This window comes from Mangrovimonas sp. TPBH4 (assembly GCF_001280505.1).
Taxonomy (GTDB): domain Bacteria; phylum Bacteroidota; class Bacteroidia; order Flavobacteriales; family Flavobacteriaceae; genus Mangrovimonas_A.
Genome location: NZ_LBIO01000028.1, coordinates 1 through 103,825 on the forward strand (window position 1 = coordinate 1; position 103,825 = coordinate 103,825).

The window sequence follows — 103,825 nt, forward strand, 5'->3', positions numbered from 1 at the left end:
CTTCTAAAGTATTTACATTTATCATTTAATATGGCAACCAACCTTATGCTAGGCCTTGGTTTAAGTTGAAGTATAATGTTATGAGTTGTAAATAAAAAATCTTAAACATGAAAATTAACATTTTAATTCTACTTCTAATATTTTCTGTGAATTAGGTCTTGAAGTCTCAAACTACTTATATCCCTGATAACAATTTTGAACAGGCTTTAATTGAATTGGGCTTTGATGATATAATGGATAACCAAGTCCTAACGGAGAATATTTCTTCTATTACTTTTTTGAGTGTACAAAATAAATCAATATCGGATTTAACGGGGATAGAAGATTTCACAAGCTTTGTAGAATTTATGTGTAGTAATAATAATTTGGAAAGTTTAGACTTGAGCCAAAACACAGCAATAAAATATTTATATTTTACCGGGAATTCTCTTATAACTGAATTTGACGCTAGTCAATTACCTTTATTGAGACATTTATTTTGCTCTTATACAGGACTTACCTCTTTGGATCTATCCCAAAATCCAGATTTTCAACAACTCATTTGTTCAAACACAGGTATTACTAGTCTAGACTTGTCTAATAATCTCGATTTAGTTTCTATTTATGCCAAGAACAATAATCTTCAATTTGTAGATTTAAGAAATAATAATAATAGTAGTATTTGGGAATTTAATTTTATTAATAACCCCATTCTGCCATATATTTATTTAGATAATTGTGTTTTTAGTAGTGCTAATTGGGCGAATGTTGGAACTAATACGGTATTTGTAGAAAACGAAGGAGAAACCGAGTGCATTTCTCTATCTGTTAGTGAGTATGCAGTTGACAAAGAAATAATTATTTATCCTAATCCTACAGAAAGCATTATTAATATTGATTATGTTAACAGTGTAAATATTGAAAACGTTTTTTTCTTTAGTATTGATGGAAAGCTAATTGATAAATTTGAGAATGATATTAAACAGATTGATTTATCCAATCTTGATTCAGGGGTTTATCTTTTAAAATTCAATACAGGAAGTGGCATTTTATTTAAAAGAATTATTAAAAGCTAAACTAAGGTTTAATTGTTAACAAGAATTTTGTTCAACTTCTGAAGAACTGTTTTGATTTTTAATTAAATCAAATTGAATAGGTGGTGTTAATTTGGAAATTATTTTATTAGATGCCCAAGTTTATTAATAAAGAAGAGCTTTCAGCAATAACTATACTGGTTTTTTTTACAACCTTTACTTTACCCATGTATATGGGGATTAATAACCTGTTGTTGGGTTTGTTTGTAGGAGTCTCAATAATCAAAAATTTAAGAAACAACTACAGAGATTTTCAATCGTCGTTGAGAGTTTATATCCCTTTATTTTTGTTTTTTATTTTGGCCTTAATTGCTTCAGTAAATAACACAGACCATTTTTTTATCAAACACTTAGAAAAGTATTGGTCGTTTTTATTATTGCCGATTGCTTTTGCATTAAATGGAAGTGATATCAAAAAATTATTCAAATATGCCTTTAATGGACTAGTCTATGGTTGTGCCATAACGCTATTAATTTGTTATAGTAATATTTTTTATGAAATGGTCACTAATAGTGAGCCTTTAAGCTATTTTTTGAGATGGCGGCATTTAAGTCATGACTTTACGAGTATTGCAGATACACATCCCGCTTATCTAGGATTGTTTATATGCTTTTCAACCTATTACTTACTTTTTCAGGAAACTGGAATTAATAAGGGTGTTAAAATAAGTTTAATCGTTTTATTTACTCTGGGGATGTTACAGTTGGTAAGTAGGATGGCATTGTTTATTTATACCATAACCCTTGGATTTTATTTTGTAAGAAATTTATTAAAATATATAAAGCAATTTGCGGTTGTTGGTGCTTTGATTAGCGTAGCGATTGCCTTATTTTATTTTTATGGAAGCGATTATTTACAGAATCGTATATTTTCATCAGAATCAGTTGAAAAAGATGGCAGATTTGAAAGGTTGCAAATATCGTATGATATTTTTAAGGAGTACCCCATTTTTGGAGTTGGTTTGGATAAAATTGAGGAAGAAAGAGTGGATCGTTATACCGATTATGGTTATATAGTGGCAGCCCACCATAAGTATAATGCTCATAATCAATTTATGGAATACTTAAGTTCTAATGGAATTATCGGGGGTGTTATTTATATTGGTGTTTTATTGTATGTGATTGGAGTTGCTATTAAACGCAAGAACTACTTTTTTTTGTTTTTTATTATGTCCTTTATTTTGGCAAACCTTACCGAATCAATGATGGTTAGAATAAAAGGAATTGAATATTTTACAATTTTTTCTGTATTATTTTTATCGAAATATAAAACTGGATTAATTAAACTTACATAGACTTGTTATAAAATTGTTGACTATTTTTGTGCAGTAAATATGTTATAAAGAAATAATTTGAACACATTTAAACAAGGTAGATATTCTGGTTATTTGAGGCCGATATCCTATATGATAGATTTGAGTATTGTTAATGGATTGGCCATATTTTTCTTTTTTAGGCACTTAGATCCATATTTTTTTGTAATTATTATTTCTCTTTCTTGGCTAATTTTATCTGTAGCTTCAAAGTTTTATGAAGTATATCGTTATACAAGGGAAGTAACCATCTTATCCATGATTATCAAACAATTGGTATTATTTGCTTTGGTGATGTTTGCTTTTTCTGGTTATAATTTTGAGTTCAATCTCCATCCAAAAACAATTATATATTACGTTTTTACAGTATTTTTACTGATTTCTGTTTTTAAGTTCACGGTTTATTACCTGCTTCAAAAGTACCGGGCTTCATTTGGGGGGAATTTTAGAAACACTGTTATTTTTGGAGCCAATAAAAAAACGCATGCGTTGAAGAATTTTTTCAACCAGAATCCCGAATATGGTTATAAACATAAAAAAACCTTTTCTTTTAAAGAGAAAAATGCAGGTGTATTGGAAGAAAGTTTCCAATATATTCTGGATGAAGGTATTGATGAAATCTATTGTTCCATATCTGAACTAAGTAACAGTCAAATCAATGAAGTGGTTGATTTTGCTGATAACAATCTTAAAATCCTTAAGTTTTTACCAGACAATAAAGAGATTTATTCCAAAAAATTGAAATACGAATATTATGATTACATCCCTATTTTGTCCTTACGGAATATCCCTTTAGAAGAGTCTATAAATATGTTTGTTAAACGTGGGTTTGATATTCTATTTTCAAGTTTGGTGATTGTCTTTATCCTTTCTTGGCTAACCCCATTAATAGCTATTTTGATAAAGTTAGAGTCTAAAGGTCCAGTGTTTTTTAAGCAGTCTAGAAATGGATTCAACTATAGAGAATTTGACTGTTATAAGTTTAGGTCTATGATGCCAAATCCAGATGCAAATTTGCATCAAGCTACTAAGGGAGATCAAAGGGTGACTAAGGTAGGAAGGTTTATCCGTAAAACAAGTATTGATGAATTGCCTCAATTTTTTAATGTATTGTTTGGAGATATGTCTGTCGTTGGACCAAGGCCTCATATGGTTAGCCATACGAATATGTACGCGAAAAGAATTGACAAATTCATGGTTCGCCATTTTGTAAAGCCTGGGATCACAGGACTTGCCCAAATCAGTGGATATAGGGGTGAAGTGGAAACAGACAAGGATATCATAGGTCGTGTTAAATACGATATCTTTTATATTGAAAACTGGTCTATTTTCTTGGATTTAAAAATCATCTTCAGAACGTTCTTAAATGCTATACAGGGAGAAGAAAAGGCTTATTAAAGTATCTTGCTTAATTCCTCTAATTGCCTGTTAAAATCAAAAGCAATTACAGCTTTTTGTTGAATCTCGACCTTATTATCTCGTGTAAGATTGTTTTTATTTAGTTCTGAAAGAATTTTGTTTAAGGATTTATAGTCTGCCGCTGCAGCAATCCAGCCCAAGTTGTTTTGACTTATTACTTTTTCGCCTTCACCTCCACCAAAATATAGCATTGGGAGCCCTAATCGTGCATATTCGAAGATTTTTGAAGGAACAGAGCCATAAATTCTGTTGAGAAGCGGAATAATGGTGATATCGTATTTCAATAGTTCTTGATGCAAAAGACTGCGCTCAATTTCTCCGTGGAATGTAATGGGTAATTGGGGTTTGTTTTTAATGAAATCTTCAATGGCTTTTTGTTCGGCTCCAGCCCCATAGATATGAAACTCAATATTGGTATAATCCAGGTTGTTGCAAAGTTTATGGATGCCTTGAGCAATTCCCAATAAACCAGCATAGACCATTTTTATTTTTGAATTTTTTTGATTGTTGTGTGGTATTTCAGGAGGGATAAAATCAGGGTAGTTTCTATAGAGAAAAGTTTTTTTATTTGGATGTATAGAAGTAACATGTGTTAAAATTTCATTGCTCTGTCCCAATACTAAATTGGCATTTCTATAATTAAATCGCTCTATCCATTCCAGTAATCTGTAGCTCCAATTATTTTTAAAAGCCCCAAGTTCCAAGCCTGCAATAGGCCACAAATCACTAACGTTTAAAATCAATTGCCTTTTTTTGTTCCGAAGAAAAAACATGCAAGTGAAGGCTACTAATAATGGAGGCGATTGTACAATGACCTTCTTGGGAATCTTGTTCCAAATGAAAAACCATATCAAACTAAAGCTGTAGGATAGCATGGCAAACAAGCGCAAGAGTTTATTCTTGGAATTGCTGGCGTAAATCCACAGTCTGTGCACTGTTATTCCGTTTTCTTTTGAAGTGTGCTTAAAATGGCCTTTATACCCTTCAAATATCTTCCCTTTGGGGTAGTTGGGTAGCGGGGTTAAAACTGATATATGAAATCCTCTTTTTTGAAGTCCTTCTGCCAAATGAAAAATTCTGTTTGAAGCGGCTCCAGTTTCAGGAGGAAAGTAGTTGGTAATAATTAAAATCTCTTTGCTCAAAGCTGGTAAATATTGATGAGGTGCTCGATGATGCGTTCAGCGGTTTTGCCATCCCACAGTTCAGGAATGGTTGTGTTTTTCCATTTGCCGGAAAGAAGAGTTTGGAAAGCAGTTTCAATTTTTTCAGGATCTTTTCCCGCTAAAACGTTGGTGCCAAGTTCACAGGTTTCTGGACGTTCGGTATTTTCTCGTAAGGTGATGCAAGGTACATTCATTACGGTGGTTTCTTCAGTAATCCCTCCTGAATCGGTTAAAACGGCCAAAGCATGTTTCACCAAAAAATTAAATTCCAAATATCCCAAGGGTTCCACAAAGTGAAGGTTGGGAGCCTTAATGTGCATGGCTTCCAAAACTTGTTTTGTCCTTGGGTGTACTGGAAATATAATATGGTAATCTTTTCCCAAATTCGTAATAAGAGATAGCATGCTGCTGAGTTGTTTCTGTTCATCAACATTGCTCGGTCTGTGAAGGGTTAAAACCAAATACTTTTTAGCTTCTAGATGTAATTGGTCCCATAACTCTGGCTTTTGAAATCGAGATTCATTTTTTAGAAGCGTGTCGATCATGACATTCCCTACAAAATAGATTTTGCTATCGGGAACTCCTAATTGTGTTAGGTTATTGTTTGCGTATTCAGAAGTAGTAAAAAAGTAATCCGTTAAACTGTCGGTGACAATACGATTGATTTCCTCTGGCATGGTCATGTCTCCAGAGCGGATGCCTGCCTCTACATGGGCCACTTTAATATGTGCTTTTTTGGCCACAATGGTACAGGCCATGGTTGAGGTGACGTCTCCAACTACTAAGACCAAATCACAAGGGTGTTGTTGGAGTTCCTTTTCAAAACCAATCATGATGGCTGCGGTTTGCTCTGCTTGGGTACCACTTTTCACTTCCAAATTACTGTCTGGAAAAGGTATGTTGAGCGATTCAAAAAAAGTGTCGCTCAAGTTTTTGTCGTAGTGTTGCCCAGTATGTACCAAACGGTAATGGATGTCTTTTCCTGATTGGTTGCTCTTTTGAATAGCCTCAATAATAGGGGCTATTTTCATAAAATTAGGGCGGGCTCCCGCCACTATAGTAATGGTCATGAATGTTGCTTTACTTGTGATGTAAATTGTTTGAGTTTGCCGCTTTTGGAACGCTCTAAGCCTTCTTTTCTTTCAAATTGGATTTGGAGTCCTTGTTCCAAATAACGTTCCATTTGCGTTGTGATAATTTTCGTTTTTTCAGTAGACAATGGGTCTTGACTTACATAAAATATTTTGAAAGTATCGGGACATGTTTGTTCGATAACAAATTCCTTGACATTGCCATCATCCTCGATAATACTTTTAGTGATATAATAAAAAGTCAAGCCTGCTGCGACTTTACCACTAGGCAAAATGGCAAAATCATTTGTTCTTCCTGTCAACTGTTTTAAAATGGGTTTTTGAATGTTGGATTCGGGAGAAAGCGTTCCAATATCGCCAATATCGTATCTGATAAAGGGATGTGCTTTGTTGTAAAGAGAGGTGATGACGATGCGCCCTTCTTCACCCAAAGGAACATTCTGGTTGTTTTCATCTAGGATTTCAACAAAAAGGGTTTCGCCATTCACTTGCCATTCTCCTTTTGGATTTTGAAAGGCAATTAAATCCAATTCCGAAGCCCCATATTCGTTGACCACTGGAACACCAAATTGTGTTTCCAACAAGGTCTTGTCTGAATCAAATAGCATTTCTGAAGTAACCACACAAGCTTTTAATGTTGGACAAACAGATTTCAAATTGATGTTTTTTCTCTCAAGAAACTTCGCGAATTGTACAATAGGGCTGGTGTAGCCGTTGATGTATTCAAATTTGCTTTGCTCAAATTTTCTCAGACATTCTTCGAGAGCCTGATCACTCATGTCGAAAACCGAAAATCGGTAGCGATTTCCAAGATAATCCTTAAAGCGTTCTTTGTAATAATTTTTTTTGTCCAAAGGAATACCATAAAACCTAGCTTGTTTCGAAGAGTTGAAATCCAGTCCATGCCATCCAAATCTATTTTGAATTACCGCCCAAGTCAGGGCATGACAGAATTTGTCCTTGGCAAAAATGAAGGGATCTCCCGAAGATCCTGAGGTCTTATTCACATAAACATCTTTTATGGCAAATCCTTTAGATAAGCGTTCTTCCAAAGGTTGTTGCAGATCCCTTTTGGTCATGATTGGCACGGTGTTCCAATAATTACCAGAAGTACTTTTGGCAAATGAACTGTAAAATGGATTGTGCTTTAAATGATATTCAAAAATGGCCTGCTTTCTATGGTCTAAATAGGCTTCGAATTCAGGTTCGCTATACTGCTGAATTTTCTTTAGGGTCATACGCGCCCTATGAATGGGAAATCCGTTAAGTTGCAGGGAAAGATCAAATAAATTCAAACGAAAGGCGCCTTAGATGTTTTTGTAAAATAATTATTTTTTAAGCGCAAAAGCAATTATTTTTGCGGCAAACAACAAAGATCATGACTATTTTAATTCTCGGTTCAGGCGGGAGAGAACATACCTTTGCCTGGAAAACAGCCCAAAGCCCTTTATGTACAAAACTTTATGTAGCGCCAGGTAACTCTGGAACGGTCGATATTGCAGAAAACGTAAACATTGGTGTAACCGATTTTCCAGCGATAAAGGAATTAGTGGTTTCCAAAGGAATCGAAATGGTAGTTGTAGGTCCAGAAGACCCATTGGTACAAGGTGTCCATGATTTCTTTTTAAATGATGAGGAACTTAAAAATGTGCCAGTAATTGGTCCTGAAAAGGCGGCAGCAGAATTGGAAGGCAGTAAGGAATTCGCCAAGGAGTTTATGATGCGCCACAACATCCCAACGGCAGCTTACCAAAGTTTTGATGCCAATACTGTAGAGGAAGGTTTCAAGTTTTTGGAATCCTTGCAAGCTCCTTATGTATTGAAAGCTGATGGATTGGCAGCCGGAAAAGGCGTATTGATTTTAAACGATCTAGAAGAAGCCAAAGCCGAATTGAAAAGCATGTTGGTAGATGCCAAATTTGGAAATGCCAGTGCTAAGGTCGTGATTGAGGAATTTTTGGATGGCATAGAATTGAGCTGTTTTGTTTTGACCGATGGAAAGAACTACAAAATTCTTCCAACGGCAAAAGATTACAAGCGTATTGGGGAAGGGGATACCGGACTTAATACTGGTGGAATGGGAGCTGTGTCCCCAGTACCTTTTGCTACCGAGGAATTTTTAGCCAAGATAGAAAAACGAATTGTTAAGCCAACAGTAGAAGGTCTTCAAAAGGATAACTTGCCATATAAAGGTTTTATCTTTATCGGTTTGATAAAGGTTGGTGACGATCCTAAAGTGATTGAGTATAATGTACGAATGGGAGATCCTGAAACCGAAGTGGTGTTGCCTAGACTTAAAAATGATATGGTTGAAATTTTCAATGCCATAGCCAACCAAACCTTAAATGAAATTACCATCGAGATTGATGATCGTGCAGCTACTACCGTAATGTTGGTGTCTGGTGGTTATCCGGAAGGCTATGAAAAAGGAAAGGAAATTACTGGGTTAGATCAAATAAATGGATCTATTCCGTTTCATGCAGGAGCAGACTATAAAGATGGAAAAGTAGTGACTACAGGAGGGCGTGTGATGGCTATTACCAGCTATGGAAATACGTACAGTGAGGCACTAAAAAAATCTTATCAAAATATAGATAAACTACATTTTGATAAGATGAACTATCGTAAAGATATTGGTTTTGATCTATAGGAAGGAGTGAGAGCTTATGCTCTTATCTTCTTCGTTGTTGTCGTTAAAGGATTTCAATTGTTTCATCCAGTAACCAAAAGCAACAAAACCAATAAGGATAAAAATCCAGGAAAACGCGTTTGCTGCGAACCAGTTATCCAATTCTAAAGCTCTTAAGGCATCTAATGGCTTGAAAAGCACATTAACGAATAAATCCTGAATTGCGTAAAAAAAGTCTTTCATGTGGTATAGTTTAAAACTCGTGAGAGCTTAAAAGATTATCAATATATTTACGGGACAAAATTACATTTTTTTCATTTTAATTTTAAAAAATACGAAAAGAATGTTGAAATGGTAGCCCTAAGCAACATTAGGACAAAAGAAAACATTAAGCTTTTTGATGGTATCCAGTTTTTTTAGCAAAGCAAAACCTATACATTTTGTGGTGGTAAGTACAGCACTGTGTATTGCTTTTGTAATGACAAAACTGTTCATGGTTCATGAGCCTTTTGGTATTTTGGACGTCTTTAAGCAAGTACTCCTTTTTGGTGTGTGCTTGTTCTCTATTTTTATATTCGATTTTTTATCAGGTAAGAACGATTTGACCAAAAAGAACAGTTTTAAAATCTTGTTTTTTACACTGTTCTTTATGATGTTGCCCCAAACGTTTTTGAATTCAAAAATTCTTCTAGCAAACCTCTTTATTCTGTTGGCTATGAGGCGCATTATTAGTTTGCGTTCTAAGAAGGACGTCAAAAAGAAGTTGTTTGATGGAGCCTTTTGGATTAGTTTGGCTACGCTTTTGTACTTCTGGTCTTCTCTATTTTATATTTTAATATTGGCAGCTTTGCTTTTGTATTCCATAGCTGATATCAAGGATTGGATTGTGCCTTTGGTGGCTGTAATTGCTGTGGCAATTATCGCTGGTGGGGTGTTGGTGTTGTTCAATACAGATTTGGCTAGCTATGTGGCTAATATGGACATGTCGGTAAGTTTTGATTTTTCAAGCCTGAATGCAACAAATATTATTGTTGCGGCTACTATGATGTTTTCCTGTTTTATTTGGGGATCGGTATACTATCTTAAGAATATTGCTTCAAAGGCTAAAAGCTATAAGTCGGCTTATATATTGGTTTTTATTGCTACCATCATTGCTTTAACAATTCTAATTATCGCTCCAAAGAAGACGGGGGCTGAGTTTATTTTCCTGTTTGCACCCTTGTCCATTATCCTTTCTAACTATATGGATGTAGTAACCGAAAAATGGTTTAAGGAAGTGTTTATCTGGGTTTTAATATTGACGCCTGTTGTAGGTTTAATTCTGTAATTTCTGTCCAAAAGCCAAATCTCCCGCATCGCCTAATCCAGGTACTATATATCCATGACTGTTTAGCTGAGAATCAATGGCAGCAATCCATAAATGTGTGTTTTTGGGGAAGTGTTTTGAGACGTAATCAACACCTTCTTTAGCGCCAATAACACTTACCAGATGTACTTCCTTAGGTGTTCCAAAAGGTTTTAAGGCCTCAAAAGTAGCGACCATGGATTGGCCTGTAGCTAACATGGGGTCAGCAAGTATCAATGTTTTGTTATTCAGGTCTGGGCATGCCAAATATTCCACTATAATCTCGAAGCTTTCGGGGTGGGCTTTGTGATGTCTATAAGCAGAAATAAAGGCATTTTCAGATTGGTCAAAATAGTTTAAAAGGCCATTGTGTAGTGGAACTCCAGCACGAAGCACGGAACACAAAACAATGTCATTACTAAGCAGATTGCTTGGGCAAGTTCCCAAAGGGGTGGTAATGGCTTTGGTTTCGTAGTCCAGAACTTTGCTCAATTCATATCCCAAAATCTCTCCAGTACGTTCAATATTACGTCTAAATCGCATTGGATCTTTTTGAACGTTTACATTCCTCATTTCGGCAATGAAACTGTTCAAAATGGAATTCTCTTTTGAAAAATCGTGAATTTGCATAAGGAAGGTATTTAGGTTTGTCTAGTAAATGTAGCTATTTCCAAGCAAATAGTTGTTGAAAACAATGCAATGCTCTTATGTAGGAATTTCTGCAGCGTGTTTGGAATCGGGTTCTCTTAAAATTGCGTAACTTTGTGCCCTAAATTTAAGATCATGTTTACAAGCAAAGCCAATAAAATTTTTCAAGAAGTAATTGAAAAATATCACGTTATAAATACAGTTGATCAACCTTTTAGCAATCCGTACGCTCAGGAAACGAACTTGATTGAACATTTGCTATACAGAAAATGCTGGATTGATACGGTTCAGTGGCACTATGAAGATATTATCCGTGATCCACAAATTGATCCGGTGGCAGCTTTGACCTTGAAACGTCAAATTGATGCTTCCAATCAGGACAGAACGGATATGGTAGAATACATCGATAGCTATTTTTTAGAGCAATACAAGGATGTGACGGCTAAAGCAGATGCGACTATTAATACCGAAAGCCCAGCTTGGGGAGTTGACCGTCTGTCTATTTTGGCTCTTAAGATTTACCATATGAACGAGGAGGCTACAAGAACAGATGCCACAGAAGCGCATAGAGAGGCTTGCCAAAAGAAATTGGACATTTTGTTGGAGCAACGTGTTGACCTTTCTACCGCTATCGATACTTTATTGGAAGATATTTCCAAAGGCGATAAGTACATGAAAGTGTACAAGCAAATGAAGATGTACAACGACGATGAGTTGAACCCTGTGTTGCGTTCGCAAAAGTAGAAGCTCATACATTCCGTTTGTTCACATAGATGAAGTCTAAAAAAGCACCCAAACATATTTTGGTCATCCGTCTTTCGGCCATGGGAGATGTAGCGATGACCGTTCCTGTGTTAAGAGCCTTTGTGAAGCAATATCCCGATGTAAAACTTACTGTGCTTACACGCGGTTTTTTTGCACCCTTTTTTAGAGGTGTTGACAATGTTGAGGTGTTTCCTGTAGATGTTAAAGGCAGACATAAAGGAATTTTTGGGCTGTTTAGATTGTCTAGGGAATTAAAGCAATTGGGCATCGATGCTATTGTTGATTTACACAATGTCCTGCGTTCCAAAATTCTGAGATTTTTCCTTTTGGGAACACCAACCAAGCAATTGGATAAAGGACGTTCTGAAAAGAAAGCCTTGGTAAGTGGTGAAGTGTTTCAACAATTGAAAACCACCCATGAACGCTATGCTGATGTGTTTAGAAACATGGGGTTTTCCATGGAGCTTTCCAATCCTAACTTTCCGGAAAGAACACCTTTAAATCCTAAGGTTTTGGAACTCTTGGGTGCAGACACCCAAAAATGGATTGGGATTGCACCTTTTGCTGCACATAAAGGAAAAATGTATCCTTTGGATTTGATGGAAGAGGTGATTCAAGCCTTGTCTAAAGATTATATGGTTATACTATTTGGTGGCGGTGCTTCGGAGATTGAACAATTACAGCGTATCCAGGATGCTCATAAAAATGTGGTAAGTATTGCGGGAAAACTCACTTTGGAAGAGGAGTTGGATGTGGTTTCCAATTTAGATGTAATGGTTTCTATGGACTCTGGGAATGGGCATATGGCAGCCATGTTGGGAGTGAAAACAATTAGCATTTGGGGAGTGACCCATCCTTTTGCTGGTTTTGCGCCTTTCAATCAACCAGAAGACTATCTGTTGTTGGCAGACCGATCACAATTTCCTTTAATCCCAACATCTGTTTATGGGAACAAATATCCAGAAGCTTATGAAGAGGCGGCCAGTAGTATTTCGCCTCAAGAAGTGATACATAAAATAAAAGCGGTTACTCAGTAACCGCTTTTATTTTTTAAATATCGTCGTAATCGACTTTTATGGTAGGTGTGGTTGGCTGTGCCTGACAGGTCAATATCAAGCCTTCGGCAACCTCGTTATCGGTTAAAATATTATTTTGGCGCATGGTAGCTTCGCCTTCAGTGATACGGGCCAAACAGCTACTGCAAATACCTCCTTGACAGGAATAAGGGGCGTCGACATCTTCATCTAGAGCAGCTTCCAAAATGGTCTGTTTTTGGGACATTTCAAAGGTGGTTTCCTCTTCGTCAACCACGATTGTAATTTGTGTTTTACCACTCGCAACGGCTGTATCCACAATTTCTGTAGGCTTTGCTGCTTTGAATAATTCATAGTGAATACGGTCTTCTGCAATGTCATGACCTGTAAGTACATCTTTTACAGTGTGGATCATGCCTTCTGGCCCACATAGATAGTATGCGTCTACTTCTACGTGCTTGTATTTGTTTTTCATCACGTAGTTTACGGTGCTCTTTTCGATACGTCCAAAAATAGCATCGTCCTCATCGGCTTGACTGAACACAAACTGAAGTGACAAGCGTTTGCTGTATTGGTGTTGCAGTTCCAATAATTCATCAAGGAACATAGTATCCTTTGTGGTCTTGTTACCATAAACCAAAATGATTTCACTATGGATTTCCTCTTCCAAAGCGCATTTTACAATACTCAAGATTGGGGTAATCCCACTTCCTGCAGCAAATAAGGCTATGTTTTTGGTCTTTTTGTCATTCGGTTCGAATACAAAACGTCCTTTTGGAGGTGCCACGTCTAAAACATCTCCAGCTTTTAGTTCTTTGTTAGCATAAGAAGAAAACGTACCGTCTTCCACCTCTTTAACGGCTACTTTAAGCTCGCCACTTTTTGGAGACGAACAGATGGAATAGTCTCGTCGTATTTCATTTCCGTCAATGGTGGTTTTTAGGGTGATGTATTGTCCTGCTTTAAAGGTGTATTCTGCTTTTAGGTCTTCGGGAACAATAAAACTTATGGCTACCGAGGCGTCTGTGACGCGCTGCACCTCTTTGATGGTGAGTTTATGAAATTGAGACATGAATTTTGTTTTTTACAAAAATAGTGAAGCCGCTACACTTTAAAATGTAATTCAACAAAAAATATATACCTATAAAACTTATGCATAAGAAATTTATGTATATATTTGAAATGTTATGAGCAATTCAAAATTATATAAAGGGAGTTTGACCACCATCATTTTAAAATTGTTGAGTGAAAATGATAAGATGTATGGTTACGAAATAACCCAAAAGGTGAAGGAGTTGACCAATGGCGAACTTAAAATTACCGAAGGAGCTTTGTATCCATCGCTTCATAAATTGGAAGCGGATGGTTTGTTGGATGTTGAGGTGGCAAAAGTGGACAACCGTATGCGAAAGTACTATAAGCTTACGGAGTCTGGCACTAAGGAAACAGCCAATAAATTATCGGAATTGGAAAACTACATTAAAACCATGCAGGCTTTGGTAAATCCTAAATTTAGTTTGGAGTAATGGAAGTGTTATCTAAAGAAGAGATTCAGTTTATTGATACCTATCTGAAAACCTCCGATGTGCGCTTTGCAGATATCCGTATGGAAATGGTAGACCATGTGGCTTCAGAGGTGGAGGTAAGAATGTCTGAAGATGGGATTGATTTTTACAACGCTTTTAAATGGTATATGGCCGAAAACAAATTGAGTCTGTTAAAACAGAACAGAAATTATTTGATGGAATCGGAGAAAAAACTGTTCAAGCAAATGTTGAGGAATCTGTATTCCTTGCAAGGCTCGTTGCTTGTAATTGTGGTGTTGGGGCTGGTAGGAATTCTTTTTGAATTTATGAGTTCTAAATATGTTCTAATGTTTCCCGTGTCGATATGCATATTGGCGATGACAGTTTATTTCGGTTTAACTAGAAAGACGCGTCTTCGATTCTCATCGTTGGAACGCGTTGGTTTTTACTTAATATTTTTACCTCAGTATATTGGTATTGCACTTAATTATTTTGTTGACGGGCCTTTGGGAGGTTATTCTTATATATTCGTTGTGCTAAGTGTTTTGATTCCAGTTTTATTACTTCAATTAGGGTTTCAGAACTTCCAGTTTTACAAAAACAAATACCAGGCAATTTCATGAAACCAACCTTATCAATAGAAGAAATACAATTTATAGACACCTATTTAAAGAATTCTGATGTGCGTTTTGCCGACATCCGGTTGGAAATGGTGGACCATGTGGCTTCAGAAATAGAGGTAAGAATGTCTGAAGATGGGATTGATTTTTACAACGCTTTTAAATGGTATATGGCCGAAAACAAAAAGAGCTTGATAAAGGAGGGTAGGAGATATTACCGAAGTGCTGATAAAAAATTATTGAAGCAACTTGCGAAAAATATTTGTTCTTGGCGAGGGGTGTTGGTTGTTTTGGGGAGTTACTTTTTAGTTAAAATAATGTGGGCGTTCAGTGGTTCAAATTATCTAAGGCATTTTCCCATTTTCTTGACAGTGTCTTTGCCATTATTGTATTTGATAGATTATAAGGTTTATAAACGTCGCTATTCTTATTTGGAAAGAATTGGTTTATATATTGTAATTTACTATCAAATTGCAAATCCATTTTTTCTTTCTTTTACTAGGTGTTTAGCTTGTGAAGGTGATATGGCAATATTTAAGATTTCCCTAGGGGTTGCAGTTCCTTTCTTGTTGCTTCAATTGGGCTTCCAGAATTATCAGTTTTATAAAAAGAAATACGAAACAATTTCATGAAACCAATCATTACAGAAGATAGAATCCAAGAGCTTTACGCTTTCACACGGAAGCACTTTGTTGAACACTACGACATACAAACTGAGTTGGTAGATCATTTGGCTAATGGCATTGAGGCGCAGTGGGAAGAACATCCCCAAAGAACATTTGAAGATGCTTTGCACATAGAGTTTAAAAAGTTTGGAGTCTTTGGCTTTCAGGATGTGGTGGAACAACGAACCAATGCCTTGACAAAATATTATTGGAAAGAAGTATGGAAGCTGTTCAAACAGTATTTTAGGTTGCCTAAAATCATCATGACGATTGCTTTGGTGCTGATGCTTCAAATGCTGTTAAGGTTTTCTGCGTTTAGCAATATTATAGTTTTTGGCTTGGTTTGTTTAATGTTTTTATTACCTGCGGTTCAGATGTGTCGATTTAGGTTACAGGTTAAAAAGCGCTCCAAAATAAGTGGTAAACAATATTTGTTGGAGGATATTATTACTGGTCTGGGAACGGGAGGTATTATGTTTCAAATACCCTTACAGTTTTTGATTAATTTTAATAATCACAGTGAATTAAATGTTGATAATCCATGGGTGCTTTGGATTGTCTCTTCGTTTTTGGTGTTTTATGGTTTGGTGGCGTATTTGGTAGCGTTTTATATTCCTAAGCATATGGAAGAAAACATGAAAAAAATGTACCCGGAATATGCTCTGGTGTAACATTTTAGGTATATTGGTTACTAATGAAGCGCTAACCCAATCAAATAGATGCTAAAACATTTTGTTTCCCTAGAAATTAAATCTTTTTTCAGATCGGCGAGTTTTGGAAAAGGAATGGTGCTTAAAATATTCATGGTGCTTTTGGCATTGTGGATGGTTTTCGGGCTTTTAGTTACAGGCTTGGCATTATATCCAGGCTTAAAACAAATGTTTCCAGATCAGGATCCATTTGTAATCGTGAACAATTTTGTGTTTTATTGGTTTTTGATGGATCTGTTCCTTCGATTCTTTTTTCAAAAGTTGCCGGTTATGGCAGTGAAACCCTTATTGTTGTTGCCTGTCAAGCGGCGTCAAGTAGTCAACTATGTGTTGGGGAAATCGGCGTTGTCGTTTTTCAATTTTCTGCATTTGTTTATTGTAGTGCCTTTTGGGTTTATGTTGGTAAGAAGTGGGCATGACTTGGGTTCGGTAATTGTTTGGGGCTTTGCTTTATTGCTTTTGACCCTCATCGTGAATTTTTTAAATTTTATCGTTGAAAGCCTTTCTTCTGAAACCGAATTGTCATATCTACCAATATTGGTGCTGGTAGGAGGCTTGTTTGCCCTAAATTATTTCAATATTGTATCGATAAGCAGCCTTATGGCTTCATTTTTAACGGCGGTGGGATCTAATCCACTTTGGTTGGTAGTGCCGCTGTTGATTTTGGCTTTGGTGTATGCTTATAATTTTAAGCTGCTCAAAGCACAGTTGTATTTAGATCATTCTTTAAAAACCAAAGTGCAGCAGGTGGAGGCTTCAACGATGGCTTGGACCAGACATTTTGGAGATACCGCCCCCTTCATTCAAATGGATTTAAAGTTGATTTGGAGGAATAAACGTCCGCGTTCCTCGGTATTCATTTTGGTAATAGGTTTGTTGTATGGCTTGTTTTTCTACCCCAATCCAACTTATGCCAATATGCCTTGGTTCTATGCCTTTATCGGGATTTTTGTGACGGGAATCTTCCTTATTAATTTTGGACAGTTTATCCCTGCTTGGGATAGTGGTTATTACAAAATGTTGATGGCTCAAAATATTAAATACGAACAATATTTACGGTCTAAATATGTGTTGATGACGGCTAGTGTGATTATGCTGTTTGTATTGAGTATTCCTTACGTATATTTTGGATGGAAGATTTTGTTGGCACATTTTGCGGCTGCAGTTTACAATATAGGGGTTAACACACATGTCATTTTGTTTGGTGGTTCCTTCAACCGAAAGAAAATAGATTTAAACCAAAGGGCGGCATTTAATTACCAAGGAACGGGCGCTGTGCAGTGGATCATTGGAATTCCTCTTATGTTAATTCCTTTGGCTCTTTTTGGGCTGGTCTACGCTGTAGCCAATTTTGAAATAGCTTGTGCGGTGTTAATTGTGTTGGGCTTGATAGGAATTGTGTTCCACCAGAAATTAATGAGCCTGATTACTGAAAAATATTTAGAGTCGAAGTATAAAATGATTGACGCCTTTAGTCAAGACAGTTAACATAAAGGATTATGATTCAAACATCACAACTTACAAAATGTTACGGCGACAAAACCGTATTGAATATTGATAGCCTGAATATTTCCAAAGGCCAAAGTTTTGGTTTGGTAGGAAATAATGGGGCGGGTAAAACCACCTATTTTAGTCTGTTGTTGGATTTAATTCAGCCAACGACGGGTTATATCAAGAATAATAATATTCGCGTAAGCCAAAGTGAGGATTGGAAACCTTTTACGTCTGCCTTTATTGACGAAAGTTTCTTGATTGGGTATTTAACACCGGAAGAGTATTTCTATTTCATTGGTGAATTGAGAGGTCAAAACAAAGCAGATGTGGATACTTTTGTGAAGCAGTTTGAGGATTTTTTCCATGACGAAATTTTAAATCAGAAAAAGTATCTCAGGGATTTAAGTAAAGGAAACCAAAAGAAAGTGGGGATTGTAGCCGCTTTAATTGGCGATCCTAAAGTGGTTATTTTGGATGAGCCCTTTGCCAATTTGGATCCAACCACGCAGATTAGATTAAAGGCCATTGTAAAAGATCTCGCCGAAACCAAAGATGTCACAGTGCTTATTTCCAGTCATGACCTTATGCATGTTACCGATGTGTGCGAACGTATTGTGGTACTGGAAAAAGGAGAAGTGATCAAGGACATGGCTACTAACACAGCAACCCTTAAGGAATTGGAAGGATATTTTGCAGGTTCGGCCACCTTGTAGGGAAAGTTTGGACTTTCCGTAGTTGAGGTCAGATTTCGCCTAAAGAGACTTCGATAATTCAAAAAGATGCTTATTTTTACAGCCAACACATAATATGCAGGCTAGATTCCTGTTATGTTATGAAGCAAATGTCGGCAAGGTTGAAAACAACTTCTAAAATCATAATAGCGTTACTAGGTGTTTCGGTAATTGCAACCTCATGTTCCCGTAAGAAGGATAAGTTCATGAACCGAAACTTTCATGCCATGGGCACCAAATACAATATTCTCTACAATGGGGAGATTGCTTTGGAACAGGGCCGGGATGCTATCAATGATGCCTATACCGATGATTATTGGAATTTGCTTCCCGTAGAACGCATGGAGGTGTTTGGTGAGGTGATCATGCCTGGGGATTCCAAAAATCCAAGTTTTGAAAGAGCTGAAGAAAAAGCAATTAAGGCCATTCAAAAACACGGGATGAACATTCGGGGGAAAGAATACAATCCTCAAATTGATGAAGCGTATTTGTTGCTTGGTCAGGCACGTTATTACGACCAGCGTTTTATTCCTGCATTGGAAGCCTTCAACTATATTCTCTACAAACATGCTGCTAGTGACAAAATCAATACGGCCAAAGTTTGGAGGGAAAAGACCAACATTAGGTTAGAGAATAATGAGTTGGCTATTAAAAATCTGAAGCGCCTTTTGGAGCAAACCGAATTGGAAGATCAGGATCTGGCGGATGCTACGTCGAGTTTAGCACAAGCATACATCAATACAAAATCGCCAGACAGCGCCATAACCCAACTGCAAATTGCAGCAGCGGTTACCAAAAAGAATACAGAACAGGCGCGTTTTAACTATATTATTGGGCAACTGTACAATTCGCTAGGTGAAGTGGATAGTGCCAATATGGCTTTCGATAAGATTATCGATATGCACCGCAAAATTCCAAGACCTTATTATATCAATGCACATCTTGAGAAAATCAAGAATTCAAATGTAACGGATTCTTTGAAAGTGGTTGAGTTTGAAGAGTATTTGGCCGACTTGGAAAAGAATCGTGAAAACCGTCCGTTTTTGGATAAAATCTATTACCGAATTGGAGAATATCACAGAGGAAAAGGTGAAGATAGTATGGCGATTGCCAATTACAACAAATCCTTACGAACCAATACGCCGGATAAACAATTAAGGGCTTTTGATTATTCCATTTTGGGAGACATGAACTTTGATATGGCGTTGTATAAAAATGCTGGGGCCTATTATGATAGTACCTTGATCAATTTGGAGCCAAGAACCAAACCGTATCGCACTATCAAACGCAAGCGTGATAACTTGGATGATGTGATTCTTTATGAAGATATTGCCCAAACAAATGATAGTATTCTTAGCTTGGTAAATATGAGCGAAGCCGAACGCTTGGCGGTGTTCAGTGCTTATATAGAAGATTTGAAAAAGGCGGAAGAGGAGCGTGCCAAGCAAGAGGAAATTGCCAATCGGGTTAATAATGCTGGTTTGGCAACAACCAATAATCCTAATAATCCAGCGTCAAGGAATTCCTTGATGCCTCCGGGAGGCAATGCCAATGGACAAAAACAAACCTTCTATTTTTATAACCCTACAACGGTGTCCTATGGAAAAAATGAGTTTTCAAAAATATGGGGAGACCGCATGTTGCAGGATAATTGGCGGTTGTCTTCCAATAAGGTGACTAAAGTTGGTGGTGCTGCCGATGTGGCTCTGGAAGAAGGCGCAGGTGAATCTGAACTTTACGATCCAGAATTCTATATGGCTAAGGTGCCCACGGAACAAAAGGTGATTGATAGCTTGATCAAGGAGCGGAACTTTGCATATTACCAATTGGGGGTTATTTATAAGGAGAAGTTTGATGAGAATGAATTGGCTAAAAATAAATTGGAAAGCTTGTTACAGAGCAATCCAGAAGAGCGTTTGATTCTGCCGTCCAAATACAACTTGTACAAAATTTATTTGGACTTGGGTATGAACTCGGAAGCTGAGGCTATGAAAAACGACATTGTAGCCAATCATCCAGATTCACGTTATGCCGAGATATTGCTGAATCCAAGATCGGAATTGGCGGGCGATGAAAATAGTCCAGAGAATCTTTATAAAAAGACCTACAAGGAGTTTGAGGCTGAAAACTATTTGGAGACTATCGCGCTCTGCGAAGAATATATTCGGGAGTTGGAAGGCGATGTTATGGTGCCTAAGTTTGAAATTTTAAAGGCTTCGGCCAAAGGGAGGCTATACGGTTTTGAGGCTTATAAAGAAGGAGTGAATTATACAGCGCTCAACTATCCAAATTCCGATGAAGGAAAACGTGCCCAGGAATTGATGGAAAAGGTGATTCCTGTTTTGTCCAATAAGCAGTTTGTGCCAAATGAGTCTGCAAATAACTTCAATTTAATTTATTCTTTTGAAACGAGTGAGCAAGAGGATATGGAGGAATTTGCCAAAAAATTGGAAGAGGCCATTGCAATAGTAAACTATCTAAATTTATCCGTTTCAACAGACATGTATACTTTGGACACCAAATTTGTGGTAATCCACGGTTTAAAGAGTATAGATGGTGCGCTTGGTTTGGCGGAGATTTTGGAAGGCAAGAAATACAAAATAAAACGTGAGCATTTCGCGATTTCATCACCGAATTATGGAATTGTGCAGATGCATAAAAATGTGAACGAATATTTACAATCCCAATAAAAACTTAACCCTATGTTTTCGGAACAAAAAAAAGGAAGAATGGCAATAGAAGGTATATCACAGCAAAACACCATTGCTAAAGGCACTACCATCACAGGTGATGTTGTTGGTGAAGGAGACTTCAGAATTGAAGGTACAGTAGAAGGTAATATCAAAACCCCAGGAAAAATTGTTATCGGTAGAACCGGTGTTGTTAATGGTACTTTAAAGAGTGCCAACGCCGATATTGAAGGTAGCTTTTCTGGTAAATTGGTGTTGACTGATACCTTGTCGCTAAAATCGTCTGCAGTTGTAGAAGGTGAAGCGGAAGTTGGTAAGTTGGCTGTGGAACCTGGTGCTACGTTTAATGCGACTTGCGCAATGAAAGGTTCTAATAATGGAGAACGAAAAAACACCCAAGAAACCCAAAAATCAGCTTAAGAACCTTGCAGCTTTAAGCGGGGTTGCTTTTCAGATGGGAATTACTATCTATCTGTTTGTCATGTTGGGCAAATGGCTGGATACAAAATACACCGACGGAGGAAAACTGTTTTTAATAGTTGGAACACTGTTGGGGGTAGGGATTTCTTTGTATGTCGTGCTAAAGCAAATCAATAAATTAAATGAATAAGGACATTCTGGTAAAATCTACAATACAAATAACAATTGCTTCGGCAATTGTTTTTTTTATACATACCATGTTATTGCGGCAACTGGATTATGTGGTCTTTGCCAATCATATTGTTTTGGCCTATGTGGTGAATGTCCTTTTGGCTCTGGCCATTTTATATGGGCTCTATTTTTTTAGGAAAAAACTTAAAGACCAAATGGGGTTTTTGTTCATGGCAGGTAGCTTATTGAAGTTTGCCGTGTTTTTTATTGTCTTTTATCCAAAATATTCCGTGGACGGACAAATTACCAGAGTGGAATTTGTCACTTTTTTCGTGCCTTATGTAACTTGTTTGGTTACAGAAGCTTTTGGTGTGTTAAAGCTTCTTAAAAATTTGGATTAACCCCTTTTTTTACTTCTTCAAATTAATTCAAAAATATTGTGAAATTTTGTTTTTTGCTTTTGAATGAAAAGCATACCTTTGCACCAATTTTTAGGCCACTATTAATTAAGTGATATGCAAAACGTAATTTCGTTAAAAACAATTTGTTTACTGTTCTTTTTTGTAACCGCATTTTCTTTTGCTAAAGAAGAAGGACATCATGAGGAAGGAAAAGATTTAAAAACGGAGATCAAGGAGTATATTGATCACCACTTGTTGGACTCTCATGATTTTAGTTTGTTCTCCTATACCAATGACGCTGGAGAGCACAAATATGTTGGGTTTCCACTTCCTGTAATTTTATTTGACAACGGTTTGAAGGTGTTTTCGTCTTCAAAGTTGCACCATGGTGAATCTGTTGCCGAAGTAGGAGGTGAGTATTACAAATTATACCACGGTAAAATTTACAAGACAGATGCTGAAGGTACGATTTCTTATGACGAGCATCACCACGCAACCAATGTAAAACCGTTGGATTTCTCTATCACTAAAAACGTATTTACTGTATTTCTTGTTGGGTTGTTGATGTTTTTCGTCTTCGGAAGAATGGCAAAGACTTACAAAAATGGTCAAATGACAAAAGGAATAGGTCGTTTCTTAGAGCCTATCATTATATATGTAAGAGATGAAATTGCAATTCCTAACATTGGGAAAAAGCATTACAAGCGTTACATGAGTTACTTGTTGACCATCTTCTTCTTTATCTGGATCATCAACTTATTGGGATTAACGCCACTTGGGGTGAACGTAACCAACAACATTGCGGTAACTTTTGCTTTGGCTTTGATTACCTATTTAATTACAACTTTTTCAGGAAACAAAAATTACTGGAAACACATTTTCTGGATGCCAGGGGTGCCTGTGCCAATGAAAATCATTTTAGCGCCAATTGAATTGTTGGGAACTTTCATCAAGCCGTTTTCATTGTTGATTCGTTTGTATGCCAACATTACTGCTGGTCACATTGTATTGATGAGTATCATCGGGTTGATGTTCATCTTCAAAAATTGGGTAGGTAGCACCTTGTCATTTGGTTTGGCATTTGTGTTGTCGTTGTTGGAGTTGTTGGTAGCAGCATTACAAGCGTACATCTTTACAATGTTATCAGCATTGTATTTCGGTTCGGCTGTAGAAGAGCACCACGACCACTAAAATTTGAATGTTTAATTATTTAATATATATACTATGACTATTCCAAACATTGTAGGAGCTGGATTGATCGTTATCGGTGCTGCTTTAGGTATCGGTAGAATCGGTGGACAAGCTATGGACGCTATCGCTCGTCAACCAGAAGCTTCTGGAAAAATCCAAACAGCTATGCTTATTGCTGCTGCCCTTATTGAAGGTATTGGATTTGCTGCTCTTTTCGCGGCATAACAACAAAACTAACAGCTGTAACGGTTGGTTGCAGCTGTTGTTTAATTATTAAAAGAATTAGATTATAACATAAATATAAATGGAGAAGTTAATTAGTGAATTTTCAGTAGGTCTGTTTTTCTGGCAATTGTTATTGTTTGTTGGATTAGTGTTTTTATTAAAGAAGTTTGCTTGGAAACCAATTTTGGATGCTGTTGAAAAGCGTGAAACTGGAATTAAAGACGCCTTATTTGCAGCAGACAATGCCCGTAAGGAAATGGAAAACCTTAAGGCTGACAATGAGCGTATCCTTAACGAAGCTCGTGCAGAGCGCGAAGCTATGTTGAAAGATGCTCGCGACATGAAAACGAAGATGATTAATGATGCCAAAGACGAGGCTCAAGCGCAAGCAACAAAAATTATCGAGCAAGCTCAAACTGCTATTGAAAGCGAAAAGAAAGCCGCTATGGAAGAGTTGAAAAACCAAGTAGCTGGTTTGTCTATTGAAATCGCAGAAAAAGTGGTGCGTAAGGAATTATCTAGCAATGACAACCAATTGCAATTGGTTGAGTCTATGTTGGGTGAAGCAACATTAAACTAAGATTACAATGGCAGGAGAGAGAGCAGCAGTACGTTACGCCAAGGCAGCTTTAAGTTTAGCATCAGATAACAACAATGCCGATGCGGTAAACAACGACATGAAATTGATTGCTACTACTATTGCGGGAAGCAAGGACTTAAGCGAAATGCTTCTTAGCCCTGTGGTAAGATCATCTGTTAAAAAAGCTGTATTGTCTGAAGTGTTCAAAAGCACTAATGCGATTACAACAAACTTAATAGAGACGTTGATTGCCAATAAAAGGATTGCACTTTTAGAGGCTGTTTCAGTAAAATATACGCATTTGTTTGATGCGTTAAAAGGGACTCAAGTTGCAAAAGTAACTACAGCAGTGCCTTTAACCGATGCCTTAAAGGCCCAAGTGTTGGCTAAAGTAAAAGAGCTTACCGGAGGGACAGAAGTTGAGGTTCAAAACATCATCGATGAAGATATCATTGGTGGTTTCATATTACGAGTTGGAGACATGCAGTACAATGCTAGCATTGCCAACAACTTGAACAAACTAAAAAGAGAATTTACATTAAATTAAGATATACTATATCTATTTACAAATAAATAAAGATGGCAGAAGTAAATCCAGCTGAAGTATCAGCAATCTTAAAACAGCAACTATCAGGTTTCGAAGCGGGAGCTTCGTTAGACGAAGTAGGAACAGTATTAACTGTGGGTGATGGTATTGTACGTGCTTACGGTCTTTCAAACGCTCAATACGGAGAGTTGGTAGAATTTGAAGGCGGATTGGAAGGTATCGTACTGAACCTTGAAGAAGATAACGTAGGTATTGTATTGTTAGGCCCTTCTAAAGAAATTAAAGAAGGTTCTACTGTAAAGCGTACAGGACGTATCGCATCTATCAATGTAGGTGAAGGTATTGTTGGTCGTGTTGTAGATACATTGGGTAACCCAATCGATGGTAAAGGTGCTATCTCTGGTGAGACCTACCAAATGCCATTAGAGCGTAAAGCTCCTGGAGTTATTTACCGTGAGCCTGTAACCGAGCCGTTGCAAACTGGTATCAAGTCTATCGATGCCATGATTCCTGTAGGAAGAGGACAACGTGAGTTGGTAATTGGTGACCGTCAAACTGGTAAAACTACCGTTTGTATTGATGCCATCTTGAATCAAAAAGAATTTTACGATGCAGGAAACCCAGTTTACTGTATCTACGTAGCGGTAGGACAAAAAGCCTCTACTGTTGCGAATATTGCTAAAACATTGGAAGAAAAGGGAGCTTTGGCCTACACTACTATCGTAGCAGCCAACGCATCAGATCCTGCTCCAATGCAAGTTTACGCTCCTATGGCAGGTGCTGCTATTGGTGAGTACTTTAGAGACACTGGTCGTCCTGCTTTAATTGTATTTGATGACTTGTCTAAGCAAGCGGTAGCTTACCGTGAGGTGTCATTGTTGTTACGTCGTCCACCAGGACGTGAGGCGTATCCGGGGGACGTATTCTACTTACACTCCCGTTTATTGGAGCGTTCTGCAAAAATCATCAACAACGATGCAATTGCTAAAGAAATGAACGACCTTCCAGAGAGCTTGAAATCTGTAGTAAAAGGAGGAGGATCTTTAACAGCCCTTCCAATTATTGAAACTCAAGCGGGAGACGTTTCTGCATATATCCCTACTAACGTAATCTCTATTACAGACGGACAGATCTTCTTGGATGGTGATTTATTCAACTCTGGGGTACGTCCAGCAATTAACGTAGGTATCTCTGTATCTCGTGTTGGTGGTAACGCTCAGATTAAGTCTATGAAGAAGGTATCTGGTACTCTTAAATTGGATCAAGCTCAGTTCCGTGAATTGGAAGCTTTTGCTAAGTTTGGATCAGACCTTGATGCCGTTACTTTAAACGTAATTGAAAAAGGTAAGCGTAACGTAGAAATCTTGAAGCAAGCACAAAACGATCCTTACACTGTAGAAGATCAAATCGCGATCATCTATGCTGGATCTAAGAACTTGTTGAAAGACGTGCCTGTAGACCAAGTTAAGGTATTCGAAAGAGATTACCTTGAGTTCTTAAGAGCTAAGCACAGCGATGTATTGGCTACTTTGAAAGCAGGTAAATTGACAGACGAAGTTACAGATGTTTTGACGGCTGTAGCTAAAGATCTTTCAGCAAAATTTAGAGCATAATTAGATTTTAGTATTGAGTAGTGAGGTTGACTTCACTACTCAATACTCATACTTTATTCTAGCATAGAATGGCAAACTTAAAAGAAATACGTAACAGAATATCATCGGTGTCTTCAACGATGCAGATTACCAGTGCCATGAAAATGGTATCTGCTGCAAAGTTGAAAAAGGCACAGGATGCAATTACGGCTATGCGCCCTTATGCAGACAAATTGACGGAGCTTTTACAAAGCTTAAGTGCCACTTTGGATGCAGATTCAGGAAGTAAATTTTCAGAACAACGTGAGGTAAACAAAGTACTTATCGTTGTGGTTACATCCAACAGAGGTTTGTGTGGTGCATTCAATTCAAACATCATTAAGGCGGTGAATGGTTTGGCGGCAGAGAAATATGCTGGCAAAGAGGTGTCTTATTTGGCCATTGGTAAAAAGGCGAATGATGCATTTAAAAAGACCAATAAGATAATTGCCAATGAAAGTGATGTTTTTGATGATTTAACATTCGAAAATATTGCCCAGATTGCGCAAACATTAATGGATAAGTTTGTGGCTGGAGAGTACGATAAAATTGAAGTTGTTTATAATAGTTTTAAAAATGCCGCAACGCAAATTGTAACTACAGAACAATTTTTACCAATTGTACCTATCGAAACTACAGAGGCAAACGCCAATTTGGATTACATTTTCGAGCCTTCAAAAGTTGAAATCGTGGAGCAATTGATTCCTAAATCTTTGAAAACACAGCTTTACAAAGCTGTTAGAGATTCATTTGCCAGCGAGCACGGTGCACGTATGACCGCAATGCACAAGGCTACCGATAACGCTACTGAGTTAAGAGACCAATTGAAATTGACTTATAACAAAGCACGTCAAGCAGCTATTACCAACGAAATTTTGGAAATTGTTGGTGGAGCAGAAGCTTTGAACAACTAAGCAAAGTAGTTTTTAATATATATTTTAGTAAAAGCCTCACGTTTGTGGGGCTTTTGTTTTTTGCGCTATATTTACTTTATGAAACTACCAACCTATCTTCTCATTTTGTCTTTTTTTGCTATCGCCTGTTCTGGCTCAAGGCCATCTTCTAAACTTGATAAACCTGTTCAAAGGGAATCCTTAAAACTTTTTTCTGCAAGGTATAATATTGTTGGAAATGATTATCATATGAAGCTTCGATTTCGTAAACAATACGATCATCTGGATAGCATCTATTTTAAGGGGCAAATGCTTAGGTTAGATAGTATAAATTCGGTAAAACAACATTATTATTTCAGTACAGCAAAACCATATGCGGGTATGTCTATGAAGGATTCTGAAATTGCCGATACCAATTATTATCTATATTTCTCTGTGGAATACCAAGATTCCATTTTTGATAATACACTAAAGTTCTATAGTACATATGAAGGAAGGTTTCATGAGGGTACTGTAGAAGTGAAACATGATTCCATTTTTGAGTTGATTATAAACTAGGTTAATTGTATAGAATATGTTAATCCGTAACGTTTTTGCCTTATTGGTAATAGTTTTCTTAGGATGCTCAGGTAGTAAAACTACCTCCTATGAGGTTAGCAAAAAATCGCCTATTGAAATCATTAGGGCAACATTTATTCAGAATGATGATTCTTATAATGTGGAGATTGTACTTAATGATGAAGACAATTTGGAAGTCGATTCTTTGTACCTAAGTACAGGTGTCTTTAAACCAAAAGTTATTCATTTCAATGTGTTTAGTGAAGAAGTTAAGAGATCCTTGGATTCTGTGGCGCAAGCTAGGGGACCTGTGAGTGCTCAACTAGGTTCTCATCAGACAAGTTATCCAGATGAACTTTTAAGGACCGTTATTTCTTTGGATATTGAAGAAAATAGGTTGCAGGCCGATACCAATTATTCCAATCCATTTCAACTAAAGGATTACGAGGTGGTTATTGCTATAAGAAAGCGAAAGTCACTGTATCATGTTAAAACGGACCTTGTGGAATTCACGGAGTACTTAAAGAGCTATTAAATATAGAATGTGAGTCTTTTTAGCGGGATTTATGCACATTGTATATCCACCATGAAAACTGTATATTTAGCCGAACAAAATCTAACCCTTGAGCGGACTTAAATCACTTTTTAAACAAACATTTGTCTATGGCATTGCGACGGTTTTGCCTCGAATGTTAAGCTTCATCTTAGTTCCTTTATATACAAGTGAGGGGGTATTATCCTCGGTGGCAGAGTACGGTAAAGTAAACATCATCTTTTCCTATTTTGTACTCTTCAATGTTATTTTGGCCTATGGTATGGAAACCGCTTTTTTCAGGTTTTTCAACAAAGAAGAAGACCGGGAAACGGTAACAGGAACCTCGAGCATTGCTTTAGTGATATCTTCTTTTATGTTTTTTGCTCTGGCCATGTTGTTTCAAAATCAAATCGCCAGTTTGATAGACATTGATGTCACCTACATTAATTTGGTGATTTGGATTTTGCTTTTGGATGCCTTGGTCATTATTCCATTTGCATGGTTAAGGGCCAACCAAAAACCTATGCGCTACGCGATAATTAAAATTTTGAATGTAGCCATTAATTTGGGGTTGAATGTGTTTTTCCTTTTAGGTTTGAAAGAGTTGGCTGTACAAGGTTCGATGTTTGAGGGCATTTACAAACCCAATTTTGAAATCAACTATATATTTACGGCCAATTTAATCGCCAGTGGGGTGACCTTGTTGTTTATGCTGCCGTTTTACTTTCGTGTAAAATTCAACTTCAACAAAGGCTTGTTAAAGCAAATGCTGAAATATGCTTTTCCTGTCCTTGTTGCCGGAATTGCATTTTCCATTAACGAAACCTTCGACCGTATTTTATTGGACAAACTGTTGCCAAGTAACGTTGCCGAAACGGATATTGGAATGTATTCGGCGTGTTATAAATTGGCCTTGTTCATGACCCTTTTTGCAACGGCTTACCGATTGGGAATTGAACCCTTCTTTTTCAGCCATGCCAAAACCGAAAACCCACAAAAGAACTACGCTTTGATATTGGAGTTTTTCGTTGCTTTTGGATCTGTAATTCTGTTGGGTGTTGTGGTTTTTGCCGATGTACTGAAAGTCATTGTCATCAGAAGTGAAGATTATTGGGAGGCCATGTGGATTGTACCAATCATTTTGTTGGCCAATTTCTGTTTGGGGATTTACCATAACCTATCGGTTTGGTACAAAATAACCGATAGGACCAAATTCGGCGCTTATGTGTCCATTATAGGGGCTGTCATTACCTTAGTATTGAACTTTGCTCTAATTCCGAGTATGAGTTATAAAGGTTCTGCAATTGCAACCTTATCTGCTTATGCCGTAATGATGCTCTTGTCCTATGCCTTCGGAAGAAAGTACTATCCAATTCCGTACAATCTCAAAAAAATTGGGCTGTATATGTCGGTGTCTATTCTGTTTGCATTTGTGTCCTTCTACCGATTTAGAGGGAATTATTTTGTTGGAATTGCTCTGTTAATTGTATTTTTGGGCATTGTGGTTATATCCGAAAAAAATCAAATCAAACAATTTCTTAAAAAATAAATGAGATGCTGAGCTAGTGGCGGCATCCCAACGTATATATTGTAATTATGACTATTAAAATCATCAATAAATCCAGCCATGACTTGCCAAGCTACGAAACCATAGCCTCGGCAGGAATGGATTTGAGAGCCAATTTATCAGAGCCAAGGACTTTAAAACCTTTGGAGCGTACCATTGTTGGAACCGGTTTGTTTATAGAGTTGCCGATTGGTTATGAAGCTCAAGTAAGACCAAGAAGTGGTTTGGCGGCCAAAAAAGGAATTACTGTATTGAATGCACCTGGAACCGTAGATGCCGATTATAGAGGTGAAGTGGGAGTGATTTTGGTGAATCTTTCCAATGAAGAGTTTACCATAGAAAATGGTGAGCGCATCGCCCAGATGGTGATTGCAAAACACGAACGCGCCGAATGGATTCAAGTAGAGACGCTTTCTGAAACAGCTCGTGGAGAAGGTGGTTTTGGAAGTACCGGAACCAAATAAAAATTAATAAAAAAATCCCCGCTTAGACGGGCAATGCATATGAAAATTATTGTACCAATGGCGGGACGCGGCTCCCGATTAAGACCTCATACATTAACCGTTCCAAAACCTTTGATACCTGTAGCGGGACAGCCTATTGTACATCGCTTGGTTAAGGACATTGCCAAAGTATTGGGAGAACCAATTGAAGAGATTGCCTTTGTATTGGGAGACCCAGCCTTTTTTGGGGATGATGTTGTTGAAAGCTTGACTAAATTGGCTGAGGGCCTTGGGGCTAAAGCGTCTATTTACAGACAGGATCAGCCTTTAGGAACTGGCCATGCCATCATGAGTGCCGAACCTTCACTTTCGGGGCCGGCCGTGATTGCCTATGCCGATACTTTGATTCGCGCCAATTTCAATTTAGACCCAGAAGCGGATGCTGTAATCTGGACCAAAAAGGTGGAGAATCCAGAAGCGTATGGCGTAGTAAACCTTAATGACAAGGAAGAAATTGTAGAGTTGGTTGAAAAGCCGAAAACTTTTGTAAGCGATCAAGCCGTAATTGGTATTTATTACTTTAAGGATGTGGCTGTGTTAAAACAGAAGCTGCAGGAAGTATTGGATGAAAATATCATGAATGGAGGCGAGTACCAAATCAATGATGGTATCAAGCGTATGATGGTCGATGGCAAGATATTCAAAACTGGAACGGTAGACGAGTGGATGGATTGTGGAAACAAGGCCGTAACTGTAGAGACCAATGGTAAAATGTTGGGGTTCTTGGCCAAGGATGTGGAGGAGCAATTGGTATCCGATTCTGTGATCAATAAAAATTCAACCATAATCGAACCTTGTTTTATAGGAGAAAATGTGGTGCTTAACAATACAACCGTTGGGCCATACGTTTCTATTGGAAATGATTGTGTGCTTGAGAATGTAAGCGTTAAAAATAGTTTAATTCAGAATGCATCAATCATTAAAAATGCTACCTTAGACCAAGCCATGATAGGAAATCATGTTGTATACGATGGCAATTTCAAGGCAATTAGCATTGGCGACTATTCAGTATTGGAATAGTCATGAAAGTATACCCAAATTGTAAACAGTATTTGTTATGAAAATTAAAATCTACGGTTGCTTACTTGTTTTTGGAATGGCGCTATGCATTCCTCAAGAGACGTATGCCCAAGTAGATTTTAACAAACGTCCAGACGATGATTTGGGCAATGTAGAGGATGCCTACCAAGAGTACTTTTTTGAAGCTTTAAAACAAAAAGGAATTGAAAATTACCAACGCTCGGTTGAGGCATTGCAGCAATGCCTAAAAATAGACGATTCCGATGCTGTGCTCTACTTTGAATTGGGTAAGAACTACAACAAGCTCAAAAACTTTGGAGCCGCCGAGGATGCGCTTAAAAAAGCGGTGTCCAAGGAACCTGACAATGAATGGTATTTAGATGAGTTGTACGATGTGTACATTCAGCAGAATGAAGTGGACAAGGCAATTAAAACCGTCAAGCAATTGGTGAAATATCACCCCACTTATAGCGATGACCTTGTGGGGCTTTACATAAAGGCCAAGAAGTATAAAAATGCTTTACAGCTACTCGATGAGTTGGATGAAAAGTATGGCGTGAGTGCCGATAGGGATTATATGCGTAATGAAATCTATAACATCACTGGTGATGACGACGAGCGCATTGAGAACCTTGAGGAACGTTTGGAATTGAATCCTGAAGACGAGAACAATTACCTAAAATTGGTGTATCGTTATAGCGAGAACGGTGAGAAAGAAAAGGCTTTTAAAACGGCCAAAAAACTCTTGGAAGTGAATCCAAATTCCCAATTGGTACACTTGGCACTTTATAAGTTCTATTTGGATGACAATGATGTGGACAATGCTGTGAATTCAATGAAAATAGTTTTAACGAGTTCCTCTATAAACGCCGATGCCAAGGCTAAGGTTTTAAATGATTTTGTGGGCTTTGTTGGAACGCATCCAGAATATGAAGGAGAGCTGTTGGAGGTGGTAACTTTAATCGATAATGATAAAAGCACCAAGACCCTTAAAGAATTGGGACAGTATTATCTTAAAACAGAAGATAAGGCCAAAGCTTTGACCTATTATGAAGAGGCACTGAAGGAGGAGCCTAACGACTATAAGCTTCTTAAGGATGTGCTCTTGTTGCAGTTGGATTTGAACCAAAATGAAAAGGCGATCATTAAAAGTAACGAGGCTTTGGAGTTATATCCGGCCCAACCTATTTTTTATCTCATCAATGGGGTTGCCAATAACAATTTGAAGTATTCTAAACAGGCTATAGAAATCTTGGAAGCGGGCTTGGATTATGTGATTGAAGACCCAAAGATGGAGTCTGATTTCTATGCTCAGTTGAGTGTTGCTTATAGACAACAAGGGAATACCCAAAAGGCTCAAACTTTTGCTCAAAAAGCGGAAGCCCTAAAAAAAGGGCAAAATTAAATGCCCACTAAATGCGAACTATGATAAAAGTTATAAAACCTCTTGTGTTAACTCTTCTGTTAAGTCTTGCGCTAGGCTGTAAATCGGCTTTAAAGGTTAGTAGCACTGGAGAATTGAATAAAGAGGTTACGGCCAAACAGCTGATAAAGGAAAACTCAAAGCAGGAATTAAAATTCAAGACCTTTCAATCCAAGGTGAAAATAGACTATATAGAGGGAACAACAACACAATCTTATGGTGTGAATCTCCGGATGGAGAAGGATAAGGTTATCTGGATCAATGCCACTTTGGGACTTGCAAGGGCTATGATTACGCCTAATGAGGTAAAGTATTACGATAAAATCAATAATCAATTCTTCGAAGGTGATTATCGTTTGTTAAGTGACTTGCTGGGCATTGAACTCGATTTTCAAAAAGTGCAGAACCTTCTGTTGGCAGAGCCTATCTTTGGTTATAAAACCAATAAATATGTAGCCTCAACACATGAAAATTCCTATGTACTGCAACCAGAAGAGCAGAGTGCTATTTTTGAACTGTTTTATTTGTTGAATCCTGGTCATTTCAAAATGGATTCCCAGCAGTTGTATCAGCCTATGACTAGGAGAATGCTACAAATAGATTATCAAGCCTATCAGGAAGTATCTAAACAAATTGTACCCGAAAAGATACACATCAATGCCGTAGAAGAAAATGATGAAGTTACCATAGATTTGGAATATAAATCGGTTTCCTTTAACGAAGAGCTTCGATTTCCATTTAAGATACCTACCGGATTTAAAGAGATTGTGATTAATGAGGCAAACTAAACCAACCTACCTAATTTTTATTCTTTGTGTATTTATGGGCACGGTGTTTGCCCAAGCCCAAAGCGATAAACAAAAACAATTGGAGGCGAGGCGCCTGCAGCTCAAAAAGGAAATGGAACAGCTGAACAGCCTGTTGTTTGCCAATAAAAAGAAAGAAAAGAATGTTATTACCTTGGTCGAGGATTTAAACTACAAGGTTAGTGTTCGCAAAAATCTCATCAAGGTCACTAATGATCAAGCCAATTTATTGACACGGGATATCAATAACAACCAAAAACAAATTTCTGATTTAAGGGAGCAGCTGAAAGAGCTCAAAGAGCAATATGCAGCCATGATTGTAAAGTCTTACAAAAATAAATCCCAATTGAGCCGTATAATGTTTTTGATGTCCTCGACGAATTTCAAACAGGCGTACAAACGTTTGCAATACATAAAGCAATACACCGATTATCAAAGGCAGCAAGGAGAAGAAATCAAGGCGAAAACCTTTAAGCTTCAAGAGCTGAATACAGCGTTGCTGAAACAGAAAGATGAGAAGCAGAAATTGGTAGAGGAAAATAGGATTGCCAAAAGGGAACTCGAAACAGAGCTTAAGGAGCATGAAACCTTAATGGCTTCCATCCGCAACAATATGAGCAAGTATAATGCCCAATTAAAGCAAAAACAGAAGGAATCCGACAGAATTGATAAAGAGATTGATCGATTGATTAAGGAAGCTATTGCAGCATCCAACAAAAAGGCAGGAAAATCCAAAAGCTCCTCTTCATTTGCCTTGACTCCAGAAGCAAAAGCATTAGCGGCTAGTTTTGAAGCTAATAAAGGGAAATTACCTTGGCCAGTGGAGCGCGGTGTTGTAAAAATGCGTTTTGGTAAACAACCTTCTGCGATAGACAAGACCGTTACTGTGAACAGTAAAGGAGTTAGGATTGCTACGGAAAAAGGTGCTAAAGCTAGGGCGGTGTTTGAAGGGGAAGTATCGCAAATCATCGAAATTCCTAATGCAAATCCCGTAATAATACTAAGACATGGAAATTACATGACGGTATATAAAAACCTTTCCAAAATCAAGGTGAAGAAGGGAGATAAGGTTACAACCAAACAGGAACTAGGGGAGGTTTTTACAAACAAGTCTTCAGGGGAAACATTACTGTATTTTAGGGTGTATAAGGATTCTAAATTGCAAAATCCTGCTTATTGGATCAATAAGTTGTAGAAGAAAAATGAGATCTAATTTCTAATAAACAAAAAGCCCTGTTTTTAATCTAAAACAGGGCTTTTTTTATGATGAAAAAGGATTAATAATCCTCCAATATTTTAATGGTATTGATAAGGTCTAGAGTAACAATTCTCAATAATTCTTTACGGTGTTTAAGTAACTCTTGACCATTTTGAAAGTTTGGTGTCAATTCTGGTTGGCTAATTTTGTATACATATTCCCAATCGCTGGCACCAATACTAGGAGGGTTGTTGATTAGGGTTTTGTATTCGTTCAATTTAGCAGCATACGAAGCCTCTGCTGTAGCAATATTGCGTTTTAAGTTGTTGGTGTAGTTTTCTAGCTCACGTTTGTTGCCAAGTTTGGTTTTCTTCATTGCCAAATTGTAGTAAGTATCCAAATCTGCTTCCAGGTTGGTAAGGTCGTAGTTAAGACTGTATAATTTGGTGTTGTAACTATTGAATACACCTTCAATGTCCTGTTCGTTTTTCACAGACTTTTTAATGTCGAAGGATAGCTGTAGCCCATCGGCAGCAGAGGATTCAATTTCATAAGTTCCTAACCATACAATACTTCCTGTGTTAATGTCAATTAGTTTGGCATTAAAGAGTACTTTCATCCATTTAAGGGAAACCGTTTCTGGTAATTGCTTAGGAATGCTTCCATAAGTAAGCCCTGAATGTTGGTTTACAAATTCCTGTACACTTTCATAATCCTTTAGGGAAAGCGATTTGTTTTTAGGCTCAAAAGTCAAATTGATCTGGAAGAGATAATCGGCTTGGTCAGCGCCATTTTGAGCTGCTCTGATAACCTCGGCAATATCCGTCATTTCCTGGTTGTCCTTTTCACGGTTTTTACCAGGCAATCCACGTTGACTAATCTTGTCTATTTCGTTAATGACTTCTGTGTATTGTTGTGGCGAAATTTTACCTTCATTAAGTTGCTTTTTGTATTGTTGCTTTACGGCGTCATATTCGCCGTTCTCAAGAAGTTGTTCCGACCAATTGGCATACCACCAAGGGCGTTCGTTGGCGCGGTCTCTTAAGTCTCTTAATTTGGCCTCAAATTTGGAACGGTCCAAAACGTTAAAGCCTACACGGAGCAATGCCTGCTCGATGGCACGCTCAGCTTGATTGTAGTAACCGTCAGTTTTAAAATCGTTGGTGTTGTTGTCGGCCATTGAGGTATCTTGCTGATCATTGGTTTGAGGGACAGCAATGATTACTGAAGGAGCCTTACCATTTTTATTCTTTTTGGCTCCAGGGTTATTATAGTAATCTTCCGATTTTACTGGATATTCTTTTTTAAGATCAACATTTAGAACAAGCTCTTTAGTGTCTGGAACTTGGTTGACCTCTGCATTATTGTAACTCGGGATGTGTTCTAATTGCGGTTTGGTACTGTAAAAAGGTTCGAAGGTTTTTTTTCCGCAACTGGAGAGAACCAGCAATAAAGAACAATAGAGTAAAGTGTTTTGTTTCATGTTGGTATAGTTTTTTAGAAGTTGATCAAACATATAAAAAATACCTTACAGGATGTAGAAATATCTGTATTCCAACAAGTTTTATCGATAAACTGTAAAGGGCTCATATTGTTGCCTTAATTTGCTTCTGCAAAATCCTTTAGCTAGGCGAAACAAGGGTGCACAATGAGGTGATTCCGGTTTTAAAAATGGAAATGGAGAGCGAGGTAAGCAATAGAAGTATTGTGACCGAAATGAAAAAGTGTATATTCTAGAAGGAATTTATTCCTCAAAAAGCGCTTTAAGTTCTGTAGCGTCCTTTGGTTTCATCTTTTTGGCAAGAACCAAGCTTAGTTGCTTTCTACGAAGAGCAGCGGCATAACGTTCTTTTTCAAGATCGGTTTCTGGGGTTACCTGAGGTACTTTTACGGGTCTTCCCGTTTCGTCGACAGCTACAAAGGTGTAAATGGCTTCATTGGCCTTAGTGCGCTCACCAGATTCGCGGTCCTCAATCCAAACGTCTATAAACACTTCCATAGAGCTTTTAAATGCTCTGGAAACATTGGCCTCTACGGTTACAACACTTCCAAGGGGAATAGCTCTGTTGAATGCGACATGGTTTACCGAAGCTGTTACCACAATTCTTCTGGAATGACGCCTGGCAGAAATACTGGCGGCACGGTCCATTCGGGCCAATAGTTCACCTCCAAAAAGATTGTTTAAAGGGTTGGTTTCACTGGGTAAAACCAGGTCGGTCATGATGGTTCTTGTAGAGCTCGGTGTTTTTGCTTCCATGGGTTTTGTTTACAGTGGTGCAAAGGTAAAGCGATTTTGGGCAATCACCCAAAATTTGGATGAATTATCCACAAAGCAATACGCACATCCATGTGCTCTGAAACTCAGAAGTATTTATTTAAAATCGAAATGGAATTAATGAAACTAGGAAATTAGTCTAATTGTTTTACCAGCAACCAAGCATCTTGACTGTGTTCGCTCTTAATTTTTTGTAACATTTGTAAGGCTTCCAAACGGTTGTTGTAGCTAGAATACACTACTTCATGCAATCCATATTTGTTAACGCCAATTTTGCGAGCATTGTAGCCCAAGTTTTGCAGTTGCTCTACTTTCTTGTCGGAGTTAGCTTCAACTCTAAAAGCTCCTGCTACAATATGGTAATTCCCAGATTGCTTGGCAACATTTAAGGTTACAGAAGGAAGTGGGTTATCAATTACAAACGTAGCTTCCTGAACTTTATGATCCAATTGCTCATTGGCTTGTTCTTGGGCCAATTGGTTGTGGGCTTCCACATCTTTCATATAATAATTGGATATGGCAAAACTCCCCGCTGTAAGGGCGATAAGTGCCACTGCGGCATAACGCAAATAAGGTCTTGCCTTACGCGTTTCAGGAGTGACAGCAATAGGAATGACTTTTTCAATGGCTTCAACCTCTTCTTTGTATACTTCTCTAGTAATACTAGTAGAATTGAATTGAGACAAGCCAAAGGCATCTGTTAAATAGTTTACATGGAAGGAAGGATCGAAAACAATTTTACCTTCAGAATTCAACACCAAATCCCCAATGTTATGGAAGGTTAAAGTTTCACCTTGTACCAAGTAGGATTTGATGGATTTTACATGTTTACTCAATTTTTGAGCCGCAACTTCATAAGGGATTTTTTCAACCTCCGAGATGTAATTGGCAAGCAAACCATCGTTGCTTTGCAATTGCTCGTTGAAAGACAATACTTTTTTAGGAGGGAAAAACGCATTGGTATCTGCATCGATCTTGGCAGAAACGCGGTTTGTTAAAAAGGCTCCAAATTCAGGGATGATCACGCAGTCATACCTGTAAAGTAAATCGCTTATGTAGGTTTCTATATGCATAAAAACAAAGTTATAAATTTTTTAAGACGAATAAAAAATGGCTTTAAGTATTTATTAACAGCCTAAAAATGCCGTTCTTTAAGTTTACAATCAGGAAATTATAGCATGACAGACGACCAATTGCTCTATACTTTGGCCTTGCAGCATATTCCGAAAATAGGGGATATCACGGCGAAAAAATTTATTCAGCACTGCGGAACTGCCGAAATGGTGCTCAAGGAGAAACCCGAAAAACTGCTCCTGATTGATGGCGTTGGAAAATTGACCATAGACGAATTTAAGAATCCAAAATATATAAAGGAAGCCGAGACGGAAATGCAATTTATCAAAGATAATGGAATTGCTTGTTTGTATTTTATGAACGACGGCTATCCCGAAAAATTGAAGCATTGTATAGACGGGCCGGTGCTTTTGTTTCAGGTTGGGAATATCGATTTGAAGGATCGGCATATCGTTAGTATTGTAGGGGCAAGAAAGATTACAAGCCATGGTATTGCTTTCTGCGAACGCTTGGTGGAAGAACTGTCAATCTTCAATCCCGTAATTGTTTCTGGCTTTGCCTACGGAACCGATATTACCGCCCAAAAGGCTGCTATTGAAAACAATTTACAAACTATTGGTTGTTTGGCTCATGGACTCAATCAAATATATCCTAAAACCCATAAACGCTATATGGCAAGTGTGGAGAGCAATGGTGGGTTCTTCACCGATTTTTGGAGCACCGATGCTTTTGATAGAAATAATTTTTTAAAACGCAACAGAGTTATTGCAGGGTTAAGCGAGGCAACCATTGTCATCGAGTCGGCTGAAAAGGGAGGTAGTTTGGTAACCGCCGATATTGCCAATTCCTATAACCGGGAGGTCTTTGCGGTGCCTGGGCGCTCAACGGATCTACAGAGTGTGGGCTGCAACAATCTTATCAAGCAGCAAAAGGCGCATTTACTGTCTACCCCTATGGACGTGCCATATATTCTAAACTGGTCCATGAATCAGCAACCTGCAGCTGTTCAAAAGCAGTTGTTTGTGGAATTGGATTCCGATGAAAAAAAAGTGTATAACTATTTGAGGGAGCACGACAAGCAGTTATTGGATAGCATTGCTTTGGCTTGCCAGCTTCCGATCTTCAAAATCGCAGGCATCCTTTTAAATATGGAATTGAAAGGTGTGGTGAGGCCGCTTCCTGGGAAATTGTTTGAGGTGGTTTGAATTTAGTCATTAAAATAAATTGGGTGTATAAAAAAAGCCTCCATTTTAAATGGAGGCTTTTTATTTATAAGGGTTTTTGGAATTAATATCCAGCTTTTTCTCTTACGCGTTTTAAGACATCATTGGCTACCAATCTTGCTTTTTCGGCACCTAGCGCCAATGCTTTATCAAGTTCTTCCAAGTTGTTCATGTAGTACTGATACTTTTCTCTTGGTTCTGCAAATCTTTCAACAATCAGTTCAAATAGGGCTTGTTTGGCATGTCCGTAGCCATAATTGCCGTTTTCATAGTTGGCTTTCATGATTGCTATTTGAGCGTCATCTGCCAACAGACTATAAATGGCGAAACAGTTACAAGTGGACCAATCCTTAGGCTCTTCCAATGGGGTGCTATCGGTTTTGATTCCCATAATTTGCTTACGAAGCTTTTTATCCGTTTCAAAAATATTGATAAAGTTGTTGCGGGACTTGCTCATTTTCTCTCCATCAGTCCCTGGAATAAGCATCGTGTTCTCCTGAATTTTTCCTTCCGGTAACACAAAAACATCTCCCATTTTTGCATGAAAACGGGAAGCGACATCTCTTGTCATTTCAATATGTTGCAATTGGTCTTTTCCTACGGGAATAATTTCTGCATCATACAACAAAATGTCAGCAGCCATTAACATAGGATATGTAAATAAACCTGCATTGACATCCTCCAAACGGTCTGCTTTGTCCTTAAAACTATGCGCCAAGGTAAGACGTTGGTATGGGAAAAAGCAGCTTAGGTACCATGACAATTCAGTAGTTTGTGGGATATCGCTTTGTCGGTAAAACACCGTTTTTTCAATGTCCAAGCCAAAGGCCAGCCAAGTGGCAGCTACAGAATAGGTATTGTATCGCAACTCTTCAGCATCTTTAATCTGTGTTAAGGTGTGAAGGTTGGCGATAAACAAAAACGAATCGTTTGCTTCATTTTTAGACATCTCAATGGCCGGTAAAATGGCGCCCAAAATATTCCCTAAATGTGGTGTTCCTGTACTCTGTATTCCTGTAAGTATTCTTGCCATGTGTAGTTTCCCTTAAATAAAAATTATTTAAAATTCGACTTTTCTATTTTGAAGGACAAAGGTACTTTTTTTGCGCGATAATCGAGATTTAAATGCTCCGAGGCTTCCTTCCAAATTAAAAAATTGTTCATTTTAAGACCTCGCGGGTTTGCTCCGTGGTAATTTACTACAATAGCTCAATAAATTTGACTAGTTTTGGTCGCAATGAAGATATTCAAATATATATTTTGGCTGTTATACCGCATTTGGTTTTATATTTTGGTTGCGGTTCCTATTATAGTTTTATTTCCATTTTTAATCATTTCCATTCTTAAGGAAAGCTGGTATCCTTTTTTCTTTAGGCTGGCGCGAATATGGGCTAGGTTCATTTTAATTGGGATGGGCTTTAGGGTGAAAATTGAACGCGAAGCAGTACCCGAAAGGAGCGAGAGCTATATGTTTGTGGCTAACCATACGTCGATGACGGATATTATGTTGATGCTATTAAGTGTTAAGAATCCGTTTGTATTTGTAGGGAAACAGGAATTGGCCAAAATCCCGTTGTTTGGGTTTTTCTATAAGCGGACTTGTATTTTGGTAGATCGCAGTTCGGAAAAGAGCAGAAAAGCGGTGTTTTTAAGGGCTCAAAAACGTTTGAAGCAGGGCTTGAGCATCTGTATCTTTCCTGAAGGTGGCGTGCCAGATGAGTCCATTGTGTTGGATGAATTTAAGGACGGAGCCTTCCGATTGGCTATCAACCATCAAATTCCTGTGGTACCTTTGACCTTTGCCGATAACAAAAAGCGATTTTCCTATACTTTTTTTAGTGGCAGTCCAGGGAGAATGAGAGCGAAAGTGCATAAGTTTATCCCAACCGATGGTTTGACCATTGCCGATACTAAAACCTTAAATGCAGAAACTAAGGCGGTTATTCTAAAACAATTAACCGAATTCCATAACACATAAAAGCTACCCTTGGCAGAGGGCAGCTTTCAGTAATTACTGCGGATTTAAGCAATAATTCATCTAACCAACTAAAAACTAAAATTTATAACTCAACCCGGTATACACGCCAATAAAGTATGGCTGAAAATCGCCAGAGGTATTATTGAAGGTATTGAGCTGGTACTTGAACATAGGTTCAAGGTTTACTTTTATTTTTCGCGATACATTGTAATTCATTCCTAATCCAAAATTGGCACTATAACTCATGTCGTTGATGTTTGTGGCTTCTCCAATATGGATTCTATAGCCATCGCCAGTAGCATATACATCATTGTGATTGGTAAAAAGGGTACTAAAGCCTCCAATAAGGTTAAGGCCCAGTTTTTTGCTCACCAGAGCGTATTCCAATTCTACAGGAACTTCTATAAAACCAAATTGTTGTTCCAATGCTCCGTAAGTTTTTAGGTTCATAACCTCAGGGGAGCTACTGTTAATGTTTTGAGTGCTCATAACGGAATTGTTGGCAGCGCTGTTGCTCATTCGTAAATTTTGGATTTGCGAATTATTGTTATTAGCACTGTTGTAGGCAATCACATTTTTGGTACTGTATCCAAGGTCTACTTTGTTTACGCCAACGCGTACTTTTATTTTATCGTTAAAGGCATAGCTTCCACTTACCCCATAACTTGTATTGATTTCACCACTTTTGGAATTGTTAACAAACTGTTCGTCTATTGGAGATCCTTTGCCTAATGTGTTGAAATAAACAGGTGCCACATTTGGAGAAATGTTCCACCTGCTTAGTTTCTCTTCTTTTTCCTTTTCATTGGTCTGTTCATTGGCTTCTGCAATAGCCTCTTCTATTGTGGTGTCTTCTTTTTCGGTTGTTTGTGCTACTTCTTCCGAATCCTCGTTGGCTTCATCTAAGACATCTTGAGAAGTTTTGGTGTTATCATTAGAAGTAGGGAGCTTGGTTGTTGTTTCGGCAACCCTTATTTGTTCGTCTTTCAGTAAGGTATTGATTTGAGTACTCTTATCTGAGATTTTTGAGCTCTTGGAGTTGGATTCAGGTAGATTTGGAGCGCTGTGGGTTACGGCTCGATTGCTATTAGGTAAAAGAGCATCTTTTTGTTTTTGAGCCTCTTTTTTAGGCGTATTGTTTTGTGTGTATGAGGTGTTTTCTTCGGAAGAAATTGCAACCGTAGAGGAATTATTTGAATTTGAAGAGGTTTTGTTTGGTTGAAGTAATTCGTTTTTCGAACCATTTAAAGCGTCTTCACTTTGGTTGTTTTCAGTGACAGTATTTTGGGTACTTGTATTGAAATCCATAGTGGAATCTATTGTGGATTTCTGAGAAGTACTATCGTTATTTTCACTATTGGTGTGCTCTTCAACCAAAGGTGTCGAATTCTCTTGAATAATATCCGAAGGGCTAAAAATGAATTTCCCTGTCGTAAACAGTAATGCCAATAGTGCGGCAACACCGGCAAATTGCCACCAAATACCAATGACTCTACGTTTGCGTTTATTGCCGTGCAAGCGCTGTTCTATGTTGTTCCAGACTTCTTCATTTGGAGTGGCTTCAAAATTTTTGAACTGCTCCTGAAATAGCCTGTCAATATGTTTTTTATCACTCATTATAACGATTGGGAATTGGATCCCGTTTTATGCATTTCAATTTTTTCTTTTAATATCAATCGTGCCCTTGCCAGATTGGATTTTGAGGTGCCCGTGGATATCTCCAACATTTTGGCAATTTCCTTATGCGAATACCCATCCAATACATAAAGGTTGAACACCAACCTGTAGCGGTCCGGCAACTGTTGGATGATGCCCAATAGGAAATCGAGGGAGATTTGTTCTTCGTCAATTTCCAGGGAAACATCTTCTATTTGGCCTTCGTTTACAATGTCAAACACACCTGCGCTGCGATAGCGCTGTAAGGCCGTGTTAATGGCAATGCGTTTCATCCAGCCTTCCAAAGAACCTTTGCCTTGATATTGTGAGATTTTACCAAAAATGGTAAGAAATGCGTCTTGCAGGTTGTCTTCTGCTTCGGCATAGTTTCTAGAATACTTCAGACAAAGCGAGAATAGTTTGCTCGCGTAGAGCTTGTATATCTGGCTTTGTGCTTTCGCATCATTTTTTTTACAACTTTCTATAAGTTGCTCTAGGCTCACATTATCGCGGTATTTGGTTAGGTAACACTGTTTATTCTGCTACGGGAACTTCAACAATATAGTACAAATCATTTCCGTTCTCATCTTCACCTTGCCAAAATTTGAATATATAAGTTCCGTTGCTAACTACTTTAAAGTTAAAGGATACTTCCTCAATTACTTCGGGTTCATAATCTTCGCAATCATTTTCATATACCTTGTCAACAACGGCTATAGTTCTTTGGTTGAGTTCACTTTCAAAATAATGATCATAAAAGACATAGCAGCTTGAAGGCTTTAGGTAACTAGTATAAATAGTGTAAGTTTCGCCAAGAACAAACTCTTCGGGCATATCCACACTCTCTATTGGAAGTATTTCTAAGTGGTAAGAATTTGATCTACCGTCGTCATCAAGGCTACAGGACATGACCGTAAGTAGGAACGTACATAAAAATAAGATCTTTTTCATTTTCAACATTATTTGGGATTAAAGAGTAATACCTTTTCAAGGTAAAGATGCTAAAACCGTTGAAAGGTTGCGTTAAAAACAAAAAAAATCCCGTTTTAACGGGATTTTAATTTTGAGATTATGATAGAGCAGCTTCTTTTGCCACTTGCCTAACCTTTCCTTCTAGCTCATCCATGAGCTCTGGATTGTCTTTTATCAAGGCTTTTACGGCGTCTCGACCTTGTCCTAGTTTGGTGTCTTCGTAGCTAAACCAAGAACCACTTTTCTTAACAATATCGTGTTCTACAGCTATGTCTAAGACCTCTCCAACTTTAGAGATACCTTCTCCATACATGATGTCAAACTCTGCAGTTTTAAATGGAGGGGCTACTTTGTTTTTAACTACTTTAACTCTGGTTTTGCTTCCGGCAACATTTCCGTCACTTTCCTTAATTTGAGTAGAGCGTCTAATGTCCAAACGTACCGAAGCGTAGAATTTAAGGGCGTTACCACCAGTAGTTGTTTCTGGGTTTCCAAACATGACCCCAATTTTTTCACGTAATTGGTTAATGAAAATCATGGTACAGTTAGTCTTGCTGATGGATCCTGTTAATTTTCTAAGGGCTTGGGACATCAATCGTGCGTGAAGACCCATTTTGGAATCTCCCATTTCGCCTTCAATTTCACTTTTTGGTGTCAAGGCAGCTACGGAGTCCACTACAATAATATCGATAGCTCCAGAACGTACTAGGTTGTCGGCAATTTCCAAGGCTTGCTCCCCGTTATCCGGTTGTGATATGATAAGGTTCTCCAAGTCCACTCCTAATTTTTCGGCATAAAATCTATCGAAGGCGTGTTCGGCATCGATAAAAGCGGCGATCCCGCCAGATTTTTGTGCTTCAGCAATAGCGTGCAGAGTAAGGGTGGTTTTACCTGAAGATTCAGGACCGTATATTTCAATGATTCGTCCTCTTGGATACCCGCCTACGCCAAGGGCAATGTCTAAACCAAGGGACCCTGAGGAAATGGCTTCAACATCAGAGATTGCCTGGTCGCTCATCTTCATCACTGTTCCTTTTCCATAAGCCTTGTCCAATTTGTCCAAGGTGAGCTTTAAGGCCTTTAATTTCGCATCTTTTTCAGTACTCATTATTCAGTCGTTTTCTAAAATTAAATTCAGGCTAAAATACGATAACTTTTGATTTTTTTCAATCTTATCACGCAACCTTTTTGAGCTTTTCACATCTACCTAATAATTAAGGGAAATCTTGCTATGAAATTCTTTAAGAAAACAATTGTCCACAAGGCATTAGGTGTTTCGGTTGCAATTACTTTTAATAGCAGCTGTAAAGCCGATGGAGGCTAACGTCGGTATGTATTTTGAGTTTAAATAATAAATAAAAAGTATAATATCGAGTTAGTCCACAAAAAGCACTTTAGTCTTTCTAAAGTGCTTTTTTGTTTGTCATGGTGTAATGGTTTAAAAATAGTACCTTTGCGGCATTAAAAAATAATCTTTAACCTTAAATCATTAGTATAGCATGCAACTGTACAATAAATTAAGTGCTAAAGAGCGAGCGGAATTAATCGATCAAGCTGGAAAAAATCGATTAACGCTTTCTTTTTACCAATACGCGAAAATTCAAAATCCTCAAGAATTTAGAAATCAATTGTTTATCGTCTGGGACCGATTAGAGGTCTTGGGCCGAATTTATGTGGCTCATGAAGGCATCAACGGACAGTTATCTTTGCCGGCCGATCGTTTCAACGAGTTCAAATCACATTTGGATACCATTGATTTCTTAAAAGATATCCGTTTAAATGTCGCTGTAGAACAAGACAACAAATCGTTCCTGAAACTGAAAGTAAAAGTACGTGATAAAATTGTTGCCGACGGATTGAACGATGATACCTTCGATGTAACAAACAAAGGAATTCACTTAAAAGCGGAAGATTTCAATCGCTTTATTGAAGACGAAAATACCGTGTTGGTGGATATGCGTAACCATTACGAAAGCGAAATTGGTCATTTTAAAAATGCTGTGACGCCGGATGTAGATACTTTTAGAGAATCGTTGGATATTATTGAAGACGATTTAAAAGATCATAAAGAAGATAAAAACCTAGTGATGTATTGTACGGGTGGTATTCGTTGCGAAAAGGCGAGTGCTTACTTCAAGCATAAAGGGTTTAAAAATGTATACCAGCTTGAGGGTGGAATTATAGAATATACCCGTCAGGTGAAAGAACAAAACTTAGAAAATAAGTTTTTAGGTCAGAATTTCGTGTTCGACGAGCGTCGTGCCGAACGTATTAGTGATGATGTAATTGCACAATGTCACCAGTGTGGCGAGCCGTTTGATGTGCATACCAATTGTGCAAACGATGCGTGTCACTTGTTGTTTATTCAATGTCCGAAATGTCAGGAAGAAATGGAAAACTGTTGTTCTACTGCGTGTATGGAGATTAACAGGTTGCCATACGAAGAGCAAAAAGCTTTGCGTAAGGGGCAGGGAAATAGCAACGATATCTTCAAAAAAGGTCGTGCCGACCACTTACCTTATAAAAAGGACTTAAGAAACATTTTCGAGCATTTTAAACAAGAAAAAGCCTAAGGATATTATGCAAAAGATTGAATTAATGGCGCCTGCAGGGAATTTTGAATCGTTGCAAGCAGCCCTGGATAATGGTGCAGATTCTGTTTATTTTGGTGTGGAGCAGCTTAACATGCGTGCCAGAGCATCCATCAACTTCACTTTGGATGACCTTCCGGAAATTTCCAGAAGATGTCAAGAAAAAGGAGTAAGAAGCTATTTGACTTTAAATACCATTATTTACGATCACGATTTATCTATTGTAAAAACCTTAGTAAAATGTGCCAAAGAAGCGAACATTACGGCTGTGATTGCTATGGATCAAGCCGTGATAATGGTTGCTCGTGAGTTGGGGATGGAAGTGCATATTTCCACGCAAATCAACATTACCAATATTGAAACGGTGAAGTTCTATGCCATGTTTGCTGATACCATGGTAATGAGTAGGGAGTTGAGTTTGCGTCAGGTGAAAAAGATTTCAGAGCAAATTGAAAGGGACCAAATCAAAGGCCCTTCAGGAAAATTGGTGGAGATAGAAATTTTTGGTCACGGTGCACTGTGTATGGCAGTTTCTGGAAAATGCTACTTGAGTTTGCATTCGCATAATTCTTCTGCCAATCGTGGAGCTTGTAAGCAAAATTGCAGAAAGAAATATACAGTAATCGACCAAGATTCTGGTTTTGAAATGGAATTGGACAATGAGTACATCATGTCTCCCAAGGATTTGTGTACCATCGATTTTCTGGAGGAAGTGATTGATGCCGGAATTACGGTTTTAAAAATAGAAGGTCGCGGAAGAGCACCGGAATATGTGGCCAATGTAATTAAATGTTACCGTCAGGCCATTGACAGTATTGAAAATGGAACCTATTCCAAAGAAAAGGTAATCGGTTGGATGCAGGAATTGGAGAAGGTGTATAACCGCGGTTTTTGGAGTGGTTACTATTTAGGTCAGAAATTAGGGGAGTGGAGTAAAGGCTCCGGATCTCATGCGACTCAGAAAAAGGTGTACATAGGTAAGGGAGTTCACTATTATCCAAAAAGTGGTATTGGTGAATTTAAAATTGAGGCCTATGACTTGTCGTTGGGCGATACTATTTTAATTACTGGGCCAACTACAGGCTCCAAAGAAATGACGGTGGACACTATGTTGGTGAATGATGAGCAGTTGGAAAAAGGTGCAAAAGGAGATTCGGTAACTATCCCAATTCCTTTTAGAGTGCGTCCTTCGGATAAACTTTATAAGATTGTTGAAAATAAAGTTGAGGTTTAATGGTTGTTGTAACCCTGCAGAGGAATAAATGTATCGGTTGTAATTATTGCGTAGAATTGGCTCCTGAGCAGTTTCAAATGTCCAAAAAGGATGGGAAATCTGTACTGTTGAGAAGTCAGGAGAAAAAAGGTTTTTTTACTTTGAAATCTCCAGACGAAGCCATTTTGGAGCCTTGCGACCAAGCTGCAAAAGCTTGTCCTGTTAAAATAATTTCGGTAAAAAGCGTTTAAGAGTTTAGAGCATTACTATATTGCACTGCATGAATATTTATAGATTATTACAGCTAAATAGAAAGATAAAAAGTCATAGGGTAAAGTTTTTTGGACTTTACCTGTTGCATAAATTCAATAAGCGGTATTTGGCTGTAAATCTGGACCCTGTTATGGCCTGTAACTTGCGTTGTAAGATGTGCTATTTTACCGATGCCGATTATGTGAAAACGCTTAAAGGGCAATTTAAGCCGGAGGAATTGAAGGATGTTGCCGAGGCTATTTTTGGAAGGGCCTTGAAGTTGCAGATTGGTTGTGGAACCGAGCCTACCTTGTATAAAAACCTAGTGGATCTTGTAGTTCTAGGCAAGGAATATAAAGTGCCCTATATTTCCTTGACCACCAATGCCAATTTATTGACGAAGGAAAAAATTGAGGACCTGTTAAAGGCAGGCTTGAATGAGTTTACAATTTCCTTGCATGGCGTTACCAAGGAAACCTATGAAGGCTTTATGAAAAAGGCCAGTTATGAAAAGTTTCACAATGCCTTTAAGGCTTTTGCAAAGCTGAAATCGAAGTATGACTTTAAGGTGCGTATCAATTATACCTTCAACAAGGATAATTTTTACGAGTTACAAGAGTTTTTTGAACACTTCGATCCCAAGAGTTTTGATATTCTTCAAATACGGCCGATTCAAAAAATAGGGAATACAGAGTATAACGATTTTGATATCTCGACTTTGGTTGGGGATTATCCAAGCATCATCCAAAAGATTAAAGAGACCTGCAAAGCCAATCAGATAACCCTTTTGGCACCTGATGCATTATCTGTATTGGCAGGCGAGAACCAATCCAGTTTTATTTTCGACTACACATTTTGCTATATTTCCCCTAAGAAATTTTGGAAAGATGGCTTTAATTGGCGGGAAGTGAGTTTTAATGATTTTTCCCGTGAAATAGGTTGGAGTTCAACTTTGTTGTCCAATGTGTTTAAGTCGAAAAAAACTCTGAAATCCCTCTCCAATAGGCTTAATTACGAGATAGAGTTTTAATTAATTCCCAATAAAAACAGTGATGTTTTTATGTCATTAGAATAATCTTATCTTTACATTTTAGAAAACAAATTATTAATCTCCATTTGCTAGTCTAGATTAGCAAATTATATATAAAATTTATGGGTTGTAACAGTTGCTCAACTGGTAAGGATGGTCAACCAAAAGGATGCAAGAACAATGGTACTTGCGGAACCGATAGCTGTAACAAGCTAACGGTTTTTGATTGGTTGTCCAATATGTCGTTGCCCCAGGGGCAGGAGCCTTTTAATGGGGTTGAGGTGCGTTTTAAAAACGGACGAAAACAATACTATCGAAATACAGAAAATCTATCATTAAATATTGGTGACATTGTCGCTACTCAGGCGCAATCCGGTCATGATATTGGCATGGTAACGCTTACAGGTGAATTGGTGAGAATCCAAATGAAGCGTAAAAAAATTGATATCAATAAGCATGATGAGGTTCTTAAAATATACAGAAAGGCCAATCAAAGAGATATCGATGTGTGGTCTAAAGCTAGGGATAAGGAAGAACCAATGAAGGTTAAGGCAAGACAGTTTGCTATTGACTTAAAATTAAAAATGAAAATCTCAGATATTGAGTATCAGGGGGATGCTAGTAAAGCGACCTTTTACTATACTGCCGAAGAGCGCGTAGATTTCAGGGAACTTATCAAAGTATTTGCTAAGGAGTTCAGAACTCGAATCGAAATGAAGCAAGTTGGATTCCGTCAGGAGGCCGCTAGGCTTGGTGGTATTGGGTCCTGCGGGCGTGAATTGTGCTGTTCCACTTGGCTGACAGATTTTAGGTCCGTGAGTACTTCTGCAGCTAGGTATCAGCAATTGTCGCTTAATCCACTTAAACTTGCAGGACAATGTGGAAAACTGAAGTGTTGTCTTAATTATGAATTGGATGCCTATTTGGATGCCTTAAAGGAGTTTCCGAAAACGGAAATCAAACTATATACCGAGAAGGGCGTTGCTGTCTGTCAAAAGACCGATATTTTCAAAGGGGTTATGTGGTATGCTTATGAAGGAGAATGGATGAATTGGCATAAACTTACCGTAGCTCAAGCCAATGAAATCATCGAAAAAAATAAGAAAAAACAAAAGGTTGCCAGTCTTGAGGAATACGCAGCAGAACTGACGGAAGACACTAAAGCAGAGTTTGAAAACGTTGTAGGACAAGATAGTTTAACAAGGTTTGATAGTCCAAAACGCAAAAGAAAACGTAAAAATAATAAGAGGAAACCTAGAAGAAACAATAAGTCTCAAAACAATGCCAAAAAATAGTTATTGGTTAATTCTTTTAATGGGAGTGCTGTACTTGTCATGCGATTCCAACCAAGTTTTCGATGAATACCAAACGGTTCCCAATAAGTGGCATAAGGATTCGGTTCTTTCTTTTAAGGTAACGCCACCAGATTCGTTGAACAATTACAACTTATTTGTAAACCTTAGAAATACCAGTGCTTACAAATACAGTAATTTGTTTTTGATTGTAGAAATGGAATATCCCAACGGGAAAACTTCCAAGGATACTTTGGAGTATGTAATGGCCAAACCCAATGGAGAGTTTTTGGGAACAGGATTTTCCGATGTTAAGGAAAACAAGCTGTGGTACAAAGGGTATGAGAGTCCTTTTGTATTTGACGAATCTGGAGAATATACCATCAACATTCAACAGGCCATGAGAGAAAATGGAAAGGTAGAAGGGGTCGAGGAGTTAGAAGGTATTACTGATATTGGTTTTAGAATTGAACAAGCAAACACAAAATAATTATGGCAAAAAAGGGAACAAAGAATAAACAGGCAACACCTGATTTTTCCAAATACATTCGTTGGTTTTGGATCACCTTTACGGGAGGGTTGCTCTTTGTGATTCTATTGTTTTTATTGGCCTCTTTTGGGGTATTTGGAGAAATGCCAGATCATACCGAATTGGAAAATCCAAAGAACAATTTGGCTACCGAAATCATTTCTTCTGATGGGAAAACCCTAGGTAAATTCTACTATAATGACAACAGGACTCCTGTAGATTATAGTGAGTTGCCTCCTTATTTGGTAGAAGCACTTTTGGCAACGGAGGATGCTAGGTTTAGAGAGCATTCTGGGATCGATGGAAGGGGAACGCTAAGAGCTATCGCCAAGCTTGGAAGTGGTGGTGGAGCAAGTACCATTTCCCAACAGTTGGCGAAACAATTATTCCATGGTGAAGGTTCAAAGAATATTGTGGAGAGAATTCTGCAAAAGATAAAGGAATGGGTAATTGCCATTCGTTTGGAGCGTCAGTATACCAAGGAAGAAATCATCGCAATGTACTTCAACATCTATGATTTTGGTAATAATGCCGATGGTATCCGTAGTGCTTCGCGCATTTACTTTGGAAAGGAACCTTTGGAATTGGATGTTAAGGAGTCTGCCATGTTGGTGGGAATGTTTAAAAACTCGTCACTATACAATCCAAGAAGAAACCCAGAGGGAGTTACCAACCGCCGCAATGTAGTGTTAAATCAAATGGTAAAGTATGGCTATTTGGATGAAACTATCAGCGATTCATTGAAGAAGACGGATCTAAGCCTTAACTATTCTCCTGAATCCCATAGAGAGGGAATTGCAACTTATTTTAGAGAGTACTTGAAGCAATTCATGAAAGATTGGATTGCTGAAAACCCTAAGGCAGATGGTGAAAAGTACAGTCTTTACAATGACGGGCTTAAAATATTTACGACTATAGATTCCAGAATGCAGAAATATGCCGAGGATGCGGTGCAAAAACACATGCCACGATTGCAGGCGGAGTTTGATCACCAAAACACACCGGATCGTAATCCTACGGCGCCTTTCTTGGATTTAAGTCATAGCGAAATTGATGCCTTGATGAAACGTTCCATCAGACAGAGTGAGCGTTGGAGGCACATGAAGTACGATCTTAAAAAATCTAATGATGAAATCATAGCGTCTTTCGACGTGCCAACAGAAATGAAAATTTTCTCTTGGAGTGGAGAAATCGACACTATTATGAAGCCAATCGATTCCATGAGATACTACAAGTCATTTTTGCATACGGGAATGATGTCCATGGATCCTGAAACAGGTCACGTAAAGGCTTGGGTTGGGGGTATTAATTACAGGCATTTTCAATACGATCACGTAAAGCAAGGAAAGCGTCAGGTAGGGTCTACATTTAAGCCCTTTGTATATGCAACGGCCATAGACCAACTGCATTTATCGCCTTGCGATACCTTGCCGAATACACAAATTACTATTGAAGCCAATAAATTTGGAAATCCAGAACCTTGGACAGCTAAAAACTCTGATGGTAAATATGGGGATTTCATGACCTTAAAACATGCTTTGGCAACCTCTACCAATACCGTTACGGCAAGACTGATGGATAAAATTGGACCACAACCTGTCATTGATATGGCTAAAAATTTAGGGGTTGAGGAAGATATTTTACCAGTTCCTGCCATTGCTTTGGGAACACCAGATTTAAGTGTATATGAAATGGTGGCAGCATATTCAACCTTTGCGAATAAAGGTGTGTATAACAAACCTGTTATGGTGACGCGCATCGAAGATAAAAATGGAACTGTGTTGTATCAGTTTACTCCAGAATCTAAAGATGTGTTGAGTGAAGAGGTAGCCTATGTAACCGTGAACTTATTGGAAGGGGTAACCCATGGAGGGTCTGGTACTCGCTTGAGAACGAAAGGAGCCGACAAATATAATGCTGCTTATCGTGAGATTATCACGGGATATCCATACGAGTTTACAAATCCAATTGCAGGTAAAACGGGAACTACCCAAAATCAAAGTGATGGTTGGTTTATGGGGATGGTGCCTAACTTGGTAACAGGTGTTTGGGTTGGTGCCGAAGATAGAGCGGCGCACTTTAAAACCATTACCTATGGACAGGGAGCTGCTATGGCTTTGCCTATTTGGGGACTGTACATGAAGAGCTGTTATGCCGATGAAGAGTTAGGCGTTTCCAAGGAAGATTTTGAAAGACCTGAAGAGTTGTCCATTCGTGTGGATTGTAACGCGAGTGAGGAAGATGAAGGGGCCGAGTTGCTTGTGGAAGAAGAGGAGGACCTTGATATCGGATTTTAATATTTTTGGTATATTGACAGTAAAACATCTGGATTATTGCTGATTAGTAAATATTAAATAGAAAATATTATTCTTATCAAAAAAACCGAAGTGATTCTTTTTAGAATCGCTTCGGTTTTTTGTATTTTACCCCTATAAAATTCTTAGCAAATGATTAATAAAAAAGTAGCAAATGTTTCGGAAGCACTGGAGGGTGTTTCGGATGATATGACCTTTATGCTCGGTGGTTTCGGACTTTGCGGTATTCCTGAGAATACAATTGCAAAGTTGGTGGATATGGGTGTAAAAGGGCTTACGTGTATTTCCAATAACGCCGGGGTTGATGATTTTGGCCTTGGGCTTCTTCTTCAAAAAAAACAAATCAGAAAAATGGTGTCCTCTTATGTAGGTGAAAATGACGAGTTCGAGCGTCAGATGTTGAGTGGCGAATTGGAGGTGGAGTTAATTCCTCAAGGAACGCTTGCCGAGCGTTGCAGAGCTGCCCAAGCTGGGATTCCTGCTTTTTTTACACCTGCAGGATATGGTACTGAAGTCGCCGAAGGAAAGGAAACCCGTGAATTCAATGGTAAGATGCATGTGTTGGAAAATGCTTTTAAAGCCGATTTCTCGTTTGTTAAGGCTTGGAAGGGAGATGAGGCCGGAAACTTAATTTTTAAAGGAACAGCACGCAATTTTAATCCTGCTATGTGTGGGGCTGCAAATATTACAGTAGCCGAGGTGGAGGAGTTGGTGCCAGTGGGTACTTTAGATCCTAATGAAATACATATCCCTGGTATTTTTGTACAGCGTATTTTCCAAGGGGAAGTATACGAAAAGAGAATTGAACAACGAACCGTTAGACAAAGAGATTAATTATGTTAGATAAAACAGGAATAGCAAAACGAATTGCCAAAGAAGTTAAGGATGGCTATTACGTGAATCTTGGAATTGGAATTCCAACGTTGGTGGCTAATTATGTACGACATGATATCCAAGTAGAATTTCAAAGTGAAAACGGTGTGTTGGGCATGGGGCCTTTTCCTTATGAAGGGGAAGAAGATGCCGATATTATCAATGCGGGTAAGCAAACAATCACAACATTGCCGGGAGCTAGTTTTTTTGACTCCTCAATGAGTTTTTCCATGATTCGTGGGCAGCATGTAGACCTGACTATTTTGGGAGCTATGGAGGTAGCTGAAAATGGCGACATTGCCAATTGGAAAATCCCGGGCAAAATGGTAAAAGGTATGGGAGGTGCTATGGACTTGGTAGCCAGTGCCGAAAATATTATTGTCGCAATGATGCATACCAATAAAGCAGGTGTATCCAAATTGCTTAAAGCATGCACATTACCGCTTACGGGTGTAGGTTGTGTTAAGAAGATTGTGACTAATCTGGCAGTTATAGAAGTTACCGATAAAGGTTTTAAACTTCTGGAACGTGCACCAGGTGTTTCGGTTGAAGAAATTCAAAATGCAACCGAAGGGCATTTAATTGTGGAGGGAGAGATTCCAGAAATGCAATTGTAGCATTTATAGATGTTTAGAGAAGCTACTTTATAAAGTAGCTTTTTTTTGATACATACATTAAATTTGTAGGAAAAGTATTTTTTTTTAGGTATAAATGTTAAAAAATAATGCGTTTTGTCGATTTTTAATGTATTTAAACTGATTTTTCAAAAAAATGTTTCATATTAGCTAAACCAAATCGAGACAAGGTAATTTACCAAGTCTATCATAAACTTAATTTATGATTTGCCCCAAATCTATCATGAATTTATGCTTATGGAAAATGTTGCCCCAAATCTACCAAGACCTACTTATTTTGAAAACAGGATCCTTCCTGTAATTCAAAATACTTTAAACCTACTTAAAAATATTTTTGCCCTAATTAAAAAATTATTCATGCTATAACCCTTTCGGGATGGCATGAATTAATTTTTTGGTGTATTCCCTTTTTGGGTTGTTGTAAATTACATCGGCATCATCCAATTCTTCAATTTGTCCTTTGTTCATCACCAATAACTGATCGGACATATATTTTACGACAGCAAGATCATGAGAAATGAATATATAGGTAAAGTTATAATTGGACTTCAATTCGTTAAGTAAATTCAGCACTTGTGCTTGCACCGAAATATCCAAGGCAGAAACCGATTCGTCACAAACAATCAATTTGGGCTGTAAAGCAATGGCTCTGGCAATCCCCACACGTTGACGTTGGCCTCCAGAAAATTCATGCGGGTATTTATAAAAGGATTCTTCTGTCAAGCCTACTTTTTCCAAAATTTCTAAAACCAATTGCTTTCTTTCCTTGTCTGAATTACCGATGTTATGTACTGTCATGGGTTCCATGATGGCCTTTCCAATAGGCATTCTGGGATTGAGTGAAGCAAATGGGTCCTGGAAAATAATCTGTATGTCTTTTCTAAGGGCTCTAACCTGTGTCTTAGATAGTTTGTTGATGTCCGTTCCTCTGTAGAAGATTTCTCCCGAAGAAGCTTTGTCCAATAATAAAATGGCGTTGCTTAAAGTTGATTTTCCGCAGCCGGATTCGCCAACTAGGCCAAGGGTTTCACCTTCGTAAAGTTGAAAGCTAACATTATTAACAGCTTCAAAGGCTTCAGGTTTTGAAAACCACCCCGATTTTGAAACATAGGTTTTGTTGAGGTTTTTAACTTCCAATAAGGGCGTCTTGGAGTAAAGCTCTTTATGGAATGCTTTTCGGTCTTCCGAAGAAATGATAGTGTTGTCTATTGAATCATTGATGACATCCTTAATAGTTGGCAGCCGTTTAAGCCGAACATCCAAAGATGGCTTGGATTGTAACAGGGCTTTAGTGTAGGTGTCTTTAGGTGCTGTGAATATTTGGGTAGTGTTGCCTTGTTCCACAATATTTCCCTGATACATTACTAACAATCTATCTGCAATTTCGGAAACTAAGGACAAGTCGTGGGAAATGAAAATAATGCTCATTTTTTCTTCCTGCTGGAGTTGCTCCAACAAGAGAATAATCTCCTTCTGAACTGTCACGTCCAAGGCGGTTGTAGGTTCGTCCGCAATTAATATTTTGGGTTTGCAGGCAATGGCCATGGCAATCATTACCCGTTGCTTTTGTCCTCCTGAAATTTCATGAGGATAGGCATCGTAAATGCGTTCTGGGAGCGGTAATTTCACTTTCTCAAACAATGATAAGGTTTCAGTTTTGGCTTCGGTTTTGGAAAGCGAGGTGTGCTGCAATAAAATTTCCTGAACCTGTTTGCCACATTTCATGGATGGATTCAAAGAACTCATAGGTTCCTGGAAAATCATGGCAATCTCATTTCCCCTGATGTCTTGAAACTGTTTTGCAGGGAGGGTTGTAAGATCCAGATCTTGAAATAAGATGTGTCCATTGGTAATTTTTGAAATCTTCGCGGGTAATAATCCCATAAGGGCCAATGAAGAAACGGACTTCCCAGATCCCGATTCTCCTACGATTCCTAAAATTTCATTCTCAAACAAATCATAACTGATATGATGGATGATTTCCTTTTCGGATTTATTGGATATAAAGGAAATGCTAAGCTCTTTTACAGATAAAAGGGGAGGTGTGGCCATGTGCTAAACACTAATAATTTCATTGTCATGTAACAGTTCGTCGCCTCGCAGTCTTAAAAATATTTGGGCAACGGCCACCGTGTCTTTTTCGCAATAGGTGACAATCCTGTCAATATCATTTTCTTCGTAATACACTCTTCTCACTTCGCTACCATCAATATCATCTTTTGGCGATGGAATACCGAGAACATTGGTGAGTAGCTTAAGAGAGGTAAAATGTTTGTAATCTCCAAATTTCCACAATTCCAAAGTGTCCAAATGAGGCACTTCCCAAGGCTTTTTGCCAAAAAGGTTGAGTTTGTATGGCAATTCTATGTTATGGATGATCATACGTCGCGCAATGTATGGAAAATCAAATTCCTTACCATTGTGGGCACACAATACATGTTTAGCCTGTCCAAAATGAGTGGTCAATAAGTTCTTGAAGTCCTGAAGAATTTTAATTTCATCACCAAAAAATGAGGTGACCCGAAACTGTCTCATATCGCCCTGAAAACTAAAATAACCCACGGAAATACAGACAATTTTCCCGAATTCGGCCCAAATACCTGCACGTTCATAGAATTCTTCGGCGGTATATTCGTCCCGTCTTTGGTATTGCGATTTGGCATCCCATAAATATTGTTTGGTGGTATCCAAATCTGAAAAATGTTCTGTTTCCGGAACGGTTTCAATGTCTAAAAATAAGATGTTTTCCAGTGGCAGTTTAGAGATCATATCCTAACATGTTATAGGCTTCTTCTATGTAAATTGAAATATCATCAGTAAAAGTGGCTACAGCCGATCCATTACCTTTTGAGTGTCCCAAGCGCACAATGATGATATTGTCATTTGGTTCTACAATAACGTACTGCCCAAGATGGCCTCGCATCATAAAAAAGTGCTTGTCCCCAACATCTTTGAGCCACCAACCATAACCATATTCAGGGCTTGCAGCAAATCTTGGGGTGATAGACTTCGCAATAAAAGCGGAATCCAATACTTGTTGGCCATTCCATTTGCCATGGTCTTTATAAAGTTTTCCCATTCGGGCAAAATCCTTGGCGTTGGAGGCGATACAACAATAGGCCTTAACTAAATTATGGTCTTCGCTGTCTACTTGCCAAAGGGCTTGGTTTTCACAACCTAAAGGTTGCCAAAAACTTTCGGTGAGATAGTCGTACAGTTTCTTATTGGTGGCTCTTTCAATTACCATTGCCAACAATTGGGTATCGCCACTAGCATATTTATAAGCTTTTCCAGGTTCCTCGACCACTTTAAGACCTGTAATCACTTTTTCCAAATCATCATCAAAATAGGCGCGTGTGGTGATCGAGAAAGGCGAGTAGTAAGCTTCGTCCCAATTGGTTCCGGATGACATACTCGAGAGGTCTCCCACGGTAGTTTTTGCTGCCAATCCGTCGCAGAATTCTGGAACAAAATCGCAAACCGGTTGGTCTAAACTTTTAATGTGCCCTTCCATAATGGCCTTTCCCAACATTGCCGATACATAACTTTTGGCCATAGAAAACGAATTACTTTGCGAGTTACTGTCAAAACCATCAAAGTAATCTTCAAACCAAATGCTATCATTTTTAATGATCACATAAGCTACACTTCCATTTTCCTTATGGATGGTGCTTAGGAGTTCTGTGGCCTTTGCTGTGTTGTAATCTTTGTGGTTGGGCCAAGGTTGTGGCAAGCCGTGATCAATGACTTTATTGTCAAATTCTTTGTAATCGTTCAAATAAGCCGTAGTATGCCCATTTAAATAAATGGTGCGAAACGCTTTAATCAAATAATCAGTGTCTGTGGCATATAATGCTATGACAAGGATACCAACTAATATAGCAGTCCATTTAAGGATATTTTTAAGGAATTTCATGAGAATAGATTTAATAACTAAATATATGCGTTTTTTTTAAAAAAGACGCTGTTGTTTGTATGGGCTTTCATGTTCCAAAAGCCATTGTTTTCGGTGTAGGCCTCCCGCATATCCGGTTAGGCTGCCATCGCTTCCTATAATTCTATGACAGGGAATAATGATCCAAATAGGGTTTTTGCCATTGGCGTTGGCAACGGCTCTTATAGCTTTGATATCTCCCAACTGTTTGGAAAGCTCTAAATACGAAGTGGTTGTGCCGTGAGGAATTTTGGCTAATTGATTCCAAACTTTCTTTTGGAATTCCGTGCCTTCTGGATTTAGCTGAAGGGCGAATTGCTGGCGTTTGCCGTCAAAGTATTCCTGTAATTGATATACACAGTCTTCCAATACTTCAGGAATGATATCCGTTGGTGATTCTTCACTGTCTAAAACCGTAACGGAAGAAATACCATCTTGGTTTCCGGAAATTTTAGCATACCCTAGAGGAGTATTGATAATGCAGGTGTCCATAGCGGTTAATCTTCAATAAGACCGAGGCGTTTGGCACGGTCTTCCCAACTTTTTCTGGCCAACATTTGTAAATCGGCAATGTTGTCGCTTTCATCCATGATTTCAAGTCCCAAAAGGGTTTCAATCACATCTTCCATAGTGACCAAACCACTAATGGATCCATATTCGTCTACCACCAGAGCCATATGGTTTTTGCTTTCCACCAAGAGTTCAAAAAGTTTGGGAATAGGCATGTTGCGGTTAACGATAATAATGTCCCGTTTGATTTCCGAAAGAATTTTAGCCCCATGTCCAAAGGCCATTTCCCTAAACGCTTCGTCCTTCAATACCAAGCCTGTAATATTATCTGATTCGCCTGAATAGACTGGGATTCTGGAAAACCGAATATTGGAGTTTCTTTCAAAGAATTCGGCAATGGTTTCACTTTCATTTTCAATTTTCATCACAGTCCGCGGGGTCATGATATCCTTGGCTTGAACGTCTTTAAAGGTCAATAGGTTTTTGATAACCTTACTCTCCGATTCTAAAAAGACCCCTTCTTCTTCTGCTAAATTGGTCATGGCGTGGAAATCTTCACGACTCAACACGCTACCGTGATGTCCTTTACCACCAATAAGTTTCGTGGTAAGTTGCAGTAGCCATAAAAGGCCTGTCCATTTTAAAGGAAAGATTAGGATTGTAAGGGCTTTGGCCGTAAAATTGGCCAATTGTTTCCAATAGGTAGCACCAATGGTTTTGGGGATAATCTCAGAAACCACTAAAATTAAAAAGGTCATGATAGCTGAAACCACGCCTACCGTATTTATTCCAAAAACTTCAATTTTAAAGGGTAATTTTTCAGCTTGAATCCCTACCATCATAGCTCCTAAAGTATGGGCGATAGTGTTGAGTGTCAAGATGGAAATAAGAGGTTTGTCGACGTCCTTTTTTAAATGCTCCAAAGTTTCTGCGTAGTGCTTCCCTTCCTGTTTTTTGATGTTAATAAAGGTTGGCGTAACACTCAACAAGACGGCTTCCAGAATGGAACATAAAAAAGAGAAGAAAATGGATATGGTAGCCCAAAAAATTAATGCGCTCATAAAATGGCTTTCGTTTTACTCGAATTTCGAGATGAAAATACTCCGAGACGGGTCTCGAATACAAACTTTGTTTATCAAACCCTCGAATACTTTTTCAAGGTAGTTCACTAATTTACGAAATCCATTGAGTTATGCATATAAATTCTGAATTTGAATCTTGACTTTAGTTTTGTGATCTGGAAAGGGAATGGCCAAAAAAAGAGCCTTATTCGTATTAAATGATTGAATAAGACTCTTTTGGTTTTTTTTGGGAGAAAAGATTAGCTATTTAAAATCTTCACCACATCCTTGGCAAAATAGGAAGCGATAATGTCGGCGCCAGCGCGTTTGATGGCGGTAACCTGTTCCATCATCACGGCGTCGTGGTCCAACCAGCCTTTTTCGGCGGCGGCTTTTACCATGGCGTATTCACCCGAAACTTGATACACCGCGACAGGCACATCGACTTCATTTTTAATTTCGCGAACAATGTCCAAATAGCACAAGCCTGGTTTAACCATTACGATATCTGCACCTTCATCGATGTCCATTTCGGTTTCGCGTATGGCTTCAAAGCGGTTGGCGTAATCCATTTGGTAAGATTTTTTGTCCTTTGGAATATCTATCATGTCCACTGGAGCGGAGTCTAAGGCATCCCTAAAAGGGCCATAAAAGGCCGAGGCATATTTCGCTGAATAGCTCATGATGCCTGTATTGGAATAGCCTTCGTCCTCCAAAGCTTCCCTAATGGAAAGGATCCGACCATCCATCATGTCGCTTGGAGCGACAAAGTTTGCGCCAGCCTCGGCATGCGAAAGGCTCATTTCGGTAAGGATCTCTACCGTGTCATCATTCAGAATCAAACCATTTTCAACAATTCCATCATGCCCAAAAGAAGAATAGGGGTCCAAAGCCACATCGGTCATCACCAACATGTCCGGACAGGCATTTTTTACGGTTTTCACGGCGCGTTGCATCAGTCCGTTTGGGTTGATGGCTTCCGTACCTTTGTTGTCTTTTAGATTGTCAGGCACTTTTACAAACAATAACACCGATTTCAATCCAAGTTTCCACAACTCTTTCACTTCGTTTTCCAAAAGGTCCAAGCTGTATCTAAAATAGTTGGGCATGGAAGGGATTTCTTCTTTCACGTTTTTGCCTTCCACGACAAACAATGGCACTAGAAAATCGTTGGGGGTAATTATGGTTTCACGAACCAAAGAGCGAATGGCTTCATTGGTGCGCAGTCTTCTATTTCGTCTTAATGGGTACATTATTATTTACTTAAATTACGTCACAAATTTAATGATTAAAAAAGTATTGTAGATTCTTACATGTTAATATATCTTCGCTCACTTTACAACCAATTAACTATTTTATTTATGATTAAAAAAACAATTGCCCCGTTGTTATTATTAGGAGGGCTGTTATGCCAAGCACAGGTAAGTACTGTTGAATTTGCTTTAAACAAAAATCAAAAGGTGGCCAATAATTACATTACAGATGATGGGTATTCTTCTTTTGTAATTTTTGATAGAAATGCAAAAGCTGACAATCTTGAGATTTGCACTTACGACAAAAATCTAGAGTTGATATATAAAAGAAAGTTTGATACAGAGTTTATGGATAATTCTCAGTTTTTTGGAGCAGGTAAAATACGACCTATAAAGTTTTATAGTAGTTTGATGGCTGAAAGTGGAGAATGTTTTTATTCAAATGAGGATAAAATTTTGTTGGATAAAAATGGAAATAGCATTGACTATGGATTTAAGATTGATACAAGAAGGCCTTTCGATTTAGAGGGAAGTAACAGTCAATTTATAACATTAAATCAATTTGTAACTAAAGAAAATACTTGTTGGTTCGGTGTTAAAGTAGTTGACAAGGATAAAAAAACTAAGGAGAGAGGTTATTATTTTATTAGAAAGAGTAATAGCAATGAGTCTGATAGAGATTTTCAATTTCCAATTAATGTTTATACTGGCGAGGAAAATAGAACTAATCTTAGATTAGCGGGGTTTAATGATGAAGTGTTTTATACGGTAAGTAAGGATTTGAATAAGGGCCGAACTGAAAATACATATCATCTAGTAGGAATTAATTATGATGGGATTAAAGTGCTTGAAACTACAGTTCCAGTATCTTTAGACGGTAAATTTTTTATGGCTTCTAATAATGGAGGTGGAGATATGAGGGTTAACTCATCTTATTCTTTTCATCATGATATGAGTACGACTACCCATATGTTAAATCATGAATCTACTGGGAATATCTATTTAGATTTTGACAACCAGGCTTTCTATATATATGGATTATATACTGACTATAAGGATGATGATTTTTACAATGCAAGATTTGGTGGGTTTTATGTCTACAAATATGATTTTGATGGGGAGTCAATTTGGAAATTACAAGAAGCCATTGATGATAAAAATGATTTTAATAAAGCTGCGGTAGCGGCTTTTATGGAAATGGAGTTTTATGAGGAGATTAATGGGAGTATTGGGATTTCCGTCAGTAAATGGAATACTATGAAGTTTTCTCATATGTTTGTGATAGACACTAAAGATGGGCATATTGTAAAATCAGATAAGATTGACTTCAAGGTTGATAAGGCGTTTCATCAGGGATATAAAAAGGGGGTTAAAAAGGATAATGCTCTAGTTGCTGGGATTTCTATGAAAGATAATTATGGGGATAATTTATTGGATTTTGAAACAATTTTTGCGGCTTATGTAAATACAGGGTTGAAAGACTATTTGCAGACAAAAAAAGATGAAGAATTGAGGTTTAATTCCAGAATTACATCGGAGGGAATTTATCTTATTGAAGAAAATCTTGAGGATAAAATTTATAAGCTTATGAAGTTTGAGTGGGAACAAGCTTTCTAGTTCCATTAAAAAGAAATCTTGAGATAATATTAAATAGCCCTTTTGATTAAGGGCTATTTTTTTGCTTTTAGTTTTTCATTCATCTTGTTCTGCATGTTGTCAGCAAATCCTACTAGAGATTTAGGTGCTCTAAAGCGATAGCCTACAAATATTTGGAAATATGGGATGTTATCTGCCGCACGTGATGAGCTATCGGCAGAATGGTTCAGAATTAAATAACTATAATGAGCGCCTAAATAAAGGTTGTCAATATCGTAGGTGGCGGCGGCCCTGAAGTTCAATTCGGTCAATAAAGAGTTTAAGGCATCTTCTCCTTCAGATTTTGAGTGGTTTAATCCAATCCCGGCAGACACACCACCTGACAGAAGAAGGTTATTTGTGGGAACATAATTGTAATAATAGGAGGGCGCAAAAGCAATATCAAAGGAATAGTAACTGAAATCAATATAGTCGCCAGTTTCATTGCTATTGCCTTCCAAATTGAATTTTGAATAATAATAGATAATTCTAGGAATGAAACTCCCGGTGCTTTTCAGTTGTTTTTCGTCCTGTGAGGTAATGGCTCTAAACGAAAAATTCTCATTCCAAATGTAAGATGTCGCGCCTCCAATTTTAAAGTTTTTTGAATGTGGTAAGTAAACAGAAATGTCGTCACTATTATTAAACTTCAAGTAAAATCCTTTTTCCTTGAAGAGTTCAAAGGTTTGCATGAAATGATCTCCAAAAAAGGTTCTAAAACTTAAGGTGAACAGTTTGGAGTCTTCATTGTCCTTATTGGTTCCCATAAAATCGGGCGCAAAAGAGTAGGAGCCGGAAATACCTCGAAAAGAAACAGAAGCTCCAATCCTGTTTTGTTTGTTGGGTTCGAGATTGAAGAAATCATCCGAGTTACGATCTTTGATTTTTAAATCGTTGGAGGTGTTTACATAAAAAGCACGTGCCGTAATCCTATTGGGGTAGGAGGCCTTGTATTCCGAAGCCTCTTTGTAAATAATGTTTGTGGCCGTGGTGTCCTGAACAATTTCTTCATGAGTAATTTGGGCCCAAACAGAGGCTCCTGTAAGACCTATTAAAAGGTTAAGTATACCTAATTTTAAACCCATGTTTTTGGTTGTTTTAAAACGGAGAGCAATGCTGCTTCCGGGCTGCCCTCTTCTGGATGGTGATCATATACCCATTGTACATGGGGAGGTAAGCTCATCAAAATACTTTCTATACGGCCGTTGGTTCGCAATCCAAACAAAGTGCCTTTGTCATGTACCAAATTAAATTCTACATAACGACCACGACGTATTTCTTGCCATGTTCTATTGGCATCGGTGTAAGGAAGGTCCTTTCGTTTTTCAACAATTGGCACATAGGCTTCCAAAAAGCTGTTGCCTACTTCTGTGACAAAATTGTACCAATCTTCCATGCTCATCTCATCAGTGGCTTTGCAGTAGTCAAAGAACAAACCGCCAACGCCTCTGGCTTCATTGCGGTGGCTGTTCCAGAAGTACTTATCGCATTTTGTTTTATATTCTTGGTAGAAGTCTGGATGGTGTTTGTCACAGGCTGTTTTACAAGTATTATGAAAGTGAATGGCATCTTCTTCAAATAAGTAATACGGCGTTAAATCCTGTCCGCCTCCAAACCATTGGTCTACTATTTCGTCTTGTTCATTGTACATTTCAAAGTAGCGCCAATTGGCATGCACGGTTGGCACCATTGGACTTTTTGGATGTAATACCAAACTAAGGCCACAGGCAAAAAAGTTGGCATCCTTTACACCAAAATAGTTTTGCATGCTTTCTGGAAGTTTACCGTGAACCGCTGAAATATTCACACCGCCTTTTTCAAAAACATTACCGTTTTCAATGACTCTGGTTCTTCCGCCACCGCCTTCGGGGCGTTCCCAAAGATCTTGACGAAACTTGGCTTTGCCATCAATGGTTTCCAAAGTTGAGGTGATGCTGTCCTGAAGGTTTTGTATGTATGCGTAAAATTTATCTTTCATTATGTATTTGGTAAAGTTCCATATCCAGCGGTCCCTTTGCGGTGGATATATAATCGTTTTCTAATGTTTTTGCCCATGAAAACCCACATCTTTTGGCGACATTAACACTAGGCGTGTTGCTTTGGTGAACCAAGATGTTTAAGGTTTGAAGCCCAATTGTATCAAAGGCAAATTCTATACAGACTTTTAGGGCTTTGGCCATCCATCCATTGCCGGTGTAATTTTTTCCAAGGCAATAGGCAAATTCCCCTTCCTTTTGGTTCCAGTTGAGGTTTTTAAGAATGATTAAACCTGCAACTTTAGAGGTTTCCAAGTCTTTAATGGCAAAGGTGTATTCTGTTTGATTTTCTATGGCTTGCCTTTGTTGGGAAATATAGTCTTTAGAAGCGTCTTCCGAAATATTCTGCGCTAAGGTTTTGGGTAGATACAACTGAAAGCGCCTCCCGTTGGTAATCATCAACTGGCTTAAGCTAGAAGCGTCTTCGGGTTTCAAAGTAGCCAATTCAAATGTGTCTTTTACCAAAACCATTTATTGTACGTTTTCTTTTGAATTATTCAGCTCCAAAAGTCTGACGGTTTCTTTGGAAGCTGCTGTGACTGAAAGTGGTAACACGATCATTAAGCCTAAAATAGGAATTAAAAGGCAAAGTAAAAACACAATTCCGTTTCCAATTGCGGTGCCTTTGTTCTTCTTTACAAATTGTATGCTTTCTCTGTAGTTGAAATGACGCTCCAAAGTGTAGTCCATATTTCCAAAACCGGCATAATAGGCCTGGATTAAGAAGAGCAACACAGAGGATGCAATGCCAATAACAGGAATAAAACCTATTAAGAGCACTGGGATGGTAAGTTTGAGTTCTTTAAAAAGGTTACGCAAGTTGATTTTAATACCTCGCGATAATTGCGAACCGAAAGAACTTTTGTTATTCCTTGGTAAAGGGCTGTTGGTTAAATGAGCTTCAATCCGTTCGGAAACAGGGCTCATAAAGGGGGCCGAAAGGGCCATGACAATATGTTTGTAGAGCAATAGGCCGATGGCAACAATCGCCAAGCCAATGAAGATTTCAGATAGATTTCTTAGCCAGGAAGTGGAATTCCAACTAGGGAAAATGCTCAGGATGTAGTCGAAAATATTATCTGAAAAGCCATAAGCGGTCAAACCAATGCTAATAGCAGTCAAAAGACTGATGACAATTGGGATTGCAAAATATTTCCAAAGCCCAAGTTTTGAGATTAGAGCAAAGGCTCCAAAATAGGCTTGTATGGCTTTGAAAATATTTTTTAGCATCTATAAGTTGGTTCCTGTGCCAATTGAATTGGCAAGGTTTTTAAAGATCTATGCTTTGTATTCCTTTACAGCATCAATAAATGCCTTGGCATTATCTAATGGAATATTTGGCAAAATACCATGTCCTAGGTTGACAATATATTTATCCTTTCCAAATTCATCAATCATTTGGTGTACCATCTTTTTGATGACGTCTGGAGGCGATAATAGTCTTGCTGGATCAAAATTTCCTTGAAGGGTAATTTGTCCACCTGTTAAATAACGGGCGTTTTTAGGAGAGCAGGTCCAATCAACGCCAAGGGCAGAGGCATTGGATTGTGCCATTTCATGGAGGGCAAACCAACAACCTTTTCCGAAGGCAATTACTGGAGCATCATCTTTCAAGGCTTCAATAATTTGATTGATATACTGCCATGAAAATTCATGGTAATCGGTTGGAGATAACATACCTCCCCAAGAATCAAACACCTGAACTGCGTTAACACCAGCTTTTACTTTTTCCTTTAAGTAAGCAATAGTGGTATCGGTGATTTTTTGTAATAATTGGTGGGCTGCAATAGGATTGGTAAAACAAAATTCCTTGGCTTTGTCAAAGGTTTTGCTGCCTTGGCCTTGCACACAGTAGCACAAAATGGTCCAAGGAGAACCTGCAAATCCAATAAGAGGAATTTCGTCATTCAACAATTCTTTGGTAGCTTTTATAGCTTGGTAAACATAATCCAATTCTACCGTTACATCTGGCACAACTACATTGTCTACATCTTTTTGGCTGCGAACAGGGTTAGGTAAGTACGGACCAAAATTTGGTTTCATTTGTACCTCGATGTTCATAGCTTGTGGAATCACCAAAATGTCCGAAAACAAAATGGCGGCATCCATACCGTAGCGGCGAATAGGTTGAACGGTAATTTCGCTTGCCAATTCAGGAGTGCGGCAACGTGTAAAGAAATCGTATTTTTCGCGAATTGCCATAAATTCTGGTAAATAGCGACCTGCTTGACGCATCATCCACACTGGTGGGCGTTCAACAGTTTCTCCTTTTAGGGCTCTTAAAAATAAATCGTTTTTTATCATGTTTATTCCGCTGAAAAGCGACTCTATTTAATTCAACTTTTTAATTCAAACCTAAAGATTAGGCGTAATGTTCATTTACCAATTCTATCACACTTTCTACAGTAGGAACTTTGGCAATACGAACATCCTTGAAATATTTTTGGGCTTCCTTGGCAGTGGTTTCCCCTATACAGAAAGCAATGCCGTTGGGTTTATTTTGTTGGATAAAACTTTTGACGGTTGAAGGGCTGTAAAACATAATACCTTCAATATTGTCCTCCACTTTTTCCGAATCGTAACGGGTTTGGTAGGCTTCAATTTCCTCTACCTTGATGTGGTTGTCCTTTAAAATGGTAGGCAAATCGTCCAATCTCAAATTGCAGCAGAAATAGGTGACTTCCGTACCTTCAATATAATCGACTATATATTCGGCCAAGGTTTTTGCATTTTTGGCAGCATGTGCTACAGGGCCTATTTTTTGTTCGATAAGGCGTTTGGTACGTCGACCAACACAATAAATATTTTTAAAATTTAAGTCTTCCGAAGGGCAATTGGTAAGAATGGCATCTACGGCATTTTGACTCGTAATTACCACATTTTTAATAGGTGTTTTGAGTTTGCTTAGCGGAATTCTGTTAGGATTGGTTTTAATGGCATCGTTGCTCTTTACAACCAAACTGTCGTTTAACAGAAACTGCTGATCTTCGGTTAGGGATTTTGTGGAATAGATGTTGGTTGGTTTTCCTGAATGTTTAATACCATCCATTAAGCGTTTGCCGCCACGTTCAATAACATTTTCGGCACATTGCTGCGCTAAATCTTGGTGTCTCCCTAATTTTACGGAACGAGAAACTTCAATCTTTTTGGTTCCGTCAGGGCTTAATAAAACTCCAGTAAAGTTGATTTCTTCATTTTTGATAGTTGCCAAAGCGCCAATAGGGGCAGAGCAACCACCTTCCAAAACTCTCAAGAAATTACGTTCTATAGAGGTGCAGATTTCTGTTTCTTCGTGGTTGATCTCACGACAGATTTCCAGAATATCCTCATCTTTTTCCAAAGCGGTAACCATCACGGCTCCTTGGGCTGGAGCGGGAATCATCCAATCTAAATTGAGGGCGTTTTCAGGTCGTATTTTAAGACGGCCTAAACCTGCTGCAGCAAAAATAGCGCCGTTCCAATCTTCGTTGTCTTCCAGTTTTTGAAGGCGTAAATTTACATTGCCCCGTAACCCAACTACAGTGTGTGTTGGGTAGCGGTTGAGCCATTGTGCCCTACGGCGTAAACTTCCAGTGGCAATAATACCTTCTCTATGCGATAGAAATTCTTCATTATGTTTAAAAACCAACAAGTCCTTGTTGTTGCCACGTTTTAAAACTGCGGCTTGAACAATACCGTTCGGTAAAGCTGTAGGGACATCCTTTAAGGAATGTACCGCAATATCGATATCACCATTGAGCATGGCGATGTCCAATGTTTTGGTAAAAACCCCGGTAATTCCCAATTCATATAGGGGTTTGTCCAACACTAAATCTCCAGTAGATTTTACAGGAACCAAAACGGTTTTGTGACCCAAATGTTCCAGTTGATGTTGTACAGTTTTGGCTTGCCATAGCGCCAATTGGCTATCGCGGGTACCAATGCGAATAATTTTAGACATGTTTTGTGGATTCTTCTAATTGAAACACCTTCTTAATTAATTCCAGGCTTTCATCAGTAGAAATGCCATCCTCTCTTAAATGATGCGCAAAGTGATTGGTAATCTTTTGAATGATATTGTTACTGATCAATTCGGCCTGCTCTTCATTGAAATTGGATATCTTTTTGCGTTGTGTGTCCAATTCTGCATTTTTAAAATCGGTCAGTTTAAGTTTTAGGGCCTTGATGGTAGGAGCAAATTTTCGGGTTTCCAACCAAGTGTTGAATTCCGCTTTTACTTCTTCAAGAATGGCCTCTGCTATAGGGATGTGAGCCTTTCTCTTTTCTAAAGTTTCATCTGTGATTTGAGAAAGATCGTCCAGGTGAATCAAAGTGACGTTGTCCAATTCGGTAACGTTGTGGTTCACGTTTCTAGGAATGGACAAATCCAAAATCAACAATGGCTTTTTGGTTTGAATCAAAAACTTGTCCACTGTAGGATTTTGGGCGCCGGTGGCCACAATCATAACGTCAGACGCATTGATTTCTTCCTGTAGATTGGCATAATCCTTTACCAACAAGTTAAACTTTCCTGCAATTTCCTGTGCCTTGGTTTTGGTTCTGTTGATAAGGGTGATGTGCTCATTTTTAGTGTGCTTCACTAAATTTTCACAAGTGTTGCGCCCTATTTTTCCAGTTCCGAAGAGTAAAATATTTCGGTTGGAAATATCTTCAATATTGTTCAAGATGTAATGTACCGAAGCAAAAGATACCGAAGCCGCTCCCGAGGAAATGTCGGTTTCTGTTTTAATACGTTTACTAGCTTGGATCACAGCATTGATCAAGCGTTCCAAGTAGGAATTCAGTAAACCTGCTTTTTTAGAATCCTTGGCGCTAGACTTTAATTGACTGATAATTTCAAAGTCCCCAAGAATTTGACTGTCCAAACCAGAACCTACTTTAAACATGTGAGCAATAGCCTCTTTGTTTTTATAGATGTAGGCAACTTCCTGAAACTCTTCAACAGTTCCTTTGGTATTCTCGCAGAGTAACTTGATAAGCTGGTAAGGATGTTCGGCAAAACCGTAAAGTTCAGTACGGTTACAGGTAGAGGTTACAATAAGGCTGTCAATGCCATTTGCCTTGGCCTGGGTATATAGCAATTGCTTACCATCATTATCCAAGCTAAAGTGGCCTCTTATATCTGCATCGGCTTTTTTGTAACTTAAGCCAATGGCGTAAAAATATGTTGTTTTCGACTTAGTGTTGTATTCCATTAAATAACGTTGGAAATTCGGCAACAAAAATATATGTATGCAAATTAAAAAAATAACGCTAAAGGAACAATAAGTATCGCTGGTGGTTTTTTTGGCTTGTTTTTCGAATTAATGTAAATAATATCATACTTTTGCAGTTGAAATAACGTGTTTGGCGTTGTTTGTTTAGAATAGGTCTAAATAGTTTTATGATGGATTCGAGTTTTGATGCAGAAAAAAATATCGCCATAGGTTCTTTAAATACAACCATAGATTCTTTTAATGAATTAGAGATAGAAAAGGATTTCTTTGTGTTGACCTACCAAAATGAAAGCGATAAAGTGGTGACCCTAGAAAGGGAAATTGATAGTAGTTTTATTCAGTTTCACTTTTGCTTAAAAGGTACCTGTAAGTTCATTTTTAATAAAGGACGGTACGCTCTTGATATTGAAGATGAAAATTCACTGTTACTCTATAATCCGCAACAGGATTTGCCTCTTCATATGGATTGCCAGCCACAATCTTGGTTGGTGTCGGTAATTATTTCTATTAAAAAATTTCATGGTTTGTTTTCTCAAGAAGCGGATTATATCACGTTTTTGAGTGAAGACAATAGGGATAAAAAATATTATGACGATGGGAAGATTACGCCTTCCATGGCCATTGTGTTAACGCAGCTCGTCAATTTCAATCTTAATAATTCTATCAAAAATCTCTACTTCAAAGGGAAGGCTTATGAGTTGTTGAGTCTTTATTTTAACAGAAGTGAAGATGCTAATGTAGAGCAATGTCCATTTTTGGTAGACGAATCCAATGTTATCAAGATTAGAAAGGCCAAGGATATCATCATTTCCCGAATGACCGAACCGCCAACCTTGCAGGAACTTGCGGAAGAGATTCAATTAAGTTTGAAAAAGTTGAAGGAAGGCTTCAAGGAGATTTACGGAGATTCTGTGTATAGCTTTTTGTTTGATTATAAAATGGAAGTGGCCAGAAAATTGCTGGAATCTGGAAACCATAATGTCAACGAAGTTGGGTTAAGGGTAGGCTACAGTACGGCCAGTCATTTTATTTCGGCCTTTAAAAAGAAATATGGGACAACCCCCAAAAAATATATTCAATCGATAATGTAGATGTATGATGCCTGTGTTTTGAGTGATATAGGCCAATTAGTTATTTATGAAAAAGGGAATTTTACTTGTTAATTTAGGGTCGCCAGACAGTCCAGACCCAAAAGATGTGAAAAAATATCTAGGTGAATTTTTAATGGATGAACGTGTGATCGACGTTCCGCTATGGGCAAGAAACTTATTGGTAAAAGGTATTATTTTAAATACCCGCCCAAAAGCTTCTGCAGAGGCTTATGGTAAAATCTGGTGGGAAGAAGGTTCGCCGCTAATTGTGATATCTGAACGCGTAAAAGCTGGTATCCAAAAGCAGGTGGATGCACCGGTAGCTTTGGCTATGCGCTACGGAAGTATGACTATTAAAAAGGGCTTGCAAGAATTGGTGGATCAAGGCGTGGAAGAAGTATTTATTGTGCCTTTGTATCCGCAGTTTGCCATGGCAACTACAGAAACCATTTTGGTGTTGGCTGAAGAGATTAGAAAGGAACATTTTCCAAATTTAAAATTTTCCGATTTAAAGGCGTTCTATAATCGTCCCGATTATATTGAGGTCCTTTCCAATAGTGTGGCGAGACATTTGGAAGGACAACCGTTTGAGCATTTATTGTTCTCATATCATGGAGTTCCTGAACGCCACATCAGAAAAAGAGACGTTACCAAGTCGCACTGCAAAATCGATGGAAGCTGTTGCTCGACACCTTCCAAAGCCCATGAATTTTGCTATAGGCACCAATGCTTGGAAGTGACGAGATTGGTGGCTGAAAAATTAAATCTGGAGCCTGGTACCTATTCCACTTCGTTTCAATCAAGGTTAGGATTTGATCCTTGGTTATTGCCTTATACAGATAGAACCATTGAGGCTTTAGGTAAAAAAGGATTAAAAAGTATGGCCATTGTAACGCCTGCCTTTGTCAGTGATTGTTTGGAGACTCTTGAAGAAATTGCCATGGAAGGAAAGGAGATTTTTGAAGAAATGGGAGGAGAGCACTTCACTACTGTGCCTTGTTTGAATGATGACAAAGAGTGGGTAGACTTGCTGTCTAAATGGATGAATGATTGGCTAACATCAGAAACGGTTAAGGCGTAATGGCAAAAATTTCCGCCCAAGAATTAGGTTCACAGCCTATTGGGAAACTATTAATTAAACAGGCTGTTCCTGCATCCATTGGTATTTTGGTGATGTCCTTGAACATTCTGGTGGATACCATTTTTGTAGGAAACTGGATTGGCCCAACCGCCATTGCCGCTATTAATGTGGTGTTGCCGGTGTCCTTCTTCATTGCTGCTTTGGGGATGAGCATTGGCGTAGGTGGTTCTTCCATTATTTCTCGAGCTCTTGGTGCCAACGATCATGAAAAGGCACTGAAAACTTTCGGAAATCAAATTACACTTACCTTATTATTTACTGTTACGCTCGTTACCTTAGGGCTGACATTTGTGGATGGTATTATTCCAGCTTTTGGTGGGAAGGGAGCCATTTTTGGTCCGGCGAAAGTGTACTATATCATCGTGCTTTATGGAGTGCCGTTTTTGGCCTTGTGCATGATGGGAAATACGGTGATTAGGGCCGAAGGAAAGCCTAAATTTGCTATGTATGCCATGATGATCCCTTCGGTTGGGAATTTGATTCTGGACTATATTTTCATCAATCTCATGGATTTGGGAATGGAAGGTGCTGCTTGGGCTACTACGGGATCTTATATGCTTTGTTTTGTGTTTATCATTTGGTTCTTTATGTCCAAAAACTCCGAGCTTAAAATAGGATTGTCCCATTTTGGCTTGAGTTCAAAAATTGTATCCGAAATAGGCTCTTTGGGCTTTGTCACTTTGGCAAGACAGGCTGTAGTAAGTATTACGTATCTTTTCATGAACAATATTCTATATAATTTAGGAGGGGAAGTATCCGTTACAGCATACGCCATTGTTGGGAGGATGCTCATGTTTGCACTGTTCCCTGTTTTTGGAATTACCCAAGGATTTCTGCCCATTGCAGGGTTTAATTATGGGGCGTCCCAATTTGATAGGGTGCGAGAAACCATTAACACAGCCATTAAATATGCCATTTTGTTGGCTACGATTATATTCATTGCTTTAATGGTGTTTCCTGAGGCGATTACAAGGTTATTTACAGATGATACTGAGGTATTGAAAGAAACACCAAGCGCGATGCGCTGGGTATTTGCCGCGACACCAATTATCGCCATTCAGTTGATTGGGGCTGCCTATTTTCAGGCCATTGGTAAGGCAACACCGGCACTGTTGTTGACCTTGACTAGGCAAGGCTTCTTTTTTATTCCCCTTATTTTGATATTGCCTAAATTTTTTGGCGAACTTGGGGTGTGGATGTCCTTTCCAATTTCGGATGTCTTGGCGACCATTGTGACGGCCTATTTTCTACATATAGAAGTCAAAAAAACGCTCATTAGTGAAACTTAAATAGCTATTATGGAATACTACAATTATATCAAGGCGCTGCACCTTATTTTCGTGATTACTTGGTTTGCGGGATTGTTCTATATCCCTCGATTGTTTGTGTATCAAATAGAGGCTTTCCATAAGCCTTCACCAGATAAGGAAATTTTGGGAGAACAATTGAAGCTTATGGCCAAACGGCTCTGGAATATCATTACTTGGCCTTCGGCCATTTTGGCTACGGTATTCGCCATTTGGCTAATTGTGTTAATGCCAAGCTGGTTGCAGCAAGGGTGGATGCATGTGAAGTTGGCTTTCGTAGTATTGTTGATTATCTACCACATAAAAACCCATCAATATTTTAAGCAATTGCAACGCGATGAGGTGAAAAAAACATCCAGCTATATGCGTTTATGGAATGAAGGGGCTACCTTTATTTTGTTTGCGGTGGTGTTTTTGGTAATCCTTAAAAATGCCATGAATTGGATTTTTGGCGTTGTTGGTATGGTGGTTCTTGGAATTTTGATCATGTTGGGCTATAAAATCTATAAGAACATCAGGGCTAAAAATCCTAAGGCCTAAACAAAGTGGGTTTGGTGTGATTATTGTTATATTTATCGCACTATAAAATTTCAAATGAAATTAAAAAAACTATCCCTTCGCGTACGGATTTTCTTTGCCATGATTTTATTGGTGTTGATTGCTTCCATTCTTATTGTGGTAGTAACCGTTTACCAATATAATGAAGAAGCACTGGATTACCACAGGGATAGACTGGATAGGAAAGAGGAGAACATCAAGAGTAGTATTGATTTTACCATTAAGGAAACTACCTATCCCGTTACTACAGAAAATCTTCCTCGAATCTTTAAGGATAAGATTTACGAGATTGCTGCCATTCATAAACTTCAGGTGAATCTATATGATTTGGATGGCGAATTGCTCAAAAGTTCTCGCCAAAGTATTTCTAACGACACTATTGTAAAATGTATTGATGCTGAAGTGTTGAATACATTGGCCAATACTGCAGAACACCGTCACGTTACAAAATATACGGAAAACGGAAAGATTATTCAGGCCTCTTACACCTATATAACGGATCAGAAATTTAAACCTCTGGGCATTCTTAATTTGCCTTATATGGAAGATGACAAATTCATGGACAAGGAGCTTAATGACTTTTTGGAGCGCTTGGCCTATGCCTATTTGTTCATGATGTTGATTGCTGTGGCCTTGGCGTATCTGTTGTCAAAATACATCACCAAATCACTCAAGACCATTAGCGACAAAATCAACGAAACCCGACTTGAGAAGCGCAATAAAAAAATTGATATAGAATCTTCAAGTGAAGAGATTTTGACTTTGGTCAATTCATATAATACCATGATAGACCAGTTGGAGGAGAGTGCGGTAAAGTTGGCTACCAGCGAACGTGAGCAGGCTTGGAGGGAAATGGCGAAACAGGTGGCACACGAAATCAAAAACCCGTTAACGCCTATGCGTTTGAGTGTGCAGAGTTTCCAAAGGAAATTTGATCCTCAAGACCCAGATATCTATAAAAAGGTGAATGAGTATTCCAAAACCTTGATTCAGCAAATTGATACCATGAGTTCCATTGCTTCTGCCTTTTCAAACTTTGCCAAAATGCCGGCGCAGGAAAAGGAGACGCTCAATGTAGTGAAAATTGTAAAACTCGGTTTGGATATTTTTAGTGAGGATTATATTATTTTTACTTCAGAAAAGGATGAAATCATGGCCAAGTTTGATAGAACCCAACTCATCAGGGTGATTACCAATTTGGTGAAAAACGGTATTCAGGCTATTCCAGACGAGCAAGAAGAAAAAAAGATTGTTGTGGCAGTTTTGGATGACCATTGTAATGTCATCATCACGGTTGCTGATAATGGTCAAGGTATCGAGGAGGCCAACAAGCAAAAAATCTTTGAGCCTAAGTTTACTACTAAATCCAGTGGTATGGGACTAGGGCTTGCCATGGTGAAAAATATTGTGGAAACTTATAACGGAAGTATTACCTTTACATCTGAAAAAGGAAAAGGTACAGTATTTAAAGTCACCTTTCCAAAAGTATAATACTTCTAGGCCTGTTGGAGCTTGTTCAATTTAGGCCTTATAATCTTCTTTACAATGAATTACGATAATATTATTTCTGAAGTGAATAATGGCATTGCCACCATTACCATAAACCGACCAAGTAAGTTGAATGCTTTAAACAAAGCTACCATCCAAGAGCTGCACAGTGCTTTTAAGGAAGCCGATGAAGACAAGGGGGTAAAGGTCATCATTGTAACGGGCTCAGGAAAAAAGGCCTTTGTAGCAGGTGCCGATATTAGTGAATTTGCCGATTTTAGTGTGGCTCAAGGAAAAGAATTGGCAGCAAAGGGGCATGAATTACTGTTCGATTTTGTGGCAAATTTATCCACGCCGGTTATTGCTGCGGTCAATGGTTTTGCACTGGGAGGCGGATTGGAGTTGGCCATGGCGGCTCACTTTAGAATTGCCAGCAACAATGCTAAAATGGGACTGCCTGAAGTGTCTTTAGGTGTAATTCCTGGTTACGGTGGCACCCAAAGATTACCGCAATTGGTGGGTAAAGGGCGTGCCATGGAAATGATTATGACAGCAGGAATGATCGATGCGCAAACTGCGTTGTCTTTAGGGTTGGTGAATCATGTAACTGCTCAAGAGGAACTGTTGGATTTGGCAGAGAGTATTGCAGCAAAAATCATGAAGAATTCTTCTGTGGCTATCAGCGCAGCCATTGCTGCCGTTAATGCCAATTATGAAGATGGTTTGAATGGTTTTGAACAAGAAATTCAGAAATTTGGCGAGGCTTTCGGTACGGAAGACTTCAAGGAAGGTACTACCGCTTTTCTAGAAAAGCGTAAGGCTGAGTTTCCTGGAAAATAAAATTAAGATAAAATAAGTTGTTGGAAATGGGTTTGTTGAAAACCCATTTTTTATTTAACAGTTTTAACACAGCAATCTTCGTAAATTTAAAACATTCGTTTTTTAACTCGGTAAAGTTTTACCCATGGAATCAAAGGCATTCATAAAAGGTAGAGGGGCACAGATGAATGTGTCTAATCGCTTTTTTGAGTTAAGCCATGAACTTCGAGATGACTTTTTGGAGTACTGTGCCAAGGAAGGAGAGGCCGTTGAGACCAATAAAACGAGGTATTTGGAAGTGTTTCCAAAAAGCATTGTCAATAAGGTGGATAGTCCTGATGTGGGGATGGGCTATTCCATGAACATGTACCAAGGTTGTGAGCATGGTTGTATTTATTGTTATGCTCGTAATACCCATGAATATTGGGGGTATGGCGCCGGGTTGGATTTTGAACGGCAGATTTTAGTAAAAAAAGAGGCGCCAAAACTATTGGAAAGTTTCCTTAAAAAGAAACGTTGGCAGGCCCGCGCCATTGTCTTGTCGGGTAATACGGATTGCTACCAGCCAGCCGAACAACAGTTTGAAATTACAAGAAAGTGTCTAGAGGTTTTCTTGAAATATAAGCATCCAGTGGGCATTATTACCAAAAATGCTTTGATATTGAGAGATCTAGATATTCTGCAGGAACTGGCAAAAGATAATCTAGTTGCAGTGAATATTTCCATTACTTCCCTTTCGGAAGAGACTAGGCGTATTTTGGAGCCAAGGACGACGACTATTAAGAAGCGCTTGGAAACTGTTAGAGTATTGAGTGCACATGGTATCCCTGTTAATGTGATGATCGCTCCAATTATTCCTTCTATTAATAGTCATGAAATACTGCCTTTGGCAAAGGCTGCAGCGGATGTGGGTGCTTTATCTATTGGACATACCATTGTGAGGCTGAATGGCGCTATTGGTGAAATTTTTACGGATTGGATCAATAAAACCTTGCCCGATAGGGCTGATAAAGTATTGCACCAAATAGAGGATTGCCATGGAGGTTCTCTTAATGATAGTAGATACGGTACACGAATGAAGGGAGAAGGGAAGATTGCTGAACAGATTAATATGCTTATAAAATTGGCCCGGAAAAAATATTTTAAGGACAAAAGAATGCCTGGTTTAAACCATGATCTTCACGAGCAATATAAGGATGGGCAAATGAAATTGTTTTAAACGAAAAGAGCAGCCCTAAAGCTGCTCCCTTACTAACTAACATTCTAACATTATCTAATAATCAAACTTGTAAAAATGGGTTATATTTTCATTGAATGGGTAAATTCTCTTCCCTCGGTAGTCACAACAATTTTGTAATCCCCTTTTCTACTTCGGTCCAATTTGTAAATGCGCTCCACTACTTTTTCATTTTTAATGGTCTCGGAGTGGATTGGTTCAAACTCTACATCGTGATCGTAGGCATCATCATAGTAGATGTCAACTTCAATCGGTGCTAGTTCCAAATCAAGCTTAGAGAACATGATTTTGTTGTCTTCTACTCTAAAAATAGGCTTGTAGAATTTGGTTTCTTTGGTCTTGTTGAATTCCACTTCATGCGACTGTACTTTGAAAGGAATAATTTCAATAGCGACGTCTTTGTCTATTTCGAAGAAATAATTACCATTTGGAAGTTCGGTAAGGTCAAACAAGTTGGTGTAGGTGCCAGAGTTCGAAATGGTTTCTTTATATAATACCATTCCACTAAGGTCTCTGATCATCAATTTTTGTCCCTGTTTAACATCTTCCAAAGTCAACATTGTCTTTTTTGCCGCCTTCATTTCTAAGGAAGAAATGTTTGTGTTCGCATAACTGCTCATGGCTGCAATTAATGCGACCATAAGGATACTGTTTTTAATTGCTCTTTTCATGACACATATTTTTTAAGTTAATTTGATAATTCAAAATTAGGCCCAATTTTAGGGGAGAAAAACATCAATTTTTTCCAATTTATATGTTTAATTAACATTAATACCAGTGTTAAGAAATTATTAAGTTAAATTAGCATAGATAATAGTTAAAATGGCATATACGTTAGGTTTCCATTAGTATTAATTTTGTATTTAAATTGCTGTTCCAATGAAAATTAAGCCTACATACGAAAAAGTGAGCCCGAGTTTTGGCAACTCCATTCTCGTAAGCCAACATACAGAAGCCGTGACCAATAACAATGGGAAGTGGCATTTTCACCCAGAAATTGAATTGGTATATGTAAATCAAGGGAGAGGAAAACGCCATATAGGCAATCATCTGTCCTATTTTAACAACAGTCAGTTGATTTTGCTGGGGTCCAATTTGCCTCATTATGGCTTTACCGATCGTTTAACCAGTAAAGGTTCAGAAACCATTATTCATTTTATGCCCGATTTTTTGGGGGATTTGTTTTTTCAGAAACCTGAAATGGCTGCTATAGGGCAGTTGTTGGAACGTGCCAAAAGTGGCATTCTGTTTAAACCAGAAACCAAAAAGGTCGTTGGTCCAAAAATTGAAAGTTTGATTGAATATGAAGGGTTCAATAGAATAATGAAGCTTTTGGAGATTTTAAATGATTTGGGACTGTCTAAAGATTATACCTTATTGAATGTAGATGGGTTTGCTTTTGAAACGGAGCCGAAAGACAGTGACAAGCTCAATATTATTTTTAAATACATCAATAACCACTTTATGGCGCCTATCCCCTTGGAAGATATCGCCGATAGAGTGAGTATGACGGTGCCAGCCTTCTGTAGGTATTTAAAAAAGGCCACGGGAAAGACCTTTACCAGATTGGTAAATGAATACCGAGTGGTGCACGCAACAAAATTATTGAACGAAAGTCAACTTAGTATTGCCGATATCTGTTTTGAAAGTGGTTTCAATAACTTCTCACATTTCAATAAAACCTTTAAGGAAATTACTGGAAAGAGTGCCTCAAAATACCGTGCCGAAATCAAGCATGTTATTCAGTATTAGTAATTATTTTTCGCCATCCCATTCGGCGTAGAATTGCTCTAGGTATGCTTCCATGAAAGCATGGCGTTGCTCCGCAATTTGTTTGCCTGTTTGGGTGTTCATGCGATCTTTTAGCAGTAATAACTTTTCATAAAAATGATTGATGGAAGGCGCTGTGGAAGCTTTGTACTCTTCCTTACTCATGTTGAGGTTGGGTTGAATTTCAGGATCGAACAGCTTACGGTTTTTGAAACCTCCATAATTAAAACATCGGGCGATCCCAATGGCGCCAATGGCATCTAGTCTGTCGGCATCTTGCACAACATCCAATTCAGGAGACTTGAATACCTGTGCTTCATTGCCGCCTTTAAAGGAAATATGGGAAATGATATTTGCTACATGTTCAATAACATCCGATTCAACATCTTGATTGAGCAGAAATTCTCTGGCAACTTTTGGTCCTAAAGTTTCATCACCGTTGTGAAACTTACTATCTGCAATATCGTGCAGTAAAGCGCCTAATTGTACTGTAAACAAATCTACATTTTCGTTTTTGCCTAAATGCACGGCATTGTTGTAAACTCTTAAAATATGAAACCAATCGTGTCCGCCTTCGGCTTTGGTGAGCTGTTCTTGGACAAAGGTTTTGGTATTGGCAATAATCTGTTCTGTGTTCATATGCTGTAAAACTAAAAATTCCTTCTAGAAAACTAAAAGGAATTTATATGGAGTTTGATTGATTTATTATTTCAATACTGCTGGTTCTACCCATTTAAACTGGTATGAGTTTTCAGGAACCCTCATACGTTCTGATAAACGCGTTAACCTGGCTGGTAATTTCATCAAGTAATCTCTTGCTTTTTCTGCTTCGTCATTAAGATTGGTAATCTTGTCAATTTCCCAACGTTTTATAAGCTTTTCCAAAATTTCCACATAATCTGTAGACGTGTAAACCCCTATACGTTGTGCTGTGTTTGAAAACTCTTCAAAAGCCGTAGAAATTTTATCTCCAGATTCTCTTAGGAAATGTGCTGGCATGGTGATTTTTTTCTTCATCATGTATTGAAAAGCCATCATCATTTGGCTAGGATCTACCTTAAAAATACGGTCCACAAAATCACAGTAGGCGTGGTGGTGGCGCATTTCGTCTCCAGAAATGATTTTACACATTTTGGATAGTTGCTTGTTGCCTTTGTCTTTGGCAATCTTTGCTACGCGGTTATGCGAAATGTAAGTGGCCAATTCCTGGAAACTGGTGTACAAAAAGTTCTTGTAAGGGTCTCTATCGGTTCCAATGTCAAAACCATCGGCAATTAAGTATTGCGTGGTTTTTTCAATTTCTTTCATGTTTACGCGACCCGAAAGGTAAAGGTATTTGTTAAGCACATCTCCGTGGCGGTTCTCTTCGGCCGTCCAATGGCGCACCCATTTTCCCCAGCCATTACGGCCTACTTGGTCTACCCCTTCTACGTCCATTAACCAGGATTCGTAAGTTGGTAAGGCTTCTTCTGTGATCATATCGCCTACCAAGACTACCCAAAAATCGTAAGGGAGTTCTTTTGACAATTCACGGATTTCTTCAATTTCAGAAAAGAAAGTGTCGGATTCTGAATCTGGCAAAAAGTCTGTTGGTTGCCAGATGGTTTCTATTGGGAGAAGGTACTTATCTATCAAGGAATCAACGTCTTTTTCCAAAAACTTCATGACTTCCAATCGTACATTTTTTAAAGACATAATAATATGTGTTAATTGTTTGGTGTTAAGGTTGAACGTGAGAGGTAATTGTGTGTTCTACACTATCAATAAGCTCATCAGTATTTGCAAAGGTAGCGATTTTAAGAGGCTTATGCACCGTCAAGGTGATATTTGCCCCCAATCCCATAGGGAATTTGCCGTAACGTAAGGTCTTCCAAGAGTTATTTATGGTTAGTGGCACTACCGTAGCCGTTGGGATATTTTTGATCAAAGTTTGCAATCCTCGTCTTTGAAAAGGCTTTGGATGGCCGTTTTTACTGCGTGTTCCTTCTGGGAAAATAACCGCAGCATAGTTAGTTTCATTGATGAATTTTGAAAAGTCACTAATGGCCTTGATGGACTGTCTTGGGTTTTTACGATCAATCAATGCCGAACCTCCATGACGTAAATTGTAAGATACACTAGGGATGCCTTTTCCCAATTCAATCTTACTTATAAACTTAGGGTGATGCTTTCTCATAAACCACATTATTGGCGAAATATCATACATGCTCTGATGGTTGGCCACAATGATAACGGGCGCATCAGTATCGATATTGTGAGGGTTGTTATAGGTAAAGCGGGTGCCAAGGATGTTCAAACAGCGCAACAAACAAAATTGAAGGATGTTTACGGTTTTTTCGAGGGTGTGGTATCCAAAAACACGGTGACTGATCCATAGGATGGGGTGGAATATCAAGAGTGTCAATCCAAAGGCAATAAAGTAAAGAACCGTTAGAGGGTATGCTAGGATTTTCATTTAGTAACTAATGGGTTTTAAATTAAGGTCCAAAATTACACATAAAAAAACCACGCAAAAAGCGTGGTTTGCAATATTTGGAAAAAGTTGTTTAGCAAAACTCGTTGTAGGCGTCCACAAGGTTTTCGGCAATCATTTCGGCCGGACGTCCTTCAATGTGGTGACGTTCTAGCATGTGTACCAATTCTCCATCTTTAAATAGCGCCATAGAAGGGGAGCTTGGAGGAAATGGAACCATATATGCACGGGCTTTGTCCGTTGCTTCTTTATCTACACCTGCAAAAACAGTTACCAAGTGGTCTGGGCGTTTTGCATTTTGCAAACTTTGTCTTGCTCCAGGTCTTGCATTGGCTGCGGCACATCCGCATACAGAATTTACTACCACAAGTGTGGTTCCTTCTTTTGCAATTGCAGCGTCTACAGCTTCTACGGTGTGTAGTTCTTCAAAACCAACTTTGGTTAAATCTTCGCGCATTGGTTTTACTAATTCTGCTGGATACATATGTTTAAGTTTTTTTGTTAAAAATTCATTCGATGCAAAGTTAATCAAAAATAGGGCAAAAAAGGCTTGGCAAATGTATGTTCGTGTTAATCTTTGTTAAAGGTGAGGTGAAAGCCGTCGGCGGCAACATTGTCATCTAGAGTCATTTGGTTCCCAGAAATGGTGAGCTGTCCATTCAGCATGTTTTCAATGGTAATATACTGTCCGTCTTCTGTAGTGCTGAGGTTGTAGTTGTATGTACCGGTTGCTAGGCCGTCATAAATCGTGTTTTCCGTATTGTTGTTGGTAACGCTCAGGGTGGTGGAAGATGTATTGAAATCCCAAACAATGAGACCCGGTTCAAATTCGTCATCTACACCAGCAAAGCCGCCGGTAACTTTTATTAAGTTCCAAGTGCCTTCTAAAGTGTTGGTGTTGGCATTGTCATCGTCAGAATTGCAACAGGAGTATAAACTGCTGAAGAATAGGAGTGCAATTAAAAGTTGGGTTTTCATAAAGCGTAGTTGTGTGTTGTGATTTATAGATGGTGAAAATCGCTAAAGGTTGCGTATTCCAATGTAAAATACATCAATGAAAAATTGCAAAATAGTATCTTTGGAATTCAAAACGAAACAGATGAGTTTTTCAAAATGGATTGGGGCTTCCTTGGGGTGGTCTATTGGTGGCCCAATAGGAGCTATTATTGGTTTGGCACTTGGCAGTATGGTGGATGCTGCGGTTAATGAAAATAGAGATACCTTATTGGGAGAAGGTAAAGGGAAAAGAAGGCCTCAAACGCAATCAGGCGATTTTGAAGTGAGCTTGCTGGTGTTGGCTTCCGTAGTCATTAAGGCTGATGGCAAACAAGACCAACGTGAATTGGATTTTGTGCGCCAACAGTTTGCCAATATGTATGGAAAGGAACGCGCCAATCATGCTTTTAAACTTTTTAAAGGCATCAGTAAACAGAATATTTCTACACGACAGGTCTGTGGGCAGATTTATAGAATGATGGATCACCCATCGCGTCTGCAGCTGTTGCATTTTCTCTTCGGAATAGCCAAGGCCGATGGGCATGTTACCGAAGTTGAAGTCACCCAAATCCATACCATTTCTGGGTATTTGGGCATTAGTTCCCGCGATTTCGAAAGCATCAAGGCCATGTTCTATAATAGTGCTGATAATGCCTATAAAATCTTGGAAATTGAGCAGTCGGCTTCTGTAGAAGACATTAAAGCTGCCTATCGTAAAATGGCGAAAAAGTACCACCCAGATAGAGTCATTCACCTAGGGGAAGAACACCGTAAGGGGGCAGAAGAAAAATTTCGACAGGTGCAGGAAGCCTATGAACAACTTCAAAAGGAGAAGAGGTTTTAAATGGAGTCGGTTCATTAGACAGTGTTCAATAAAAAAAATAATTTTAAAACTATAGGAGACCTTTTTTGAAAATGACCATAAAGTAATAAAGACAATTTATGAGCGATCAAAAAATAGTGGCACTTTTCAAATCTGGTCATCGAGAAAAGGCGTTCAAGCAACTGTATAAGCTGTACCCAAAAATTGAAAGATTGATACTTTCAAAAGGAGGGAAAAAGCAAGATGCCAAGGACGTATTCCAAGAGGCTTTGATTGTGCTGTACCGCAATCTCCAAAAGCCCAATTTTCAACTTACTTCTTCAATTTACACCTATCTATATGCCGTGTCACGGTATATTTGGAGTGATACCCAAAATAATCTCAACAAACTTTCTAAAAGTGATCTTAATGAGAATTTAGAAGATATTTCCAATCAAGTTCAGGAGGAAAAAAAGTACCGCTTTGCAGAGCGTGCTTTTTCTGAATTAGGAGAACGATGTCAGCAATTGTTGCTTATGTTTTATCACAAAAAAATGTCCTTTAGGGACATTGCCAAAGTGATGCAGTTTAAGTCTGAAAAAATTGCGAAAAACCAGAAGTATAAATGCTTGGCTAAGGCCAAAGACATTTTTCAAAACACCTTTCAATCTGTTCAATCCTAATTCAAAAACTCATGGAAAACTATATGAATAACATAGAATTAATCGACCAATATGTAAACGGATTGTTGTCTAGTGAAGCGTTGGCTAGCTTTGAAGAGCGATTGCAATACGATGGAGATTTTCATAGTTTGTACCAAGAGCATTTGGTGATGCTGGGTGGCATGGATCGTGTGGCTTTAAAGGCCGAAATGGCTAAGGGGTACCAAGCCTATAAGCTGGGTAAATGGTTTAAGGTTGTTACGGTTTCGGTATTTGTAGCAATTGTTTCTGCAGTCTTGTTTTTAGTATTATCAAAGTCTTGTGAGGGAGAAGAAACTCCCAAGTCTGATACAACAAAGTCTATCATTGATCCAATTACTGAGGAAGAATATCCTAAAGAGAAAGTTGTAATTGCTTTGGATTCCATACAAGTGGAAAAAGCTTCCAATGTAGGTTTGGTGAAAGATTCTGTGCATGTTCAGACAGTCACTAAAACTTCAAAGCAGACGTATAAGCCAATTTTGAAAGAGGCCCAAACCATAGTCGTCAATACGGCTAAGGATACCCTAATAGTTTGCAGGGAAGGCACAAGGTTGCGGATCAAAGCCAATTCATTTGTTTATAAAAATTCAGGACGTAAAGTCAGTGGAAATGTCAATTTAAAAGTATCTGAATATTATGAGCTTGCAGATATGTTGTTGGCAAATTTAACCACTCGAAGTCATGATGAGCAGTTGGAAACAGGAGGCATGTTACATCTGGAAGCTTTTCAAAATGGGGAAGCTTTAGAGTTGAAAAATGGAGTTGCCATTGAAATAGGGTTTCCTAAAAAGGGTCAAAAGGATGGTATGCAATTGTTTGCTGGGGAAGTGCAAGATGATCATATCAATTGGGTTCAGCCTGTATTAGAAGAAATAATGCCATTTGAAGAGCTTGAGGAAGATATTGAAGTGCCATTTGCGGTAATAGAACAGGCACCCATATTTCCTGGTTGTGAAACTAAGGGTGATGAGCAATTGCGTCGGGAATGTTTTCATACGGCAATAAAGAAACATGTTCAAAGGTATTTTAACGCTGATATTGTTGCTGGTCTTGGTATTACTGGGAGACAACGAATCATGAGCATATTTAAAATTAGCAAGCATGGGGAGGTGCAGTTTGTTCAATCTAGGGCATCCCATCCGGTATTGGAGGAAGAAGCCAATAGGGTAATTGGGCTTTTGCCCAAAATGATCCCGGGCAAGCAAAGAGGAAGAGCGGTTGCAGTACCCTATTCGTTTCCAATATTATTTAGTGTGGATAATGAAAAGGTTGAAGGATTTGGGGTTAGGGACACAGCATTGGTGACTACCGAGATGTTACGCAGAGGTTTGTTTCCTGCGGATACCATTTATACGCAAGTAAGAGGGGTTACCGAGAAGATTAGGGAGATAATGAAGGACAAGGATTTTGTAGTGGATTCTGCTTTTATAAAAGAATGGCGACGATATGAAGAGGAGAAATTGATTCGTGAGTTTGGTTGGGCAAGTACCAGAAAGGTTATGTTGAGAAAGCCATTGTTTGAAATGCAGGGAAGCCGATTTAAGATTCTTGAGAATGATTCCATTACGCGTGGAGGGCATGTTATTAGGATTCCTTTGGATAGTTCGGAGGTGCCATCACAAACTGTAGAAATGGAATTAGTGCCTAAAGCTATTGGTTATATTGGCGGGGATAAGGTAAGTGCCGAAGCGTTTGAAAAGAGAGTGGAGGATAGTACAGATGATAAAGTGACTTCAAAAGATGTGAGTTATTATGTGTTGACGACTGCTAATTTGGGTTGGATCAATTGCGATAGATTTGTAAAGAATCGTGGAGCAAAAGTCAAATTTAAACTTAAGATCAAAAATTCTGAAGGCGCCAATGTCAATATGGTTTTTAAGGATTATAATTCGGTGTTGCCAGGTTGGAAAGCTAATGATGAAATTGACTTTGGTACCGTGTCCAAAAACGAGGATATTACTATTGTGGCGATTAAACGAGACGGAGGGAAACTCTATTTTGATGCGATAGAAACCAATACCTCTGAAATGAAGAACATTATATTGGACTTTAAAGAGGTGAGTATTGCAGAACTTAAAGCCTATTTTGAGGATATTTCTATGCCATTTTAATCGTATTGCTTTTATTTCATATGAAACCTAACACCAAAAAACAGGCGTCTTCCTTGGTTGGGTGCATATACGTATGCTGGGTCAAAGGTTAGGGCGTATGGGTTGTCCGGTGTTGGAATCACGTCGCCATTGGTGTCAAATTCAACATTTTCGTCAAATGGGTCTTCTGCTCTGGCTATCAAAAATGGTTCGTTTTTGCCAGGGGTCCAATTGAGAATATTTTTAATGCCTCCGTAGAGTTCCAGGTTTTGGATGCCATCATAGGTAATCTGTATGTTTTGAATGCTCCAAATAGGCGATGTATCACTTCTAGGATCTAATTCGCCCAGAGTAGGTAACAACATGGGGCCATAAATACTTCCCGTATAATCTAGTGTGAGATGTGTTGGGAAATGTTTGTAAGAAGCACCCCAATTACCAGAAAATCGTTCGGTGAGCATTTGCCTGTTTTTCTCTCCGTTTTCATATTGACTCACATCTTGAAGGGTGGCTCCTATGTTGGCCTTAATGCTGTTTGCGAAAACGGCATCAAAATTTAAGCTAAAGCCTTGTGAAATGGCATGTCCATCTAAATTGTCATAGATAATATGATTGGGGTTGGTATCGTAATCCGGTACAATTTGGTTGGTAAAATAGGTGTACCATGCGGAGGCATCCAATGTGAACATCATGCCGTTTTTGGTGTATATTTTTTTAAGGTAGTTGATATTGATGTTATACGATTCTTCTGGGTTTAGTGTTTCTTCAATGATGACGTCCCTAGATCCAGTCAAGGCGGCATGTTCCTCTGTGAATAAATTTACCACTCTAAATCCTGTTCCGGCATTCAGTCGGATAATATCGTCTTCGGTGGGTTTAAATCTGTAGGCGATTCTTGGAGTGAAAATGCTACCGTGACGCTCATCGTAGTCGTAACGTGCTCCCAGCAACACGTGGTGTTTTTTGTTAATGCTTATTTCATCTTGAACAAAAAGCGATGGAATCACAACTTCGTCTGCAGTTGCAGTGGCGGTGGTATTGTCGTTGTAGTAGTTATAACGCCCTGCGGCTCCAAATAGTAGATCATGGTTATTAATGGATTTGTCCCAAATAAATTGGCCGAAACCAATACGTTGTTTCGCCAAGTATGGCATGTCTCCATACACCGAATTCTGGTCGTGATCGGAATATGAAAACTGGAAGTTGACCTTTTCTTTTAGTGGCAATTGGTAGTTTCCTATAAACTCAAAACGCGCGGTGTAGATGCTCTCACCGTAAATCTCAGTGCCTCCGCGGTATTCTGGGGTCCACTGCATTTCTCCACCCCAACGGTCTTCGTAAAAATAGCGTCCTGCAATGGAAAACTGTCGGTTTTCAGGGCGCTTAAAAGCCCATTTTTGGAAGATGGAAATGCGATCCTGTAGGGTAACATCGGTAAAATTATCGTTGTTATTATCTATGGGATTACTGTAATTGTAGTAGTTAACTCCAGTTAATACATGGGTTTTCTTTCCTAAAGTGGCACTGTAGCCTAAATCTAAATTGGCTTCTTGCCAGCTGGTCATAAAACCATCAGCCGTGAATTTTGAACTGTTTTCAGGGAGTTTTGTAATGATATTGATCAAGCCTCCAACAGCTTCGCTACCGTACAAGGATGAGGCGGGGCCTTTTACGATTTCAATCTGTTCTATTAGGGAATTAGGGATGCCCGAGAGACCATAAACAGTCGATAATCCACTTACTATGGGCATGCCGTCAATAAGCACTAGGGTGTATGGGCCTTCCAGTCCGTTGATATGGATATCGCCTGTGTTGCACACACTGCAATTTATTTGGGGCCTTATGCCATTCACATTTTGTAGGGCTTCAAACACATTGGGTGTGGGGTTTTGTTTTAAGAAAGTGCTCGAATAAATTTCCACAGGGACCGGGCTTTCCAAACGGCTCACAGGCTTGAGGGTACCAGTAATGACAATTTCGTCAAGTGATTCAGATTCTTGGAGGTCGAACGAGAGATGAAGGTTGTCATCTTTTAACTGAATGGTTTTTTGTTGGGATTTATATCCGGTGAAAGAAACAATTACGGTGTAGGTTCCCGAAGGGATATTATTTAATTGGTAAACCCCATTGGCATCACTTGTAGTCCCTTTTGAAGTGTTTTTTAAATAGATGCTGGCAAAAGGTAAGGCCTCTCCGTTACTGGAAATATTTCCTGTAATATGAAAGGTCTGTTGGGCAATTATGGTGTTGAAACATAATATGAAAGCAGATACAAGTAGCTTCATGTAAATAATATTTTGCGCAAAGGTAAATAAAAATTTAGGCAAGACTAAAAATTAATTTCAGTTCCTGTAAAGTTTGTATATTTGCATAAAACCTAATTCATGTTATCTCTTTCAGAAGAAAACTACTTAAAGGCGATTTACCATTTGGGAAAGTTTGGGGCTGTTTCGGTGAGTACAAGTGCCGTGGCTCAGCAAATGGACACCAAGGCTTCGTCGGTCACCGATATGATTAAAAAACTCTCGGAGAAAGATTTGGTGAGTTATCGAAAGTACCAAGGTGCCAAATTGACTAATGAGGGCCGTAAGATTGCTGCTTCGGTGGTAAGAAAGCATAGGCTGTGGGAGGTGTTTTTGGTAGAGCATTTAAATTTCTCTTGGGATGAAGTGCATGATGTAGCGGAGCAGTTGGAACACATCAAATCCGAAAAACTGATCAATCAATTGGATGCATTTTTGGAATTTCCAACGCATGATCCACATGGCGATCCTATTCCAGATAAAGACGGACAGATTAAAAAAACCGAAAAAGTGTTGCTCTCCCAAATACAGGAATCCGAAACTTGTATGTGTATTGGCGTGAAGGATACTTCCAAAGATTTTTTGAAGTATCTGGATAAGCATCGTATTGCATTGGGAACCTCATTTAAAGTGTTGTCAAAGGAGTCTTTTGATGAATCCATGACTATCGAGGTGAATGCGGTGCCCTTGAGTATTTCAAAAGCGGTATCTAATAATTTATATGTGAAACTTAGCGAATGAATATGAGCAATCCCGTAGTGAACCTTGTTGTATTTGTATTGCTGGTCGGCTTACTCTTCTTTTTGTTCAGGCCGGCGAAAGGTTGGTTTTGGATCATTAGAAACAGCGTTAAAACCAACCCGAAAATCATAACCGAAGACATTTTGAAGCAAATGTACACTTTGGAAAACATGGGGGAGTCCATCTTTACGGAGGAATTAAAGGAGGAGTTGGAGTATAACAATAGCACCTTGGATGAGGTTATGGAAACGATGGCGACTTCGGGATTGATTGAGTTTGATGGAGGGGAGGTTTCCCTCTTGCCAATGGGGCGCGAATATGCCATTAAAATTGTGAGGGTGCACCGGCTTTGGGAAAAGTACCTTGCCGAAAAAACAGGGTTTGATAAAACCGAATGGCATCCTAGGGCAGAAAAGATGGAACACCAACTAAGCCATGAAGAGACCAATGTGCTAGCGACAAAATTGGGAAATCCTACCTACGATCCTCATGGGGATCCCATCCCATCGCATTTAGGTGAAATTACCAATATCAATGGGGAGCATTTGGTAGATCTTGAAGTGGATACCGTTGGTAAAATAGTGCATATTGAGGATGAGCCAGCTGTGATTTATCGTCAAATTCTTGCCGAGAATATTCATATAGGTTCACATATTCGGGTGGTAGAAAACAATGAAAAGCGAGTTGTATTTTATTCCGAAGGTGAAGAGTTTATTCTGGCTCCAGAAGTTGCCAGGAATTTGACCATTGAAGTGTTCGCTGAAGATGTGGACATTGAAGAAGATGCCGTTCGATTATCAGCTTTAAGAAGCGGGGAGTCTGCTGAAATTTTAGGAATTTCAAAAGAATGCAGAGGCGAAAGCCGACGTCGTTTATTGGATTTGGGATTTGTGAAAGGGGCCTCCATTCATATAGGTTTGGTAAGTCCGTTGAGTAATCCTAAAGCTTATATTGTTAAAGGTTCGGCCATTGCATTGCGGGATGATCAAGCGGCCAAAGTGTTGATTAAAAAGAAATGAGATGGAGGAAAAGAAACCCATAGTGAGTAGTGCTTGTGAAGTGTGCCCTCAGTATAATCCAAAAGGGCTTAAAAAGTTGGGTGTTAATGCTGAGAACACTGACTTTGTGGTGGCTCTGGCCGGAAATCCAAATACAGGAAAGAGTACCGTTTTTAATGCTTTAACGGGCTTGCGACAACATACGGGGAATTGGCCGGGAAAAACAGTAACTAGGGCAGAAGGCGGATATCAGTACAATGATAAAAAATACAAACTGGTGGATTTGCCGGGGACCTATTCTTTGTTGTCAACCTCAGAAGATGAGGAAGTGGCAAGGAACTTTATTCTATTTGGTAAGCCCGATGTTACCGTTATTGTGGTGGATGCAGGTCGGTTGGAGCGCAATTTGAATTTGGTAATTCAAATTTTGGAAATTACAGGTAAGGCCGTATTGTGTTTAAACCTTATGGACGAGGCTAAAAGGAATCATGTGGAAGTCAATACCCGTGCCTTGGCCAAACGTTTGGGGATACCTGTTGTGCCAACAAGTGCGCGTTTTAATGAGGGTATTCCGGAGCTTATTGATGTCATCAGTCAAGTCGCCACTGGGCAAGTGGAATGCCGTCCGCACCGTATCAAAAATGTTCCAAAAAAGATTGAGGAAGCCGTTAAAAAATTGAGTCTTGAACTTGAAAAACAATTTCCGTCGCTGCCAAATAGTCGTTGGATTGCCTTTCGATTGTTGGAAGGTGATGAGCGAGTTATTGAAGCCTTAAGGGAACGGGAATTTGAATTAGAATGAATTTATGAGTAATAATTCTGTTGAAAATATAATAGAGCTGTCCAATGACCTACGATGGAAATTGGGTGGGGATTTTCACGATCATATCACGGAAAGTATCTATGCGGATGCTGCAGAAATTGTCAATGACACTGTGAGCAGTACCGATAAAAAGGGCGGTCATCCCTTGGATGTGAAAATCGATCAAATTGTAACCAGCAAAAGATGGGGGTTTCCTATCATGTTTTTTATTTTGGCAGTGGTCCTTTGGCTGACTATTGTGGGAGCTAATTATCCTTCTGCAATGTTGGCGGAATTGCTACTGGAAACCATTCATCCGGCCTTGAAAAGCGGTGCCGAAAGCTTGCATTTTCCGTGGTGGTTGAGTGGGTTTTTAATCGATGGAGTGTATTTGGCCTTGGCTTGGGTAATTGCCGTAATGCTGCCTCCAATGGCTATTTTCTTTCCGCTGTTTACCCTTTTGGAAGATTTTGGGTATTTGCCAAGGGTGGCTTTCAATTTGGATTATCTGTTTAAAAAATCGGGAGCGCATGGCAAGCAGGCCTTAACCATGAGTATGGGCTTTGGCTGTAATGCCGCAGGCGTTGTGGCTACCAGGATTATCGATAGTCCTAGGGAGCGATTAATTGCCATTCTTACCAATAACTTCTCCTTATGTAATGGAAGGTGGCCTACGCAGATTTTAATTGCGACCATTTTTGTTGGTGCTGTAGTTCCAAAGTCACTGTCTGGATTTGCATCGGTTGCTACGGTAATTGGGGTGGCTATTTTAGGTATGGTCTTCATGTTTTTAAGCTCTTGGATGCTGTCCAAAACAGTATTGAAGGGGCAGGTATCCACTTTTAATTTGGAATTGCCGCCTTATAGGCCTCCCAGGTTCTGGAAGACAATTTATACCTCTTTAATAGACCGAACTTTGATTGTGTTATGGCGTGCTATAGTATTCGCAGCCCCTGCAGGAGCGGTCATTTGGTTGATTTCAAATATTGATATTGGTGACCATAGTATTGCATATTGGATGATTGATTCCTTGGATGGCTTTGGTTGGCTATTGGGTTTAAATGGTGTGATTTTGGTTGCTTATATCGTTGCAATACCAGCCAATGAAATCGTGATCCCCACTATTTTAATGTTAACAGTATTGGTAACGGGCCTTGCGGCCGGTGAAGGTGCAGGGGTCATGTTTGAATTGGATTCTGCTAATGCTACTGGGGATATATTAAAGGCAGGCGGTTGGACCTTGTTGACAGCTATTAATTTAATGTTGTTCAGTTTGCTGCATAACCCTTGTAGTACGACCATCTATACCATTTACAAGGAAACCAATAGTGTAAAATGGACAGCAGTAGCCACCTTGATGCCTTTAGTTATGGGCTTTGTAGTGACTTTTTTGGTGGCGCAGATTTGGAGGGTATTTGTGTGAAGGAGTTGGTTTTAATGACACCCACAATCATCATTTCCACAACTTTTAGTAGGGGCCTTTTTGGTCCAAAGGAATTTTTTGACCAAGAAAGCAACCGCTAAAACCAAAGCGGTTATTACTAATATGTTTTGAATGATGGTGTTCATACGTTTTTAGTCTTTCTTTTTGTGGTTCCCTTACTTAAGTACTTGGAAGGCAATCAGGGCTACTAAATAGGCGAAACTACTCATTGCTGCCAATTGTAAAGTGGGCCATTTCCAACTATTGGTTTCGCGTTTTACCACGGCTAGGGTACTCATACATTGCATGGCAAAGGCATAAAATAATAAAAGGGATATCCCCGAGGCAAAATTGAACAATGGAGTGCCTAAAATAGGATTCACCTCACCAGCCATTCTATTTTTAATGGTTTCTTCCTCGTCACTTCCCACGCTGTAAATAGTGGCCAAAGTGCCTACAAATACTTCACGGGCAGCAAAGGAACTTACAATGGCAATCCCAATTTTCCAATCGTAGCCCAAAGGTTGAATTAAAGGCTCAATGGCGCGGCCGGTAAGGCCAATAAAACTATGCTCCAATTTATAGGAAGCGATGTTTTGTTGCAGGGTTTCGGCGTCTAAATTTTCTTTTGAATATTGGGAGGTTACAATGGCTTCGGCATTGTTGAAATCGTCACCTGGACCGTAGGACGCTAAGAACCATAGAATGATGGAAATGGCCAAAATGATTTTACCGGCTCCAAATACAAAGCTCTTGGTTTTTTCAATCACCGTAAGAGCGACATTTTTAAACAGTGGCATTTTGTAATTGGGCATTTCAACCACAAAAAACGAACGACTTTTAATTTTTAGTACTTTATTCAAAATATAGGCTGATCCAATAGCAGCTCCAAAACCAATAAGGTAGAGTAGCATTAAGGTCATGGCCTGGTAGCTCAGTCCTAAAAATCGTCCCTTTGGAATCACCAAAGAAATGATGATGAGGTATACTGGAAGTCTTGCGGAACAAGTTGTAAAAGGCGTTACCAATATGGTAATCAAGCGTTCTTTCCAACTTTCAATATTACGTGTTGCCATTACGGCAGGGATGGCACAGGCGGTTCCAGAGATAAGTGGCACCACGCTTTTTCCGCTCAATCCAAAACGACGCATAATGCGGTCCATGAGAAATACCACACGGCTCATATAACCTGTTTCTTCTAAAATGGCAATAAACAGGAACAAAAAGGCAATTTGAGGAATAAAGATGACGATGCCGCCAAGTCCGGGAATGATCCCTTCGGCAATTAAATTGGTAAACTGTCCTTCGGGCAAATGGTCTTTGGTCCATTCGCTCATAGAAGCAAATAGTCCGTCGATAAAATCCATAGGGATGCCGGACCAATCATAGATGGCCTGGAAAATCAATAATAAAATCAAGAAGAAAATTACATAACCCCAAACCTTGTGTGTCAAGATGCGATCTAACCTGATGCGCAAGTCCTTGGCGGTGGCCAAATCTATGGTTTGTCCTTTTTTAAGGGCGTTGTTAATAAATTGGTAGCGCTTAATGGTTTCCTTCTGCTGAAGACGTTTTAAGTCACTTTTACTTTTGGTTTTAAAATCGTCCAGGGCATCTACTTCCTTTCTGCTTACATTTCCAAAGTTGACATCTTGGGTAATGACCAACCAAAGTTTGTATAGCAACTGGTTTGGAAACGCGGCCTTAAGTCTAGTGAAATAGTCGTGGTCTATATGGCTAGCATCCAGACAAGGTTTTGTGGAGAGTTCCCTGAAATTGGTGATGAGTTCCTTGAGTTTGTCAATCCCCATATTTTTACGGGTGCTCACCAAGGCAATCTTGGTGTTCAGTTCTTTCTCCAATACATCAATGTCCAAGGAAATCCCTTTGTATTTCATTCTATCGGCCATATTGATGACGAGAATGGTTGGAATTTCAAGGTCTTTGATTTGTGTGAACAGGAGCAGGTTGCGCTTTAGATTTTCCACATCACTAACTACTACGGCTACATCGGGAAAATCCTTATCGTTCTTGTTCAGCAAAAGTTCTATCACCACATTTTCATCCAAGGACGAAGCGTTCAAGCTATAGGTCCCAGGTAAATCGATGATATGGGCTTTGACACCGCGCGGTAATTTGCAGACGCCTTCTTTTTTTTCAACGGTAATACCCGGGTAATTCCCCACTTTTTGGTTAAGTCCCGTAAGGGCATTGAATACCGAAGTTTTACCGGTGTTGGGGTTTCCTATTAAGGCGACATTGATCTGCTTACCCATTGGTGATCTCAATTAATATGTGTGCAGCGGTTTCTTTTCTAATGGCTAAATGTGATCCGTTGATGTTAAGGTATAAGGGATCTGAAAAAGGGGCCACCTGTACCAGTTCCACCATGTTTCCTGGCAAACAGCCCATCTCAAGGAGTTTTAAGGGAATATGGATGGAGGAGACATCTTTGATGATGCCCGTTTGACCTCGTTTTAAGTGTGCTAAAGTAACCTGCAAGCTTATTTAGATTTATTTTAAAGAAGCAAAAATAGGGCAAATATTCAGGCTAGAAAAATTGTGCCCTATAAAACTAATGGTATTCCTGTTTAAGGACTTGGATGTCTTCCAGCAATCGCTCGATGTCGTCTGGTTTGGTACCGTCATAAAAGCCTCGAATCTGACGCTTTTTGTCGATGAGCATAAAATTCTCAGTGTGGATCATGTCGTAGGCATCGCCATTGCCATCGGTTTTTACTGCCAGATAGCTTTTACGTGCCAATTCATAGATTTGTTTTTTGTCCCCGGTGACTAAGTTCCATTTGGCATCGTTGACGCCTTTTTTAACAGCATAGCGCTTTAGCTGTTCCACACTGTCTATTTTTGGCGTTACCGAATGAGATAAGAGCATCACGTCGTCATCATTGATGGTAGCTTCCTGGATTTGTGCCATGTGATCTGTCATGATGGGACATATGGTTTGGCAGGTGGTGAAGAAGAAATCGGCCACGTAGATTTTATCCTTATAATCTTCTTGGGTAACGGTTTGTCCGTTTTGGTTGATTAGGCTAAAATCGGAAATGCTGTGGTATTTCTTTTGGTGCTGAATGGAGCTGTCTACCATTTCGTAATTGACCATGGCGGGTTGAAATACAGGGAGTACCCTTTTCGGTTTTAAAATGGAATAAAAAATGGAAATGATAATTAAGGAAAGCACCAAGAGGGCAATTCCGAAGTTTTTATAGGCTTTTAAAAAGGATAACATCAATAAGTTGTATTTGGGCGTTACCGTAAGATTTGAATGCAAAAATACGACACAATCATAAGAAAATACTATTTTTAACAGCAATATTAACCCGCTAAGACCCTGAGTCAGGCTTCTTGTCCAACCAGTTATAGCGCTATAAATTCGATTGCGAATGAAACGATTTTTACTCTTGTCCTGTTTTGCAACTTCCTTGATTGGCTATGCCCAGGATTTTGATACAACCTTGGAAGAGATTAGTACCATGGAAGCTAAGGCGGCCCTTACCCAAATGATGTCTGTTTATAGTGCCAATACAGGGAACTATGATTTGAAATACCATCGTTTGGAATTTACGGTAGACCCAGAAGAGGCCTTTATAGAAGGAGAGGTGACTACTTATTTTGAAGCGAAAGAAGACTTAACTCAGGTCTATTTTGATTTGGTAGATGATATGGTAGTGTCGCAAGTGTTGAAAAATGGTGTGCCGCAAACGTTTACCCAGTATGCTAATGATGAATTGATCGTTACACTTTCGGAAACTATTAATACAGGGGTGTTGGATTCCCTTACCATTACATATTCGGGGAATCCGGTAAGTACTGGTTTTGGTTCATTTGAACAGTCCAGTCATAACGGCGATCCTATTATTTGGACCTTGTCCGAACCCTATGGCGCGAAAGGGTGGTGGCCCTGTAAGCAGGATCTTAATGACAAGGCCGATTCGTTGGACGTGTTCATTACCACTCCAAAATTCAACACGGACAATGAGGCTTATATTGCCGTGGCCAATGGGGTAGAACAAAGTCAGGTGGAAGAAACAGATGCCAAAACCACACACTTTAAACATCGTTATCCCATTCCTGCCTATTTGGTGGCAATAGCAGTGACCAATTATGAAGTGTATAGCCACACCGTTGAGAATAACGGTGCTCCTTTTGATATTGTGAATTATGTGTATCCTGAAAATCTGGCTTCGGCACAGGTTAACACGGAAATCACCGTGGATATCATGGAACTGTTTACGGAGTTGTTTGAGGAATACCCATTTGCCCTTGAAAAATATGGCCACGCCCAATTTGGTTGGGGTGGTGGTATGGAGCATACAACCGTATCCTTTATGGGGAGTTTTGGGCGTAATTTGATTGCTCATGAATTGGCACATCAATGGTTTGGAAATAAGATTACTTGTGGAAGTTGGAAGGATATTTGGTTGAATGAAGGATTTGCTACCTACTTGTCGGGATTGGTGATAGAGGATTTTGATGAACCTTCAGATTTTGTGACCTGGAAGGCACAACGCGTAAATTCAATTACCTCCTTGCCCGATGGAGCAGTATATCTTTCGGATGCCGATACCTTGAGTGTAAGCCGAATTTTTAGTAGCCGCCTTTCTTATAATAAAGGGGCCATGGTATTGCATATGTTGCGCAAAAAAGTTGGGGACTCTGATTTTTACCAAGGTTTAACAGACTATTTGGCCGATGAGGATCATGCCTATGCCTATGCCAAAACGGAAGATTTTATTGAGATTATGGAAACTGCCAGTGGAGAAGATCTTACGGAGTTTTTTGATGACTGGTTGTATCAACAGGGCTATCCAACCTATACCTTAAACTGTTCACAAACTTCCGAAACAGAATTCCAAATAGAAATCAATCAAGTTCAAAGTGATCCTAGCGTGTCCTTTTTTGAAGCGCCGGTACCCGTCCGTTTGGTTGGTACAGAAGGGGAGGTCTTGGATTTGGTGCTTGATAATACTAGTAATGGGCAGGTATTTAACCAGCCGGTCGACTTTATGGTGAGTGAGGTCCTGTTTGACCCAGAATCCGATCTCATCAGTAAAAATAATAATGTCACCTTGGGTGTTGCCGATTTGGCATTAGCCAAGGAACTACATTTATACCCTAATCCAACCAATGCCGTTTTGTATATAGAAAAACCTGATTCTGTTGTTGTTGAGCAGGTAGATGTATACAATCCGTTAGGGCAATTGGTTCTAAGAAGTGCTGACACATCCAACATCGACCTGACACCTTTTAGTGTTGGTATGTTTTTTGTGAAACTCACGACTAATAAAGGCATCGTTAATAAATCGGTGTTAAAAAACTAGTGAAACCCCTACTGAATTTTCTAAATAGCACTAAAAGACTATTTTTGTTCCTTAAATTTTTATAGAGATACATGGAATTTATCATTAAAATCTCTCAATTCTTATTGAGTTTATCCCTTCTTATTGTACTTCATGAGCTAGGGCATTTTATCCCCGCAAAATTATTCAAGACCCGAGTAGAGAAATTCTACCTGTTCTTCGATATAAAATTTTCATTGTTTAAAAAGAAAATAGGTGAAACCGTTTATGGTATCGGTTGGCTGCCTTTAGGTGGTTATGTAAAGATTGCCGGTATGATTGACGAAAGCATGGATACCGATCAAATGGCCCAGGAACCGCAACCTTGGGAGTTCCGTAGTAAACCGGCTTGGCAACGTTTGATTATTATGTTGGGCGGTGTAACGGTGAACTTTATTTTGGCCTATGTTATTTATGTGTTTTTGTCCTTTGCTTTTGGCGATGTAGATATTGATGCCAATAGCGTACAGGATGGCTATGTGGTGACCAATCCAATCTTGACCGACCTCGGCATTGAGACCGGAGATAAAGTGGTAGCCATTAATGGAGAGCCTATACATTATGTGTCTGAAATACGCCGTAAAGTGATTTCTGCGGAAAACTTAACCATTGAAAGAGGCTCGGAAATGAAAGATATAGCTTTGCCTGAAGACTTTTTAGGAAAGTTAAGTGATGGGGAGAGCAAGAGCTTTTTTGGATTGCGTTTTCCTTTTGTGGTAGGTAAGGTGCCGGATACGTCTATCAACAAATCGGCAGGTTTGTTGCCAAAGGATATCATTACAGAAATTAATGGCGTGCCTTTAAAATATTATGACCAAATAGAAGGTGTAACAACGCAGTTTAAAGGGCAAACGGTGAGTGCTGGTATTTTGCGCGAAGGAAAAAGCATTCAAAAGGAGTTGCAAATTAGTCCAGAAGGCAAGATGGAAATCTTGGCAGGAGGTGATTTGAGCGATATTGAAGCTGCCGGCTATTATGATATTATTAAAAAAGAATATGGTTTTGGTGAGAGTTTTGCCGTAGGCTTTACAAAGTTCAAGGACCAAATTTATGGTTATGGCGAGCAATTGAAAAAAATCTTCAATCCTAAAACAGGGGCCTATAAGGGTGTTGGTGGCTTTAAGGCCATTTACGATGTATTCCCAGGTACTTGGAGCTGGCAAGATTTTTGGGCCTTGACGGCATTCCTATCCATTATGCTTGGAGTTTTGAATTTATTGCCTATTCCAGCCTTGGATGGAGGGCATGTTATGTTTTTGTTGTACGAAATGGTTTCAGGAAGAGCACCAAGCGAAAAATTCTTGGAACGCGCGCAAATGGTTGGTTTCTTTATACTTATAGCGCTCGTTTTATTCGCGAATGGGAACGATCTTTTTAAAGCGATATTTAAATAAAAATTTTTTTAAAAAAAGTTTGTGCGAATCAAAAAAAACCTCTTATATTTGCACTCGCAAAAGCGAATAACACTCCTCCTTAGCTCAGTTGGTTAGAGCATTTGACTGTTAATCAAAGGGTCCTTGGTTCGAGCCCAAGAGGGGGAGCAAGCTTAGAGAAAGCCACTCAATAAATTGGGTGGCTTTTGTGTTTTATATGGGTTTTCTCCAGTGTTTTAAGTGCATTGCGTGCACTGTCTGCATTTTACTTCATTTGCCAACTTGCCAAGTTTTTTAATGGAAAAAGGTACACTATTAGGTATCCCATTCAAAAGGCTGGGTATCCCATTTTTAATAATCTGAATTGTATGCCAATTGTTTAACTAAATACAATTGGAAATGAAACAGCAAACTATGACAGTTTTGTTCTATCTGAACAAGGCTAAAACAAATCAGAAGGGTATTTGCCCTATTTATTGCAGAATTACTTATTTAAAAAAAAGGCAACAGTTCTCGACAGGGCAATTTGTAAATCCCGAGTATTGGAATACTAAGGAGCAGAAGGTGTCACAGGAGGATTTGAATTATAAGGTTGTCAATGCTCAGTTATTAATAATTAGGCAAAAGCTTGAAAAAGATTTTTTAAGCCTTCAATTGAAAGGTTTGGATTTCACCGTTACTGATATTAGCGACATATACTTCAATAAGCCTACAAAAAAGGAAGATGGTGTAGTTAGCTTTTATAAACGCTATCTGTCCAAAATTCAAAAATTGGTTGGAAAGGATTTGAAGGACGTCACTTTTAAAAAATTTGAATACGTACATGGGCATTTGGAATCCTTTGTGAAGCATAAGTACAAAATGAATGATATTCCATTACGTAATTTGGACTTGAATTTTTTAACGGAATTTGAGTACTATTTAAAGACGGTTAAAGGGCACAAGCAAGTTACATTGAACAAAGTGATACAGCGTTTCAGAAATCCTATAAAAATAGCTATTGCTGAAGGATTTTTGGAAGTGGATCCATTTATATTGTATAAAGCCAAGAGAGCTAAAAAGGAGGTGGTGTTTTTATCGCCAGAAGAGCTAAAGAAATTGGAGAAGCATAGGTTTGTACAGCCTAGGTTAAAGCTGATAAAGGATCTCTTTATTTTTAGTTGCTATACAGGCTTGGCGTATCACGAATTATCCAATCTAACCTCTGGAAATATCATTAAGGGCTTTGATGGTAATTTATGGATACAAATGCAGCGAGAAAAGACTTCAAAAGAGTTTCAAGTACCATTATTGCCTAAGGCTATATCTATAATTAATGGCTATAATGCAGAAAGTAGCTTGATTTTTCCAAGAATAAGCAATCAAAAATATAATTCCTATTTAAAGGAAGTAGCTGAGATTGTTGGAATTGATAAGAAGCTGACTACTCATACAGCTAGAAAAACATTTGCTTCAACAGTATTGTTGTATAATGATGTGCCTATGGAAATTGTATCAGAGCTTTTGGGGCATTCAAGTATGAAAATTACTCAGGATAGTTATGGTAAGGTGGTGCAAAAGAAGGTTGCTATGGAGATGGAAAAATTGTCTAGTAAGATTGGTCGATAAATTTTTTGTTAGGAGTGATGGTTTGAGGTTGTGGTATTTTTGATTGTAAGTAAAACCACCTGTTTTGGTGGTTTTACTATTTTTAACGGGCAGACCTAAATTTAAGTGTGAATAAATATATTAGTCTTTAATTTTATCGTTGGGTGGAAAAGGAGAGGGCTATATTTAATGGAATTTTAGCTATTTCATTTAATTCTATCTGTTTAAATATGTCTTCTAAATCGATTTTAGTTTGAGATAAGTTCCATAAAACTAATTTAGAAAAAGCAATTGTTTCGGGTTCCACAGGAATGAAGTTTCCTAATACTAAATTCCAGTGAAAAGAGTCTGATTTTAAGCTGTAAGTAACTTCACTAAATCTTTCAAATAGCATTGTAAACTTAACAAGTGAAGAGTCGTTTAAGTTTTGTGGTGTTAGTTGTTTTATCTCATTTAAAGCATCAATGTACAATTTTTCAGGTATATTAAGTCTTCCGGCAAAGTTAGGTCTACCATTATCAATTTTAGAATCAGAATCAAGATTAAAGAAGTTTTTAAAGAATTCCATTTCTATTTTGCTTAGTTTGTTCAGTGTTAATTTATTTGAGATGAAGAAGTGTTTGAATAGATAGTTTGATGGGAAATCATTTGAGCACATAGCGCAGACAATCCAATATCTATTATTGTCTTCAAGATAATATTTCGCTGCTTTTTTGAAATATTTCATGCTCGATTTTGGATTTAAAAAGGACTTATATGTTGCTGCAATTACAAAACAACTTGCTATAATGGGAAGATTTGAAATTTTGTTTTCTTCTATTAAAATGTTTGCATAGCCTTGGTATGCGTCACCTAAAACATCAAGTTCTTCAATATTTAAATCCAGTATATTATTATAATTAATCATATTCAAAAATAGTTTCTAATGTTGCAGTATTTTTCAGGATTAGCATAATCAGGATTTAGAATTATTTTGGCTGGGATAGGTTTTGTGCCTTTGTTTAAACATTGAAAGGCTTTTTTTCCGTTGTAAATTTCAGCTTTTTCAATGGAGATACTTGGAATACGTAATTTGGCAGTAATCTCTCCTTGTTGATGATATGGCAAGAAATCTTTGAATATATGTAGTTCTCTAACTTCTTCAGAGAAACTCTCTAGTGGTATTGATTCTTTGCCTAAAACTTGAACATAGGTATAAAATATACATCCTGAGGTTTTGAAATTTTTGGTTGCGAATCGAATAGCTGTTATAAAAGTTGGGAAAATTATATTTTTACTGTTGTCCCTTTGGACAGCTCCAGCTGTGGTCGAAATAAAGGGTGATACTTCTCCATAGGTTTTGCCAAGTTTACTCCATTTATTAGAAGATGGTAAAGTGCCATGGTAGTTGCTAAGATGATTAATCAGGTTGGATTCAGTCAACTCCTCTTTTATCTCGCTCAATTGGAAATTAGGGTTGTTTCTCAATAAATTTGAGAGAATTCCTGTGTTTGAAATAATATAATTGACATCTTTTTCGGTTAAATTAGGGATTCCTTTTAGTACTTTTTGAAATATCATTTAATTGGAGGTTTAAAATTAAAATATCCATTTATAAATTGCAGTTAGCTGTTTAAGCCTCTCGCAGATGGTTCGTATTCATTTAGATGGTTAGGGCTTAAAATTAAGTCTTCATCAAGGTTTTTGAGGATGGCATATTGCTCAATTAGAGGTTTGAATTTCTTTAAGCCATTGCTATGTATGCAATTATAAAATAATAGTACTTGCTCGTAACTTGATAGTTGTGCTCTCACTATCGATGCATATCTCTTTTTGTTTTCAATAGTGGAATCATCGATAAATTTGAAAATATGATATATTGTTCTGAAATAATGACTTAAGTCGGATTTATTTTGGTTGTAAACTTTGTCGTAGGCTTTTATTGTTTGAATAATAGGAGCGGAAACAAATGGTGTATTTTGGCCAATAGCATTTTTGGTTTCTGCTCTTAATGAATTGTAAAAGGTTTTGAAACAATCTCTTCCAGAAGAAATAATAACTCTTGAGCCATTTCTTAGGTCTAAAGAATTAACTATGCCATTAAATAAAGTTAATAGTTGAAAAAAAGTGTTTTCAAATTTTTGATTTAGTAAGGTGTCATTTTGTGTGGCCATTTCTTCTCTTTGACCCGCTAATTCTAGTCTGGTGTATTTTACTTCTAATTGACTATACATGATTTCAAGTTGTTGATTTAGAAGTTGCTGCTTTTGGCCAAGAAAAGCCACATAAATTAGAAATAAACCTGCTAGCGACCAAATTGAAGCAACGCTTCCTCCTAAAAAATCTCCTAATAAATTGAGTTCAAATTCTGTGTCTTTATTTTTAAAAATGTAAAAAATAACGGAAAAAAAAGTAATTGCAGCTCCGGCATATACAAATATCCAAGCGCAATTAGTATAAAATGTAATTTTTGAATTCAATAAGATAATTTCTTTTTCAATCTCACTCTGTCTTGATATAATTCTTTCCGAGATGTCGGTAATTTCTTTTACTAATTTGGTTGAGTAATCCATGGAATTAACCTTAAATATTGATAACGTATTGATTGTTTTTTCTCAGGAGGGAAATGACTTTTTGTAAAATTAGCT

The 103,825-nt window shown here is 38.5% G+C and carries 100 protein-coding genes, 1 tRNA gene and 1 pseudogene; 61 read left to right on the plus strand and 41 right to left on the minus strand.

Annotated elements, in window-relative coordinates; genetic code table 11:
* Positions 1 to 158 precede the first annotated feature (158 nt).
* The 3 genes from ZA05_RS00615 (at position 159) to ZA05_RS00625 (ending at position 3,784) form a co-directional block, all read left to right on the plus strand.
* Positions 159 to 1,055 carry a T9SS type A sorting domain-containing protein gene (locus tag ZA05_RS00615; RefSeq protein WP_053989928.1) on the plus strand — a complete coding sequence of 299 codons (897 nt, stop codon included), beginning with the start codon at positions 159 to 161 and terminating at the stop codon, positions 1,053 to 1,055.
* A 110-nt stretch (positions 1,056 to 1,165) separates the two neighbouring features.
* Positions 1,166 to 2,368: an O-antigen ligase gene (locus ZA05_RS00620; RefSeq protein ID WP_053989929.1), complete on the plus strand. Its 1,203-nt coding sequence runs from the start codon at positions 1,166 to 1,168 to the stop codon at positions 2,366 to 2,368.
* A 111-nt stretch (positions 2,369 to 2,479) separates the two neighbouring features.
* The gene (locus tag ZA05_RS00625; RefSeq protein WP_053989930.1) at positions 2,480 to 3,784 is read left to right on the plus strand and encodes an undecaprenyl-phosphate glucose phosphotransferase; all 1,305 of its coding nucleotides are present in this window, start codon (positions 2,480 to 2,482) and stop codon (positions 3,782 to 3,784) included.
* Here the strand turns inward: ZA05_RS00625 and ZA05_RS00630 are convergent.
* Genes ZA05_RS00630 through ZA05_RS00640 form a run of 3 tightly spaced genes read right to left on the minus strand, consistent with a single transcriptional unit; the run spans position 3,781 to position 7,354 of the window.
* Positions 3,781 to 4,947: a glycosyltransferase family 4 protein gene (locus tag ZA05_RS00630; RefSeq protein ID WP_053989931.1), complete on the minus strand. Its 1,167-nt coding sequence runs from the start codon at positions 4,945 to 4,947 to the stop codon at positions 3,781 to 3,783. The genes ZA05_RS00625 and ZA05_RS00630 overlap by 4 nt on opposite strands.
* Positions 4,944 to 6,038, minus strand: coding sequence for a non-hydrolyzing UDP-N-acetylglucosamine 2-epimerase (gene wecB / locus ZA05_RS00635; RefSeq protein WP_053989932.1), 1,095 nt, complete (start codon positions 6,036 to 6,038; stop codon positions 4,944 to 4,946). The genes ZA05_RS00630 and wecB overlap by 4 nt, the downstream gene beginning before the upstream one ends.
* Positions 6,035 to 7,354 carry a phenylacetate--CoA ligase family protein gene (locus tag ZA05_RS00640; RefSeq protein ID WP_053989933.1) on the minus strand — a complete coding sequence of 440 codons (1,320 nt, stop codon included), beginning with the start codon at positions 7,352 to 7,354 and terminating at the stop codon, positions 6,035 to 6,037. The genes wecB and ZA05_RS00640 overlap by 4 nt, the downstream gene beginning before the upstream one ends.
* A gap of 83 nt (positions 7,355 to 7,437) precedes the next feature.
* Here ZA05_RS00640 and purD point away from each other — a divergent pair, with 83 nt between their 5' ends.
* A complete protein-coding gene (purD, locus tag ZA05_RS00645) occupies positions 7,438 to 8,709 on the plus strand; it encodes a phosphoribosylamine--glycine ligase (RefSeq protein WP_053989934.1) in 1,272 nt (423 codons plus the stop codon).
* Here purD and ZA05_RS00650 read toward each other — a convergent pair.
* A complete protein-coding gene (locus ZA05_RS00650; protein ID WP_053989935.1) occupies positions 8,704 to 8,931 on the minus strand; it encodes a hypothetical protein in 228 nt (75 codons plus the stop codon). The genes purD and ZA05_RS00650 overlap by 6 nt on opposite strands.
* 157 nt (positions 8,932 to 9,088) lie before the next feature.
* Between ZA05_RS00650 and ZA05_RS00655 the strand changes: the two genes are divergently transcribed.
* The gene (locus tag ZA05_RS00655) at positions 9,089 to 10,015 is read left to right on the plus strand and encodes a DUF6427 family protein (protein ID WP_053989936.1); all 927 of its coding nucleotides are present in this window, start codon (positions 9,089 to 9,091) and stop codon (positions 10,013 to 10,015) included.
* Here ZA05_RS00655 and upp read toward each other — a convergent pair.
* Positions 10,004 to 10,663 carry a uracil phosphoribosyltransferase gene (gene upp / locus ZA05_RS00660; RefSeq protein WP_053989937.1) on the minus strand — a complete coding sequence of 220 codons (660 nt, stop codon included), beginning with the start codon at positions 10,661 to 10,663 and terminating at the stop codon, positions 10,004 to 10,006. The genes ZA05_RS00655 and upp overlap by 12 nt on opposite strands.
* Positions 10,664 to 10,816: 153 nt before the next feature.
* Between upp and ZA05_RS00665 the strand changes: the two genes are divergently transcribed.
* Together ZA05_RS00665 and ZA05_RS00670 are read left to right on the plus strand one after the other, a co-directional pair.
* Entirely contained in the window at positions 10,817 to 11,425 is a 609-nt protein-coding gene (locus ZA05_RS00665) for a DUF4254 domain-containing protein (RefSeq protein WP_053989938.1), read from the plus strand.
* A 29-nt stretch (positions 11,426 to 11,454) separates the two neighbouring features.
* Positions 11,455 to 12,483: a glycosyltransferase family 9 protein gene (locus tag ZA05_RS00670; protein ID WP_053989939.1), complete on the plus strand. Its 1,029-nt coding sequence runs from the start codon at positions 11,455 to 11,457 to the stop codon at positions 12,481 to 12,483.
* Between the two features lie 13 nt (positions 12,484 to 12,496).
* On the opposite strand, the gene ZA05_RS00675 is transcribed toward ZA05_RS00670, so the two are convergent.
* On the minus strand, positions 12,497 to 13,552 hold the full coding sequence (locus tag ZA05_RS00675) for a ferredoxin--NADP reductase (RefSeq protein WP_053989940.1): 1,056 nt from the start codon (positions 13,550 to 13,552) through the stop codon (positions 12,497 to 12,499).
* Positions 13,553 to 13,667: 115 nt separating this feature from the next.
* Between ZA05_RS00675 and ZA05_RS00680 the strand changes: the two genes are divergently transcribed.
* From ZA05_RS00680 to ZA05_RS00790, 24 genes are all read left to right on the plus strand, one after another.
* A complete protein-coding gene (locus ZA05_RS00680; RefSeq protein ID WP_053976490.1) occupies positions 13,668 to 14,006 on the plus strand; it encodes a PadR family transcriptional regulator in 339 nt (112 codons plus the stop codon).
* Positions 14,006 to 14,629: a hypothetical protein gene (locus ZA05_RS00685; protein WP_053989941.1), complete on the plus strand. Its 624-nt coding sequence runs from the start codon at positions 14,006 to 14,008 to the stop codon at positions 14,627 to 14,629. The genes ZA05_RS00680 and ZA05_RS00685 overlap by 1 nt, the downstream gene beginning before the upstream one ends.
* Positions 14,626 to 15,258: a hypothetical protein gene (locus ZA05_RS00690; RefSeq protein ID WP_053989942.1), complete on the plus strand. Its 633-nt coding sequence runs from the start codon at positions 14,626 to 14,628 to the stop codon at positions 15,256 to 15,258. The genes ZA05_RS00685 and ZA05_RS00690 overlap by 4 nt, the downstream gene beginning before the upstream one ends.
* Positions 15,255 to 15,962, plus strand: a complete 708-nt coding sequence (locus ZA05_RS00695) for a hypothetical protein (protein ID WP_053989943.1) — start codon at positions 15,255 to 15,257, stop codon at positions 15,960 to 15,962. The genes ZA05_RS00690 and ZA05_RS00695 overlap by 4 nt, the downstream gene beginning before the upstream one ends.
* 48 nt (positions 15,963 to 16,010) lie before the next feature.
* Entirely contained in the window at positions 16,011 to 17,489 is a 1,479-nt protein-coding gene (locus tag ZA05_RS00700) for a DUF5687 family protein (protein WP_053989944.1), read from the plus strand.
* A gap of 11 nt (positions 17,490 to 17,500) precedes the next feature.
* Complete coding sequence (locus ZA05_RS00705) at positions 17,501 to 18,208, plus strand: ABC transporter ATP-binding protein (RefSeq protein ID WP_053989945.1); 708 nt, start codon at positions 17,501 to 17,503, stop codon at positions 18,206 to 18,208.
* 119 nt (positions 18,209 to 18,327) lie between these two features.
* A complete protein-coding gene (locus tag ZA05_RS00710) occupies positions 18,328 to 20,916 on the plus strand; it encodes a hypothetical protein (protein ID WP_231632371.1) in 2,589 nt (862 codons plus the stop codon).
* A 39-nt stretch (positions 20,917 to 20,955) separates the two neighbouring features.
* Positions 20,956 to 21,336, plus strand: a complete 381-nt coding sequence (locus tag ZA05_RS00715) for a polymer-forming cytoskeletal protein (RefSeq protein ID WP_369793825.1) — start codon at positions 20,956 to 20,958, stop codon at positions 21,334 to 21,336.
* Positions 21,293 to 21,526 carry an AtpZ/AtpI family protein gene (locus ZA05_RS17955; protein ID WP_076662596.1) on the plus strand — a complete coding sequence of 78 codons (234 nt, stop codon included), beginning with the start codon at positions 21,293 to 21,295 and terminating at the stop codon, positions 21,524 to 21,526. Before ZA05_RS00715 ends, ZA05_RS17955 begins: the two co-directional genes overlap by 44 nt.
* Entirely contained in the window at positions 21,519 to 21,908 is a 390-nt protein-coding gene (locus ZA05_RS00720) for a DUF6168 family protein (protein ID WP_053989946.1), read from the plus strand. The genes ZA05_RS17955 and ZA05_RS00720 overlap by 8 nt, the downstream gene beginning before the upstream one ends.
* Positions 21,909 to 22,022: 114 nt before the next feature.
* On the plus strand, positions 22,023 to 23,099 hold the full coding sequence (gene atpB / locus ZA05_RS00725; RefSeq protein WP_053976482.1) for a F0F1 ATP synthase subunit A: 1,077 nt from the start codon (positions 22,023 to 22,025) through the stop codon (positions 23,097 to 23,099).
* 33 nt (positions 23,100 to 23,132) lie between these two features.
* On the plus strand, positions 23,133 to 23,324 hold the full coding sequence (gene atpE, locus ZA05_RS00730; protein ID WP_053976481.1) for an ATP synthase F0 subunit C: 192 nt from the start codon (positions 23,133 to 23,135) through the stop codon (positions 23,322 to 23,324).
* Positions 23,325 to 23,403: 79 nt separating this feature from the next.
* Complete coding sequence (locus tag ZA05_RS00735) at positions 23,404 to 23,904, plus strand: F0F1 ATP synthase subunit B (protein ID WP_053989947.1); 501 nt, start codon at positions 23,404 to 23,406, stop codon at positions 23,902 to 23,904.
* Positions 23,905 to 23,911: 7 nt separating this feature from the next.
* Positions 23,912 to 24,451 carry an ATP synthase F1 subunit delta gene (atpH, locus tag ZA05_RS00740; protein ID WP_053989948.1) on the plus strand — a complete coding sequence of 180 codons (540 nt, stop codon included), beginning with the start codon at positions 23,912 to 23,914 and terminating at the stop codon, positions 24,449 to 24,451.
* A gap of 32 nt (positions 24,452 to 24,483) precedes the next feature.
* A complete protein-coding gene (gene atpA, locus ZA05_RS00745) occupies positions 24,484 to 26,064 on the plus strand; it encodes a F0F1 ATP synthase subunit alpha (protein ID WP_053989949.1) in 1,581 nt (526 codons plus the stop codon).
* A 68-nt stretch (positions 26,065 to 26,132) separates the two neighbouring features.
* Entirely contained in the window at positions 26,133 to 26,996 is an 864-nt protein-coding gene (gene atpG, locus ZA05_RS00750; protein WP_053989950.1) for an ATP synthase F1 subunit gamma, read from the plus strand.
* Positions 26,997 to 27,224: 228 nt separating this feature from the next.
* Positions 27,225 to 27,533, plus strand: a complete 309-nt coding sequence (locus ZA05_RS00755; RefSeq protein WP_157514475.1) for a hypothetical protein — start codon at positions 27,225 to 27,227, stop codon at positions 27,531 to 27,533.
* 16 nt (positions 27,534 to 27,549) lie between these two features.
* Positions 27,550 to 28,068: a hypothetical protein gene (locus tag ZA05_RS00760; protein WP_053989952.1), complete on the plus strand. Its 519-nt coding sequence runs from the start codon at positions 27,550 to 27,552 to the stop codon at positions 28,066 to 28,068.
* Between the two features lie 88 nt (positions 28,069 to 28,156).
* Entirely contained in the window at positions 28,157 to 29,617 is a 1,461-nt protein-coding gene (locus ZA05_RS00765; RefSeq protein WP_053989953.1) for a polysaccharide biosynthesis C-terminal domain-containing protein, read from the plus strand.
* A gap of 47 nt (positions 29,618 to 29,664) precedes the next feature.
* Complete coding sequence (dut, locus tag ZA05_RS00770; RefSeq protein WP_053989954.1) at positions 29,665 to 30,099, plus strand: dUTP diphosphatase; 435 nt, start codon at positions 29,665 to 29,667, stop codon at positions 30,097 to 30,099.
* A gap of 39 nt (positions 30,100 to 30,138) precedes the next feature.
* Complete coding sequence (locus ZA05_RS00775; RefSeq protein WP_053989955.1) at positions 30,139 to 31,158, plus strand: sugar phosphate nucleotidyltransferase; 1,020 nt, start codon at positions 30,139 to 30,141, stop codon at positions 31,156 to 31,158.
* 37 nt (positions 31,159 to 31,195) lie between these two features.
* A complete protein-coding gene (locus ZA05_RS00780) occupies positions 31,196 to 32,563 on the plus strand; it encodes a lipopolysaccharide assembly protein LapB (protein ID WP_053989956.1) in 1,368 nt (455 codons plus the stop codon).
* A gap of 20 nt (positions 32,564 to 32,583) precedes the next feature.
* On the plus strand, positions 32,584 to 33,369 hold the full coding sequence (locus ZA05_RS00785) for a DUF4292 domain-containing protein (protein ID WP_157514476.1): 786 nt from the start codon (positions 32,584 to 32,586) through the stop codon (positions 33,367 to 33,369).
* Positions 33,356 to 34,582, plus strand: coding sequence for a murein hydrolase activator EnvC (locus ZA05_RS00790; protein ID WP_053989958.1), 1,227 nt, complete (start codon positions 33,356 to 33,358; stop codon positions 34,580 to 34,582). The genes ZA05_RS00785 and ZA05_RS00790 overlap by 14 nt, the downstream gene beginning before the upstream one ends.
* Before the next feature lie 82 nt (positions 34,583 to 34,664).
* On the opposite strand, the gene ZA05_RS00795 is transcribed toward ZA05_RS00790, so the two are convergent.
* From ZA05_RS00795 to ZA05_RS00805, 3 genes are all read right to left on the minus strand, one after another.
* Entirely contained in the window at positions 34,665 to 36,068 is a 1,404-nt protein-coding gene (locus ZA05_RS00795; RefSeq protein ID WP_157514477.1) for a hypothetical protein, read from the minus strand.
* A gap of 261 nt (positions 36,069 to 36,329) precedes the next feature.
* A complete protein-coding gene (locus tag ZA05_RS00800) occupies positions 36,330 to 36,842 on the minus strand; it encodes an acyl-CoA thioesterase (RefSeq protein ID WP_053989960.1) in 513 nt (170 codons plus the stop codon).
* A 152-nt stretch (positions 36,843 to 36,994) separates the two neighbouring features.
* Positions 36,995 to 37,933 (minus strand): SPOR domain-containing protein, encoded by a 939-nt coding sequence (locus tag ZA05_RS00805; RefSeq protein WP_053989961.1) that lies wholly within the window; start codon positions 37,931 to 37,933, stop codon positions 36,995 to 36,997.
* 105 nt (positions 37,934 to 38,038) lie between these two features.
* Here ZA05_RS00805 and dprA point away from each other — a divergent pair, with 105 nt between their 5' ends.
* Positions 38,039 to 39,139: a DNA-processing protein DprA gene (gene dprA, locus ZA05_RS00810; protein ID WP_053989962.1), complete on the plus strand. Its 1,101-nt coding sequence runs from the start codon at positions 38,039 to 38,041 to the stop codon at positions 39,137 to 39,139.
* A gap of 82 nt (positions 39,140 to 39,221) precedes the next feature.
* On the opposite strand, the gene trpS is transcribed toward dprA, so the two are convergent.
* Complete coding sequence (trpS, locus tag ZA05_RS00815; RefSeq protein ID WP_053989963.1) at positions 39,222 to 40,190, minus strand: tryptophan--tRNA ligase; 969 nt, start codon at positions 40,188 to 40,190, stop codon at positions 39,222 to 39,224.
* 204 nt (positions 40,191 to 40,394) lie between these two features.
* On the opposite strand from trpS, the gene ZA05_RS00820 reads away from it, so the two are divergent.
* Positions 40,395 to 41,135 (plus strand): 1-acyl-sn-glycerol-3-phosphate acyltransferase, encoded by a 741-nt coding sequence (locus ZA05_RS00820; protein ID WP_053989964.1) that lies wholly within the window; start codon positions 40,395 to 40,397, stop codon positions 41,133 to 41,135.
* Positions 41,136 to 41,210: 75 nt separating this feature from the next.
* Here the strand turns inward: ZA05_RS00820 and ZA05_RS00825 are convergent, their stop codons facing one another.
* The 4 genes from ZA05_RS00825 to recA form a co-directional block, all read right to left on the minus strand.
* Positions 41,211 to 42,752: a hypothetical protein gene (locus ZA05_RS00825; protein ID WP_053989965.1), complete on the minus strand. Its 1,542-nt coding sequence runs from the start codon at positions 42,750 to 42,752 to the stop codon at positions 41,211 to 41,213.
* Positions 42,752 to 43,294 (minus strand): RNA polymerase sigma factor, encoded by a 543-nt coding sequence (locus tag ZA05_RS00830; RefSeq protein WP_053989966.1) that lies wholly within the window; start codon positions 43,292 to 43,294, stop codon positions 42,752 to 42,754. Before ZA05_RS00830 ends, ZA05_RS00825 begins: the two co-directional genes overlap by 1 nt.
* 31 nt (positions 43,295 to 43,325) lie before the next feature.
* On the minus strand, positions 43,326 to 43,742 hold the full coding sequence (locus ZA05_RS00835; protein WP_053990019.1) for a hypothetical protein: 417 nt from the start codon (positions 43,740 to 43,742) through the stop codon (positions 43,326 to 43,328).
* A 118-nt stretch (positions 43,743 to 43,860) separates the two neighbouring features.
* Entirely contained in the window at positions 43,861 to 44,871 is a 1,011-nt protein-coding gene (recA, locus tag ZA05_RS00840; protein ID WP_053989967.1) for a recombinase RecA, read from the minus strand.
* 391 nt (positions 44,872 to 45,262) lie between these two features.
* Between recA and ZA05_RS00845 the strand changes: the two genes are divergently transcribed.
* From ZA05_RS00845 to ZA05_RS00885, 9 genes are all read left to right on the plus strand, one after another.
* Complete coding sequence (locus ZA05_RS00845) at positions 45,263 to 46,336, plus strand: rhodanese-related sulfurtransferase (RefSeq protein WP_053989968.1); 1,074 nt, start codon at positions 45,263 to 45,265, stop codon at positions 46,334 to 46,336.
* A gap of 7 nt (positions 46,337 to 46,343) precedes the next feature.
* Positions 46,344 to 47,588 (plus strand): peptidase U32 family protein, encoded by a 1,245-nt coding sequence (locus tag ZA05_RS00850; protein WP_053989969.1) that lies wholly within the window; start codon positions 46,344 to 46,346, stop codon positions 47,586 to 47,588.
* A complete protein-coding gene (locus ZA05_RS00855) occupies positions 47,588 to 47,818 on the plus strand; it encodes a ferredoxin (RefSeq protein ID WP_053989970.1) in 231 nt (76 codons plus the stop codon). Before ZA05_RS00850 ends, ZA05_RS00855 begins: the two co-directional genes overlap by 1 nt.
* Before the next feature lie 29 nt (positions 47,819 to 47,847).
* Positions 47,848 to 48,849: a radical SAM protein gene (locus tag ZA05_RS00860; RefSeq protein WP_053989971.1), complete on the plus strand. Its 1,002-nt coding sequence runs from the start codon at positions 47,848 to 47,850 to the stop codon at positions 48,847 to 48,849.
* A 122-nt stretch (positions 48,850 to 48,971) separates the two neighbouring features.
* Positions 48,972 to 50,144, plus strand: coding sequence for a regulatory iron-sulfur-containing complex subunit RicT (locus ZA05_RS00865; protein ID WP_053989972.1), 1,173 nt, complete (start codon positions 48,972 to 48,974; stop codon positions 50,142 to 50,144).
* Positions 50,131 to 50,631 (plus strand): gliding motility lipoprotein GldH, encoded by a 501-nt coding sequence (locus ZA05_RS00870; protein ID WP_053989973.1) that lies wholly within the window; start codon positions 50,131 to 50,133, stop codon positions 50,629 to 50,631. Before ZA05_RS00865 ends, ZA05_RS00870 begins: the two co-directional genes overlap by 14 nt.
* 2 nt (positions 50,632 to 50,633) lie before the next feature.
* Entirely contained in the window at positions 50,634 to 52,967 is a 2,334-nt protein-coding gene (locus ZA05_RS00875; protein WP_053989974.1) for a penicillin-binding protein 1A, read from the plus strand.
* A 150-nt stretch (positions 52,968 to 53,117) separates the two neighbouring features.
* A complete protein-coding gene (locus ZA05_RS00880) occupies positions 53,118 to 53,819 on the plus strand; it encodes a CoA transferase subunit A (RefSeq protein WP_053989975.1) in 702 nt (233 codons plus the stop codon).
* A 2-nt stretch (positions 53,820 to 53,821) separates the two neighbouring features.
* Complete coding sequence (locus ZA05_RS00885; RefSeq protein WP_053989976.1) at positions 53,822 to 54,475, plus strand: 3-oxoacid CoA-transferase subunit B; 654 nt, start codon at positions 53,822 to 53,824, stop codon at positions 54,473 to 54,475.
* A 378-nt stretch (positions 54,476 to 54,853) separates the two neighbouring features.
* Here the strand turns inward: ZA05_RS00885 and ZA05_RS00890 are convergent, their stop codons facing one another.
* The 6 genes from ZA05_RS00890 to hemB all read right to left on the minus strand — a co-directional run bounded on the left by ZA05_RS00890 (position 54,854) and on the right by hemB (position 61,251).
* Positions 54,854 to 56,545, minus strand: a complete 1,692-nt coding sequence (locus ZA05_RS00890) for an ABC transporter ATP-binding protein (protein ID WP_053989977.1) — start codon at positions 56,543 to 56,545, stop codon at positions 54,854 to 54,856.
* Positions 56,546 to 56,548: 3 nt separating this feature from the next.
* Positions 56,549 to 57,262 (minus strand): 3'-5' exonuclease, encoded by a 714-nt coding sequence (locus ZA05_RS00895; RefSeq protein ID WP_053989978.1) that lies wholly within the window; start codon positions 57,260 to 57,262, stop codon positions 56,549 to 56,551.
* Positions 57,252 to 58,409: a serine hydrolase gene (locus tag ZA05_RS00900; protein WP_053989979.1), complete on the minus strand. Its 1,158-nt coding sequence runs from the start codon at positions 58,407 to 58,409 to the stop codon at positions 57,252 to 57,254. Before ZA05_RS00900 ends, ZA05_RS00895 begins: the two co-directional genes overlap by 11 nt.
* Before the next feature lie 36 nt (positions 58,410 to 58,445).
* On the minus strand, positions 58,446 to 58,919 hold the full coding sequence (locus ZA05_RS00905) for a methylated-DNA--[protein]-cysteine S-methyltransferase (protein WP_053989980.1): 474 nt from the start codon (positions 58,917 to 58,919) through the stop codon (positions 58,446 to 58,448).
* A gap of 5 nt (positions 58,920 to 58,924) precedes the next feature.
* Entirely contained in the window at positions 58,925 to 59,998 is a 1,074-nt protein-coding gene (locus ZA05_RS00910; protein WP_053989981.1) for a CNNM domain-containing protein, read from the minus strand.
* Positions 59,999 to 60,258: 260 nt separating this feature from the next.
* Complete coding sequence (gene hemB / locus ZA05_RS00915; protein WP_053989982.1) at positions 60,259 to 61,251, minus strand: porphobilinogen synthase; 993 nt, start codon at positions 61,249 to 61,251, stop codon at positions 60,259 to 60,261.
* A 108-nt stretch (positions 61,252 to 61,359) separates the two neighbouring features.
* Between hemB and ZA05_RS00920 the strand changes: the two genes are divergently transcribed.
* The gene (locus tag ZA05_RS00920) at positions 61,360 to 62,868 is read left to right on the plus strand and encodes a hypothetical protein (protein WP_053989983.1); all 1,509 of its coding nucleotides are present in this window, start codon (positions 61,360 to 61,362) and stop codon (positions 62,866 to 62,868) included.
* Between the two features lie 53 nt (positions 62,869 to 62,921).
* Here ZA05_RS00920 and ZA05_RS00925 read toward each other — a convergent pair whose 3' ends face one another.
* The 7 genes from ZA05_RS00925 to hemA are packed head-to-tail and all read right to left on the minus strand — an operon-like array spanning position 62,922 to position 70,117.
* Entirely contained in the window at positions 62,922 to 63,971 is a 1,050-nt protein-coding gene (locus ZA05_RS00925) for a DUF4421 family protein (protein ID WP_053989984.1), read from the minus strand.
* Positions 63,962 to 64,864 carry an oxygen-dependent coproporphyrinogen oxidase gene (hemF, locus tag ZA05_RS00930; protein ID WP_053989985.1) on the minus strand — a complete coding sequence of 301 codons (903 nt, stop codon included), beginning with the start codon at positions 64,862 to 64,864 and terminating at the stop codon, positions 63,962 to 63,964. The genes ZA05_RS00925 and hemF overlap by 10 nt, the downstream gene beginning before the upstream one ends.
* A complete protein-coding gene (locus ZA05_RS00935; RefSeq protein WP_053989986.1) occupies positions 64,854 to 65,393 on the minus strand; it encodes a GNAT family N-acetyltransferase in 540 nt (179 codons plus the stop codon). The genes hemF and ZA05_RS00935 overlap by 11 nt, the downstream gene beginning before the upstream one ends.
* The gene (locus ZA05_RS00940) at positions 65,394 to 66,152 is read right to left on the minus strand and encodes an EI24 domain-containing protein (RefSeq protein ID WP_053989987.1); all 759 of its coding nucleotides are present in this window, start codon (positions 66,150 to 66,152) and stop codon (positions 65,394 to 65,396) included.
* Positions 66,153 to 66,200: 48 nt separating this feature from the next.
* A complete protein-coding gene (gene hemE, locus ZA05_RS00945) occupies positions 66,201 to 67,226 on the minus strand; it encodes a uroporphyrinogen decarboxylase (RefSeq protein ID WP_053989988.1) in 1,026 nt (341 codons plus the stop codon).
* Positions 67,227 to 67,284: 58 nt separating this feature from the next.
* Entirely contained in the window at positions 67,285 to 68,862 is a 1,578-nt protein-coding gene (gene hemC, locus ZA05_RS00950) for a hydroxymethylbilane synthase (protein WP_053989989.1), read from the minus strand.
* Positions 68,855 to 70,117, minus strand: coding sequence for a glutamyl-tRNA reductase (gene hemA / locus ZA05_RS00955; RefSeq protein ID WP_053989990.1), 1,263 nt, complete (start codon positions 70,115 to 70,117; stop codon positions 68,855 to 68,857). Before hemA ends, hemC begins: the two co-directional genes overlap by 8 nt.
* A gap of 191 nt (positions 70,118 to 70,308) precedes the next feature.
* Here hemA and ZA05_RS00960 point away from each other — a divergent pair, with 191 nt between their 5' ends.
* The 7 genes from ZA05_RS00960 to ZA05_RS00990 all read left to right on the plus strand — a co-directional run bounded on the left by ZA05_RS00960 (position 70,309) and on the right by ZA05_RS00990 (position 77,761).
* A complete protein-coding gene (locus tag ZA05_RS00960) occupies positions 70,309 to 71,229 on the plus strand; it encodes a helix-turn-helix transcriptional regulator (protein WP_053990020.1) in 921 nt (306 codons plus the stop codon).
* 46 nt (positions 71,230 to 71,275) lie between these two features.
* Entirely contained in the window at positions 71,276 to 72,310 is a 1,035-nt protein-coding gene (gene hemH / locus ZA05_RS00965) for a ferrochelatase (protein WP_053989991.1), read from the plus strand.
* Positions 72,310 to 73,659 carry an MATE family efflux transporter gene (locus tag ZA05_RS00970; protein ID WP_053989992.1) on the plus strand — a complete coding sequence of 450 codons (1,350 nt, stop codon included), beginning with the start codon at positions 72,310 to 72,312 and terminating at the stop codon, positions 73,657 to 73,659. The genes hemH and ZA05_RS00970 overlap by 1 nt, the downstream gene beginning before the upstream one ends.
* A 9-nt stretch (positions 73,660 to 73,668) precedes the next feature.
* Entirely contained in the window at positions 73,669 to 74,217 is a 549-nt protein-coding gene (locus ZA05_RS00975; RefSeq protein ID WP_053989993.1) for a CopD family protein, read from the plus strand.
* 54 nt (positions 74,218 to 74,271) lie between these two features.
* Complete coding sequence (locus tag ZA05_RS00980) at positions 74,272 to 75,726, plus strand: ATP-binding protein (protein WP_053989994.1); 1,455 nt, start codon at positions 74,272 to 74,274, stop codon at positions 75,724 to 75,726.
* Positions 75,727 to 75,780: 54 nt separating this feature from the next.
* Positions 75,781 to 76,563, plus strand: coding sequence for an enoyl-CoA hydratase/isomerase family protein (locus tag ZA05_RS00985; protein ID WP_053989995.1), 783 nt, complete (start codon positions 75,781 to 75,783; stop codon positions 76,561 to 76,563).
* Positions 76,564 to 76,687: 124 nt separating this feature from the next.
* Positions 76,688 to 77,761 carry a PA0069 family radical SAM protein gene (locus tag ZA05_RS00990; RefSeq protein WP_053989996.1) on the plus strand — a complete coding sequence of 358 codons (1,074 nt, stop codon included), beginning with the start codon at positions 76,688 to 76,690 and terminating at the stop codon, positions 77,759 to 77,761.
* Positions 77,762 to 77,841: 80 nt separating this feature from the next.
* Here the strand turns inward: ZA05_RS00990 and ZA05_RS00995 are convergent, their stop codons facing one another.
* Positions 77,842 to 78,450 carry a hypothetical protein gene (locus ZA05_RS00995; protein WP_053989997.1) on the minus strand — a complete coding sequence of 203 codons (609 nt, stop codon included), beginning with the start codon at positions 78,448 to 78,450 and terminating at the stop codon, positions 77,842 to 77,844.
* A 208-nt stretch (positions 78,451 to 78,658) separates the two neighbouring features.
* Here ZA05_RS00995 and ZA05_RS01000 point away from each other — a divergent pair, with 208 nt between their 5' ends.
* Positions 78,659 to 79,531 (plus strand): AraC family transcriptional regulator, encoded by an 873-nt coding sequence (locus tag ZA05_RS01000; RefSeq protein ID WP_053989998.1) that lies wholly within the window; start codon positions 78,659 to 78,661, stop codon positions 79,529 to 79,531.
* A 3-nt stretch (positions 79,532 to 79,534) separates the two neighbouring features.
* Here ZA05_RS01000 and ZA05_RS01005 read toward each other — a convergent pair whose 3' ends face one another.
* From ZA05_RS01005 to ZA05_RS01025, 5 genes are all read right to left on the minus strand, one after another.
* Positions 79,535 to 80,188, minus strand: a complete 654-nt coding sequence (locus tag ZA05_RS01005; protein WP_053989999.1) for an HD domain-containing protein — start codon at positions 80,186 to 80,188, stop codon at positions 79,535 to 79,537.
* Positions 80,189 to 80,254: 66 nt separating this feature from the next.
* On the minus strand, positions 80,255 to 81,244 hold the full coding sequence (locus ZA05_RS01010; RefSeq protein WP_053990000.1) for an acyl-ACP desaturase: 990 nt from the start codon (positions 81,242 to 81,244) through the stop codon (positions 80,255 to 80,257).
* Between the two features lie 25 nt (positions 81,245 to 81,269).
* Complete coding sequence (locus ZA05_RS01015) at positions 81,270 to 82,004, minus strand: 1-acyl-sn-glycerol-3-phosphate acyltransferase (RefSeq protein ID WP_053976427.1); 735 nt, start codon at positions 82,002 to 82,004, stop codon at positions 81,270 to 81,272.
* A gap of 91 nt (positions 82,005 to 82,095) precedes the next feature.
* A complete protein-coding gene (locus ZA05_RS01020; protein ID WP_053990001.1) occupies positions 82,096 to 82,506 on the minus strand; it encodes a BrxA/BrxB family bacilliredoxin in 411 nt (136 codons plus the stop codon).
* 86 nt (positions 82,507 to 82,592) lie between these two features.
* On the minus strand, positions 82,593 to 83,000 hold the full coding sequence (locus tag ZA05_RS01025) for a hypothetical protein (protein ID WP_053990002.1): 408 nt from the start codon (positions 82,998 to 83,000) through the stop codon (positions 82,593 to 82,595).
* 121 nt (positions 83,001 to 83,121) lie between these two features.
* Here ZA05_RS01025 and ZA05_RS01030 point away from each other — a divergent pair, with 121 nt between their 5' ends.
* From ZA05_RS01030 to ZA05_RS01040, 3 genes are all read left to right on the plus strand, one after another.
* Positions 83,122 to 83,862 (plus strand): molecular chaperone DjiA, encoded by a 741-nt coding sequence (locus ZA05_RS01030; protein WP_053990021.1) that lies wholly within the window; start codon positions 83,122 to 83,124, stop codon positions 83,860 to 83,862.
* Between the two features lie 98 nt (positions 83,863 to 83,960).
* Positions 83,961 to 84,503 (plus strand): RNA polymerase sigma factor, encoded by a 543-nt coding sequence (locus ZA05_RS01035; RefSeq protein ID WP_053990003.1) that lies wholly within the window; start codon positions 83,961 to 83,963, stop codon positions 84,501 to 84,503.
* A 23-nt stretch (positions 84,504 to 84,526) separates the two neighbouring features.
* Positions 84,527 to 86,635, plus strand: coding sequence for a hypothetical protein (locus ZA05_RS01040; protein WP_157514478.1), 2,109 nt, complete (start codon positions 84,527 to 84,529; stop codon positions 86,633 to 86,635).
* An 11-nt stretch (positions 86,636 to 86,646) separates the two neighbouring features.
* Here the strand turns inward: ZA05_RS01040 and ZA05_RS01045 are convergent, their stop codons facing one another.
* A complete protein-coding gene (locus ZA05_RS01045) occupies positions 86,647 to 88,899 on the minus strand; it encodes a TonB-dependent receptor (RefSeq protein ID WP_053990022.1) in 2,253 nt (750 codons plus the stop codon).
* Positions 88,900 to 88,998: 99 nt separating this feature from the next.
* Between ZA05_RS01045 and ZA05_RS01050 the strand changes: the two genes are divergently transcribed.
* The 3 genes and pseudogenes from ZA05_RS01050 (at position 88,999) to feoB (ZA05_RS17960) (ending at position 92,881) form a co-directional block, all read left to right on the plus strand.
* Positions 88,999 to 89,658, plus strand: coding sequence for a metal-dependent transcriptional regulator (locus tag ZA05_RS01050; RefSeq protein ID WP_053990005.1), 660 nt, complete (start codon positions 88,999 to 89,001; stop codon positions 89,656 to 89,658).
* 2 nt (positions 89,659 to 89,660) lie between these two features.
* A complete protein-coding gene (locus tag ZA05_RS01055) occupies positions 89,661 to 90,677 on the plus strand; it encodes a DtxR family transcriptional regulator (protein WP_197276027.1) in 1,017 nt (338 codons plus the stop codon).
* A gap of 22 nt (positions 90,678 to 90,699) precedes the next feature.
* A pseudogene (gene feoB / locus ZA05_RS17960) lies at positions 90,700 to 92,881 on the plus strand (ferrous iron transport protein B).
* Between the two features lie 11 nt (positions 92,882 to 92,892).
* Here the strand turns inward: feoB (ZA05_RS17960) and ZA05_RS18120 are convergent.
* The 4 genes from ZA05_RS18120 to ZA05_RS01080 form a co-directional block, all read right to left on the minus strand.
* Positions 92,893 to 93,027 carry a FeoB-associated Cys-rich membrane protein gene (locus tag ZA05_RS18120; protein ID WP_157514479.1) on the minus strand — a complete coding sequence of 45 codons (135 nt, stop codon included), beginning with the start codon at positions 93,025 to 93,027 and terminating at the stop codon, positions 92,893 to 92,895.
* A 30-nt stretch (positions 93,028 to 93,057) separates the two neighbouring features.
* Entirely contained in the window at positions 93,058 to 95,157 is a 2,100-nt protein-coding gene (feoB, locus tag ZA05_RS01070; protein WP_053990009.1) for a ferrous iron transport protein B, read from the minus strand.
* Entirely contained in the window at positions 95,150 to 95,383 is a 234-nt protein-coding gene (locus ZA05_RS01075; protein ID WP_053990010.1) for a FeoA family protein, read from the minus strand. The genes feoB (ZA05_RS01070) and ZA05_RS01075 overlap by 8 nt, the downstream gene beginning before the upstream one ends.
* 73 nt (positions 95,384 to 95,456) lie before the next feature.
* Positions 95,457 to 96,128, minus strand: coding sequence for an SCO family protein (locus tag ZA05_RS01080; RefSeq protein WP_053990011.1), 672 nt, complete (start codon positions 96,126 to 96,128; stop codon positions 95,457 to 95,459).
* A 154-nt stretch (positions 96,129 to 96,282) separates the two neighbouring features.
* Here ZA05_RS01080 and ZA05_RS01085 point away from each other — a divergent pair, with 154 nt between their 5' ends.
* The 4 genes from ZA05_RS01085 to ZA05_RS01100 all read left to right on the plus strand — a co-directional run bounded on the left by ZA05_RS01085 (position 96,283) and on the right by ZA05_RS01100 (position 101,219).
* The gene (locus ZA05_RS01085) at positions 96,283 to 98,220 is read left to right on the plus strand and encodes a M1 family aminopeptidase (RefSeq protein ID WP_053990012.1); all 1,938 of its coding nucleotides are present in this window, start codon (positions 96,283 to 96,285) and stop codon (positions 98,218 to 98,220) included.
* Positions 98,221 to 98,291: 71 nt separating this feature from the next.
* Positions 98,292 to 99,632 carry an RIP metalloprotease RseP gene (rseP, locus tag ZA05_RS01090; RefSeq protein WP_053990013.1) on the plus strand — a complete coding sequence of 447 codons (1,341 nt, stop codon included), beginning with the start codon at positions 98,292 to 98,294 and terminating at the stop codon, positions 99,630 to 99,632.
* A gap of 73 nt (positions 99,633 to 99,705) precedes the next feature.
* Positions 99,706 to 99,779: transfer RNA gene (locus ZA05_RS01095), tRNA-Asn, on the plus strand.
* Positions 99,780 to 100,010: 231 nt separating this feature from the next.
* Complete coding sequence (locus ZA05_RS01100; RefSeq protein WP_053990014.1) at positions 100,011 to 101,219, plus strand: site-specific integrase; 1,209 nt, start codon at positions 100,011 to 100,013, stop codon at positions 101,217 to 101,219.
* A gap of 133 nt (positions 101,220 to 101,352) precedes the next feature.
* Here ZA05_RS01100 and ZA05_RS01105 read toward each other — a convergent pair whose 3' ends face one another.
* Genes ZA05_RS01105 through ZA05_RS01115 form a run of 3 tightly spaced genes read right to left on the minus strand, consistent with a single transcriptional unit; the run spans position 101,353 to position 103,750 of the window.
* Positions 101,353 to 102,105: a hypothetical protein gene (locus ZA05_RS01105; RefSeq protein WP_053990015.1), complete on the minus strand. Its 753-nt coding sequence runs from the start codon at positions 102,103 to 102,105 to the stop codon at positions 101,353 to 101,355.
* Between the two features lie 2 nt (positions 102,106 to 102,107).
* Complete coding sequence (locus ZA05_RS01110) at positions 102,108 to 102,758, minus strand: hypothetical protein (protein WP_053990016.1); 651 nt, start codon at positions 102,756 to 102,758, stop codon at positions 102,108 to 102,110.
* A gap of 44 nt (positions 102,759 to 102,802) precedes the next feature.
* Positions 102,803 to 103,750 (minus strand): putative phage abortive infection protein, encoded by a 948-nt coding sequence (locus ZA05_RS01115; RefSeq protein ID WP_053990017.1) that lies wholly within the window; start codon positions 103,748 to 103,750, stop codon positions 102,803 to 102,805.
* Positions 103,751 to 103,825: the final 75 nt, after the last annotated feature.

Coding starts and splice junctions, on each gene's coding strand:
- ZA05_RS00620 (WP_053989929.1), top strand. CDS start 1,166: ATGCCCAAGTTTATTAATAAAGAAGAGCTTTCAGCAATAACTATACTG.
- ZA05_RS00625 (WP_053989930.1), top strand. CDS start 2,480: ATGATAGATTTGAGTATTGTTAATGGATTGGCCATATTTTTCTTTTTT.
- wecB (WP_053989932.1), bottom strand. CDS start 6,038: ATGACCATTACTATAGTGGCGGGAGCCCGCCCTAATTTTATGAAAATA.
- purD (WP_053989934.1), top strand. CDS start 7,438: ATGACTATTTTAATTCTCGGTTCAGGCGGGAGAGAACATACCTTTGCC.
- ZA05_RS00650 (WP_053989935.1), bottom strand. CDS start 8,931: ATGAAAGACTTTTTTTACGCAATTCAGGATTTATTCGTTAATGTGCTT.
- ZA05_RS00655 (WP_053989936.1), top strand. CDS start 9,089: ATGGTATCCAGTTTTTTTAGCAAAGCAAAACCTATACATTTTGTGGTG.
- upp (WP_053989937.1), bottom strand. CDS start 10,663: ATGCAAATTCACGATTTTTCAAAAGAGAATTCCATTTTGAACAGTTTC.
- ZA05_RS00665 (WP_053989938.1), top strand. CDS start 10,817: ATGTTTACAAGCAAAGCCAATAAAATTTTTCAAGAAGTAATTGAAAAA.
- ZA05_RS00670 (WP_053989939.1), top strand. CDS start 11,455: ATGAAGTCTAAAAAAGCACCCAAACATATTTTGGTCATCCGTCTTTCG.
- ZA05_RS00675 (WP_053989940.1), bottom strand. CDS start 13,552: ATGTCTCAATTTCATAAACTCACCATCAAAGAGGTGCAGCGCGTCACA.
- ZA05_RS00680 (WP_053976490.1), top strand. CDS start 13,668: ATGAGCAATTCAAAATTATATAAAGGGAGTTTGACCACCATCATTTTA.
- ZA05_RS00685 (WP_053989941.1), top strand. CDS start 14,006: ATGGAAGTGTTATCTAAAGAAGAGATTCAGTTTATTGATACCTATCTG.
- ZA05_RS00690 (WP_053989942.1), top strand. CDS start 14,626: ATGAAACCAACCTTATCAATAGAAGAAATACAATTTATAGACACCTAT.
- ZA05_RS00695 (WP_053989943.1), top strand. CDS start 15,255: ATGAAACCAATCATTACAGAAGATAGAATCCAAGAGCTTTACGCTTTC.
- ZA05_RS00700 (WP_053989944.1), top strand. CDS start 16,011: ATGCTAAAACATTTTGTTTCCCTAGAAATTAAATCTTTTTTCAGATCG.
- ZA05_RS00705 (WP_053989945.1), top strand. CDS start 17,501: ATGATTCAAACATCACAACTTACAAAATGTTACGGCGACAAAACCGTA.
- ZA05_RS00710 (WP_231632371.1), top strand. CDS start 18,328: ATGAAGCAAATGTCGGCAAGGTTGAAAACAACTTCTAAAATCATAATA.
- ZA05_RS00715 (WP_369793825.1), top strand. CDS start 20,956: ATGGCAATAGAAGGTATATCACAGCAAAACACCATTGCTAAAGGCACT.
- ZA05_RS17955 (WP_076662596.1), top strand. CDS start 21,293: ATGGAGAACGAAAAAACACCCAAGAAACCCAAAAATCAGCTTAAGAAC.
- ZA05_RS00720 (WP_053989946.1), top strand. CDS start 21,519: ATGAATAAGGACATTCTGGTAAAATCTACAATACAAATAACAATTGCT.
- atpB (WP_053976482.1), top strand. CDS start 22,023: ATGCAAAACGTAATTTCGTTAAAAACAATTTGTTTACTGTTCTTTTTT.
- atpE (WP_053976481.1), top strand. CDS start 23,133: ATGACTATTCCAAACATTGTAGGAGCTGGATTGATCGTTATCGGTGCT.
- ZA05_RS00735 (WP_053989947.1), top strand. CDS start 23,404: ATGGAGAAGTTAATTAGTGAATTTTCAGTAGGTCTGTTTTTCTGGCAA.
- atpH (WP_053989948.1), top strand. CDS start 23,912: ATGGCAGGAGAGAGAGCAGCAGTACGTTACGCCAAGGCAGCTTTAAGT.
- atpA (WP_053989949.1), top strand. CDS start 24,484: ATGGCAGAAGTAAATCCAGCTGAAGTATCAGCAATCTTAAAACAGCAA.
- atpG (WP_053989950.1), top strand. CDS start 26,133: ATGGCAAACTTAAAAGAAATACGTAACAGAATATCATCGGTGTCTTCA.
- ZA05_RS00755 (WP_157514475.1), top strand. CDS start 27,225: ATGAAGCTTCGATTTCGTAAACAATACGATCATCTGGATAGCATCTAT.
- ZA05_RS00760 (WP_053989952.1), top strand. CDS start 27,550: ATGTTAATCCGTAACGTTTTTGCCTTATTGGTAATAGTTTTCTTAGGA.
- dut (WP_053989954.1), top strand. CDS start 29,665: ATGACTATTAAAATCATCAATAAATCCAGCCATGACTTGCCAAGCTAC.
- ZA05_RS00775 (WP_053989955.1), top strand. CDS start 30,139: ATGAAAATTATTGTACCAATGGCGGGACGCGGCTCCCGATTAAGACCT.
- ZA05_RS00780 (WP_053989956.1), top strand. CDS start 31,196: ATGAAAATTAAAATCTACGGTTGCTTACTTGTTTTTGGAATGGCGCTA.
- ZA05_RS00785 (WP_157514476.1), top strand. CDS start 32,584: ATGATAAAAGTTATAAAACCTCTTGTGTTAACTCTTCTGTTAAGTCTT.
- ZA05_RS00790 (WP_053989958.1), top strand. CDS start 33,356: ATGAGGCAAACTAAACCAACCTACCTAATTTTTATTCTTTGTGTATTT.
- ZA05_RS00795 (WP_157514477.1), bottom strand. CDS start 36,068: ATGAAACAAAACACTTTACTCTATTGTTCTTTATTGCTGGTTCTCTCC.
- ZA05_RS00800 (WP_053989960.1), bottom strand. CDS start 36,842: ATGGAAGCAAAAACACCGAGCTCTACAAGAACCATCATGACCGACCTG.
- ZA05_RS00805 (WP_053989961.1), bottom strand. CDS start 37,933: ATGCATATAGAAACCTACATAAGCGATTTACTTTACAGGTATGACTGC.
- dprA (WP_053989962.1), top strand. CDS start 38,039: ATGACAGACGACCAATTGCTCTATACTTTGGCCTTGCAGCATATTCCG.
- trpS (WP_053989963.1), bottom strand. CDS start 40,190: ATGGCAAGAATACTTACAGGAATACAGAGTACAGGAACACCACATTTA.
- ZA05_RS00820 (WP_053989964.1), top strand. CDS start 40,395: ATGAAGATATTCAAATATATATTTTGGCTGTTATACCGCATTTGGTTT.
- ZA05_RS00825 (WP_053989965.1), bottom strand. CDS start 42,752: ATGAGTGATAAAAAACATATTGACAGGCTATTTCAGGAGCAGTTCAAA.
- ZA05_RS00835 (WP_053990019.1), bottom strand. CDS start 43,742: ATGAAAAAGATCTTATTTTTATGTACGTTCCTACTTACGGTCATGTCC.
- recA (WP_053989967.1), bottom strand. CDS start 44,871: ATGAGTACTGAAAAAGATGCGAAATTAAAGGCCTTAAAGCTCACCTTG.
- ZA05_RS00845 (WP_053989968.1), top strand. CDS start 45,263: ATGCAACTGTACAATAAATTAAGTGCTAAAGAGCGAGCGGAATTAATC.
- ZA05_RS00850 (WP_053989969.1), top strand. CDS start 46,344: ATGCAAAAGATTGAATTAATGGCGCCTGCAGGGAATTTTGAATCGTTG.
- ZA05_RS00855 (WP_053989970.1), top strand. CDS start 47,588: ATGGTTGTTGTAACCCTGCAGAGGAATAAATGTATCGGTTGTAATTAT.
- ZA05_RS00860 (WP_053989971.1), top strand. CDS start 47,848: ATGAATATTTATAGATTATTACAGCTAAATAGAAAGATAAAAAGTCAT.
- ZA05_RS00865 (WP_053989972.1), top strand. CDS start 48,972: ATGGGTTGTAACAGTTGCTCAACTGGTAAGGATGGTCAACCAAAAGGA.
- ZA05_RS00870 (WP_053989973.1), top strand. CDS start 50,131: ATGCCAAAAAATAGTTATTGGTTAATTCTTTTAATGGGAGTGCTGTAC.
- ZA05_RS00875 (WP_053989974.1), top strand. CDS start 50,634: ATGGCAAAAAAGGGAACAAAGAATAAACAGGCAACACCTGATTTTTCC.
- ZA05_RS00880 (WP_053989975.1), top strand. CDS start 53,118: ATGATTAATAAAAAAGTAGCAAATGTTTCGGAAGCACTGGAGGGTGTT.
- ZA05_RS00885 (WP_053989976.1), top strand. CDS start 53,822: ATGTTAGATAAAACAGGAATAGCAAAACGAATTGCCAAAGAAGTTAAG.
- ZA05_RS00890 (WP_053989977.1), bottom strand. CDS start 56,545: ATGGCCACACCTCCCCTTTTATCTGTAAAAGAGCTTAGCATTTCCTTT.
- ZA05_RS00895 (WP_053989978.1), bottom strand. CDS start 57,262: ATGATCTCTAAACTGCCACTGGAAAACATCTTATTTTTAGACATTGAA.
- ZA05_RS00900 (WP_053989979.1), bottom strand. CDS start 58,409: ATGAAATTCCTTAAAAATATCCTTAAATGGACTGCTATATTAGTTGGT.
- ZA05_RS00905 (WP_053989980.1), bottom strand. CDS start 58,919: ATGGACACCTGCATTATCAATACTCCTCTAGGGTATGCTAAAATTTCC.
- ZA05_RS00910 (WP_053989981.1), bottom strand. CDS start 59,998: ATGAGCGCATTAATTTTTTGGGCTACCATATCCATTTTCTTCTCTTTT.
- hemB (WP_053989982.1), bottom strand. CDS start 61,251: ATGTACCCATTAAGACGAAATAGAAGACTGCGCACCAATGAAGCCATT.
- ZA05_RS00920 (WP_053989983.1), top strand. CDS start 61,360: ATGATTAAAAAAACAATTGCCCCGTTGTTATTATTAGGAGGGCTGTTA.
- ZA05_RS00925 (WP_053989984.1), bottom strand. CDS start 63,971: ATGGGTTTAAAATTAGGTATACTTAACCTTTTAATAGGTCTTACAGGA.
- hemF (WP_053989985.1), bottom strand. CDS start 64,864: ATGAAAGATAAATTTTACGCATACATACAAAACCTTCAGGACAGCATC.
- ZA05_RS00935 (WP_053989986.1), bottom strand. CDS start 65,393: ATGGTTTTGGTAAAAGACACATTTGAATTGGCTACTTTGAAACCCGAA.
- ZA05_RS00940 (WP_053989987.1), bottom strand. CDS start 66,152: ATGCTAAAAAATATTTTCAAAGCCATACAAGCCTATTTTGGAGCCTTT.
- hemE (WP_053989988.1), bottom strand. CDS start 67,226: ATGATAAAAAACGATTTATTTTTAAGAGCCCTAAAAGGAGAAACTGTT.
- hemC (WP_053989989.1), bottom strand. CDS start 68,862: ATGTCTAAAATTATTCGCATTGGTACCCGCGATAGCCAATTGGCGCTA.
- hemA (WP_053989990.1), bottom strand. CDS start 70,117: ATGGAATACAACACTAAGTCGAAAACAACATATTTTTACGCCATTGGC.
- ZA05_RS00960 (WP_053990020.1), top strand. CDS start 70,309: ATGGATTCGAGTTTTGATGCAGAAAAAAATATCGCCATAGGTTCTTTA.
- hemH (WP_053989991.1), top strand. CDS start 71,276: ATGAAAAAGGGAATTTTACTTGTTAATTTAGGGTCGCCAGACAGTCCA.
- ZA05_RS00970 (WP_053989992.1), top strand. CDS start 72,310: ATGGCAAAAATTTCCGCCCAAGAATTAGGTTCACAGCCTATTGGGAAA.
- ZA05_RS00975 (WP_053989993.1), top strand. CDS start 73,669: ATGGAATACTACAATTATATCAAGGCGCTGCACCTTATTTTCGTGATT.
- ZA05_RS00980 (WP_053989994.1), top strand. CDS start 74,272: ATGAAATTAAAAAAACTATCCCTTCGCGTACGGATTTTCTTTGCCATG.
- ZA05_RS00985 (WP_053989995.1), top strand. CDS start 75,781: ATGAATTACGATAATATTATTTCTGAAGTGAATAATGGCATTGCCACC.
- ZA05_RS00990 (WP_053989996.1), top strand. CDS start 76,688: ATGGAATCAAAGGCATTCATAAAAGGTAGAGGGGCACAGATGAATGTG.
- ZA05_RS00995 (WP_053989997.1), bottom strand. CDS start 78,450: ATGAAAAGAGCAATTAAAAACAGTATCCTTATGGTCGCATTAATTGCA.
- ZA05_RS01000 (WP_053989998.1), top strand. CDS start 78,659: ATGAAAATTAAGCCTACATACGAAAAAGTGAGCCCGAGTTTTGGCAAC.
- ZA05_RS01005 (WP_053989999.1), bottom strand. CDS start 80,188: ATGAACACAGAACAGATTATTGCCAATACCAAAACCTTTGTCCAAGAA.
- ZA05_RS01010 (WP_053990000.1), bottom strand. CDS start 81,244: ATGTCTTTAAAAAATGTACGATTGGAAGTCATGAAGTTTTTGGAAAAA.
- ZA05_RS01015 (WP_053976427.1), bottom strand. CDS start 82,004: ATGAAAATCCTAGCATACCCTCTAACGGTTCTTTACTTTATTGCCTTT.
- ZA05_RS01020 (WP_053990001.1), bottom strand. CDS start 82,506: ATGTATCCAGCAGAATTAGTAAAACCAATGCGCGAAGATTTAACCAAA.
- ZA05_RS01025 (WP_053990002.1), bottom strand. CDS start 83,000: ATGAAAACCCAACTTTTAATTGCACTCCTATTCTTCAGCAGTTTATAC.
- ZA05_RS01030 (WP_053990021.1), top strand. CDS start 83,122: ATGAGTTTTTCAAAATGGATTGGGGCTTCCTTGGGGTGGTCTATTGGT.
- ZA05_RS01035 (WP_053990003.1), top strand. CDS start 83,961: ATGAGCGATCAAAAAATAGTGGCACTTTTCAAATCTGGTCATCGAGAA.
- ZA05_RS01040 (WP_157514478.1), top strand. CDS start 84,527: ATGAATAACATAGAATTAATCGACCAATATGTAAACGGATTGTTGTCT.
- ZA05_RS01045 (WP_053990022.1), bottom strand. CDS start 88,899: ATGAAGCTACTTGTATCTGCTTTCATATTATGTTTCAACACCATAATT.
- ZA05_RS01050 (WP_053990005.1), top strand. CDS start 88,999: ATGTTATCTCTTTCAGAAGAAAACTACTTAAAGGCGATTTACCATTTG.
- ZA05_RS01055 (WP_197276027.1), top strand. CDS start 89,661: ATGAGCAATCCCGTAGTGAACCTTGTTGTATTTGTATTGCTGGTCGGC.
- ZA05_RS18120 (WP_157514479.1), bottom strand. CDS start 93,027: ATGAACACCATCATTCAAAACATATTAGTAATAACCGCTTTGGTTTTA.
- feoB (WP_053990009.1), bottom strand. CDS start 95,157: ATGGGTAAGCAGATCAATGTCGCCTTAATAGGAAACCCCAACACCGGT.
- ZA05_RS01080 (WP_053990011.1), bottom strand. CDS start 96,128: ATGTTATCCTTTTTAAAAGCCTATAAAAACTTCGGAATTGCCCTCTTG.
- ZA05_RS01085 (WP_053990012.1), top strand. CDS start 96,283: ATGAAACGATTTTTACTCTTGTCCTGTTTTGCAACTTCCTTGATTGGC.
- rseP (WP_053990013.1), top strand. CDS start 98,292: ATGGAATTTATCATTAAAATCTCTCAATTCTTATTGAGTTTATCCCTT.
- ZA05_RS01100 (WP_053990014.1), top strand. CDS start 100,011: ATGAAACAGCAAACTATGACAGTTTTGTTCTATCTGAACAAGGCTAAA.
- ZA05_RS01105 (WP_053990015.1), bottom strand. CDS start 102,105: ATGATTAATTATAATAATATACTGGATTTAAATATTGAAGAACTTGAT.
- ZA05_RS01110 (WP_053990016.1), bottom strand. CDS start 102,758: ATGATATTTCAAAAAGTACTAAAAGGAATCCCTAATTTAACCGAAAAA.
- ZA05_RS01115 (WP_053990017.1), bottom strand. CDS start 103,750: ATGGATTACTCAACCAAATTAGTAAAAGAAATTACCGACATCTCGGAA.